The 100,701-nt window shown below is 34.0% G+C and carries 86 protein-coding genes and 2 tRNA genes (1 of these 88 cut by a window edge); 41 read left to right on the top strand and 47 right to left on the bottom strand.

Going from position 1 to position 100,701, the window contains the following annotated elements; translation table 11 throughout:
• Positions 1 to 1,565: 1,565 nt before the first annotated feature.
• Complete coding sequence (locus BZARG_RS09845; RefSeq protein WP_008637757.1) at positions 1,566 to 2,426, top strand: M57 family metalloprotease; 861 nt, start codon at positions 1,566 to 1,568, stop codon at positions 2,424 to 2,426.
• 754 nt (positions 2,427 to 3,180) lie between these two features.
• Here the strand turns inward: BZARG_RS09845 and BZARG_RS09840 are convergent.
• Entirely contained in the window at positions 3,181 to 3,651 is a 471-nt protein-coding gene (locus tag BZARG_RS09840; protein ID WP_008637647.1) for a hypothetical protein, read from the bottom strand.
• 133 nt (positions 3,652 to 3,784) lie between these two features.
• Positions 3,785 to 5,338, bottom strand: a complete 1,554-nt coding sequence (gene amaB / locus BZARG_RS09835) for an L-piperidine-6-carboxylate dehydrogenase (RefSeq protein WP_008637703.1) — start codon at positions 5,336 to 5,338, stop codon at positions 3,785 to 3,787.
• A 122-nt stretch (positions 5,339 to 5,460) separates the two neighbouring features.
• On the opposite strand from amaB, the gene BZARG_RS09830 reads away from it, so the two are divergent.
• The 3 genes from BZARG_RS09830 (at position 5,461) to pbpC (ending at position 14,610) form a co-directional block, all read left to right on the top strand.
• A complete protein-coding gene (locus BZARG_RS09830; protein ID WP_008637826.1) occupies positions 5,461 to 6,546 on the top strand; it encodes an isoaspartyl peptidase/L-asparaginase family protein in 1,086 nt (361 codons plus the stop codon).
• 79 nt (positions 6,547 to 6,625) lie between these two features.
• Complete coding sequence (locus BZARG_RS09825) at positions 6,626 to 12,196, top strand: alpha-2-macroglobulin family protein (RefSeq protein WP_008637800.1); 5,571 nt, start codon at positions 6,626 to 6,628, stop codon at positions 12,194 to 12,196.
• A 62-nt stretch (positions 12,197 to 12,258) separates the two neighbouring features.
• Positions 12,259 to 14,610 (top strand): penicillin-binding protein 1C, encoded by a 2,352-nt coding sequence (gene pbpC / locus BZARG_RS09820; protein WP_008637734.1) that lies wholly within the window; start codon positions 12,259 to 12,261, stop codon positions 14,608 to 14,610.
• 9 nt (positions 14,611 to 14,619) lie between these two features.
• On the opposite strand, the gene BZARG_RS09815 is transcribed toward pbpC, so the two are convergent.
• Positions 14,620 to 15,087, bottom strand: a complete 468-nt coding sequence (locus BZARG_RS09815; RefSeq protein ID WP_008637653.1) for a CYTH domain-containing protein — start codon at positions 15,085 to 15,087, stop codon at positions 14,620 to 14,622.
• A gap of 26 nt (positions 15,088 to 15,113) precedes the next feature.
• Complete coding sequence (locus BZARG_RS09810) at positions 15,114 to 15,770, bottom strand: NAD(P)H-binding protein (protein ID WP_008637694.1); 657 nt, start codon at positions 15,768 to 15,770, stop codon at positions 15,114 to 15,116.
• A 41-nt stretch (positions 15,771 to 15,811) separates the two neighbouring features.
• On the opposite strand from BZARG_RS09810, the gene dinB reads away from it, so the two are divergent.
• Both dinB and BZARG_RS15280 read left to right on the top strand, forming a co-directional pair.
• Positions 15,812 to 16,915 carry a DNA polymerase IV gene (gene dinB / locus BZARG_RS09805; RefSeq protein ID WP_008637830.1) on the top strand — a complete coding sequence of 368 codons (1,104 nt, stop codon included), beginning with the start codon at positions 15,812 to 15,814 and terminating at the stop codon, positions 16,913 to 16,915.
• Positions 16,916 to 16,952: 37 nt separating this feature from the next.
• The gene (locus BZARG_RS15280) at positions 16,953 to 18,332 is read left to right on the top strand and encodes an alpha/beta hydrolase-fold protein (RefSeq protein WP_008637750.1); all 1,380 of its coding nucleotides are present in this window, start codon (positions 16,953 to 16,955) and stop codon (positions 18,330 to 18,332) included.
• Between the two features lie 56 nt (positions 18,333 to 18,388).
• On the opposite strand, the gene pyk is transcribed toward BZARG_RS15280, so the two are convergent.
• The 5 genes from pyk to BZARG_RS09775 are packed head-to-tail and all read right to left on the bottom strand — an operon-like array spanning position 18,389 to position 22,676.
• Complete coding sequence (gene pyk / locus BZARG_RS09795) at positions 18,389 to 19,837, bottom strand: pyruvate kinase (protein ID WP_008637729.1); 1,449 nt, start codon at positions 19,835 to 19,837, stop codon at positions 18,389 to 18,391.
• A complete protein-coding gene (locus BZARG_RS09790) occupies positions 19,837 to 20,394 on the bottom strand; it encodes an IPExxxVDY family protein (protein WP_008637705.1) in 558 nt (185 codons plus the stop codon). The genes pyk and BZARG_RS09790 overlap by 1 nt, the downstream gene beginning before the upstream one ends.
• Before the next feature lie 27 nt (positions 20,395 to 20,421).
• Positions 20,422 to 21,171: a ribonuclease III gene (rnc, locus tag BZARG_RS09785; RefSeq protein ID WP_008637745.1), complete on the bottom strand. Its 750-nt coding sequence runs from the start codon at positions 21,169 to 21,171 to the stop codon at positions 20,422 to 20,424.
• Between the two features lie 7 nt (positions 21,172 to 21,178).
• Positions 21,179 to 22,429 carry a beta-ketoacyl-ACP synthase II gene (gene fabF, locus BZARG_RS09780; protein ID WP_008637813.1) on the bottom strand — a complete coding sequence of 417 codons (1,251 nt, stop codon included), beginning with the start codon at positions 22,427 to 22,429 and terminating at the stop codon, positions 21,179 to 21,181.
• A 13-nt stretch (positions 22,430 to 22,442) separates the two neighbouring features.
• Positions 22,443 to 22,676 carry an acyl carrier protein gene (locus BZARG_RS09775; RefSeq protein ID WP_008637711.1) on the bottom strand — a complete coding sequence of 78 codons (234 nt, stop codon included), beginning with the start codon at positions 22,674 to 22,676 and terminating at the stop codon, positions 22,443 to 22,445.
• A gap of 183 nt (positions 22,677 to 22,859) precedes the next feature.
• Between BZARG_RS09775 and purN the strand changes: the two genes are divergently transcribed.
• A complete protein-coding gene (purN, locus tag BZARG_RS09770) occupies positions 22,860 to 23,432 on the top strand; it encodes a phosphoribosylglycinamide formyltransferase (RefSeq protein ID WP_008637749.1) in 573 nt (190 codons plus the stop codon).
• A gap of 72 nt (positions 23,433 to 23,504) precedes the next feature.
• A complete protein-coding gene (locus BZARG_RS09765; protein ID WP_008637674.1) occupies positions 23,505 to 24,146 on the top strand; it encodes a ribonuclease H1 domain-containing protein in 642 nt (213 codons plus the stop codon).
• 276 nt (positions 24,147 to 24,422) lie between these two features.
• Here the strand turns inward: BZARG_RS09765 and BZARG_RS09760 are convergent, their stop codons facing one another.
• Positions 24,423 to 24,671 carry a hypothetical protein gene (locus BZARG_RS09760; RefSeq protein ID WP_008637777.1) on the bottom strand — a complete coding sequence of 83 codons (249 nt, stop codon included), beginning with the start codon at positions 24,669 to 24,671 and terminating at the stop codon, positions 24,423 to 24,425.
• Between the two features lie 168 nt (positions 24,672 to 24,839).
• On the opposite strand from BZARG_RS09760, the gene BZARG_RS09755 reads away from it, so the two are divergent.
• Positions 24,840 to 25,766 (top strand): PfkB family carbohydrate kinase, encoded by a 927-nt coding sequence (locus tag BZARG_RS09755; RefSeq protein WP_008637728.1) that lies wholly within the window; start codon positions 24,840 to 24,842, stop codon positions 25,764 to 25,766.
• Between the two features lie 72 nt (positions 25,767 to 25,838).
• Positions 25,839 to 27,737 (top strand): amidophosphoribosyltransferase, encoded by a 1,899-nt coding sequence (locus tag BZARG_RS09750; protein WP_008637719.1) that lies wholly within the window; start codon positions 25,839 to 25,841, stop codon positions 27,735 to 27,737.
• A 715-nt stretch (positions 27,738 to 28,452) separates the two neighbouring features.
• On the opposite strand, the gene BZARG_RS09745 is transcribed toward BZARG_RS09750, so the two are convergent.
• A complete protein-coding gene (locus tag BZARG_RS09745; protein WP_008637629.1) occupies positions 28,453 to 29,061 on the bottom strand; it encodes a superoxide dismutase in 609 nt (202 codons plus the stop codon).
• Between the two features lie 133 nt (positions 29,062 to 29,194).
• Here BZARG_RS09745 and BZARG_RS09740 point away from each other — a divergent pair, with 133 nt between their 5' ends.
• The 6 genes from BZARG_RS09740 (at position 29,195) to BZARG_RS09715 (ending at position 39,391) form a co-directional block, all read left to right on the top strand.
• Positions 29,195 to 32,341, top strand: coding sequence for a UvrD-helicase domain-containing protein (locus tag BZARG_RS09740; RefSeq protein ID WP_008637661.1), 3,147 nt, complete (start codon positions 29,195 to 29,197; stop codon positions 32,339 to 32,341).
• 22 nt (positions 32,342 to 32,363) lie between these two features.
• Positions 32,364 to 33,557 (top strand): glycine C-acetyltransferase, encoded by a 1,194-nt coding sequence (kbl, locus tag BZARG_RS09735; protein ID WP_008637864.1) that lies wholly within the window; start codon positions 32,364 to 32,366, stop codon positions 33,555 to 33,557.
• A 123-nt stretch (positions 33,558 to 33,680) separates the two neighbouring features.
• Positions 33,681 to 35,045, top strand: a complete 1,365-nt coding sequence (locus BZARG_RS09730; RefSeq protein ID WP_040288407.1) for an OmpA family protein — start codon at positions 33,681 to 33,683, stop codon at positions 35,043 to 35,045.
• A gap of 64 nt (positions 35,046 to 35,109) precedes the next feature.
• On the top strand, positions 35,110 to 37,869 hold the full coding sequence (locus BZARG_RS09725) for a PD-(D/E)XK nuclease family protein (protein ID WP_008637670.1): 2,760 nt from the start codon (positions 35,110 to 35,112) through the stop codon (positions 37,867 to 37,869).
• Positions 37,866 to 38,729 (top strand): alpha/beta hydrolase family protein, encoded by an 864-nt coding sequence (locus tag BZARG_RS09720; protein WP_008637846.1) that lies wholly within the window; start codon positions 37,866 to 37,868, stop codon positions 38,727 to 38,729. The genes BZARG_RS09725 and BZARG_RS09720 overlap by 4 nt, the downstream gene beginning before the upstream one ends.
• A 104-nt stretch (positions 38,730 to 38,833) precedes the next feature.
• Positions 38,834 to 39,391 (top strand): hypothetical protein, encoded by a 558-nt coding sequence (locus BZARG_RS09715; protein ID WP_008637721.1) that lies wholly within the window; start codon positions 38,834 to 38,836, stop codon positions 39,389 to 39,391.
• 32 nt (positions 39,392 to 39,423) lie between these two features.
• Here BZARG_RS09715 and BZARG_RS09710 read toward each other — a convergent pair.
• Positions 39,424 to 39,497 (bottom strand) — tRNA-Ala (locus BZARG_RS09710).
• A gap of 87 nt (positions 39,498 to 39,584) precedes the next feature.
• Positions 39,585 to 40,382 (bottom strand): universal stress protein, encoded by a 798-nt coding sequence (locus BZARG_RS09705; protein ID WP_008637700.1) that lies wholly within the window; start codon positions 40,380 to 40,382, stop codon positions 39,585 to 39,587.
• 56 nt (positions 40,383 to 40,438) lie between these two features.
• Here BZARG_RS09705 and BZARG_RS09700 point away from each other — a divergent pair, with 56 nt between their 5' ends.
• From BZARG_RS09700 to BZARG_RS09690, 3 genes are read left to right on the top strand one after another with little or no spacing between them, the layout of a single operon-like run.
• On the top strand, positions 40,439 to 40,939 hold the full coding sequence (locus tag BZARG_RS09700; RefSeq protein ID WP_008637676.1) for a GNAT family N-acetyltransferase: 501 nt from the start codon (positions 40,439 to 40,441) through the stop codon (positions 40,937 to 40,939).
• On the top strand, positions 40,936 to 42,270 hold the full coding sequence (locus tag BZARG_RS09695; protein ID WP_008637668.1) for an MATE family efflux transporter: 1,335 nt from the start codon (positions 40,936 to 40,938) through the stop codon (positions 42,268 to 42,270). The genes BZARG_RS09700 and BZARG_RS09695 overlap by 4 nt, the downstream gene beginning before the upstream one ends.
• 25 nt (positions 42,271 to 42,295) lie before the next feature.
• Positions 42,296 to 42,487 carry a hypothetical protein gene (locus BZARG_RS09690; RefSeq protein ID WP_008637634.1) on the top strand — a complete coding sequence of 64 codons (192 nt, stop codon included), beginning with the start codon at positions 42,296 to 42,298 and terminating at the stop codon, positions 42,485 to 42,487.
• Between the two features lie 82 nt (positions 42,488 to 42,569).
• On the opposite strand, the gene BZARG_RS09685 is transcribed toward BZARG_RS09690, so the two are convergent.
• Positions 42,570 to 43,211, bottom strand: coding sequence for a 2OG-Fe(II) oxygenase (locus tag BZARG_RS09685; RefSeq protein WP_008637810.1), 642 nt, complete (start codon positions 43,209 to 43,211; stop codon positions 42,570 to 42,572).
• 89 nt (positions 43,212 to 43,300) lie between these two features.
• Here BZARG_RS09685 and BZARG_RS09680 point away from each other — a divergent pair, with 89 nt between their 5' ends.
• Positions 43,301 to 43,750, top strand: a complete 450-nt coding sequence (locus BZARG_RS09680) for a 6-pyruvoyl trahydropterin synthase family protein (RefSeq protein WP_008637678.1) — start codon at positions 43,301 to 43,303, stop codon at positions 43,748 to 43,750.
• A 159-nt stretch (positions 43,751 to 43,909) separates the two neighbouring features.
• Complete coding sequence (locus BZARG_RS09675; RefSeq protein ID WP_008637860.1) at positions 43,910 to 44,662, top strand: UDP-2,3-diacylglucosamine diphosphatase; 753 nt, start codon at positions 43,910 to 43,912, stop codon at positions 44,660 to 44,662.
• A gap of 157 nt (positions 44,663 to 44,819) precedes the next feature.
• On the opposite strand, the gene BZARG_RS09670 is transcribed toward BZARG_RS09675, so the two are convergent.
• From BZARG_RS09670 to BZARG_RS09635, 8 genes are all read right to left on the bottom strand, one after another.
• Positions 44,820 to 46,088, bottom strand: a complete 1,269-nt coding sequence (locus tag BZARG_RS09670) for an MFS transporter (RefSeq protein WP_040288406.1) — start codon at positions 46,086 to 46,088, stop codon at positions 44,820 to 44,822.
• 276 nt (positions 46,089 to 46,364) lie between these two features.
• Positions 46,365 to 48,056 (bottom strand): single-stranded-DNA-specific exonuclease RecJ, encoded by a 1,692-nt coding sequence (recJ, locus tag BZARG_RS09665; protein ID WP_008637646.1) that lies wholly within the window; start codon positions 48,054 to 48,056, stop codon positions 46,365 to 46,367.
• Between the two features lie 32 nt (positions 48,057 to 48,088).
• Positions 48,089 to 48,517 carry an OsmC family protein gene (locus BZARG_RS09660; protein ID WP_008637637.1) on the bottom strand — a complete coding sequence of 143 codons (429 nt, stop codon included), beginning with the start codon at positions 48,515 to 48,517 and terminating at the stop codon, positions 48,089 to 48,091.
• An 11-nt stretch (positions 48,518 to 48,528) separates the two neighbouring features.
• Positions 48,529 to 50,256, bottom strand: coding sequence for a M28 family metallopeptidase (locus BZARG_RS09655; protein WP_008637698.1), 1,728 nt, complete (start codon positions 50,254 to 50,256; stop codon positions 48,529 to 48,531).
• Between the two features lie 39 nt (positions 50,257 to 50,295).
• Positions 50,296 to 50,868, bottom strand: coding sequence for a uracil-DNA glycosylase family protein (locus BZARG_RS09650; RefSeq protein ID WP_040288405.1), 573 nt, complete (start codon positions 50,866 to 50,868; stop codon positions 50,296 to 50,298).
• Between the two features lie 116 nt (positions 50,869 to 50,984).
• Positions 50,985 to 52,340 (bottom strand): dihydrolipoyl dehydrogenase family protein, encoded by a 1,356-nt coding sequence (locus tag BZARG_RS09645; protein WP_008637802.1) that lies wholly within the window; start codon positions 52,338 to 52,340, stop codon positions 50,985 to 50,987.
• Positions 52,341 to 52,531: 191 nt separating this feature from the next.
• Positions 52,532 to 53,200 (bottom strand): 16S rRNA (cytidine(1402)-2'-O)-methyltransferase, encoded by a 669-nt coding sequence (rsmI, locus tag BZARG_RS09640; RefSeq protein WP_040288403.1) that lies wholly within the window; start codon positions 53,198 to 53,200, stop codon positions 52,532 to 52,534.
• Positions 53,201 to 53,334: 134 nt separating this feature from the next.
• Positions 53,335 to 54,066, bottom strand: coding sequence for a hypothetical protein (locus BZARG_RS09635; protein ID WP_008637710.1), 732 nt, complete (start codon positions 54,064 to 54,066; stop codon positions 53,335 to 53,337).
• A gap of 103 nt (positions 54,067 to 54,169) precedes the next feature.
• Between BZARG_RS09635 and BZARG_RS09630 the strand changes: the two genes are divergently transcribed.
• The 7 genes from BZARG_RS09630 to BZARG_RS09600 all read left to right on the top strand — a co-directional run bounded on the left by BZARG_RS09630 (position 54,170) and on the right by BZARG_RS09600 (position 62,063).
• Positions 54,170 to 54,802 (top strand): thymidine kinase, encoded by a 633-nt coding sequence (locus BZARG_RS09630; protein WP_008637754.1) that lies wholly within the window; start codon positions 54,170 to 54,172, stop codon positions 54,800 to 54,802.
• A 7-nt stretch (positions 54,803 to 54,809) separates the two neighbouring features.
• Positions 54,810 to 55,916 carry an alanine racemase gene (gene alr / locus BZARG_RS09625; protein ID WP_008637791.1) on the top strand — a complete coding sequence of 369 codons (1,107 nt, stop codon included), beginning with the start codon at positions 54,810 to 54,812 and terminating at the stop codon, positions 55,914 to 55,916.
• A 76-nt stretch (positions 55,917 to 55,992) separates the two neighbouring features.
• Positions 55,993 to 56,403, top strand: coding sequence for a large conductance mechanosensitive channel protein MscL (mscL, locus tag BZARG_RS09620; RefSeq protein ID WP_008637873.1), 411 nt, complete (start codon positions 55,993 to 55,995; stop codon positions 56,401 to 56,403).
• Between the two features lie 124 nt (positions 56,404 to 56,527).
• The gene (locus BZARG_RS09615; RefSeq protein ID WP_008637716.1) at positions 56,528 to 57,517 is read left to right on the top strand and encodes an aspartate-semialdehyde dehydrogenase; all 990 of its coding nucleotides are present in this window, start codon (positions 56,528 to 56,530) and stop codon (positions 57,515 to 57,517) included.
• A 91-nt stretch (positions 57,518 to 57,608) separates the two neighbouring features.
• The gene (locus BZARG_RS09610) at positions 57,609 to 58,970 is read left to right on the top strand and encodes an Ig-like domain-containing protein (protein WP_008637759.1); all 1,362 of its coding nucleotides are present in this window, start codon (positions 57,609 to 57,611) and stop codon (positions 58,968 to 58,970) included.
• 50 nt (positions 58,971 to 59,020) lie between these two features.
• On the top strand, positions 59,021 to 61,078 hold the full coding sequence (locus BZARG_RS09605) for an FG-GAP-like repeat-containing protein (RefSeq protein ID WP_237702587.1): 2,058 nt from the start codon (positions 59,021 to 59,023) through the stop codon (positions 61,076 to 61,078).
• Between the two features lie 73 nt (positions 61,079 to 61,151).
• Positions 61,152 to 62,063: an ABC transporter ATP-binding protein gene (locus tag BZARG_RS09600; protein WP_008637620.1), complete on the top strand. Its 912-nt coding sequence runs from the start codon at positions 61,152 to 61,154 to the stop codon at positions 62,061 to 62,063.
• Here BZARG_RS09600 and BZARG_RS09595 read toward each other — a convergent pair.
• The 9 genes from BZARG_RS09595 to pdxA all read right to left on the bottom strand — a co-directional run bounded on the left by BZARG_RS09595 (position 62,056) and on the right by pdxA (position 69,495).
• Positions 62,056 to 62,514 (bottom strand): 3-oxoacyl-ACP synthase, encoded by a 459-nt coding sequence (locus BZARG_RS09595; protein WP_040288401.1) that lies wholly within the window; start codon positions 62,512 to 62,514, stop codon positions 62,056 to 62,058. The genes BZARG_RS09600 and BZARG_RS09595 overlap by 8 nt on opposite strands.
• Positions 62,504 to 63,205 (bottom strand): monofunctional biosynthetic peptidoglycan transglycosylase, encoded by a 702-nt coding sequence (mtgA, locus tag BZARG_RS09590; RefSeq protein ID WP_008637827.1) that lies wholly within the window; start codon positions 63,203 to 63,205, stop codon positions 62,504 to 62,506. The genes BZARG_RS09595 and mtgA overlap by 11 nt, the downstream gene beginning before the upstream one ends.
• Before the next feature lies 1 nt (position 63,206).
• Positions 63,207 to 64,322 (bottom strand): NAD(P)/FAD-dependent oxidoreductase, encoded by a 1,116-nt coding sequence (locus BZARG_RS09585; protein ID WP_008637639.1) that lies wholly within the window; start codon positions 64,320 to 64,322, stop codon positions 63,207 to 63,209.
• 107 nt (positions 64,323 to 64,429) lie between these two features.
• Positions 64,430 to 65,782 (bottom strand): acetyl-CoA carboxylase biotin carboxylase subunit, encoded by a 1,353-nt coding sequence (accC, locus tag BZARG_RS09580; protein ID WP_008637821.1) that lies wholly within the window; start codon positions 65,780 to 65,782, stop codon positions 64,430 to 64,432.
• Positions 65,783 to 65,929: 147 nt separating this feature from the next.
• Positions 65,930 to 66,415: an acetyl-CoA carboxylase biotin carboxyl carrier protein gene (accB, locus tag BZARG_RS09575; RefSeq protein WP_008637654.1), complete on the bottom strand. Its 486-nt coding sequence runs from the start codon at positions 66,413 to 66,415 to the stop codon at positions 65,930 to 65,932.
• Positions 66,416 to 66,450: 35 nt separating this feature from the next.
• Positions 66,451 to 67,446 (bottom strand): beta-ketoacyl-ACP synthase III, encoded by a 996-nt coding sequence (locus BZARG_RS09570; protein WP_008637803.1) that lies wholly within the window; start codon positions 67,444 to 67,446, stop codon positions 66,451 to 66,453.
• A gap of 177 nt (positions 67,447 to 67,623) precedes the next feature.
• Positions 67,624 to 67,827, bottom strand: coding sequence for a 50S ribosomal protein L32 (gene rpmF / locus BZARG_RS09565; RefSeq protein ID WP_008637644.1), 204 nt, complete (start codon positions 67,825 to 67,827; stop codon positions 67,624 to 67,626).
• 8 nt (positions 67,828 to 67,835) lie between these two features.
• Positions 67,836 to 68,375 (bottom strand): YceD family protein, encoded by a 540-nt coding sequence (locus BZARG_RS09560; protein ID WP_008637663.1) that lies wholly within the window; start codon positions 68,373 to 68,375, stop codon positions 67,836 to 67,838.
• Between the two features lie 73 nt (positions 68,376 to 68,448).
• A complete protein-coding gene (pdxA, locus tag BZARG_RS09555) occupies positions 68,449 to 69,495 on the bottom strand; it encodes a 4-hydroxythreonine-4-phosphate dehydrogenase PdxA (protein WP_008637707.1) in 1,047 nt (348 codons plus the stop codon).
• Positions 69,496 to 69,555: 60 nt separating this feature from the next.
• Between pdxA and BZARG_RS09550 the strand changes: the two genes are divergently transcribed.
• A complete protein-coding gene (locus BZARG_RS09550; protein ID WP_008637649.1) occupies positions 69,556 to 70,146 on the top strand; it encodes a riboflavin synthase in 591 nt (196 codons plus the stop codon).
• A gap of 4 nt (positions 70,147 to 70,150) precedes the next feature.
• On the opposite strand, the gene BZARG_RS09545 is transcribed toward BZARG_RS09550, so the two are convergent.
• The 3 genes from BZARG_RS09545 to BZARG_RS09535 all read right to left on the bottom strand — a co-directional run bounded on the left by BZARG_RS09545 (position 70,151) and on the right by BZARG_RS09535 (position 77,911).
• Positions 70,151 to 70,345: a hypothetical protein gene (locus BZARG_RS09545; protein WP_040288398.1), complete on the bottom strand. Its 195-nt coding sequence runs from the start codon at positions 70,343 to 70,345 to the stop codon at positions 70,151 to 70,153.
• Positions 70,346 to 70,612: 267 nt separating this feature from the next.
• Positions 70,613 to 72,892, bottom strand: a complete 2,280-nt coding sequence (tamL, locus tag BZARG_RS09540) for a translocation and assembly module lipoprotein TamL (RefSeq protein WP_008637741.1) — start codon at positions 72,890 to 72,892, stop codon at positions 70,613 to 70,615.
• Positions 72,893 to 72,910: 18 nt separating this feature from the next.
• Positions 72,911 to 77,911: a translocation/assembly module TamB domain-containing protein gene (locus BZARG_RS09535; protein ID WP_008637871.1), complete on the bottom strand. Its 5,001-nt coding sequence runs from the start codon at positions 77,909 to 77,911 to the stop codon at positions 72,911 to 72,913.
• Between the two features lie 305 nt (positions 77,912 to 78,216).
• On the opposite strand from BZARG_RS09535, the gene BZARG_RS15875 reads away from it, so the two are divergent.
• Positions 78,217 to 78,387: a hypothetical protein gene (locus BZARG_RS15875; RefSeq protein WP_008637854.1), complete on the top strand. Its 171-nt coding sequence runs from the start codon at positions 78,217 to 78,219 to the stop codon at positions 78,385 to 78,387.
• Between the two features lie 226 nt (positions 78,388 to 78,613).
• On the opposite strand, the gene BZARG_RS09530 is transcribed toward BZARG_RS15875, so the two are convergent.
• From BZARG_RS09530 to BZARG_RS09505, 6 genes are all read right to left on the bottom strand, one after another.
• The gene (locus BZARG_RS09530) at positions 78,614 to 80,542 is read right to left on the bottom strand and encodes a M1 family metallopeptidase (RefSeq protein ID WP_008637856.1); all 1,929 of its coding nucleotides are present in this window, start codon (positions 80,540 to 80,542) and stop codon (positions 78,614 to 78,616) included.
• Positions 80,543 to 80,792: 250 nt separating this feature from the next.
• Complete coding sequence (locus BZARG_RS09525; RefSeq protein ID WP_008637768.1) at positions 80,793 to 81,002, bottom strand: hypothetical protein; 210 nt, start codon at positions 81,000 to 81,002, stop codon at positions 80,793 to 80,795.
• A 271-nt stretch (positions 81,003 to 81,273) separates the two neighbouring features.
• Positions 81,274 to 81,993 carry a DsbA family oxidoreductase gene (locus BZARG_RS09520; RefSeq protein WP_008637858.1) on the bottom strand — a complete coding sequence of 240 codons (720 nt, stop codon included), beginning with the start codon at positions 81,991 to 81,993 and terminating at the stop codon, positions 81,274 to 81,276.
• 254 nt (positions 81,994 to 82,247) lie between these two features.
• Positions 82,248 to 82,631: an acyl-CoA thioesterase gene (locus BZARG_RS09515; RefSeq protein WP_008637841.1), complete on the bottom strand. Its 384-nt coding sequence runs from the start codon at positions 82,629 to 82,631 to the stop codon at positions 82,248 to 82,250.
• 206 nt (positions 82,632 to 82,837) lie between these two features.
• The gene (locus tag BZARG_RS09510) at positions 82,838 to 84,643 is read right to left on the bottom strand and encodes a ribonucleoside-diphosphate reductase subunit alpha (RefSeq protein ID WP_040288417.1); all 1,806 of its coding nucleotides are present in this window, start codon (positions 84,641 to 84,643) and stop codon (positions 82,838 to 82,840) included.
• A 1-nt stretch (position 84,644) separates the two neighbouring features.
• Positions 84,645 to 85,919, bottom strand: a complete 1,275-nt coding sequence (locus tag BZARG_RS09505) for a ribonucleotide-diphosphate reductase subunit beta (protein WP_008637659.1) — start codon at positions 85,917 to 85,919, stop codon at positions 84,645 to 84,647.
• A gap of 746 nt (positions 85,920 to 86,665) precedes the next feature.
• Between BZARG_RS09505 and BZARG_RS09500 the strand changes: the two genes are divergently transcribed.
• Together BZARG_RS09500 and BZARG_RS09495 are read left to right on the top strand one after the other, a co-directional pair.
• Positions 86,666 to 87,286, top strand: a complete 621-nt coding sequence (locus BZARG_RS09500) for a hypothetical protein (protein WP_008637845.1) — start codon at positions 86,666 to 86,668, stop codon at positions 87,284 to 87,286.
• Positions 87,287 to 87,372: 86 nt separating this feature from the next.
• On the top strand, positions 87,373 to 87,747 hold the full coding sequence (locus BZARG_RS09495) for a hypothetical protein (RefSeq protein WP_040288395.1): 375 nt from the start codon (positions 87,373 to 87,375) through the stop codon (positions 87,745 to 87,747).
• 59 nt (positions 87,748 to 87,806) lie between these two features.
• On the opposite strand, the gene BZARG_RS15785 is transcribed toward BZARG_RS09495, so the two are convergent.
• Positions 87,807 to 87,971 (bottom strand): hypothetical protein, encoded by a 165-nt coding sequence (locus BZARG_RS15785; RefSeq protein WP_008637635.1) that lies wholly within the window; start codon positions 87,969 to 87,971, stop codon positions 87,807 to 87,809.
• A 262-nt stretch (positions 87,972 to 88,233) separates the two neighbouring features.
• Here BZARG_RS15785 and BZARG_RS09490 point away from each other — a divergent pair, with 262 nt between their 5' ends.
• The 6 genes from BZARG_RS09490 (at position 88,234) to BZARG_RS09465 (ending at position 94,513) form a co-directional block, all read left to right on the top strand.
• The gene (locus BZARG_RS09490) at positions 88,234 to 88,584 is read left to right on the top strand and encodes a hypothetical protein (protein WP_008637641.1); all 351 of its coding nucleotides are present in this window, start codon (positions 88,234 to 88,236) and stop codon (positions 88,582 to 88,584) included.
• A gap of 2 nt (positions 88,585 to 88,586) precedes the next feature.
• Positions 88,587 to 89,507, top strand: coding sequence for a VWA domain-containing protein (locus BZARG_RS15275; RefSeq protein WP_008637666.1), 921 nt, complete (start codon positions 88,587 to 88,589; stop codon positions 89,505 to 89,507).
• Positions 89,508 to 90,638 carry an adenylosuccinate synthetase gene (locus BZARG_RS09480; protein ID WP_008637824.1) on the top strand — a complete coding sequence of 377 codons (1,131 nt, stop codon included), beginning with the start codon at positions 89,508 to 89,510 and terminating at the stop codon, positions 90,636 to 90,638.
• Positions 90,639 to 90,762: 124 nt separating this feature from the next.
• Positions 90,763 to 91,782: an SMI1/KNR4 family protein gene (locus tag BZARG_RS09475; protein WP_008637742.1), complete on the top strand. Its 1,020-nt coding sequence runs from the start codon at positions 90,763 to 90,765 to the stop codon at positions 91,780 to 91,782.
• A gap of 182 nt (positions 91,783 to 91,964) precedes the next feature.
• Positions 91,965 to 93,872, top strand: a complete 1,908-nt coding sequence (locus BZARG_RS09470) for a tetratricopeptide repeat-containing sensor histidine kinase (protein ID WP_008637772.1) — start codon at positions 91,965 to 91,967, stop codon at positions 93,870 to 93,872.
• A 5-nt stretch (positions 93,873 to 93,877) separates the two neighbouring features.
• Positions 93,878 to 94,513, top strand: a complete 636-nt coding sequence (locus tag BZARG_RS09465; protein WP_008637801.1) for a response regulator transcription factor — start codon at positions 93,878 to 93,880, stop codon at positions 94,511 to 94,513.
• A gap of 77 nt (positions 94,514 to 94,590) precedes the next feature.
• Here the strand turns inward: BZARG_RS09465 and BZARG_RS09460 are convergent, their stop codons facing one another.
• Positions 94,591 to 95,577 (bottom strand): hypothetical protein, encoded by a 987-nt coding sequence (locus tag BZARG_RS09460; RefSeq protein ID WP_008637774.1) that lies wholly within the window; start codon positions 95,575 to 95,577, stop codon positions 94,591 to 94,593.
• A gap of 150 nt (positions 95,578 to 95,727) precedes the next feature.
• On the opposite strand from BZARG_RS09460, the gene BZARG_RS09455 reads away from it, so the two are divergent.
• Positions 95,728 to 96,123 (top strand): hypothetical protein, encoded by a 396-nt coding sequence (locus BZARG_RS09455; protein ID WP_008637612.1) that lies wholly within the window; start codon positions 95,728 to 95,730, stop codon positions 96,121 to 96,123.
• Between the two features lie 88 nt (positions 96,124 to 96,211).
• Here the strand turns inward: BZARG_RS09455 and BZARG_RS09450 are convergent, their stop codons facing one another.
• The 5 genes from BZARG_RS09450 to mce all read right to left on the bottom strand — a co-directional run bounded on the left by BZARG_RS09450 (position 96,212) and on the right by mce (position 99,599).
• Positions 96,212 to 96,901 (bottom strand): hypothetical protein, encoded by a 690-nt coding sequence (locus BZARG_RS09450; RefSeq protein WP_008637624.1) that lies wholly within the window; start codon positions 96,899 to 96,901, stop codon positions 96,212 to 96,214.
• 264 nt (positions 96,902 to 97,165) lie between these two features.
• Positions 97,166 to 97,723: a PAS domain-containing protein gene (locus tag BZARG_RS09445; protein WP_008637863.1), complete on the bottom strand. Its 558-nt coding sequence runs from the start codon at positions 97,721 to 97,723 to the stop codon at positions 97,166 to 97,168.
• A gap of 356 nt (positions 97,724 to 98,079) precedes the next feature.
• Positions 98,080 to 98,634 (bottom strand): PAS domain-containing protein, encoded by a 555-nt coding sequence (locus BZARG_RS09440; protein WP_040288391.1) that lies wholly within the window; start codon positions 98,632 to 98,634, stop codon positions 98,080 to 98,082.
• Between the two features lie 403 nt (positions 98,635 to 99,037).
• A tRNA-Ile gene (locus BZARG_RS09435) sits at positions 99,038 to 99,111 on the bottom strand.
• Between the two features lie 83 nt (positions 99,112 to 99,194).
• Positions 99,195 to 99,599, bottom strand: a complete 405-nt coding sequence (mce, locus tag BZARG_RS09430; protein ID WP_008637747.1) for a methylmalonyl-CoA epimerase — start codon at positions 99,597 to 99,599, stop codon at positions 99,195 to 99,197.
• A 95-nt stretch (positions 99,600 to 99,694) separates the two neighbouring features.
• On the opposite strand from mce, the gene rbfA reads away from it, so the two are divergent.
• Together rbfA and BZARG_RS09420 are read left to right on the top strand one after the other, a co-directional pair.
• A complete protein-coding gene (rbfA, locus tag BZARG_RS09425) occupies positions 99,695 to 100,090 on the top strand; it encodes a 30S ribosome-binding factor RbfA (protein WP_008637616.1) in 396 nt (131 codons plus the stop codon).
• Positions 100,091 to 100,155: 65 nt separating this feature from the next.
• Positions 100,156 to 100,701, top strand: the 5' end (the start) of a protein-coding gene (locus BZARG_RS09420) for an ABC transporter permease (protein ID WP_040288389.1). Its footprint extends 660 nt past the window's final position; 546 of the gene's 1,206 nt are visible here — the first part of the coding sequence; it begins with the start codon at positions 100,156 to 100,158; its stop codon lies off the right edge, out of view.

The following is a 100,701-nucleotide window of genomic DNA, read 5'->3' as shown; positions in this document are numbered from 1 at the left end:
GTTTGAAGATTATATTATTTGAGAAGAAAAACCATCACTATGAAAAAATAAAATAATTTTTTTGTACAAATGTAAAACCACCTTCGGGTGGTTTTTTTATGCGTAAGTATTACGAGCTTGTGAATCCAACACTCACCACTTTAAACTACAGGGCGGAACGTAAAGAAAATGTTTAGTAAACATTTTTAGTGAACGAGCCAGCTGGCGTAAGGAGTCCCCAATATTGGGTTTTTAAACATAACAGCAACCTTTAATCGGGTTCCTGTTTTGCTTTTAACTTCTGAGCCATTTTACAAACTGAATTAAACCAAAAACTATTAATACAATTAAATTGCTAACTAAAGATGTAACCAAACCAATAACACCCATGGTCTCACTAAATGATGATGATTTATGTTTAAGTTCGATAGATTTGAAAGCTTTATCACCATATCTAGAACCATGTATATACACATTATCAGAACATAATAAACTACTCTATAAATAGAGGCACAAATGCTTCAGCAGAATCTTTTAATGTGAAAATTAAAGCGTTTAAAAATTAATTTAGAGAGGTCAAGAATATAGAATTCTTCCTTTTTAGATTGATTACTATTTTTGCTTAAACACAACATTTACGATTGATCCCTAAAACTCCTCTGCAAGTTTCAAAAAGATCTTTCCATGTTTTAACAGGATAGAAATGAAATAAGACTGCGCCTATAGAATCAATTCTTTTAATGATAATTATGTCACTTCTAACTGTTTTTCTTTTGACTATACACAAGAGCCAACCCTATTGGAACTAAAAAAAGCTGTTTTTTTCATAGCTCAAAGACTGGTAATAGGTTTAAAGTTAAAATCATTAAAGCATACACCTACTTCGTGCTACAAGACCAAATGAGTATGTCGTGTTTTCCACTCGATTTTATATCTGCAAGAGCACTCATCCAAAAGGAATAAGCTGTATTCTCCTCAAATAACAATCGAAAGACTTCTATTTTATGGTCGGTTTTTAGACCTACCGCGTCTTAATTAGTTTTATTTTTCACTTTAGAATACTCTATAAAGTCTAAAAGATAGCGCAACCATTAGTCTGTTTCTTAAATTTATTATGCTATAAAATGTTATACTGTTTATACTATTATCAAGAGCATAATCTATCTTAATTAAGAACATAAATAGCAATACGGTATTTAATTGCTTTGTAAGTGCTATTCAAGAAGCTGTAATAAACACTTTTTATTAAAATAGAACCATATCACACGAGTAACTATAAAGCTTCTGAAGAAAAATATTAAGGCCTGACTTTGTACTTTCTAAAATAATAATTTATTGATAATTATTGATTTTATCATATTAATTGATAATAATATTGAAGTTTAACTGATAATTATTAGTCTTTTTTTGAAAAAAATTAAGTATTACGTTTTTATTTCTTTTAAATCGCTTATATTTGAATAAGAAATAAATTTATTCTCTAAATTATAGTTTGTCAGTATTTTAAAAAAACTGATACAGGCAATCTATGCTAACTGTTTACGTAAACATTTTTTTATTATTAATTTTTAATCCCCTATAACAAAATGAAAAATTTAAGAACATTTACGATAGCGATTACGGTTCTATCCTTCTTTTTCCAATCCTGCCAAAAAGAGGACATTAATGAATCTCAATCAGAAAATCAAGAGATTACCAACCCTGAAACCGCAGAAGTTTCTGAAGTTATACTTCAGAAACTTGAAGACTTTTATTTAAACACAGATGGCGTAAAAAAAATAGATTTTCTATTGCCTGATGGTTCAACACAAGAAATGTATCAAGTAGAGGAAGATATTATTATGAGTGAAGAGCAAATAATGGCTTTAAACATAGGAATGGGTATAACCAGTAGAAATTATCGTACCAATAATTTGGTTTCACAAGGTAGAAACATATCAATTATCGGCTACACCGGCGGCGGCGGCCAAGGTCTTTCTAATAAAGAAAAAACAGCACTACAATGGGCTGTTGATAATTACAATAGTTTAAGTGGAGTTTCAATATCTTTCACACTTACTTTTGGAACTAATTATCAAAATAAAGATATGGTTGTATACCATAATCCTAACCAAAGTGGTGGTGGTGGATCTGCTGGATTTCCAAGTGGCGGATATCCACATAAATTTGTACAAATACATGGTTTAGAAAACTATAACACTAATGTTATAGAGCACGTTATTACCCACGAAATCGGACATTCAGTTGGATTTAGACATACGGATTGGGACACAAGAAGAAGTTGCGGTCAAAACTCCAATGAGGGTAGTGCTGGCGTTGGAGCAATAGCTATACCAGGAACTTTTTCGGGGTACAACCCAAATTCGATTATGGTAGCTTGTTTTAGCTCTAATGAGAATGGAGAGTTTGATTCAGATGATGTCATTGCTTTACAATACATGTACTAGAAGTAGTAGTAAAACAAAATTTTACAATCTTAAAAGGACGTCTATAATAGACGTCCTTTTTTTTGATTCCTTAATATCAATGTTTGAACTAGTTAAGTTTTAAGAACAATTTAGCATTGTAGTATAAGCACAATACAATAATGCTTTCATTTTTTTTTAAAGCTAATTAAAGATGAAATTGAAACATTCATAAAATTAGCGCCACAAAGGCACTAAATTTATTGATTAAAAAGGCTACTCGTCGTTAGAATTATGAGGATTTAATAGCGAAAGAATTACGAATACTTTTGATAAGTATATAGGAGGAAATCATTATCAAAATGGTTACAGATATAAACGGAAAATGATAACATTAATAGGAAATGTACAAGTAAACAGATAGAGATATTTAAAAATAACACATACAGGGTTGGGCATTAATGGACGAACTAGTTGGATTTTAATCGCCAACGCTAAAATTCATACATCCCGAAGATTAGCTCTGAACTGTTTTTTTTAATGGATTGAAATACATAAATCTCTAATTAGTTTACATAGAATATTTCAGGACTCAAATTGTTCTAAAAACCAACCGTATAGTTCACATTTTTACGAAAATAAACGAACACCATACTCATTCGAGCTATGCCCAATTAAGTAAAACCAGCAAGACTAAACATATCGAAGCGTATGCCTTTGCCTTGGCTACAAACAGATTATAAAAAATAAAAAACCAGCAAACACAACGTAAATAAAACCAATAAAATTGCTAATTCTATTTGCTATTACCATCCAACTCCTTTTGCCATTCTAACAGAACTTTCCAATTGTCTTCATAAGCCAGTTTTGCTTGTTCAGACCAAGTCCCAGGATTATAAATAGTAAATTGATCACCTCCAGAATCTAAAATTTCGCGACAAGTTTCTACACACGTTTCGGAAAGATCTTTCCACGTTTTAATATGATGATAATTCAATAGGACTGCTATTTTAGAATCAATTCCTTTGATAATAGTCAAATCATTTTCCACTACTTTTTTTCCAAAAACAGCTTGAGCTTTCGGTGCATTAAACGGAATTAAACGTTTAGATGCTTGGCACATTTTTAAATCGTTTTGAAGTTTAGCTACTTTATTCCTCCACACATCAGCACTAATAGTGTTGTTTTGTTTCTTATAGATACGTCTAGCTAGCAAATAACCTCCTAAAGCACCTACAAATATTGGAATGAATATATACCAGCTCATAATCTATTCTTTAACTCTTTTTTTAAATACCACAATAAATCACTATAAAACTACACAATAATTAAACAAAAAAAGCCGCTTTAATTCCAGTAACGGAAAAAACGGCTTCTATATTTATAATTTTAAGAGTCGATTATAAATCGAACTTAATACCTTGAGCTAATGGTAACTCATCAGAATAGTTAACCGTATTTGTTTGACGACGCATGTAGACTTTCCAAGCATCAGATCCAGACTCACGGCCTCCACCTGTTTCTTTTTCACCTCCAAAAGCACCACCAATTTCAGCACCAGATGTTCCGATGTTTACGTTAGCAATACCACAATCAGAACCAGAAAAGGATAAAAACTTTTCAGCTTCTTTCAATTCGTTTGTCATAATCGCTGATGATAAACCTTGAACCACACCATTTTGTTGATCAATAGCATTTTCGACTTCACCTGAATATTTCATTAAATATAAAACAGGTGCAAATGTTTCGTGCTGAACAATTTCATAATGGTTTTCAGCTTCAATAATAGCTGGCTTAACATAGCATCCACTTTCAAAACCTTTACCTTCAACAACGCCACCTTCTACTAATACCTTTCCGCCTTCAGCTTTTGCTTTTTCAATAGCAGCTAAATACGTATTTACAGAATCTTTATCAATTAATGGCCCTATATGATTTTTCTCATCTAATGGGTTACCAATTGTTAATTGTCCGTAGGCGCCTACAATTGCATCTCTTACCTTATCATAAACCGATTCATGTATGATTAAACGACGTGTTGATGTACATCGTTGTCCAGCCGTTCCTACAGCACCAAATACAGCACCTGGCACTACCACTTTTAAATCGGCAGTTGGCGTGATAATTATCGCGTTGTTTCCTCCTAATTCTAATAATGATTTCCCAAAACGTTCTGCAACCGTTACACCTACAATTCTTCCCATACGTGTAGATCCTGTAGCTGAAATTAATGGCACACGCTTATCAGTTGTCATCATTTCACCAACTTTATAATCGCCATTTATAATATTCGAAATACCTTCTGGTAAGTTATTATCTTTTAGAACGCCTGCAATAATATTCTGACAAGCTATAGAACATAATGGTGTTTTCTCTGAAGCTTTCCAGATACAAACATCTCCACAAACCCAAGCCAAAGCAGTATTCCATGCCCAAACAGCAACTGGAAAGTTAAATGCAGAAATAATTCCAACTACACCTAATGAATGCCATTGCTCACGCATAACGTGACCTGGACGCTCTGAAGGCATTGTTTGTCCGTTTAGTTGTCTTGATAAACCAACAGCAAAATCACAGATATCAATCATTTCCTGAACTTCACCGTAACCTTCTTGAAGTGATTTCCCCATTTCATAAGAAACAAGTTTACCTAAAGGTTCTTTTAACTCACGTAATTTATTACCAAATTGACGTACAATTTCACCACGTTGTGGCGCTGGCATAGTTCTCCAAGTTTGAAAAGCCGATGTAGCAGTTTCTATAACTTTTTCATAGTCGGCTTTAGATGTTGTTGTAACTTTTGCAATTAGCTCGCCGTTTACTGGCGAAATACTCTCAATAACATCACCACTCCCAAAACTGTTAGACCCTGTAGAAGTTCCATTATTTATATCTTTTACCCCTAAATCCTTTAAGGCTTTTTCAATTCCGAATTCTTTAGCAACTGCTTGCATAAACTTTAAGTTTTAAATTATTATACTTCCTATTTGCGAATATACTAATAAATGTCACTTTACTAAAGTGAAACGATTTAAAAAAATGTTAACTTTCAAATCTCATTTAAAAGACATTACCCATGAAAAACTCCATACTTATATTACTAATTTTAGTTTTATTTTCAACCTGTAAAAGCAAGGAAGAGCTAGAAGCAATTTCTAATAAACAACATCCTGAAGCCGTCGATAGCACCAAAATCATGGTTAATAAATTTGCCATTGTTATTCATGGTGGTGCCGGAACAATTTTAAAGAAAAATATGACTATTGAAGAAGAAACTGCTTACGAAGACAAGCTGGAGGAGGCTATTCGCGTGGGTCATAAAATTTTAAGTGAAGGTGGTTCAAGTTTAGATGCGGTTGAAAAAACAATTACTGTTTTAGAAGATTCTCCGTTATTCAATGCCGGCAAAGGTGCTGTTTTTACGAATGCTGAAACCAACGAATTAGATGCCTCTATTATGGATGGAAAAACATTAAACGCTGGTGCATCCGCAGGTACAACAACAGTAAAAAACCCTATAACTTTAGCGCGAAGTATTATGGACAACTCACCACATGTTATGCTTTCTGGTATTGGCGCCGAGCAATTTGCAACCGAAAAAGGATTAATGATGGTTGACCCTAGTTACTTTTTCACACAAAGTAGAATGAACACTTTAAAGCTAATTAAAAAACGAGAAAGACAAAATGCCGCCACTAAAGAAACAGCTTTTTATGATGCTACTATAAAAAACTCCAAGTTTGGAACCGTTGGTTGCGTTGCTCTAGATAAAAATGGAAATTTAGCGGCAGGAACCTCAACGGGGGGTATGACTAACAAACGTTGGGGACGCATTGGCGATGCACCAATTATTGGCGCAGGAACTTACGCTAATAATAATACCTGTGCGGTTTCTAGTACTGGTTGGGGTGAGTTTTTTATTCGTGCCATGGTGGCTCATGACATTTCTGCGCTTATGGATTATAAAGGTTTAACGCTACGTGAGGCTGCTCGTGAAGTTATTCAAACAAAGGTTCCTGATCTTGGTGGTGATGGTGGAATTATTGCTGTGGACAAATACGGAAATATGGTTATGGAGTTCAATACGGCCGGTATGTATCGTGCTTCTATGGATCAAGATGGTGAACTTACTGTAGGAATCTATAAAAATGAAGAAGACTAACTAATATTTTATTATTTTTACGGCTTCACACACTATTATTTATTACCCTAAAAACGCTATATTTTTTTAATTTTATCTCATGAAAAATCACCCATCTTTCTCCTCTAAAAAAATTTTAATCCTGCTCGTCATTTTTTCAGTAATCGTTTCTTGTAAAAAAGAAGATACTGAAACCGACAATATATTTAAATTTCGTGAATATATAAGTTATACCACTTCCGGTTTAAAATCGGTTGCAGATCCTATTGAGATTAGCTTAGCTAAACCTGTGGAAGGCTGGGAAATGGGTCAAGAATTACCAGATAAAATCATGGAGGTATCGCCACATACGCCCGGAAAAATTATAGTTACTAATGGACATTCCCTTCTTTTTAAACCTGACGAAAATTTAGAACCTGCCACTGAATACACAGTGACTTTAAAGTTGGATAAAATTTATGATGATATTTCTAGTGACTTCGGAAATTTCACGTTTCAGTTTAAAACCATTACACCAAGCTTTACAGTTGTTACCAATAATTTACAATCTTACAGTAAGGAATGGCAATATATGGGAGCAGTTTTACGATCGGCAGATGTTATTTCGCTAAAACAAGCCAAGCAATTGGTTGAAGCCTCCCAGAATGGTAAAAAATTATCACTTGTTTTTAATGAGTATAACGAGAAAGCCAATCTTTTCGATTTCAAAATAGATAGTATTAATAGAAAAATTGAAGATTCTAAAATTTTGGTGAAATGGCAAGGAAAAGCCATAAAAGCAGAAAATAAAGGTGAAAGTACCTTGATAATTCCAGGTGTTAATAATTTTACAATTGTAGATGTGGAAGTCATACAATCACCAGAACAATATGTATCGATTAACTTTTCAGATCCTTTAACAAAACAACAGAATTTTGATGGTTTAATCACCATTGAAAAAACTAATAATCCCAAGTTTATTGTAGATGGGAATATTTTAAAAGTATACCCAGAAAGTAAACTAGTTGGTGATATTCAAGTAAATGTTTTTCAAGGGATTTCTAATACAGACGGATTTAAGTTGAAAAAGCAGTTTTCAGAAAAAATCACTTTTGAAAACCTAAAGCCACAAGTCCGATTAATTAGTAATGGTAGCATTTTACCAAACTCACAACAATTAAAATTTAATTTTGAAGCGGTAAATTTAAGCGCCGTTGACGTTAGAATTATCAAGATTTTTGAAGATAATATTGTTCAGTTTTTACAAGAGAACAATTTGGATGGAAACAATAATTCTGGTATTAAAAGAGTAGGTCGTCGTATAGCAAAAGAAACAATTGAATTACAAACAGAGGCCGAAAATACCGGTAAGTGGCGCGCTTATAGTATTGATCTTTCAAAATATTTTGCCGCAGATCCTGGCGCTATCTATCGCGTAGAGTTAAGCTATAATATAGACTATTCTTTATATGATTGCGATTCTGACACCTCTACTAGTCCAGACGACTATGAAGATTATTATTACGAGGACGAATATGTAGAAGAAGCTTACACAGAAGATGACGATTTGCGCGAAGAAGCCTATTGGGATAACTTAATTTATAACTATAAAAGAAATACATACAATTGGCAGGAGTATGATAATCCATGTCATTTAGCCTATTATAACGAAGATCGCGTAGTAGCACAAAATTTAGTTGCTACCAATTTGGGGGTTATTGCTAAACGTGGTGAGAATAACTCCTACTTTTTTGCGGTAACCAATATTTTAAATACCAAGCCAGAAGCAAATGCTTCCGTAACACTATACAATTATCAGCAGCAAGAAATAGTGACGTCCTCTACGGATTCTGAAGGTTTACTTAACATTGATTCCGATAAATACGCCGCTTTTGCAATTGTTAAAAAAGGGAGCAATACCACCTATGTTAAACTAAATGATGGTAACTCCTTATCCTTAAGCAAATTTGATGTTTCAGGAATAAAGCTGCAACGTGGCCTTAAAGGCTATTTATATGGTGAACGTGGTGTGTGGCGCCCTGGCGACACTCTACACTTAACGTTTATGCTAAACGATAATGCTAATAACTTACCTAAAAAGCATCCTGTTAAATTAGAAATTACGGATCCAACTGGAAAATTAACTTATAAAAATATTACCGCGGATAACCTTAATAACTTTTACAAATTTACGGTTCCTACTAATACTGAAGATAAAACAGGGAGTTACAGCGCCAAAGTTTCTGTTGGTGGTGCAACGTTTCATAAGACTTTAAAAATTGAAACCGTTAAACCAAATCGACTAAAAATAATGGTCGATTTTGAAAATGAGATCCTAACAGACAACGAACCATTGGCCGGAACGTTAGATGTAAAATGGCTTCATGGCGCACCAGGTAAAAACTTAAAAGCTGAAATTAAAGCGAAAATAAGCAGCTCAAATACGGGTTTCAAAAACTATAAAGATTATGAGTTCTCCGATCCTACTCGCGAATTTGAAACCGAGGAAACAACAGTTTTTGAAGGGAATGTAGACGATGAAGGACTTGCCAGAATTAATAACCTGCTTAAAGTTGGCAACAATGCGCCAGGCATGCTAAATGTTCAGTTTTTAGTGCGTGCTTTTGAAAACGGCGGTGATTTTTCCATGGATGCATTCACCATGCCTTACGCGCCTTACGAATCTTTTGTAGGATTACGTTCGCCAGAACCTAAAGCCTATGGATCTTTTTTTACCGATGAAAACCAAACTTTTGATGTGGTCGTAGTTAATAAAGACGGCAAACCTATTCAGCGTAACAATTTAGAAGTAAAAATCTATAAGATTGAATGGCGTTGGTGGTGGAATGCCTCTTACGATAATTTATCAGGATATGTTTCTAGTAATTATCACAGACCATATTTAGATAGTAAAGTAAATACGGATGCTCAAGGCAAAGGCAGTTTCAATTTAAACATTCCTGAAGATGAAGGTGGTCGTTATTTAATTCGTGTTATAGATCCAGTAAGTGGTCATGCCACAGGAAGAACTGCTTATTTTTATAGAAACTGGTGGCAAAAAGCACCGACTAGCGATAAAGAAGCAGCGAAAATGTTGGTGTTTTCGGCAGATAAAGAAACTTATAATGTAGGTGAAACTGCCACTATAACCTTTAATTCTGGCGATAAAGGTCGCGCATTAGTAAGTGTTGAAAATGGTACAGAGGTATTGCAAACTAAATGGGAAAAAACCAAGCCAGGTGAAACTATTGTCAATATTTTGATAACGCCAGAAATGGCGCCAAATGTTTTTATTAATATTTCGCTATTACAGCCGCATGCCATTACCGCTAACGATTTACCAATTCGACTCTTTGGCGTCATTCCACTTATGGTAGAGGATCCAAATACCATACTCGAACCTCAATTAAAAATGCCTGATGTCTTGAAGCCAGAACAGGAATTTGAAGTAAACATTTCAGAAAAAAATAAAAAAGCCATGACTTATACCATTGCTATGGTGGAAGAAGGCTTGTTAGATTTAACACGTTTTAAAACCCCAAATGCTTGGGATGAATTTTATGCTCGTGAAGCTTTAGGCGTAAAAACCTGGGATGTTTTTGATGATGTTATCGGTGCATTTTCTGGTAGTATAGATCAAGTTTTCGCCATTGGTGGTGATGCTAATGCTGCAGCCGGTAAAAACAAAAAAGCAAATCGCTTTAAACCAGTTGTTACTTATTTAGGCCCTTTTAAATTGAAAGCCGGCCAAAACCGATCACATACGATTAAATTACCTAATTATATTGGTGCTGTTCGTACCATGGTAGTTGCTGGAGATGCGAAAAATGAAGCATATGGTAGTGTTGATAAATCTGTTGAGGTTAAAAAGCCATTAATGGTTTTAGCATCACTTCCAAGAAAGTTAAGTCCAGGCGAAAAAGTCACCTTACCAGTCACTGTTTTTGCAATGGAAAAGAAAGTCAGAAATGTTGAAATCAGTTTAAAATTAAGCAAAGGTATTTCAGTAGTTGGTAATAACAAGCAAAATATAAGTTTTGATAAACCAGATGAACAAATGCTTTATTTTGAATTGGATGTGAGTCAAGCAAAAGGTTTTAATACTATTGAAGTTATTGCTTCTGGGAACGGAGAAAAATCGACGTATAAAGTAGAAATCGACGTAGTTAATCCGAATCCAATTTCATCAAAATCTCTAGATAAATCGGTTGCTGCTAATGCAGAAGAAACATTAAGTTTTGAAACTTTTGGAGAAATAGGTACAAATTCCGCTACTGTAGAGTTTTCAACCTTACCTCCTATGGATTTCACACGTCGATTACAGTTTTTAATTCAATATCCACATGGCTGCTTGGAACAAACTACATCTGGATTGTTTCCACAGTTATATTTGAATGATATTTTCGATTTAACACTGGATAAAAAACAAGATATTCAGAAAAATCTTGAACGCGGTATTAAACGATTGGCACAATTTCAATTACCAAGTGGCGGAATGAGCTATTGGTTAGGCGAAAATTCTATCAACGATTGGTCTACTAGTTTTGCTGGTCATTTTATGATAGAAGCTGAGAAGAAAGGCTATGTTTTGCCTTTAACATTTAAGAGCAATTGGTTGTCTTACCAAAAACAGGCTGCTCGAGAATGGCGTCCAAGCTACAGAACGTATAATTCAGATTTAGCACAAGCTTACAGATTATATACTTTAGCATTAGCGGGAAGTGCAGATTTAGCTGCTATGAACCGTTTAAAAGAGTTTAGTGAAATTTCTAATGAAGCTAAATGGCGTTTGGCAGCAGCTTATGCTTTAGCAGGACAAAATGAGGCGAGTCAAGCTATTTCTAAAACTGCTAATATTAATTTCCAACCACCTAAATATAACAATTATACTTACGGTTCGGTAGACAGAAACCGCGCAATGGCATTGGAAACCATGGTACTTACTAAAAACCCACAACAACGTGCATTGGCAGAAGATTTAGCTAAAGATTTAACTAGTAATCGTTGGATGAGTACGCAAACAACGGCTTACAGCTTATTAGCCATGGCAAAAATGGTGGAAGCCAACGGTGGAAAAGAACTGAATTTGGAATATTCTATTAATGGAAAATCTGAAACTATTAAATCAAAAAGTGCGATTGCGCAACGTGATTTACCAATTGTAAATGGCAGTAATCAACTGACTTTTTCAAATAAAAAAGACAATTTAGTTTATGTAAGAGTCTTGAATTCTGGAAAATTACCACTTGGACAAGAGCTCGTTGAACAGCGTGGTTTGAGTGCTTCTGTGATTTACAAAGATTTGAAGGGTAATAAAATTAACATTTCAAATTTAAAACAAGGACAAGATTTTATAGCAACAATCAACATCAGCAACCTAAAAAATCAAGATGTAAACGATATTGCTTTAACACAACTATTCTCGTCTGGTTGGGAGATTATAAACACCCGATTTACGGATTTTGGCGAATCAACAACCAGTCAAGCACGTTACACTGATATTCGTGATAATGAGGTGAATTTCTATTTCGATTTATCGAAAAAAGGAAAACAAGATAGTAAAACCTTTAATATCATGCTAAACGCGTCCTTTTTAGGAACCTATTATTTACCAGGAATTCAAGCAGAAGCCATGTACGATAATGAGTATTTAGTACGTAGTAAAGGGCAATGGATTACCATTGAAAAATAAAATTCCTGCGCAGGCAGGAATCTCATTAAACAAAAAGATCCCTGCCTACGCAGGGATTTAACATGAACAATTTCACAACCTACATAAAAGCAAATAAAATAAAATCGGCAATCGTATTAATCCTACTAATTGTCTATTATTTTTGTTTACCAAATCAGTTATTTACAGATCCGACGGCAACGGTAATAACCAGTAAAAAAAATCGCCTTTTAGGTGCTCAAATTGCAAATGATGGTCAATGGCGCTTTCCACAAAACGATACTATTCCTGAAAAATTTAAAACCTGTATTATTGAATTTGAAGATGCCTATTTTTACAAACATCCAGGTTTTAATCCCATTTCTATTTTTAAAGCGTTCCGTGATAATTTAAAATCTAGCGGTATAAAACGTGGCGGTAGCACCATTACACAACAGGTTATTCGCTTATCTAGAAAAGGACAAAATAGGACCTATTTTGAAAAAGTTATCGAAATTATTTTAGCCACGCGGTTAGAATTGCGAGACAGTAAAGATCAGATTTTATCTTACTATAGCAGCAATGCTCCTTTTGGTGGTAATGTTGTAGGATTAGATGCAGCGTCTTGGCGATATTACTATCGTGACGCATCTCAATTATCATGGGCAGAAAGCGCAACACTTGCTGTTTTACCAAATGCCCCGAGTCTAATTTATCCTGGAAAAAACCAAGAGCAATTACTAAAAAAACGGGATCGTTTACTTCAAAAGCTATTGGACAATGAAATTATCGATTCACTAACCTATAAACTTTCTATTGCCGAAGGTTTACCTCAAAAACCCTACGCCTTACCGCAGACAGCTCCGCATCTATTGCAAAAGGTAGCAAAAACCCATTCAGGGAAACGCATTCAGACAACTGTTGATAATAACTTACAAGAACGGGTGAACCAGGTTGTAAAAACGCATTATAACCAACTGAAACAAAATGACGTTCACAATGCAGCCGTATTAGTTTTAGATGTTAAAACACGTCAGGTTATGGCTTATGTTGGTAATGCACCCACAGATAAATTACATGAAAAAGATGTGGATATTATTGATAAAGCGCGCAGTCCAGGTAGTATATTAAAACCTTTTCTATATACAGCCATGTTGGATGCTGGCGATATGCTAGCCAATACATTAGTCGCTGATGTTCCCACCCAATATGGAAGTTATAACCCTGAAAACTACAACAAAAATTATGATGGCGCTGTTCCTGCCAGTCAGGCATTATCACGTTCTTTAAACGTACCATCTGTTAGAATGCTTCAAGAGTTTGGACTGGACAGGTTTTATCAGTATTTGAAAAAGTTACACCTTAAAGATTTATCCGAGTCTGCAAATCATTACGGATTATCATTGATTTTAGGTGGTGCAGAAAGTAATTTATGGGATTTATGTAAAAGCTACGCTGCAATGTCTTCTACATTAAATCATTTTTCTGAAAACTCTAGTACGTATTTTAAAAATGAGTTTTGTGAACCCACTTTTATTAATTCAGAAACAATTGACTTCGGAAAAAAAACAAGTGAAAAAACACTTTTTGATGCGGCTTCTATTTACTTAACCTACGAGAGTTTAAAAGAGGTTAACCGTCCAGAAGGTGATGATAATTGGGAGTTTTATGATGGTTCAAAACAGATAGCTTGGAAAACAGGAACCAGCTTTGGTTTTCGTGACGCTTGGGCTATTGGAACAACCAAAGATTTTGTTGTGGGTGTTTGGGTTGGAAATGCCGATGGCGAAGGCAGACCAGGATTAGTTGGTGTGCAAACAGCTGCACCTATTTTATTTGACGTGTTTAATTTGTTACCAAATTCCGATTGGTTTGCAAAGCCTTTTGATGAAATGCGTGAAATCAGTATTTGTAAAAAAAGTGGCCATCGGGCGTCACCAAATTGTGATATTGTAGAACAAAAATTTGTTCAAATTTCAGGGTTAAAAACGAAGGCTTGTCCATATCATATTTTAATTCACCTGGATGCTTCGGAGCAATATCAAGTCAATTCTTCCTGTGAAGATATATCCAATATAAAACATAAATCGTGGTTTGTTTTGCCGCCCTTAATGGGGTTTTACTACAAAACAAAGAATCCGTTTTACAAAGCTTTGCCGCCATTTAGAGAAGATTGCTTGGGTAGCAATGCCGCTTCTATGCAATTTATTTACCCTAATGATAATAACACTATTTTTCTTCCCAAAGATTTTGATGGGAAAATTAACGACCTTATTTTAAAAATAGCCCATTCCAAACCTGAAACAACTGTATTTTGGTATTTAAATGATCAATTTTTAGGAAGCACGCAGGATATTCATGAATTTGCTATTATTCCGAAAAAAGGTAAACATTTAATTACAGTTGTGGATACGTTTGGAAATGAAGACAAACGTTGGATGACTATTTCAGAATAAAAAAATTATTTACCAAGTCAAAAATGGCTTTTTACTCAATTGCGAATTATAATATTTAGTATCACCCGTAACTTCTTCTCCTACCCAATTTGGCTTTTCAAAAGTCTCGTTTGGATCTGATAGCTCAACTTCCGCAACAATTAATCCGGCGTTTTCACCAAAAAACTCATCGACCTCAAAAAGATGATTTCCGACTTCAATTTCATAACGTATTTTATCAATAATACCTTTTTCGCATAATATTAATAAAGCTTCAGCATCTGTTTTTGAAATGACTTTTTCCCATTCAAAACGCGAAACACCATCCTCTGTGGACTTACCTTTAACAGTAATAAATCCGCTATCTCCTTTTAATCGAACCCGAACCGTTCTAGCTTTATCTGTATTTAAAAACCCCTGAGTTATTCGATTCTCCCGAATAGCTTCCGTTTTAAAATCTTCCGATGTTACTAAAAATTTTCGTTCTATTTCAATCATATTTTTTTTAATAGGAAACCCTGTTATTACTTGGCAATTTCTTTAATATCGTCCGATAAAATTCGATTATTAGGATAACTCGTATTATCCAACAAAACCATACATCTAGCAATAGTTTGCGGTTTAATAGCTTTATATTTTTTCAAAGACCCCATTAAAAAGGGATCGAAAAAAGATAACATAATTTTCCCGAAATCTTCACCTGCTCGTTTTTCATCACGCTTTCCACCAATTAATGAAGGCTGTAATAAATATGTATGTGGAATTTGTTCGGCTAAAACCGCTTCTTCCATTTTACCTTTTGTTCGATTGTAGAAGGTTTTACTGTCTTTATTTGCACCCAAAGCGGAGATAGCAATAAAGGTTTTAATACCATTTTCTTTAGCCATTTCAGCAGCGGAAACTGGAATACCATAGTCAATTTTTAAATATTCTTCTTGGTCTGGTGTTTTGGCTTTGGTTGTTCCTATGCAACAAAATACAACATCGCCTCTAAACTTATCTTGATGCGATTTTAGTTCGAACAAATCAATCAAATATTCTTCAACCTTTTCATGTTTAATTACACTTGCCGATCGTGAAAACAACTTGATTTTATCATATCTACTATCGTCCAGAAGTTGCTGTAAAAGCACACTTCCTGTTAATCCTGTTGCTCCTAAAATGATTGCTGTTTTACCCATAATGTCCTGTTTATATGCTAAAGATATTATAAATTTACATCATGCCAGACACTTTTCCTATTCGAAAAATAATTCATGTAGATATGGATGCATTTTATGCTTCTGTGGAACAGCTGGACAATCCTGAATTACAAGGGAAACCGCTTGCCGTTGGTGGTGGCGGAAAACGTGGTGTAGTGGCTGCGGCGAGTTATGAAGCCAGAAAATTTGGGGTTCGCAGTGCTATGAGCGGAATGCTAGCACAACGGCTTTGTCCAGGTTTGATTTTCGCACCCACGCGTTTTGAACGTTATCGTGAGATTTCGGAACAGGTTAGGAAAATATTTTTCGATTATACGGATTTGGTAGAACCCTTGTCTTTGGATGAAGCCTATCTAGATGTAACCGAAAACAAAAAGGGAAACCCAAGTGCGAGCTTAATTGCACAAGAAATTCGCGAGCGTATTTTTAATGAAGTCGGCTTAACAGCTTCGGCAGGTATTTCGATCAATAAATTTATTGCTAAAATTGCCAGCGACTACAATAAGCCTAATGGACAAAAAACTGTAAACCCTGAAGATGTTTTGCCTTTTTTAGAAGCTTTGGATATTCGAAAATTTCATGGCGTAGGTAAAGTTACAGCCGAAAAAATGTATCAGCTAGGTATTTTTACAGGAACCGACCTAAAGTCGAAAACCATAGAGTTTCTAAGTACACACTTTGGAAAGTCAGGTGGTTATTATTACCATGTGGTTCGTGGAGTTCATACAAGCGAAGTGAAGCCTAATCGGATCCGGAAATCTTTAGCTGCCGAACGTACGTTTAGTGAGAATTTATCATCTGAAATTTTCATGCTAGAAAAACTACAACATATTGCCGAAGAAGTTTCGCGTCGGCTTAAAAAAAGTGATGTAGCAGGAAAAACAATCACCTTAAAAATTAAATATAGCGATTTCACTTTGCAAACGCGTAGTAAAACGGTGCCGTATTATGTGAGTGAAACGTCTATTATTATGGAAACAGCCAAGGATTTATTGTATCAGGACAGTATGCAGAATTCGGTTAGACTACTTGGGATATCATTATCTAATCTCAATACAGAAAAACCCAAGAAGAAACCAACGAGCAAGGAAGCCGTAAGTGTGCAGCTGCGTTTTGCATTTTAATGACTACATTTAATAACTTACTTTTCAACCGGTTATTATGAAAAAACTACTCATTTTATTTCTATTCTTTTCACTCGTTATAAATGCACAGATTGATGAATTTTCAATCAAACGGGATTCCGTATCGTCCGTAATACTGAATGATACGCGGGAATTCTCCGTGTTTTTACCAGCATCTTATCTCTCTAGTAATCAAAATTATCCTGTTTTATACATTTTGGATGGCGATTATAATTTTCATTATGTATCGGGAATTCTAGAGCTTCAAGCATCTATAAGTGAAAATATTCCAGAAATGATATTAATAGGTATTTCAGGAAAAGGAAGTGAAACTTATAGAGAAAATTGTAAACCAAATATTGCTGGAGTTGCAGATTCTGGAAATGCAAATACCGTTTCCGATTTTATAGAAAAAGAACTCATGCCATATGTTGATAAACACTACAAAACGATCGATTATAACATATTGGCAGGTCATTCCCTTGGTGGTTTATTCATCCTGAATACAGCACTTAACAAACCAAAACTTTTTGATAACTGTATTGCTATTAGTCCCGCTTTATGGTGGGAAAACAATGCGATTAACACGATAGCCAAGAAAACTTTAACTGATAATCCAGACTATAAAACAGATGTTTACCTGTCTTTAGCGGATGAAAAAGGTATGGGTGTTGATAGCTTTTTAGGTGTTGTAACTAATAATTTTTTAAAGAATAATTTAGTCATTTTTGGGATTGCTATTTTAGCTATTTTAGTCGCCTTTCTATGGGTTTTAATAACACGAAGAAAAAGACTGCCGTTATTATTGGTTCTTTTTGGAATTGGTATATCAGTCTATTTGTTTTTCTTTTTTATTCCAACGAATTCAAATTTTAAGTTTAAGCAATTTGCCGATGAAAACCATAATTCGGTAGGCGCTCCAACTTATGAATGGGCATTAAACAGCATTTTTAAAACATGGAAAGTTAAGGACGAATATTTCAGTTCAGAGCAGCAATTAGTGGCGCATTATAATAGGGTTCAAAAACGGTATGGCCATACTTTTAACATGCAAAATAGCGTATTAGGAAATACGGTATATAAGCTTCAGGAAGACCCAGCCGAACTTCACAAAATACAAACCAAATTACAAACCTTGTACCCAGATGGCGTTGATTATTTTAATGTTCAATGGGCGAGTCGCTTATTAAAAAACGGTGAAAAACCAGAAGCTATGAGGCTCCTGAATAGAATGATTGAAAATTACCCCAATAGTTATGATGCTTACAACGCATTAGCTAAAATAGAGTTAGAAAACAATAACATTTCTGTAGCTGATAGTTTAATAAACACAGCCATAGAAATTTCACAAAAACAGCACGTAAGACAATGGCAACTTAATGAGGTTTTGGAAACAAAAGCGAAGATTGAGAAGTAATAAAAAGCAAAAACCTCATCAATTAACTTGATGAGGTTTTTTATAAAATTTATAAATTAGTTTTCAAAATTACAACCGGTAATTTCGGTAACACGAAGTGTATTTACCATTCCTTTATCTTGAATTGGCATAGCAGCTAAACTAATCAGCATATCACCTTCTTGCACATAGCCTTTCTGGCAAGCAATTTTATTAACGTCTTCAATTGTTTCGTCCGTAGAAACGAATTTATCATAGAAAAATGCTTTAACACCCCAAAGTAAATTGAGTTGGGTTAATATACGCTTGTTAGAAGAAAACACTAAAATATGTGCACTTGGTCTCCAAGCTGAAATTTGAAATGCTGTATAACCACTATTCGTTAGCGTAGAAATGGCTTTTGCATCAATTTCGTTGGCCATGTTAGCGGCATGGTAGCAAATAGATTTTGTAATAAAACGCTTGGTCCTAATATGAGGTGGCAATTGTGGTACTTTAATAAGTTCTGAATCCTCAACACTTTTAATAATGTTGGACATTTGCTTAATAACCTGAACTGGATATTGCCCAACAGATGTTTCACCAGAAAGCATTACCGCATCCGCGCCATCCATTACAGAGTTAGCTACGTCATTCACTTCAGCACGTGTTGGCGTTAAGCTGGAAATCATAGTTTCCATCATTTGTGTGGCTATAATAACTGGAATACGTGCTTGTTTGGCGCGTAAAACCAATTGCTTTTGAATAAGTGGCACTTCTTCAGCAGGAATTTCCACTCCCAAATCACCTCTCGCCACCATTAGACCGTCACAATATGCAACGATTTTATCAATATTTTCTACCGCTTCTGGTTTCTCTATTTTAGCAATAATTGGAATTTTATGAGCACTGTGTTTACTGATTAACTCTTCTAATTGCATTAAATCTTCGGCATGACGCACAAAGGATAAAGCCATCCAATCGACTTCCATTTTAATAGCAAAAATTGCATCTTCAATATCTTTTTCCGTTAAAGCTGGCTGCGAAATATTGGTATTTGGTAAATTAACACCTTTTTTAGAACGAAGCGGTCCGCCTTGAATAACGCGTGCTTTTACCTCCGATTTTAAATCGGATGATACCACTTCAAAAATAAGTTTCCCATCATCTAAAAGAATGCGCTCACCTGGTTTGGCATCCTGCGGAAACTTATCATAAGTCATGTAAACACGTTCTTTGGTACCTTCAAAACGTTCTCCTGTTGCAAAAATAATTTCGTCTCCTTCGTTTACAATCACCTCACCTTTCATGGTGCCAACGCGTAATTTTGGCCCTTGTAAATCGCCTAAAATTGCTGCATTATAACCAAACTCATCGTTTAACTCACGAATCATGGCAATGCGCTCTTCCACATCTTTATAATCGGCGTGCGAAAAATTGATTCTAAATACATCTACACCTTCATCCAACATGCCTTTTAAAACGGCTTTCGTACTTGTTGCTGGACCTAATGTGGCTACTATTTTGGTTTTCTTTCTTTTGAACATTAATAAAATATTAAGTTGTTTTTGGACTTTAATTCCGTTGGGTCTACGCTGTATGCCGTAATGACATTCGGAATATTTTGAATTCTCTTTAAAAGCTCGTTAATATGTTCGTCGCTAATAACATCATCCGTTAACTTTAAAAAATAATTTACTTTTTTATATTCGGGAATTAAATACAAGGTTTTAGTTTCGGTCTTTTGTGAACTAAAAAGTGTGTTATCATTTTGAGTTAATGCAATTTCCACACGACATTTATTAGAAACTAAATCCCAAGTTGTAAAATTATAAGTGTCTTCCCATTCGAAAATATCATAAGCTTCTTGATTTCCGAAATCTAAATCTTCTTTTTGTCTTGATAAACGAAGCTGCAATTCTCGATTTATAAAATAAGCTAACCGATAACTCTCTAAATTACTGTGAATACCGATTAAAGCATAATCAGTGGTATCTAAAAATTCTTCCAAATTTAGTTTTTGCACAGGCATAATAATCAAAACAGGATGTAAATATAGCCATAAATCGCTATATAAAGCTGCTGTTTGCCTTAAACTTAACATGAATATAATACAAGAGCGCTTTTATAATTATAAGCTTGGGTTGTCTTTGGAAATTTGATTTTGAAAAACAAAAAAGGCCCGTTTAGAAGCTTTTTCCTCGGCTTTTTTCTTGGAAGTGGCGCGTGCTTTGGAAACCACTTTATTATCGATAGACAATTTTACAGAAAAATGACGTATTTCATCATTTCCTGTATCTTCATAAACGTTATAATCGAATACTTTTTTCTCTTTTTGACACCATTCAATAAGTAAACTCTTATAACTTATTACTTTCCCCTCTAATTGAGCAATATCCACATACGGAATAATCACTTTTTTGTAAATAAATTTTTCACAATATTTATAACCGCGATCTAAAAATATGGCACCAACTAAAGCTTCAAATAAGTTACCGTAAATATTATCGCCAAAATGACCTTTTGGGATTTTACTTTCCACTAAATTAATTAAATGCAAATCTTTGCCAAGCTCATTTAAGTGCTCACGACTAACAATTTTAGAACGCATTTTAGTTAAATAACCTTCATCTCCGCTGGGACTTTCAGTATATAAATGTGATGCAATAACAGATCCTAGCATAGCATCGCCCAAAAATTCGAGTCGCTCGTAATTAATAGGATGCCCTTCCGCATCCTTGATATTCATGGAGCGGTGGGTAAATGCTTTTTTGAAGTACGCAATATTTTTAGGCTTAAACCCAAGAATATTTTGAATTGAGACAAAAAAATTCCCGTCAATTTTAGAACGGGAATTTAATATGTTTCGAATGTTTTTCATTCGCTGTTTAATCAATTTTCTTAAATAATACGCAAGCATTATGGCCACCAAAACCAAACGTATTACTCATGGCTACTTTAACATCGCGTTTTTGCGCTTTGTTTAATGTTAAATTTAATTCAGGATCAATATTTTCATCAACAACCTCATGATTTATGGTTGGTGGTACTATTCCGTGTTCCATTGCTAAAATAGAAGCAATAGACTCAATAGCTCCAGCAGCCCCTAACAGGTGACCTGTCATAGATTTTGTTGAATTGATATTGATATTTTTTGCATGCGCTCCAAACACTACAGAAATCGCTTTAAGTTCGGCAACATCTCCTAGAGGTGTTGACGTTCCATGCGTGTTGATATGATCAACTTCTTCTGGTTTTATGCCTGCATTTTCTAAACAATTTCTCATTACCGCAATTACGCCAATACCTTCAGGGTGTGGTGCCGTCATGTGGTAAGCATCTGAAGACATACCGCCTCCTAATACTTCCGCATAAATTTTTGCTCCACGTGCTTTAGCATGTTCGTAATCCTCTAGAATAATGGCACCAGCACCTTCACCCAATACAAACCCATCTCTGGTGGCATCAAAAGGTCTTGAGGCGGTTTCTGGCGTTTCATTTCTAGTTGATAAGGCATGCATGGCATTAAATCCACCCATACCTGCAATGGTTACTGCAGCTTCACTTCCTCCAGTTACAATCACGTCACAATGTCCTAAACGTATATAGTTTAAGGCATCAATCATGGCGTTTGCCGAAGAAGCACAAGCAGATACTGTTGTATAGTTAGGCCCCATAAATCCATGTTTAATGGAAATGTTTCCTGGTGCAATATCTGCAATCATTTTCGGGATAAAAAATGGATTAAATCTTGGTGTTCCATCTCCAGCGGCAAAGTTTAAAACTTCATCCTGGAAGGTTTCCAAACCACCTATTCCTGCCCCCCAAATAACACCGACTCTTAATTTGTTCACCGCATCGAGGTCCAATTTCGAATCTGCAATAGCTTCATCAGAAGCTACCATAGCATATTGCGTAAACCGGTCCATTTTCCGCGCTTCTTTTCTTTCAAGAAAATCGGTGGCATTAAAGTTTTTTAATTCGCACGCGAATTTGGTTTTGAACTTTTCAGTATCAAAATACGTTATAGGTGCAGCCCCACTTTTACCACTTATAAGAGCTTCCCAAAATTCATCTTTGGTATTTCCTATAGGTGTTAGCGCTCCTAAACCAGTAACTACAACTCGCCGTAATTCCATAAATTCTAATGAATTATTTTGCTGTTTCTATATAAGAGATAGCTTGACCAACAGTTGCAATGTTTTCTGCTTGATCATCTGGGATTTGAATATCGAATTCTTTTTCGAATTCCATAATTAATTCTACCGTGTCTAATGAATCTGCTCCTAAATCGTTTGTGAAGCTAGCTTCAGTTACAACTTCGTTTTCATCAACACCTAATTTGTCTACGATAATCGCTTTTACTCTTGATGCAATGTCTGACATAATCTTTTAATTTTAAGTTTTATTAGTTGGCAAAAATAAAAATTTTATTCTTATTCCACCCCTTTCCTGTAAAAATGTGGTGGTAATTTACTAAAATTACTTTTAAGTAATTCGTTTTTACCTTCTAATTGTTATTATTTATTCTTTTTTTTGCGTTACTATTCACTCATGACAAGCTGCTATATGAAACGTATTGTGATTTTTGCGTCCGGATCTGGAACTAATGCCGAAAATTTAATCAAATTTTTTCAAAACAACATTCATGTTGAAGTCACGCAAGTTATGACAAACAATTCACATGCCAAAGTACTTGACAAAGCGAAAGACTTAAATATAAGTGCATTTTCATTCAACAGACAAGCGTTTTCAAGGTCTAACGATGTACTAAACATTCTTAAAACTTTTCAACCAGACCTGATAGTATTGGCTGGTTTCCTGTGGAAATTCCCAGAACATATTTTAGCAGAGTTCCCCAATAAAGTTATTAATATTCATCCAGCGCTTTTACCAAATTATGGTGGAAAAGGAATGTTTGGAATGCATGTTCACCATGCTATTATTGCGAATAAAGAGCTCGAAACAGGTATTAGCATTCATTATGTAAATGAAAATTACGATGAAGGTGCACTAATATTTCAGGCCACTTGTCCAGTTTTAGCAACCGATACGGCTGAACATGTTGCGGCAAAAATCCATGCTTTGGAAATGGAACATTTTCCAAAAGTTGTAGAAAGCATTTTAAACTCTCAATCCTGATAGCTATCGGGAGTAAATTTAAAAAAATTAAGCAATTCGCGCCTATTTGTATAATTCGTGTCACCCATAAAGATGTCAAAAAAGAAAAAAAAATATTATACCGTTTGGAAAGGACATCGCACTGGTGTTTTTGAGTCTTGGAAGGACTGTAAAGCACAAATTAAGGATTACCCGAGTGCGGTTTACAAATCTTTTGACACGTTTGATGCTGCCAAAAAAGCATTAAACAGTAATTATAAAGATTATATAGGAAAGAAAAAAGGCTTTAAAAGCGAATTGTCTGACGTACAGCTCAAAAAAATCGGTCTTCCCAACTACAATTCCATTTCAGTAGATGCCGCTTCGTCTGGAAATCCTGGTATTATGGAATACCGCGGCGTAGATACCAAAAGTAAAAAACAATTATTTATTCAAGGTCCTTTTCCAGAAGGCACTAATAATATTGGCGAATTTTTAGCGCTTGTGCACGGATTAGCATTTTTAAAGCAACATAAAAGCGAACGCATTCTGTATACCGATTCCAAAATAGCCATGAGTTGGGTGCGTAAAAAAACCTGCAATACCAAATTACCGCGCAATGCTAAAAACGAGAATCTCTTTGTTTTGGTGGAACGTGCTGTTAACTGGTTAAAAGAAAACAGCTATACGACAACTGTAGTAAAATGGGAAACAAAAGCTTGGGGGGAAATTCCAGCGGATTTTGGAAGGAAGTAGGTTAATAAAACCGTTTATCATGCAACACTCTTTGTACATATATAATATTCTCTTCAATTAGAAAACGAATGGTGAATGGGAATTTTTCAATTTGAATAATCCTGATATTTAAATACCGTAATTGATAAGCTGTCGGATTCTCCTTTAATTTTTCAATTCAATCCCAAAATTCAGTAAAAAATCGTTCTGACAAAGTTTCAGTTATTAACTTATAATATGATAATCCTTCATTAAAATCATATAAACTGTTTTCCTGAAATTTAATAATGCACTTCACTATTTTTTAGTTGATTTTCTAAATTCTGCTTCACTTAAATAATTTGACTTAACTTTATTATGGTTGTCAATCAATTTGTCCATCATAATTTTATACTCAATGGAAGGCTCGAAAGCAGCAGCCTCTTCCGTTAGTATAAATTCCATATAATTTTTAAGATTTCTGCCTTGACTCTTTGCCTTTTCTTCAAGCATTGCAAGCGTTTGTTCGTCTAAAAGAACTTCCTTTCGTTTCTTATGCGCTTTCATATCAGATGTATTTAAAATAAATATACGTAGAATATACGTACGACTTCATTTATAAAGAATATAAAAAATAGTTTAACACTATGTAGAATTATGAATTTTGTAACATAAATAAATTCGTTTTTTAGTCAACAAAACACCTATATTTGCATCAAAATTTGAAACTGTTTTATGAGCAAACTAGTAATTGTAGGGACCGTAGCTTTTGATGCTATCGAAACACCTTTCGGGAAAACTGATAAAATTTTAGGTGGTGCTGCCACATACATTGGCCTTGCTGCGTCGCAATTTAATGTAGATTCGGCTGCCGTTTCTATTGTTGGTGGGGATTTTCCACAGGAATACTTAAATTTATTATCGGATAGAAAAGTTGATATTTCAGGTATTGAAATTGTAAAAGAAGGCAAAACATTCTTTTGGAGTGGTAAATACCATAACGATATGAATACACGTGACACCTTGGCTACAGAACTAAATGTGTTGGCTGATTTTCAGCCTGTCGTTCCGGCAGCATACCGCGATTCTAAAATTGTAATGTTAGGAAACCTACACCCATTAGTGCAATTAAGCGTTTTAGAGCAAATGGAAAGCAAACCAGAATTGGTTATTTTAGACACCATGAATTTCTGGATGGATTGTGCCCTGGACGATTTACTAAACGTGATTAAAAAAGTAGATGTTATTACCATTAATGATGAAGAGGCAAGACAGCTTACTGGCGAATATTCACTAGTAGTCGCTGCCAGCAAAATTCAAGAAATGGGACCAAAATATGTGGTGATTAAAAAGGGCGAACATGGCGCTTTATTATTTCATAAAGACAATGTTTTTTACGCACCGGCATTACCATTAAAAGAAGTCTTTGATCCAACTGGTGCTGGCGATACGTTTGCTGGTGGATTTGCTGGGTATTTAACAAAATCGGATGATATATCTTTCGAAAACATGAAAAATGCCGTTATCTATGGGTCTACTTTAGCTTCCTTTTGTGTCGAAAAATTTGGCACAGAACGCATGGTGAGTTTAAAGAGTAGTGAGGTTCATCAACGCTTACAGCAGTTTAAGAGTTTAACACAGTTCGATATCGAATTAACATAATAACAAGCGCGCTCATTATTGGGCGCGTTTTTCTTTTATATAAATAGTACTTACAACAACACAACACACACCATGAGTGACGCTTTAAAACATGAATGCGGTATTGCACAAATTCGCTTATTAAAACCATTAGAGTTTTATAAAGAAAAATACGGAAGCGCCTTTTATGGTGTTAATAAAATGTATTTATTAATGGAAAAACAGCACAACCGTGGACAAGACGGTGCTGGTTTTGCAAGCATAAAATTAGACACCGAACCTGGCGAACGGTATATTAGTCGCGTAAGATCTATTGCACAACAGCCCATTCAGGATATTTTTGCGCAAATTAATGAACGCATCAATAAAGAGCTCACTGAAAATCCAGAATACGTTGACAATGTAGAACTTCAGAAAAAAAACATCCCTTATATAGGCGAATTATTTTTAGGCCATGTTCGTTACGGAACTTTTGGTAAAAACAGCATTGAGAGTGTACATCCTTTTTTACGTCAGAACAATTGGATGCATAGAAATCTTATTCTAGCTGGTAACTTTAACATGACTAATGTTAATGAGCTTTTTGATGGCTTAGTACGTATTGGACAGCATCCTAAAGAAAAAGCGGATACGGTAACTATTATGGAAAAAATCGGTCACTTTTTAGATGATGCAGTTTCCAAAGCGTATAAAAAATTAAAACAAGAAGGTTATAGCAAACACGAATGTTCTCCATTAATTGCTGAACGTATAAACATTGCTAAAATATTAAGAAAATCGGCTAAAAACTGGGATGGTGGTTATGCCATGGCAGGTTTATTAGGCCACGGGGATTCGTTTGTATTGCGAGATCCTGCAGGAATTAGGCCAGCATATTATTACAAAGATGACGAAGTGGTAGTGGTGGCCTCCGAGCGCCCTGTTATCCAAACAGTTTTTAATGTTGATTTTGATGATGTGAAGGAATTAGAACCTGGACATGCCATTATTACAGAGAAATCAGGTAGAGTTTCTATTAAAAAAATATTAGAACCTGTAGAGCGCAAAGCTTGTTCGTTTGAGCGTATATATTTTTCTCGTGGTAGTGATGCCGAAATTTATCAAGAACGTAAAATGTTAGGTAAATTATTAATGCCTAAAGTTTTAGAAGCGATTGATAACGATACTAAAAACACAGTGTTTTCATATATTCCAAATACAGCAGAAACATCTTTCTTCGGAATGATTGAATCCGTTGAAGAGCATTTAAACAAGAAAAAAACAAAGGCTATTTTAGCCGGAAACGGTCAATTAAGTTCAGAAGCGGTAACCAATATATTATCCGAAAGACCGCGTATTGAAAAAATAGCCATTAAAGATGTAAAACTTCGCACTTTTATTACTGAAGATAGCGGTCGTGATGATTTAGTAGCCCACGTTTACGATGTAACCTATGGCGTTATTAAACCAACGGATAACTTGGTTATTATTGATGATAGTATTGTTAGAGGTACAACTTTAAAAATGAGTATTATTAAAATGGTGGACCGCTTAAATCCTAAAAAGATTGTCGTGGTTTCATCGGCACCACAAATTCGTTATCCAGACTGTTACGGTATTGATATGGCGCGAATAGAAGACTTAATAGCTTTTAGAGCTATGTTGGAACTGCTTAAAGAAGCAGATAAATACCACATGATCCAAGAAGTTTACGACAAATGTATCAAGCAGGTGGACATGGAAGATAAAGACATCCAGAACTATTTAATTGATTTATATGGACAATTTTCTGATGAGACTATTTCCAATAAGATTGCGCAATTAATTTCCAGTGAAAACATTAAAGCCGAAGTTGTAGCTATTTTCCAGAAAGTAGAAAACTTACATAAGGCTTGCCCTAAAAACTTGGGTGACTGGTATTTTACAGGAAATTATCCTACGCCAGGTGGAAACCGTGTTGTTAACCGTGCATTCATTAATTTTTATGAAGGTAGAAACGAACGCGCATACTAACTACCTGAAAATGTGTGAATTATCTAACAAACATAGTTGTTTATCTAATTTAAATGCATTTCAACTAATTAATAGCGAATACCAATAAAAAGAATATACTTTAGTATCACCATAACATAAGTAGGTTAAGTTCATGGTAGATTTGGGGCAAAATAAGGTGAACTTCGGTTCGCCTTATTTTATTTAGAATAAATACAAAAATAGATATCAGAATACCACTCATTCAACAATAACGCCAGAATCATTCCCTTCACAAAGCTAATTGACCCATATAATATTATAAAAACCGCACCTTAACTGATAGGCTTTCACCCTTATTCGGAGTTAACTATTCGTTTATCCCTGTTTATAGGTTGTTTATCTAATATTTTACTAATTCAAATATAAGTAACCTTATATTTGTTGCACCATAATTTAAGTAGGTTAAGTTTATGGTAGATTTGGGGCAAAAAAGGTGAACATCTGTTCACCTTTTTTCATTTTATCTCCACAAAAGTGGGATTTCAAAAGCACCTCCGGATTCTTATAGCAATCCGCAGGTATTTCAAAATAAATTTACTTGTACTATCCTTTCAAATCCAACGGTAACCAAAACAAAAAGTATAACACAAGACCTCGCAGTTCTGACATTTAGAGATAAACACCTATATGATTTAAAACAAAAAAGCAAACCCTTTCAGGTTTGCTTTCAATATATTTAAAAACGTTATAAGCTTTATTTAGCTTCTGCATAACGTCTTTCCACTTCATTCCAGTTAATCACGTTAAAAAACGCATCAATATAATCTGGACGTCTGTTTTGGTAATTTAAGTAGTATGCATGCTCCCATACATCCAATCCTAAAATTGGTGCTCCACCACAACCAACACCTGGCATTAATGGATTATCTTGATTTGGAGTTGAGCAAATTTCAACTTTTCCACCTTTATGAACACATAACCAAGCCCATCCAGAACCAAACTGTGTTGCTGCTGCATTGCTAAATTTAGTTTTAAATTCTTCCATGCTTCCGTAAGCTCCTTCAATAGCAGCTTTTAAGTCGCCAGACAAATGTCCTTTGCCTTCTGGATTCATTACTTCCCAGAATAACGAGTGGTTGTAAAATCCACCACCATTATTTCTAACAGCTTTATTTTTCATATCTAAATTATGAAGAATATTGTCAATGCTTTTACCCTCTAAATCTGTGCCTTTAATAGCGTCATTCAATTTAGATGTATATCCAGCATGGTGTTTAGAGTGATGTATTTCCATTGTGCGTGCATCTATATGCGGTTCTAACGCATCATAGGCATATTTTAATTTCGGTAATTCGAAAGCCATAATATATATGTGTTTTTAAATGTTAATAATTCAATTATTTCAAATTTACGCAATCTAAACATCAATTAAAAATAATAAATACCTATCAAATCATCGATAGTTTTTATCTTGTATAAAATTTCATAAAAACAACATGCCCGTTAACCATCCTTACCTTATTTATAATGCTTCAGCAGGAAGTGGTAAAACCTATACGCTTGTAAAAGCATATTTAACTATTTTATTGAAAGCTTCAAGCACTATGGCTTTCAAGAACATTTTAGCTATCACTTTCACCAATAAAGCTGCGGACGAAATGAAAACAAGGATTATAGATGCGTTAAAAGATTTTTCTTCGGAAGAAATCCTTATCGAATCAAATACCATGTTTGAAGATCTTTGTGGCGAATTGGACATGTCGGCCGTCGATTTAAACGCGAAAAGCAATCTTATTTTAGATGCCATTATGCATAATTATGCGGCATTTGATATTTCTACCATTGATGGATTTACGCATAGGTTAATTAGAACCTTTGCGCACGATTTAAAATTGCCTTTAAATTTTGAAGTCGCTCTAGATGTTGAAGCCTTATTGAATGAGGCGGTAGATCGGCTAATTTCTAAAGCAGGAACTGATAAACGCCTCACCAAAACATTGGTAGATTTTGCCATTGAAAAAGCGGATGACGATAAAAGCTGGGATGTTTCTAGAGATTTTTATGCTATTTCAAAACTATTGGTTAAAGAAAACGACAGACCGTTCATAGAAGAACTCCAAGACAAAACATTAGACGATTTTAAAGCGCTTAAATCCACATTGCGCCAAGAAATAAAGACCAACGAACAACTATGTCTTGATAGCGCTAATATTGCTTTAGAGTTTATAAGGGATAATGGTTTGGAGTTTGGAAATTTTACACGTGCTTCCATTCCAAATTATTTCAAAAAAATAACTGAAAATAATTATAACCAAAATGTAGATACGGTTAATTGGCCTTCCGATTTAATAGACGGAAATACCATTTACCCAAAATCCAAAACAGATGCAGCTACGGCAGCGACTATTGAAAGCATCCAACCCCAAATAGCCGAATTTTTTATAGCTACTAAAACGGCGGTTTTAAATTTCAAGTTATTGAAAGCTATTTATAAAAACCTAACGCCACTTTCAGTTTTAAGCGCTATAAACAGTGAATTACAGATTATAAAAGATGAACAAAACGTCATGCTTATTTCGGAGTTTAATGGCTTAATTAGTCAGGAAATAAAAAATCAACCAACACCATTTATTTACGAGCGTATTGGTGAAAAGTTCAAACATTATTTTATTGATGAGTTTCAGGATACATCGGAATTACAATGGCAGAATTTAACACCCTTATTAGATAATGCTATTGCATCAAAACCTGGCAGTATGATGTTGGTCGGCGATGCTAAACAAGCTATTTACCGTTGGCGCGGTGGAAAAGCGGAACAGTTTATCGATTTGTATAATAAAACCGAAAACCCGTTTCATTTAGAGCCAGAAATAATTCCTTTAGAATGGAATTACCGAAGCTTTCGGGAGGTTATAAACTTTAATAATGGTTTCTTTAATTATTTATCGGATACAATTTTTAGTCATCCAGATCATAGCGATCTATATAAAAACGCCACACAACTTATAAAAAAAGAGGAATCTGGCTACGTGCAATTGGAATTTCTAGATTTAAAGGAGGTGGATGATAAAGCTCTAGCATATTCCGAAGAAGTTTATAATACCATTAAATCCTGTTTGGAAAATGGTTATGAGGAAGCTGATATTTGTGTGTTAGTCCGCAAGAAAAAAGAGGGTGTTGCTATTGCCAATTATTTAAGTGAAAAGGGTTTGAACCTCATGTCATCGGAAACGTTGTTGCTTAACAATTCGGAAAACGTTCAGTTTGTCAACAATATATTACGCCTACTATTACAGCCTGAAAATCAAGAAACAAAAGCTGAAATTTTATTACATATTGCTCAATTATGCCAAATTGAAGATAAGCACAGCTTTTTAAAAACCCATATAAATTTAGATATTTCTGCCTTATTTGACCAATTTGAGGCGTTAGATTATTTTATAGATTATACATCTCTGATTCAATTGTCGTTTTATGATTTGGTTGAAACCGTTATTCGCCAGTTTAAATTGGTGAAACATTCGGATGCTTTTATTCAATATTATATGGATGTTGTTTTAGAATTTTCTGAAAAACAGCTTGCTGATATTGGCAGTTTTCTACATTATTTCGATTCAAAAAATGAAAGCTTAAGTATTGTAACACCCGAAGGCTATCAGGCTATTCAGATTTTAACGGTTCACAAATCCAAAGGATTAGAGTTTCCTGTCGTTATTTTTCCGTTTGCCGATTTAGATATCTATCGCGAAATAACACCGCAAGAGTGGTTTCCTATAAATCCAGAAACGTTTCATGGCTTTAGTCACACGCTCTTAAACTACAGTAAAACGTTTGAAAGTTATGGCGATGCTGGTCAAGAAATTTTTAATAGACATGAATCGGAATTAGAATTGGATAACGTAAACATTTTGTATGTGGCGTTAACCAGAGCTGTTGAACAATTATATGTTATTTCAAAACTTGATATTTCATCAAAAGGCATTGTAAATCAAAAAAGTTATGCTGGTTTTTTAATTAGTTATTTACAACAAATTGGAAAATGGGATAATGATCAATTGGTTTATCAGTTTGGAGAAAGTGCGAAACAATCGGAAACTAAATCTAAAGAAACTTCAACAATAATTCGGAATACATTCATTTCAACGCCAAAAGAGGCCCACAATATTAAGGTTATCACACGTTCGGCCAGTCTTTGGGATACTATTCAAGAAAAGGCTATTGAGAAAGGAAATTTAATTCATGATATTATGGCTATGATTACAACGGAAGCCGATGTAAATGATGTTATGCTATCCTTTTTAGAAAATGGTACAATTAATAAAGTTCAAGAACCCATTTTAAAGGAAACCATATTGCAAATTATTCGCCATCCGCAACTTCAATTGTATTTCCAAGAACAGAATATTACGGTTTATAATGAGCGTGATATTATTTCCAATACTGGCAGTATATTAAGGCCCGACCGTTTGGTTATAATGAATGAAAACGACGCCATAATTATAGATTATAAATCGGGTAAAGAACAGTCAAAACACCTAGAACAATTAGAAAGCTATGAAGCTATTTTAAAGGTTATGAAGTTCCATGTGGCCAAAAAAATACTTATTTACATAAATGATAGCATTACCATAAAAGAATTTTAACTTTGTAAAAATATTAAAGATTATGTACGGAAAAATTCAACAACATTTAGAAAAAGAGTTACAAGAGATAAAGGACAACGGACTTTATAAAACCGAACGTATTATTACGTCTGCTCAAGGTGCTGAAATAACTTTAGATACTGGCGAAAGCGTTTTAAACTTTTGTTCTAACAACTATTTAGGGTTATCATCGCACCCCGATGTTGTTCAAGCAGCAAAAGATGTTATGGATACGCATGGCTTTGGTATGTCGTCTGTACGTTTTATTTGCGGCACACAAGATATTCACAAAGAACTGGAACAAAAAATTTCTGATTTTTACGGAACGGAAGATACGATATTATATGCCGCGGCTTTTGATGCCAACGGCGGTGTTTTTGAACCTTTATTAGGAAAAGAAGATGCTATTATTTCTGATTCATTAAACCACGCTTCTATTATTGATGGTGTTCGCTTATGTAAAGCCGCTCGCTATCGTTACCAGAATAATGATATGGCCGATTTAGAAAAGCAACTTATTGATGCTAATGAAAAGGGGGCACGTCATAAAATTATTGTTACAGACGGTGTTTTCTCCATGGATGGTTTAGTAGCGCCTTTAGATAAAATTTGCGATTTAGCCGATAAGTATGATGCATTGGTTATGATTGACGAATGTCATGCCACAGGTTTTATAGGTAAAACAGGACGTGGAACGCTAGAAGAAAAAGGTGTAATGGGTCGTGTAGATATTATTACAGGAACATTAGGAAAAGCAATGGGCGGTGCTATGGGTGGTTATACCACGGCTAAAAAAGGCGTTATAGAAATTTTACGTCAACGTTCTAGACCTTATTTATTTTCAAACTCTTTAGCTCCAGCAATTGTTGGTGCATCTATAAAGGTTTTCGAAATGTTAAAAAATGACACTACACTGCGCGATAAATTAGCATGGAACACGGATTATTTTAAATCTGCTATTAAAAAAGCAGGTTTTGATATTATAGATGGCGATTCTGCCATAGTACCTATTATGCTTTACGATGCACAATTATCGCAAACTATGGCTAATATGCTTTTAAAAGAAGGTATCTATGTTATTGGTTTCTTTTTCCCTGTGGTGCCAAAGGAGAAAGCGCGTATTCGCGTGCAACTATCAGCTGCTCATGAAAAGAATCATTTAGACCAAGCAATTGCAGCTTTTATAAAAGTTGGAAAACAATTAGAAATAATATAAATAACGGGTAACCAAGCATAATTTAGGATAATTGGACAATATTTTCCTATATTTGTCTTTGTTAATAATTATTAACAACTTACTTTTGTAGACAATTAACACTTAAAAATTAAATTTTTGAATATGAAAAATCTTAGCAGATTATTGTTCGCTATGTTACTTATGCTAGGCATGGGTAATACATACGCACAAGATGAAAACAACCCTTGGGCAATTACCCTAGGAACAAACGCAGTAGATTTCTACCCTACAGGTGAAGCTGCTCCACTTGGTGATATGTTTGATGAGTATTTTAATGCTACAGACCACTGGAACATTTTACCATCAGTATCATCATTAACAGTTGGTCGTTACTTGAGTAATGGTTTTACTTTAGGTGCAACAGCTTCCTTGAACAAAATCGACAAATTTGGTGATGACCGTTCAAAATATGATGAAGTAACTTACGTTGGTGTAGACGGTATCGTTAAATACGGTTTCGGAGCAGCAATTAACTCTTCTTGGTTCGATCCTTACCTAGGAGTAGGTGGTGGTTATACTTGGGTTGATGAAATTGGAGCTGGTACATTAAACGGAACTTTAGGAATTAATTTCTGGGTTACTGATAATGTAGGTATTACAGTTCAATCTGCATATAAGCATGCATTCGAAGATTATTTAGATACACACTTCCAACATACTGCTGGTATTTCATTTAAGTTCGGTGGAAAAGATACTGACGGAGATGGTATATATGACAAAGATGACGCTTGTCCAGAAGTTTTTGGTTTAGCTGAATTCGATGGTTGTCCTGATACTGACGGTGATGGTATTGAAGACAGTAAAGATGATTGTCCTAACGTTTTTGGTTTAGCTCAATTTAACGGTTGTCCTGATACTGATGGAGATGGTATTCCTGATAATTTAGATGATTGTCCTACTGTAGCTGGATTACAAGAATTAAACGGTTGTCCTGATGCTGACGGTGACGGTGTTGCTGATCATTTAGACGAATGTCCTAATGAAGCAGGTCCTGCTGCAAACAACGGTTGTCCTTGGCCAGATAGAGATGGTGATGGTGTTCCAGACAAAGATGATTTATGTCCAGACAAAGTTGGTACTGCTGCAAACAATGGTTGTCCAGAAGTAACTGAAGCTGTACAAAAAGCTTTAAATGCTTATGCTAAAACAATCTTATTTGATACTGGTAAATCAAGTATCAAAGGTCAGTCTGAAAGTGTACTTAAAGATATTATTGCTATCTTAAATGAGTATCCTAACGCTAAATTTACAGTTGAAGGTCATACTGATAGTGTAGGTAGTGATGCAACTAACATGAAGTTATCTGATGCTAGAGCATTATCTGTAAAAGATTACTTAGTTGCTAGAGGCGTCGATGAATTTAGATTATCATCAAAAGGTTATGGTGAGTCTAAACCAATTGACTCTAACAAGACTAAAGCTGGTAGAGCTAACAATAGACGTGTGGAAATTAACTTAGTAAAATAAGTTATTTCACATAAATTTATAGAAAAACGCTCCGAATATTCGGAGCGTTTTTTATTTTTATAATATGACAACTTTTATACAGGACGTTCTCCAAGATTTACAAAAGAAACAGGTAGATATTGCTAACAGTACACTTATTTTACCCAGCAAACGAGCTGGCGTATTTTTAAAACATCAGTTAGCAGCAACCTTACAACAACCCATTTTCTCACCTACTATTATAAGTATTGAAGAATTTGTAGAAGAGCTCTCACAACTTAAAGCAATTTCCAATACGGAACTACTTTTCGAGTTTTACGACACATATCTTGATATTCAAAAAAATGAAAAACCAGATAGTTTTGATGCCTTTTCTAAATGGGCACAAATACTACTTCAGGATTTCAACGAAATTGATAGATACCTTATTCCACAGGAACAAATCTTCGATTATTTAAGTGATATTAAAGAATTGGATCATTGGTCTGTTGACACCAATCAGACCGATTTTGTAAAAAACTATCTCGTTTTCTGGAAAAAGCTTAAGCTTTATTATAATCAATTTTCTAAAAATCTAATCCATAAAAAGAAAGGATATCAGGGACTAATATATAGAGAAGCTGTAGAAGGTATTCAAAACTATATAAGCTCAAATCCAGACAAGCATCATGTGTTTTTAGGATTTAATGCGCTTAATAAAGCCGAGGAAACCATTATTCAAGAACTCCTAGAAAATAGTCATGCCGATATTTATTGGGATATCGATGCGTCATTTTTTGAAAATAAGAATCACGACGCAGGCTTATTTATAAGGCAACATAATAAGCAATGGCCTTATTTTAAAAACAATCCTTTAAATTGGATTGCCAATAACTATAAGTCGACTAAAGATATCTCCGTCATTGGTGTGCCAAAAAATGTAGGTCAGGCAAAATGCATTGGCAACATATTAAATAAATTGCAAAAAGAAAATAACTCCCTTAATAATACAGCGGTTGTGCTTGGCGAAGAATCTTTACTACTTCCAGTATTGAATTCCATTCCTGATTCCATTAAAGCACTGAATATCACCATGGGATTACCTCTAAAGTCTATTCCTTTAGCCGCCTTATTTGAACAGTTATTCTTTATTCATAAAAAAGAAACTTCAGCTTACTACTTTAAAGATGTGATTAAATTATTGTCCCATCAATTTATTAGTCCACTACTTCAATCTGGAACTAATAACGATATGCAGAAAGTAGTAAACATTATAGAAAGTAATAATTTAATTTATATTTCTTTAGCGCGACTAATAGAACTTGCTCCTAAACATGCCGAACTTTTTCAATTACTTTTTGGCAACTGGAATAATCATGCTACAACGGCATTGGTGCATTGCCAATCACTAATCATGAAGATAAAGGCGCATTTAGAGCAAAATAAGAACCAAAACCTTTTAGCTTTAGAGCATTTATTCAAGTTTAATAGCCTGTTTAATGAGCTAACCTTATTAGATAGTAATTTTAAGCATCTAAAAGATATACATAGTTTGTTTACAGTTTATAAAGAATTATTGAGTTCTGAAACTTTAGATTTCAAAGGAGAACCATTAGAAGGTTTACAAATAATGGGAATGTTAGAGTCGCGAGTTTTAGACTTTGAGACCGTTATAATATCCTCCGTTAACGAAGGAATTTTACCATCTGGAAAAACGAATAATTCGTTTATTCCCTATGATGTGAAGTTGGAAAATAAACTGCCCACCTATAAAGAAAAAGATGCCGTTTATACCTATCACTTTTATCGTTTATTACAACGCGCCAAACGGGTGTTTATCATTTACAACACCGAAATCGATGCTCTAAAAGGTGGAGAGAAAAGTCGATTTATAACCCAACTCGAATTAGAAGGGATTCACAAAATAAAACAGACTATTGCCGTTCCAGATATTCCTTCGGAAACTCATTTAAAAGAAACGGTTATTAATAAAAATGATGATGTCATTAATCAAATAAAAAAATACGCTTCAAAAGGTTTTTCTCCATCCGCATTAACCAGCTATATTCGGAATCCAATCGATTTCTATTTTCAGAAAGTCCTTAAAATAAAAGAGCACGACGATGTAGAAGAGACTGTTGCCGCTAACACCTTAGGAACTGTTATCCATAATACATTAGAAGATTTTTATAAACCTTTTGAAGGCAAGGTTATAATTTGGGAACAGGTTACAGAAATGAAATCTAAAATTGATGCTACCGTAACCAAGCATTTTAAAGATCTCTATAAAGAAGGTGATATTAGCAAAGGAAAGAACTTAATTGTATTTGAAATTGCCAAACGCTACATTTCTAATTTCTTAAATCTAGAAATAGCAGATTTAAAGGATGGCAACACCCTCGAAATTATAGCTATAGAATTGGATAATACAGCTGAAATACATATTCCTGAATTAGATTTCCCAGTTAGAATTACCGGAAAAGTGGATCGTGTAGATAAACGAAATGGTATCACCAGAATTATAGATTATAAATCGGGAAGAGTAGACGATAGTAAAGTACAAATAACCAATTGGGACGATTTAACAACCGATTACGATAAGTATAGTAAATCATTCCAAGTGCTAACTTACGCCTTCTTAATGAACGCGGAAACGCCTTTTAACGAATCTGTTGAGGCTGGAATAATTTCATTTAAAAACTTAAATGCTGGTTTTATAAAATTTCATAAAAAGGAAGTAGGCAGTAGAAACAAATCTGCAGAGATAACGCAGGAGATATTAACAGATTACGAAACTGAATTAAAGAAGCTGATTTTAGAAATCTGTGACCAAAAAATTGATTTTCTAGAAAAAAAGATTATATGAGAATTAAAAATCTAGTTTTAGATAGAACAGATAATAAACCCATTGTTTGGGATGCCTTTTTTAATAAAAATAGCGAGCAAAAACCACTAGTAATATTTTCTCATGGTTATAAAGGTTTTAAAGATTGGGGTCCTTGGAATTTAGTGGCAGAACAATTCAAAAAAGCCAATTTGTTTTTTGTTAAATTCAACTTTTCCCATAATGGTGGTACCGCTGAAAACCCCATCGATTTTCCAGATTTAGAGGCCTTTGCTGAAAACAACTATAGTAAAGAACTTAACGATTTAGACGAAATTCTAAATTATTTACTGTCTCAAGATAATGAATTCCTAAAAGAAATCAACACGAATAATATTACGCTTATTGGACATTCTCGTGGTGGCGGAATATCAATAATTAAAGCCTCTACAGAAACAAGAATAAAAAAAATTATAACGTGGGCTAGTGTTTGCGATTTTTCAAAACGAACTGCAACAATAGGTAATTTAGAAGCATGGAAAAAAGAGGGTGTTAAATACGTTTTAAACGGAAGAACCAAACAACAAATGCCTCATAATTATCAATTTTATGAAGATTTTAAAGCGCATGAAAACCTGCTTAGTATTAAGTTAGCTTCTGAAAGCATAATGGTTCCGCAGTTAATAATTCACGCCATTAATGATCCATCTGTAGCATTTAATGAGGCAGAAGCTTTACATAAATGGAATAATAAAAGTAAGTTAGTTGAAATAAAAGATTCCAATCACGTTTTTGATGGACAGCATCCTTGGAATGACAACAAATTACCCAAAGCTCTTGAAACGGTCGTTTTGGAAAGTATCTCATTTATACAGTCAACCTCAACCGAGAAGGAACTCTAAATAAATATTTTAGAAATCTATTACATATAAATTCCGTTCACACAAAAGGCTACTTAACACATTTTTAGTATCTTACAGTGATTTTATTTTTTGATACAAACTGTATGTTTACTGTAAAAGTTGAAAAAAGAATAATTAGACATTGCAAAACGGTTCTAGAAACACATAATTTTGGTAATCGCTTTACCGCAAACGGCACTAAAGACCAGCAACTTACAGGCATTATTGGACAATCTGTTGTTATGTCCTTTTTTGATTTAGGCTTGATGGATGGCTTAGGTGGCTGTGATCTAGGGGTAGATTTGATAGTAAACAATAAAACTATTGACGTTAAAACTATGGGCCGCACCACAGATGTAAAAAAAAGCTATACCAATAATTTTATAAAATTACAGGATTACTTCAAAACCGATATCTATATATTTTGTAGCTACCACAAAAACAAAGAAGAACTCACTGTTTGCGGTTGGATAGACAAAGATACTTTTATTACCAAACGCCGTTACTTTCCAAAAGGGACGATTCGCACTCGAACGAACCAAACTACGTTTACCACCTTTACTGATTTATTTGAAATAGATAATTGTCATTTAAACACCGTTTCTAATGTACTGGATTTAAAAAAGAAATTAAACCACCCTTTAAATTTTAATAAGTCATAAAAAAAGCAATGCTTTCACATTGCTCTTTAAAGTGGAGAATATCGGATTCGAACCGATGACCTCTACGCTGCCAGCGTAGCGCTCTAGCCAACTGAGCTAATCCCCCAGAATAAACGTTTGACTAATATTACCGTTTATTGTGGCGCAAAATTAAACTATTTTTGTTTAGGTTTAAACTTTCTTTAGATAAAAATTATTTCAACCCACTTAATACTAAAACAGGTAGCGTGCTACTTTCAAAATCCTTTTTCAAAATGGTATTTTTCTCCCATAATTTTGAGAAAAACCCGCGTTTACGGCGTACCACACAAAGCATATCTGGATTGTTATCTTTATAATGTTCTAACACCCCTTGAAAGGTTGTACTATTTTTAGTTTTAGTAGTGTTTGTTATCAATTTGGCTAATCCTGGATTCACATCGAAATCGCCTTCGTTGTAAAATGGTGTCTTTACTAAAAGTAAATTTACAATAGACCTAAACTGATCCATAATACAAATTAATGGAGCAAGAGATTCCTCTTTTTTAATAATAGCAGACTTCAATGCTACTAAAATATAAACAATTGGCCTGAAGCTCAATCCTTCCGGAACAATTAAAGCTGGTATATTAGTTTGTTTAATGATTTTCCCTGAAGTTTTCCCCAAAAACACTGAATCTTTAGTAGAATTGGTTCGTGGTTCAAGCACAATTAAGTCAATATCTAAAGAATGACAAACGAGTTCCAAGGTATCCACTAATTTTCCTTTAAATGATTTTAAAACAATCTCCACATCTTTTGTATCTACTTGAGCTACGTGAGCCTTTAAAAATTCATTACTTTCGCGCTCTAGAATATGATCTATTTTTATTACGGTTCCCGCTTTAGAATACACATCATAAACCTGAACCACATAAATTTTGGCACCAAATGCTTTGGCAAAATCTACTGCATACTGCAAATGACTAACCGCATTTTGGGATGATCCTACTGGTACTAAAATATTCTTCATATTGAAAAAATTAATAACTAATTTAGGTGAATTTCACGCAAAAATACACATTTAATATGATTCGGAAAGGAACGATTAAAGATATTGATAGGATTTTAGAAATAACTAAAGCCTGTGCTATTTATATGGTTTCTAAAAACATAGAACAGTGGAATGCGCATTATCCAAATCGTTCGGCTTTTCAAAATGATGTGGCCAGAGACGAATTATATGTTTTAGAAGATGAGAAAATAATTATTGGCTGCGTCGTTATATCCACATATATGGATGACGAATATTCCGCTATATCTTGGTTAACGCCCAATAATCAAAATCTGTATATTCATCGACTGGCCATACATCCGGATTATCAAGGCCAAGGATTAGCACAAAAGCTCATGGAATTTGCTGAAAAATATGCCAAACAAAATAATTGCACTTCTATTCGTTTAGATACTTTCTCAAAAAACGATAGAAATAAAAAGTTTTACGAACTTCGCGGTTATAAAAAATTAGGCACTATTTATTTCCCTAATCAAAGTGAATTTCCTTTTAACTGTTATGAATACGTATTGTGAGCACCAACATTAGTTTAAAGCATATAAATAAATTAGCCATACCTGCATTAATAGCTGGTGTAGCAGAACCCATTTTGTCCATTACTGATACGGCAATTGTAGGCAATCTTACAGAAAATGCAACGGAATCTTTAGCCGCTGTTGGCATTGTGGGCACCTTTATTTCCATGCTTATTTGGGTTTTAGGTCAAACACGGAGTGCTATCTCATCTATAGTTTCTCAATATGTTGGATCTGATAATTTACAGAAAGTTAAAAACCTGCCTGCACAAGCTATTTTTATTACTACAGGCATTAGTATTTTTATTATTTTAGGAACATATCCGTTTGCAGATTCCATTTTTAGACTTTATAATGCATCGGATTTAATTTTAAATTACAGCGTTGAATATTACCAAATTCGCGTATTCGGCTTTCCATTTACATTATTTACTTTTGCCATTTTTGGAACATTTAGAGGTCTCCAAAATACATTTTACCCAATGATTATCGCTATTGTTGGCGCAAGTGTGAATATTGTTTTAGATGTTATTTTAGTTTATGGTATTGAAGGCTATATTCCCGCTATGAACATTAAAGGCGCAGCTTATGCAAGCGTTATTGCCCAAATGCTTATGGCTATTATTTCAGCTTATTACTTATTGAAAAAAACCGATATTCCACTTCGTTTTAGTTTTCCTTTTAACAAGGAAATCAATCGATTCTTAATCATGATTCTTAATTTATTTGTAAGAACATTGGCGCTTAATATCACCCTTTATTTTGCGAGCTCTTTTTCTACCAGCTATGGTAAAGAATATATTGCAGCTTACACTATAGCTATCAATTTATGGTTTTTAGGCGCTTTTATTATTGATGGTTACGCCAGTGCTGGAAATATTTTATCAGGAAAATTATTAGGTGGTAAAGAATATGGCAAATTGCTTACTTTAAGTAATAAACTCATGAAATATGGTGTCATACTAGGAGTTATCCTGGCGGCAACTGGCACTATTTTTTACAATTTTATTGGACATGTGTTTACACAAGAAGAAGCCGTTTTAATTCAGTTTTATAATATATTCTGGATCATTTTAGCCATGCAACCATTATGCGCTATTGCCTTTATTTTTGATGGTATGTTTAAAGGATTAGGTAAAATGAAAGTATTAAGAAACGTATTACTCATGGCAACTTTTCTCGTGTTTTTACCCGTGCTGTTTTTATTAGACAGTTTGGATTATAAGCTCTTCGGAATTTTTATAGCCTTTACATTTTGGGTTATTGCTAGAGGCTTACCACTAATAATAAAATTTAGACAAGAATTTTTACCGCTTTCAGAAAAACAGTAACTTTGCCAATTAAATGACTCGTAACATGATAGCACTTTTTTCGTTATTGCAAGAAATCGATATTGAAGAGAAAGTAAAAAATGCACCAAACGGCGATTATGAAATTGGTGTTCTTATAGGTTCTTTTATTCCTCTAGTTGTGCTCGTAATTATTGCTTACGCCCTTTATAGATATAATAAAAAAAATAATTTAAAAGAATTAAACAAGGAAGATTAGTATGGGCGGAAATATGCTTTTTTTAGTTTTGGCAGTAGTGTTGATAATCATATATATTTACAACCGTAACAAGCGTCGCTAATTAGCGCGTTTTAAGCCATCCAGTAATGCTTAATCGCTTTGCATTAACAGGCTTAACTTCGTGTTCTAATATTTGACTTTCAAAAATAACCACACGTCCTGGAAACGGGTAAATTACTTTTTCTGTTTCTACACCATTTTCATCTAAGTATAACACCAATTCACCACCGTTTTCAGGTAACCAACCATCTTCATTTAAATAGCATACAAAGGACAATTTTCGTCTGTCATCATTCTGAAATGTATCTAAATGGCGCTTATAGTATGTTCCTTCAGGGTACAATGCATAATGAAACTCTTTATGAAGAATTCCTAAAAAACAGGTTTTATTTAAGTATTCAACTAAATTATTAATTTTCTTGAAAAAAGTTGCCTCTAAAGGATCAGTTCTGTTTTCATCAATCCATAAAATAACATCACCGCGAATGGATTTTTCAATAACCTCATTAACCCTATTTCCAATGGCTGCTTTTTTAAATGCATTGGCTTCATGCTTGTCTAAAAGCGACTGTCGCAATTCCAAAACCTCATCTTGTGTGAAGAAGTTTTCAACCAAACTGTATTTTTTCGTTAAAATATCGTCAATAATACGTTCATACTGTAGATTTTCAACAAAAGCAATCTCATTAAACAATTGATTCATAAGTATTTAACAAATAAGAAGTATGCAAATTTACTCTAAAAATAGATTCCTTTTACAAAACGATTACCTTTGCAGTGAAAAATAATATCATGGGAAATATTAGAATTACAAAGCAATTCTCGTTCGAGGCAGGACATGCGCTTTATGGCTATGATGGTAAGTGCAAAAACGTACATGGCCACAGCTATAAATTATCTGTAACAGTTATTGGAAAACCGATTGAAGATCCTAATAATGTGAAGTTTGGAATGGTGATTGATTTTGGAGATTTAAAAAAAATTGTGAAATCAGAAATAGTTGATGTGTTTGATCACGCCACCGTATTTAATAAAAATACACCTCATGTAGAACTAGCAAAAGAACTTCAAGATCGCGATCATAGCGTACTTTTAGTAGATTATCAGCCGACTAGTGAAATGATGGTGATTGATTTTGCACATAAAATAAAAAAACATTTACCGAAGCACATTGCATTACATTCCTTGAGACTTTCGGAAACAGATACGAGTTGTGCAGAGTGGTATGCGAGTGATAACTAATAGCTTTAAAAATTCAATTAATCGATTACAAAGATTAAGTTGAATATAGAAGAACTTCTTAATTCAATCTAAAAACCAGAATGGTTGAAAGTTTTAATCTTTAACCTGAGTTTATAAAATGAGATTTCTGCATTCGCAGGAATTAATTATACTTACTGCATGAACATCCCAAAAGGAAAAAAAATATACTTCGCATCCGATAATCATTTAGGCGCTCCAACTGCAGAAGCGTCAAGACCTCGAGAACAAAAATTTGTAGCCTGGTTAGACGAAGTCAAGGAAGATGCAGCCGCTATTTTCCTGATGGGCGATTTATTCGATTTTTGGTTTGAATATAAAACGGTTGTACCAAAAGGTTTTACTAGGACCCTCGGAAAATTAGCGGAAATAACGGATTCTGGCATTCCAGTTTACTTTTTTGTTGGGAATCACGATTTATGGATGGATGGTTATTTTGAAGAAGAACTAAATATTCCTGTGTACCATAAACCACAAGAATATACTTTTAACAACAAAACGTTTTTAATTGGTCATGGCGACGGATTAGGCCCTGCCGACAAAGGTTATAAACGCATGAAAAAGGTATTTATCAATCCCTTTAGCAAATGGTTATTCCGTTGGCTTCATCCCGATATTGGTGTAAGATTAGCGCAATATATGTCTGTTAAGAATAAGTTGATTTCTGGTGATGAAGATGCTAAATTTTTAGGCGAAGATAATGAGTGGCTCGTACAATATTGCAAACGCAAGTTAGAAGATAAACACCTTGATTATTTTGTTTTTGGCCACAGACATCTACCTTTAGAAATAGACCTCAACGTGGATTCTAAATACGTTAATCTAGGCGATTGGATTAACTATTATACTTATGGCGTTTTTGATGGTGAGAAATTAGAACTAAAAAAATATTAAAAATAAGGCCTTCTCAAAAGTATACAAGAGTTTTAGACTCAATAAAACAGACTGATAGTTCGTTTTATTCGCGAAATAAATAGGATCTCATTTGTGTAAAGTTTTAAGGAACGAGTAGTTTAGTGATTCCGATAATTATCAGGAGGTGTCAAAATTATCATTCAGATCTTTCATGCTCTTCAATATCCTTCGTCAAATCCAATTTCCTAAATGACGGTGAAACCAATCCTGTTGTTACGGCTGTAATAATGGTCATTGTACCACCAAAGACAACAGCTGTAACCGTTCCCATTAATTTAGCTGTTACGCCACTTTCAAAAGCACCAAGCTCGTTTGATGATCCTACAAACATAGAATTTACAGATGCCACACGACCACGCATATGGTCTGGCGTTTTAATTTGTAAAATGGTTTGTCTGATAACCACAGAAACACCATCAGTCACCCCACTAAAGAATAAAGCTACAACCGAAATCCAAAACCATGAGGAGAGTCCGAAAACAATAATACAAACTCCAAATCCGAATACGGCCGCTAATAATTTTATACCGGCATTTTTACTTATTGGAATATAAGCTGTGATTAGCATGGTTAAAAATGCACCAACAGCAGGAGCAGCACGTAACACACCAAAACCTTCCGATCCAACATGCAAAATATCTTGTGCAAAAATGGGTAATAATGCTATAGCACCACCAAATAAAACCGCAACCATATCCAATGTTAAGGCGCCCAAAATGGCTTTTGTTTTAAAAACGAAGTTTAACCCCTCTTTTAAACTTTGCATAACAGGTTCTCCTATTTTGGTATTTAAAATCGGTTTCTTTTTAATTTGTGTAACGGTAATTAATGCAAAAAGCACCATTCCAAAAACAAAACACAATGCCCAATGAACACCAATCATACTAATTAAAACACCGGCAGTTGCAGGCCCCAAAACAGATGCCATTTGCCAAGTGGAACTACTCCAAGTTGCGGCATTTGGGTATATTTTTTTAGGAACAATTAAAGCGATTAGAGAAAAGATGGTTGGCCCAAAAAACGAGCGCAAAAAGCCACCAAAAAATACAAGCGCATAAATAGAATATAAGACGGAATTGGTAGACCAGCCTTCCACAATTTTAGGCCAAGTTAGTAAAAATAGCCCGAGACTAATTAACGAGAATAACGCTAAACAAGTTGCTAATAAAGTTTTCTTCTCACGTTGGTCTACAATATGACCAGCAAATAAAGCCATGGTTAATGCTGGAATAATTTCCATTAAACCAATAATACCAAGCGATAAGGGATCTTTAGTAATACTGTACACTTGCCATTCAATGATAATAAATTGCATGGACCAAGCAAATACTAATGCAAAACGTAATACTAAAAATATATTAAACTCCTTAATTCGGAGTGCTGCGTATGGATCTTTTTTAGACATTCTAATTTCCTGCCAAGACAGGAATCTTTTAATTTAATATTTTGCTTTCCGTCAAGACCTCACAGTCCCGACGTTTCGGGATTAAAAACCTGTGAGGTTTAAAATAAAGTTTATTCTTCCATAACTCACAATGTGAAACCATGTAAAACGGTTTTATATAGTACCGACTTTAATCCATGAGAAAATTGAAAGCACAAAAGTACAACACGAAGTGTTTCTAATAAAGACTTTTAAGGGGATTTTAGTTTTTTACACAAATGATATAAATAAACAACACTATTTAATATCCCGAAGTTTCAATTGAAGCGAAACAGTTCCATTCCAATGATTTTCATCAATAGAATACACGGCTTGAAATGGTTTTTTATTAGTAATAGTCTCTAATTTATCGCCTAAACTAAAACCAATACACACCAATTTATTAGTCTTTTCTGGATTAGTAACGGTAATCCGCAAGTGACTTTTATCTTCGCCAACACATTTGCCGTAACCCGTATCTGTAAGATTATCGCTCATAAAAATAGGCGACATATTACCAGGTCCAAAAGGTGCAAACTGTTTTAAAATTCGGTTGAACTTGGGTGTCACATCACACAAATCAATTTGAGCATCAATTTTAATTTCTGGCATTAATAACGATCTATCTATGGTTTTTGAAACCTCATCTTCAAAAGCTTGTTTAAATGCTTCATAATTTTCAGATTTTAAAGTAAGTCCAGCAGCGTATTTATGCCCACCAAATTGTTCAATATGATCCGAACAAGCTTCTAAAGCATTATAGACGTCAAAACCACTGATGGAACGTGCAGAGGCAGCCAAACGGTCGCCACTTTTAGTAAATACTAGCGTTGGCCTGTAATAGCTTTCTATTAATCTTGATGCTACAATACCTATTACACCTTTATGCCACGATTCGTGATATACAACAGATGTAAAACCTTCTTGCTCATTATTGGTTTCTATTTGATCGAGAGCTTCAATGGTTATGCGCTTATCCGTTTCTTTTCTATCAGAATTAAAAAACTCAATTTCTGCTGCATAGGTTTTCGCCAATTCCGGATCTGTTTCCGTTAGTAAAGTCACAGCATAATTACCGTGTTTCATACGTCCTGCGGCATTTATGCGTGGAGCAATAGTGAAAACCACATCTGTAATGGTCAGTGTTTCTTTTTTAACTTCGGAAATGATGGCGGCAAATCCTGGGCGTGGATTTGTGTTAATAACCTGAAGTCCTAAATAAGCTAGTGCGCGATTTTCACCAGTAATCGGAACTATATCGGCACCGATTGCTGTGGCTACCAAATCTAGATATTCGGTTAAATCTTCGGTTGTTTGTCCTTGTCGGGTCGACAGGGCTTGGACAAGTTTAAATCCGACGCCACAACCACATAATTCCTTATACGGATAGGTACAATCATCGCGTTTAGGATCTAAAATAGCGACTGCTTTTGGTAATTCTGCTCCCGGTCTATGGTGATCACAAATAATAAAATCGATACCTTTTTCATTGGCGTAAGCAACTTTATCAATGGCTTTTATACCACAATCTAAAGCTATAATTAAAGAAATACCATTGTCATCAGCAAAATCAATTCCTTTAAATGAAACGCCATAACCTTCATCATAGCGATCAGGAATATACGTAGCTACCAAATCAGTTCGGGTCCTCAAATACGAACTCATTAAGGCCACGGACGTGGTGCCATCTACATCATAATCACCATAAACCATAATATGTTCACCTTCCTCCAAAGCCGTTTCAATGCGAGCAACAGCAAGATCCATATCTTTCATAAGATATGGATCGTGTAAATCTTTTAAACTCGGACGAAAAAACGTCTTCGCCGCATCGTAGCTTTCTATACCACGTTGCAATAATAAGTTGGCAACAATAGGTTCTACTTGAAGCGCTTTTTGTAAAGCGTCTACTTTTTCCGATTCTGGTTTTGGTTTAATAGTCCAGCGCATAGCGTCTTTTATTCCTTAAAAGATAAAGTTATTTACTTATTATGATAATGAATACTCGTTTTTACCGTAGCAAATTTTCGAAACATTTCCATAACGCCACAGTATTTTTCAATGGATAAATCGACAGCCTTTTTAATTTTATTTTCATCTAAATTATCACCATAAAAATGATATTCGACGGTAACCTTGTCGTAATATTTTGGATGCTCTTCCGTAATTTCGCCATAGGTATCCATGCGAAACTCGGAAACCTGAACTTTCATTTTATCTAAAACAGAAACCACATCTAACCCAGAACAGCCTGCTAATGCTGAAAGCATCATAGCTTTTGGTGATAGTCCCGAATTATGTCCGCCATTTTCTGGACTCGTATCTATTAAAACCGTTTTTCCACTTGGGTTATCCGATTCAAATTGCATATTCCCTTTCCAATGCGTAGTTACCTTATTTGTATTTGTCATGTTTGTTATTTTTATTTCTTTAAATCTTCAATAATAGTTTCAGCCGTTTTTTTAACCACCATCTGTGATTTACCAATAGATTCTTTTAAATTTTCTTCTTTTGAAACCATATCAACCGTTGTAGCAATGGCTCTTACATACCAATCTTGCCAAGCTTCAATAATTTCAATTTGCTCTGCTAATTTATCTCCTTTTTTAATGGCTATTTTTCCTTGCTTTAACTCTTCATTCAATCTAGAAATGGCGGCTTCTTCTATAGCTGAAATCATAGAATTCGCAGTTTTTTCATCTGAATTTAATAAAACATGAGCCGAATTTAATGATGCTATACCCACGTTTTTAAGTGTTTCTTTGGATACTTTATCAAGACGATCATTATCTGTATGATAAAATTGATCGGTAAAATGCCAAAATAATACACTTGGAATATCATTTTGCAGAAATGGCATATGATCACTTCCCCCTTCATAAGGATTCGTATTCACTTCCCAATTGGCACGTTTACCTTGAGCCTCAAATTCACGAATTACAAAATCATTTAAATAATGCGGCTTCATTTGGTCTAAACTCATAACGCGACCACCCCATTCTGAGTGCTTATCATTACCACGGGTCCAAATAGCACTTGGGTCTGGCATTTTTTCAATTAGAAAAGAACCGCCTGTAATTGCAGTATTTTCTCCAACCATATCTAAACTTATTCCCCACTTAATATGTTTTGCTCGAACTTCATCTTCCTGAACATAACGTCCTGTAGATACAATTTCATCTCCCCACAAAATAGTTAGCGTACGTGCTGGATCCCATGTTTTTTCTTTTAATAATTTTGCCGAAAGCGTTGCCATTTCCAAGGCAACACCAACACCTGTAGCGTTGTCATTTGCACCAGGCTCTTGCACATGTGCACTAAAAACTAAACGTTCTTTTGGTAATTTGCTTCCTCTAATGTCGGCAACAATGGTTAATTCCTCCGATTCATATATTTTAGTTTCTATTTGCACATTAAGTGTTGTTGTGCCTTCTAAAACTTTAGCTTTAAGTATTTCCTTTGCTTCATAAGATAAGGCGACAGCCCAACCTTTCGCTTTGGCATTAAAAGGAATCGAGCGAAATTGGATAGATGTTGTATTTTTTTCGGGTTGTAAATAAGATGGATTATCATAAGTTATAACGCCAACAGCGCCGCCTTCAACTACGGCTGTATTAAAAATACGTGCTGGACTCGTTTCAGCAAATACAATTTTACCTTTTACATCCATGCTTTTTAACTTCTGGACATCCTTTACATAAACAACCTCTGCAGTTACGCCTTCTTTTGGTGTACTGTACGAATTTAGCGCCACCATGTTTCGGTTGGTAGCCTGCATTAAAAGAGGCTTTTCATTGTTATTAAAACTAACGCTGGCATCAACAATTTCCCAAGTTGGATTTTTAAGTGCGCGTTTTTCAATTCTATAGGTCAATCGGTTATTAGCCGATGCCTTTTCTTCTAGAACATAACCGGCAGCCTCCAAATGTTTGGCTACAAAGTTAATACTTTTATTAAAGCCAGTATTTCCAACAACGCGCCAGTATTGTTCTACAAACGCCGTCGTTTCATAGGCCAAATCACCGGTGAAATTTTCTGCAATTATCTGATCTAAACTTTCTTTAGTTGCTTGCTTTTTTAAGCCTTGCGCTTGTATCTGACTCACAAAAGCAAAGCTAAAAACGAATAGAAATAGTATTTTTTTAATCATATTTTCTAATATTTTAGGGGAAAGTTAAAGATAGATTTTTCATTTTATAAGACTGTGTGTTTTCGATTTTAATATAGGCAATATATCTGTTTGAAACCAAGGGTTTTTAGTAAACCAAAAGCGATTCCTTGGCGATGGATGCGGTAAGGGCAAATAGCGCGGTAAGTAATCCTGAAAATTATCAACCGTTTCCGTTAGTGTTTTTTTGGCTCTATCTTTTAAATAATAGCGCTGCGCATACATACCAATTAGTAAAACTAGTTCTACTTTCGGCATATGCTCCCAGAGTTGATTATGCCATTGCGGTGCACATTCTGGCCTTGGCGGTAAATCGCCAGATTTGCCCTTTCCCGGATAACAGAAACCCATTGGTATTATGGCAAAATTTTCTGGATTATAGAATTGCTCGTCTGTTACATCCAACCAAGCTCGTAATTGTTTCCCACTAGCATCATCCCATGGTATTCCTGATTTATGAACTTTAGTTCCCGGCGCTTGACCAATAATCACGATTTTAGAATTTTTGTGTGCTGACAGAACCGGTCTTGGACCTAATGGTAAATAATCTTTACAAATGGTACATTGACGAATGTTATGGAGTAAATCTTGCATTATTTCAATATAAGCGTTTCTACCAAAATATTTTAATTGTCACAGACTTTAATTACAGCGTACATAATTACATTTACGACAAAACTGCAATTACAATTTAAGATTTTTAACAGCTTTTAATTTTCCATCATACTCTTAAAATCGATAACATAGGAAGGATATGTAAAAATCATGTTTTTAAATTCCTTTACTGTCATTTTATTATAAATAGCCGTAGCAAATACGTTGATACTTTCATTCGCTTCCGAACTTAAAATATGAGCGCCTACAATTTCATCGGTACGCTCATTGACTAATATTGTGTAAGCATATGTATCTTCATTCTCTTTTTTTGCATTGAACCAATCGCTGGCATCACCTTGATACACTTTTATATTTTTATAACGTGCTTTAGCTTCTTCTTCACCATAACCCACGGAAGATAAATTTGGCGTGGTAAATACGGTTGAAGGCACACAAGGCACATCAAACGTTTTGGTTTTTTCTTTAACCACATTATTACCTGCAATATAACCTTGCAAACCTGAAAGCGGTGTTAACGCCAATGATTTATTGGAAACATCGCCACAGGCATATACTTTTGGATGTGATTTACTCTGTAAATAATCGTTTACTACAACGCCATCTTTGTCCACCTCAACACCTGCATTTTCAAGTTGCAAAGCTTTTACAGCAGCAACTCTTCCAGCAGTATTAATAACTAGTCTGGATTTATGTGTTTCAGTATTACCATTGACAGCATAGGAGACTTTTAAATTCTTTTTTAGTTCTTTAACAGCAGTCACGTCCGCATTAAAAATAAATTTCACGCCCAATCTTTCCATTTTTGTCATCAGTTTATTTACTAGAAACTGATCGAAATTGGCCAAAGACGTTTTATCTCTTTCAATAATAGTAACCTGGCAACCCAAAGTTGCTAACATACAAGCAAACTCCATGGCAATATAACCAGAACCAATAAAGGTTATAGACTTCGGAATTTTCTTTAAATCCAAAACATCTTCGCTTACTTTTAAAAACTCCTTACCTTCTATATCCAATTCTCTTGGAATATTTCCGGTAGCAATAATAAAGTGATCGGCAGAAACAACTTTTCCTTCTACCTCAACTTCATTTTTACTTATAAATTTTGGCGATTGATGGTAAAGTGAAATGCCTAGATCTTTTAAATTTTGTTCTGTATTGGGCGGAATAGGATTAGAAAATGAGCGTCTGAATTTCTGGACTTTCTTCCAGTTTAATTTGGGAAGTTTTTTAATACCAAGTCCTTCCAACCTCTTACTTTGATAAAGTAATTCCGAAAATTGTAATAATATTTTTTTAGAATCGCAACCTCTATTAGCACAAGTACCTCCAAATTCCCTATTATCGGAAATGGCAACGCTCAAATTGTTTTCTCTGCAAATTTTTGCAGCGGTTTGTCCAGCAATACCACTGCCAATGACAAAAACGTCATAATGTTTATTTTTCATACCCCTAATTTGTAAAGATTAAGATACTTAAATTTTAAACAGATACTGTTAGGAAAAATCTAAAGTTTGGATATACTGCGAGTAGAGAAACAAAAAATCATTTTTCTAGTCCAAACACATATTATGAAGCTAATATTGGTTTTTGAAAAAACGATTTTGACCTACTTTTGTTTTTCTACAAAACAATAAGATTACTTTTTCCCACCAACAACCACAACAATTTCTCCTTTTGGTGGTTTATTTGTATAATGTTCTAAAACTTCTTTGGCAGTTCCTCGGATGGTTTCTTCGTAGAGTTTGGTGATTTCGCGAGATACAGAAACAGGTCTTTCTTCTCCAAAATATTCACAAAAATGAGTCAAAGTTTTTATAAGTTTATGTGGACTTTCATAAAAGATAATCGTTCGTGTTTCTTCAGCCAAAAGTAACAACCGGGTTTGACGCCCTTTTTTTACAGGCAAAAAACCTTCAAAAACAAATTTATCATTTGGTAAACCGCTGTTCACTAAAGCAGGTACAAAAGCCGTGGCGCCTGGTAAACAATCGACTTCAATATTATTTTCAATACAAGCTCTGGTCAATAAAAAACCAGGATCTGAGATAGCTGGTGTTCCGGCATCACTAATTAATGCCATGGTAACGCCACTTTTCAGTTTGTTAATTAAGTTTTCCACCGTTTTATGCTCATTATGCATATGATGGGATTGTGAAGGCGTTAAAACATCAAAATGTTTTAGCAGTTTTCCAGAAGTTCGTGTGTCTTCAGCAAGAATTAAATCGACAGATTTTAAAACCTCTACGGCTCTAAATGTCATGTCTTTAAGATTCCCAATTGGTGTTGGAACAATGTACAATTTCATAAAGCGTGATTTCGATTCAAATTTACAATCTTTGAAACAATTTCAACATAAAAAAGCCCAGTTAAAAAGCTTATTTAAATAGAAATTTAAACTAATGGATTTAGTGATTTTATCTTTAAAACAGGCTCCAAGTATTAGTCGAATTTACCTTCAATAAGTTCCATAAAGCGTAATTCATAAACGCTTTTACCTTCCCAATTATTATAATCTGGTTTAACGATATTCAGAATAAACTGATGAACCTCTTCAACAGAGTTTAAAGTATTCACTTGAGAAATAACACGATTATAATCATCACCTTCACCATCAAATAAATGTTTTATAAAAGCTATTTTGTCATTAAGCCCAATAATAATGCCTTTTTTAAGCTTATCGTTAAGTGATTTTTTCGCATTAGGATCAATTCTTTTCACGGGATCAAAAATAGGTTCTGTTGCAAAACCAGCTGTAATTTCATCAAAATCCATAACACGACCTTGTGTTTTAGGTTCCGTTTTATTAAAAAGTGCATCTACCATTTCTGCTTCTAGTGGCATTTGAGCAACCATATCTTTAATTTTCTCAATGGCAGGTTCCATAATATCGTCATGATCCGAGTCATCCATGTTTATATAGGTACGATCTTCAAACTCTATATTATCGCTCACTTTATTATTAAAAGCAACGTCCAACATATCAAAGAATGACGAATCGTTACCAATAGTTGGAATATTATCCTCTAAATTTTCTTTTGCAAATTTTAAAACCGTTAGTTTTTCATAGAGCATAGCGACTTCTTGATGCATTTTATTAAGATCGTCTTTTCCTTTTAACTTTAGTATTCTGTGTGCAATACTCATTAATTCAGCCTCTAACTTCTTCTTCATAACTTTTAACTTTAAAACCTATTTATGCTTTTGATTTTTAATAAATTTACGCCACCTTTATACAAAACGAACATACCGTTTGTTTTAGTGTTAAAATTACAAAATGTTTCTCGAAAATACAGTAAATCATAAAGAACAATTTGGTTGGATAGAAGTTATCTGCGGATCTATGTTTTCTGGTAAAACAGAAGAATTAATTCGTAGACTTAAGCGCGCCCAATTTGCAAAACAAAAAGTAGAGATCTTTAAACCGACTGTAGATTCGCGTTATGATGAAGAAATGGTAGTCTCTCACGATGCTAATCAAATCCGATCAACACCTGTTCCTGCCGCTGCCAATATTCCTATTTTAGCCGATGGCTGCGATGTGGTTGGTATTGACGAAGCCCAGTTTTTTGATGATGAAATTGTTCGCGTTTGTAACGATTTAGCCAACAAAGGCGTTCGGGTTATTGTTGCCGGTCTAGACATGGACTTTAAGGGTAATCCTTTTGGACCTATGCCGAACTTAATGGCAACTGCGGAATATGTTACCAAAGTGCATGCTATTTGTACCAAAACGGGAAATTTAGCACAGTTTAGCTACCGAAAATCTCAAAATGACAACTTGGTTTTACTTGGCGAAGTCGAGGAATACGAACCGCTTAGTCGCGCCGCATATTACAAATCCATGCAACGTGATAAGATTCGAAATATGAAAGTTAGTGAAGCCGAAGAAATTCCTAAAAACCTATAAGATACCCATGGAAAAAGTGCATGAAACCGTTCTTGAAATAGACTTAAATGCCTTAAAAGAAAATTTCCAATACCTTAAAACACGGGTAAAACCTAAAACGAAAATTCTAGCAGTTGTAAAAGCTTTCGCTTATGGTAGTAGCTCTGTAGAAATTGCTCAATATTTAGAAAATCTAGATATCGATTATTTCGCTGTAGCCTACACGCATGAAGGTATTGCTCTGCGCGAAGCAGGCGTTAAAACACCAATTTTAGTGTTGCATCCACAATCCATGAATTTTAAGACACTTATTGAGCACGCACTGGAACCTAGTTTATATAGCCATTTTGTTTTAAATGAATTTATAAAAGTTGCTCATACTGAAAAGCAATCCAACTATCCCGTTCATATTAAATTTAATACAGGATTAAACCGATTGGGTTTTGAATCTGATGATGTTTCGGATGTTGTGTCTATATTAAAAAATACATCAAGCATTCTAGCAAAATCATTGTTTTCCCATTTAGCGGCTAGTGAGGATTTTAATGAAAAAGAATTTACAGAAAAACAAATCCAAACATTTAAAGATATTTCGGAAGAATTTACAGAATCCATAGGTTTTAAACCCATATTACACCTTTGTAATACGTCTGGAATATTAAATTATCCAGAAGCTCATTTTGATATGGTTCGATCCGGAATTGGTCTTTATGGTTTTGGTAATTCGGATTTAGAAGACCAACATTTTACGCCGATTGCGACATTAAAATCTATTATTTCGCAAATTCACACTATTAAAAAAGGTGATAGTGTTGGTTATAACCGCGCATTTATAGCCAACAAACAGACAAAAATAGCTACAATCCCTGTTGGCCATGCCGATGGAATTGGCAGACAATACGGTAATGGCAAAGGCTTTGTAACTATTAACAATAAGCAAGCACCTATTATTGGAAATGTTTGTATGGATATGATTATGATTGATATTTCAGATATTAATTGTCAAGAAGGTGATGAGGTTATCATTTTTGGAAAAAATCCAACTGCAAATGCTTTTGCCTTAGCAACAACAAGTATTTCCTATGAAATTATAACAGCTATTTCACAAAGAGTAAAACGCGTGTTTTTAAAATAATTTATAGGTTCATTGGCTTTCAATCAACTTTTTGTCTAAATTTAAACTATTAATCACTTACTAAAAACCACTTATTATGTTAAAGGAATTTAAAAACTTTATAATGACGGGTAACGTCATTGACCTCGCTGTTGCTGTTATTTTAGCTGGCGCAGTTGGTATGGTTGTCAATGGATTTGTATCCGATATTATGATGCCATTTATTGGCCATTTTGCAGGCGGACTTGATTTTGCCGATATGAAAATTGTTCTTGATGAAGCTATTATAGCTGCTGACGGAACGGTTACAAAACCAGAAAATGCCGTTATGTATGGTAAATGGGTTAATTCTATAATCAATTTAATTACGGTTGGTTTTGTATTATTTATGATTGTAAAAGCTTACAACAAAACTAAAAAGCCCGTAGTAAAAGCTCCAGAGGCTCCAAAAGGACCTTCTGATAATCAATTACTTATGGATATTCGCGATTTATTAAAAAAACAATAAGTAGTAACCGCTACACTATATATTCTAACCCTAAACCACTTCGTAACTGAAGTGGTTTTTTTATGTTTTATTTGAACCGAAAGCCTGATTAATTCTTTAGTTTTGTAATTATAAAATGATACAGATGAAAGTAGCGGTAATTGGTGCCACCGGAATGGTTGGCGAAGTCATGTTGAAAATTTTAGAAGAACGCAATTTTCCTGTAACGGAATTAATTCCTGTTGCTTCCATAAGATCAGTAGGGAAAACCATTTCTTTTAAAGGAAAAGACCATAAAATAGTAAGTCTTGAAACAGCAGTATCTTTAAATCCTGAAATTGCTTTATTTTCAGCTGGTGGTGAAACATCAGTAGAATGGGCGCCAAAATTTGCAGCTGCAGGAACGACGGTTATAGATAATTCTTCGGCTTGGCGAATGGACACGGATAAAAAATTAATTATTCCAGAAATTAATGCGTCATCTTTAACTAAAACCGATAAAATAATTGCAAGTCCTAACTGCTCTACAATTCAAATGGTTATGGTTTTAGCGCCACTTCATAAAAAATATAAAATTAAGCGTGTTGTAGTTTCTACTTATCAATCCATTTCTGGAACGGGCGTAAAAGCTATTAAGCAATTAGAAAATGAAATGGCAGGTGTAAAAGGTGAAATGGCTTATCCATATCCTATTCATCAAAACGCTTTGCCACATTGTGATGTTTTTGAAGACAATGGCTACACCAAAGAAGAAATGAAATTGGTGCGTGAAACACAGAAAATATTGGATGATAAATCCATAGCTGTTACTGCAACTGCCGTAAGAATCCCTACAGCCGGCGGTCATAGTGAATCGGTAAATATTGAGTTTGAAAATGATTTTATTTTAAATGATGTTCGCAAACTTCTAAATGAAACCACAGGTATTGTTTTGCAAGACAACCCAGATGTTAACACCTACCCAATGCCAATTTATGCACATGGAAAGGACGATGTTTTTGTAGGAAGAATTCGAAGAGACGAATCGCAACCAAATACCATTAACATGTGGATAGTTGCAGATAATTTACGAAAAGGTGCTGCTACAAATACCATTCAAATTGCCGAGTATTTAGTGGCAAATAATTTAGTTTAGCGTGTATTCAGTACATGTAGTCGAAAATTAGCTGTAAATCAATAACTTGTAATAACTTTTTATAAATTCGTAATTGCTATTTCAATCAATTATGAAACAAAATAATCTCTTTTTACTCGCATTTGTTGTTTTTATATTTGCCTGTAATTCGGACGATTACGATTACATATCTATTCAAATCAAAACACAAAATGATAGTACGCAAGTCTATCAAAATAGTTTTATTGAAATCGATGTGTTTTCTAACGACACCAATATTCCTAAAACAGGAGTTTTAACGATTTCTAATTCCAGTAACGCTACCATTTCTGTTATGGATAACGGCACGCCAGAAAACCCTAGCGATGATAAAATCCTGTACACTCCAACTAGTAATTTTTTAGGAATAGATAATTTTGCATACACTATTTGTTCATTAGGTGAAAACTGTGCAACAGCAACGGTATCAGTTACAGTTTTACCGGCATCCCCTGTAGTGTATGATCCAGTTTCCCTGCCATATCCTAAATTATCCGATTATAAATTTTTTGAAGGCGAGTTAAAGAATCTCGAACCCGTATCTGGTGTTATTCCTTATGATTTGAATTCCGGTCTATTTAGTGATTATGCCAAAAAAAAGCGTTTTTTATGGATACCAAATGGCAGTAAAGCCACTTATAATAGTGATTACACACCTTTAGACTTCCCAATTGGCACATTTTTAATTAAAAACTTTTACTACGAAAATGTTCTGCCAACTGGAAACACAAAAATTATTGAAACACGCTTGATGTACTTTACAGAATCGGGATGGGAATTTGCAGAATATGTTTGGAATACCAATCAAACCGAGGCAACTTTTACAGTTAATGGCAGTTTTTCAACAATTGACTGGATCGACTCTGGGACTACTAAAAGCGTTAATTATCGGGTTCCCTCCCGAACGGAGTGTTTTACGTGTCATAATAAATTTGGCACTCCAATTCCCATTGGTCCAAAACCGCAGAATTTAAATAAAGATTATAATTATCCAGAAGGCACAACCAATCAACTAGAAAAATGGGTAGAATATGGCTATTTGGACAGTAGTTATCCTGAAAATATTGACACAACAGTAGCTTGGGACGATAGCTTGCAACCTTTAGATTTACGAGCAAGGTCCTATTTTGATATAAATTGTGCGCATTGCCATTCCGAAGAAAGCCATTGTGAATATCGCCCAATGCGTTTTGCTTTTGAAGAAAGTGAACTAGCGCGTAATATGGGAATTTGTGTGCCACCCGAAACCAATATGGGAAGCGCGTATCCTTTAATAATAAACCCTGGAAATCCATCTGGATCAGTAGCAATTTTCAGAATGAGCGCTGTTGAAGAACAATATCGCATGCCTATTTTAGGAAGATCGCTTCAACATACAGAAGGAATTTTATTAATTACAGAGTGGATAAACTCACTCACAGATAGATGTAATTAAATTAAAACTATTAAAAAACATATAAGCTGTTAATCAATTATTTTAATATTGTGAAAATAAAATTATTTTTTAGTGCATATCTTTTTAGTGCAATAGCGTTTGGCCAAACCAGTTCCAATACCTGTGCCGAAGCCGATGCAACGACACCCATTACACAACCCGGAATTTATAACGTGGTTACTATAGATGGTAATCAAGCTCCAAACCCTAATTGCATTCCATTTTTCCCTGTTGGAAATAATGGCGAATGGTTTAAATATATTCCAAATTCTAATAGTTATTTAACGATTACAACAGATTTACAACAAAATAGTGGAGGCGATACCCGTATTCATGTGTTTAGCGGAACGTGTAACGCTTTAGTTTGCGAAGGTGGCGATGACGCTAGTGGCACTGGTTATTTATCGACACTTTCGTTAAACGTTACAGGCGGAGAAACCTATTATATTGCTTTCGATAATAAATGGAGTTCCAATGGTTTCGATTTCCAAATTATAGAAAGTCCGCCCCCACCGCCTCCGCCAATAACATTTACCATTCAAAATATTCCTACAACTGGTGCTAATCGCGCTATTGTGGACATGAATGGGGATCATTTAGACGATATAGTTTCCATTTCAAAAACCAATATCAACATTCAGGAGCAACAAACTTCTGGCGGTTTTCAGACAAGGAATATTACAACATCTTCTGCCGATAATTTACCTTCATGGAGTTTAGCAGCAGCCGATTTTAATGCTGATGGTTTTACAGATTTTATTTATGGTAGCAGCAGCGGTGTTACTTTTATGCGCTCTAACAGCAATGGTAGTTATACAGAAATTTCAAGTGGTGAGGACATATTCACACAACGCTCTAACTTTATAGATATAAATAATGATGGCCATTTGGATGCTTTTATATCTCATGACTCCGGACCTAATGTCTATTATATAAATGATGGTCAAGGTAATTTAGTCTTTCATGAAGGAGAAAGTGCTACAGGTGTACCTTCCGGTTTAGGTTTGTATCCTTCCGGCGGAAATTACGGCTCGATTTGGGTAGATTATAATAACGATAGAAATATAGATTTGTTTATCGCTAAATGCGGTGGTGAAGTAGCCAGACGCACCAACCAAATGCATAGAAATAACGGCGATGGTACGTTTACGGAAATAGCAGCCGCTTTAAATTTGGCCGATCCTATTCAAACATGGTCTGCAGCTTGGGGTGATTTTGATAACGACGGCGATATGGATGTATTTATAGGTGCTAGCTCCGGCGCTCATAAACTTTTACGAAATGATTTAACAATAGATTCTAATGGAAACGCCGCAGTTACTTTTGTTGACGTTTCTAGCACCACTGGTGTTAATGCTTTATTAGCAACAGGCCTTGAACATACCACTTATGACTTTGACAACGATGGTAATTTGGATATTGTTTCCAACGGAAATATTCTATTCGGGAATGGCGATCTAACGTTTAGTCTTTACTCTGAAATGTTATCAACCGACAATGGTGCCTTTGGCGATTTAAATAACGATGGTTTTATTGACGCGTTCAATAACGGTAAGATTTATATGAACAGCGGAAACTCCAACAACTGGATTAGCGTTTGTACTAGTGGAACCACTGGCTACAGCAACATAAATGGCATTGGCGCACGCGTTGAAATACATACGCCTTCTGGTGTGCAAATTCGAGATGTAAGGAGCGGAGAAGGTTTCAAATATATGAGCACTTTAAACACACATTTTGGATTAGGAGCAGAAACCACGATTAATAATTTGGTTATTTATTGGCCATCTGGCGTTGTAGATAATATTTTGAATCCTACCATCAATCAAAGACTATGTGTTACCGAAGCTCAAGCTTTATCGGTTCAGGATCATAAATTAGAATCGCTTACACTTTATCCAAATCCTGTTGAAAAGATTTTGAATATTTCCACAACTATTACCTTAAATGGTAGAATTGCAACGGTTTTCAATATAAATGGGAAAAAAGTTTTAAATACCAAACTAGAAAATAATACTCTGAATGTTTCAACATTACAAAGCGGATTTTATATTTTACGTCTAGAAACTGATGGCCGTGTTATTCATCGAAAATTTATTAAACAATAATATCTTATCTTAAAAGAAATAAATTCACTTCTATTCATTTCGAAGCGAATGTATTTTGCCGTATTTTTGTTATATGCTACAAGTAAAAAACCTCACATTCGCTTATCAAAAAACACCTGTCTTACAGGCCATTAATTTAACCATTAATCCGGGTGAAAACACCGCTATAATTGGAGAAAGTGGCTCTGGAAAAAGTACACTTTTAAAATTGTTATATGGTAAATACGATTTAAATAAAGGTCATATTTTTTGGAACGATACCGAAATTTTGGGCCCTAAGCATAATTTAATTGTTGGCTATGATTTTATGAAGTATGTAGCGCAAGAATTTGAATTGATGCCTTTTATAACAGTTGAAGAAAATATTGGCAAACACTTATCCAATTTCTTCCCAGAAGAAAAAAAAGAACGTATAGATGAACTCCTTACCGTTGTGGACTTAACTGCTTTTGCCAAAACTAAAGTGAAGTTGTTAAGTGGTGGTCAAAAGCAACGTGTAGCATTAGCTCGTGCACTAGCAGAAACGCCCGAAATATTATTATTAGATGAACCTTTTAGCCATATTGATAATTTCCAAAAGCAAGATTTAAGACGAAACGTTTTTAATTATTTAAAAGAAAAGAATATCGCTTGTGTTGTTGCAACCCACGATAAAGAAGATGTTTTAGGTTTTGCCGATCAGATATTTGTTTTAAATAATGAATCTATCGCAGCTCAAGGGAAACCTGAAATGCTTTATAAAGAGCCAAAAAGCGCTTTGGTTGCGGCATTTTTTGGAGAATTCAATATACTAAACAAAACGTTTATTTATGCCAATCAACTTAAGATTGTAAATAAGTCTGACTTAAAAGTAACTGTAAAAAAATCCTATTTTAAAGGGTCTTATTTTTTAATTGAATCCCTATTAGAAGGACAGACTATCATGTTTGAGCACCATGCAGAATTAGCAAAAAATGACGTGGTTTATCTCGAAATATCTAAATAATATTGAGAATTCTAAAGGTCTTCTCATTAAAATTAATCGTTTCATTAACAGTTTTACCCAATAATAACTTTCCAATAGGTGTTATGGGTGAAATGGCGTAATAGGATTGATTGTCGATAGTAAATTCGCCTGCACTAACAGCAATAAAATAATTAGCTTGAGATGTTTCTACAACGCTTCCTAAACAAATAGTTTGCGTGGTTTTTAAAACATCAACTTTTGCAAGCATGTCTTGTTGCTTTTGAATTTCTGCAAGTTGAGCTCCTGCCTTTTCGCGCTCCAATTGCAACATAGCCCGACCAGTTTCATGCTTATCGCCAGCGCTACTTTTAGTTTCGCTAGTCAAAGACTCTTGAATCTCCATAATTAGCTTCTGTATAGCCTGAAACCGACTATTAACAGAAGCTAAACATAAATTATGTAGTTGTAGTTTAAGCTGATTATTTTCCATTATCTGACTGCTTATAATCTAGTTTACCAAAATAATTCATCTGTCTTACAATCCAGGTTTTTCTACCAGCAATATAATTACTTGCGGGCTGCGCTTTATATCTTAAAGGACTGGGTAAAATAGCTGCAATTGAAGCCGCTTCCATAGCCGTTAATTTAGCCGCTGATTTACCATACCAATATTTTGCGGCCGCTCCCGCTCCATAAATGCCGTTGCCCATTTCTATACTGTTTAAATAGACTTCCATAATCCGTTCTTTGGTCCATATTAACTCGATTAAAAACGTAAAATAAGTTTCCAAACCTTTGCGCAACCAACTGCGTTCTGGCCATAAAAACACATTCTTGGCAGTTTGCTGACTGATGGTGCTTGCCCCTCTTATACGTTTACCCTTTTTGTTGTTTTCATACGCTTTTTCAATGGCCTTTATATCAAAACCGTTATGGTTTAAAAAGTTTTGATCTTCACTACAAATTACAGCCAATTGTAAATTAGATGAGATTTTATCAATTGAAACCCAATCATGTTGCCAGGTCCTATTAAAACCTTTCTCGTTTTGCTCTGCTCCTCGAATTATCATTAAGGGCGTAATAGGAACTGGAACCCATTTAAAAAGAAGCACAAAGCCGACTGAAATAATAAATAGCCATAAAATAATTTTAAAAATAAACTTGAATAATTTTTTAAGCATATTAATCTATTAATTGTGCGAGTTCTTTTCCAATTACACTACCAATAGCTATACCCATTCCTCCTAAACGCACACCGCAGAAAGCGTTAGTGGAAAGTTGCTTTACTATGGCATTTTTCTGGTTTCCAACCCCCATTATACCGGACCATCTATGGTCTATTTCAAAAGGTGTATTGGGTAAAATAGTTGTTTTTAATAGCTGCTCCAAATGATTTTGAATAAGATCTGTTTCCGTCATCTCCATGGTTTCTTCGCCTTTAATATCTAAATTCCTCCCACCACCTAACAGAATTCGATTATTAATATTTCGGAAGTAATAGTAACCTTTATCTAAATGAAACGTTCCTTTTATATCTAAATTATTTATAGGTTTTGTAATAAGTACTTGCGCTCTTGCCGGTTTTACGGGTTCGTTTATTAATTGTGATGCAAAACCATTGGTGGCAATGAATAATTTATCTGTTTTAAATTGAAAGTGATTTGTTTTTACTTCTACAGCACTATCTAAATCCGTAAAACCCTCAACTGTAACATTATTTAATATTTTAATACCTGCAGATTGAACTTTCAGCAATAGTGATTCCATCATTTTGCCTGTATCTATTTGTCCTTCAAACAGATTAAAAACGACTTGATTTTGAATGTTTTTAAATCCGAAAGAATTGGCTTTAAGCGTAAATATAGATTCTTTTAATATGGGAAATAACAATTTATTAATAGCTTTTCTTTGAGCTAAACTAGTTTCATAAAGCTCTAAATCGTTATTATTAAACAATTCGTATCCACCTAGTTGCTGGTAATCTATAGATTGATCGGAGAGATTTTGACGTAATAAATTTAAACCGTCAATACGTTTCTGAATAAGCTTTAAAACCTCGTCTTCTGAATGGGTTTTTAAATCATCTAAAATTTCGCTTAAGCTTCCAAAGCACGCAAAGCCTGCATTTTTGGCGCTGGCGCCTTGTGGTAATAAACCGCGTTCTAAAATTAAAATGTTGGCTTTTGGGAATCGCTGTTTTAATTGTAAAGCACAACTTAAACCAACAATACCACTGCCTACTATAGTATAATTTACGTGGCTTAACCAAGATTTAATTTCCCAATACGATAAATTCATAGTCAAAGAATAATATTCAAAATAACAAAAAAGCCCCTAAAAAGGGGCTTTAAAATTATAAAATTAACGCTACTAGTTAACGATTAATTTTTTTAGTGACTTTACTATTAGTTATCACTTGGTTTTTCTATTACGAAATCTTCCATAAATTTAGTCGTATAATTTCCTGCTAAATAATCTGGATGATCCATTAACTGTCTGTGAAAAGGAATAGTCGTTTTGATACCTTCAATAACAAATTCATCCAATGCACGTTTCATTTTATTAATAGCCTCTTCACGAGTTTGTGCCGTGGTAATTAGTTTCGCAATCATAGAATCATAATAAGGCGGAATAACATAACCAGCATAAACGTGTGTATCTAAACGAACACCATGCCCACCTGGCGCATGAAGCGTTGTAATTCTTCCTGGTGATGGTCTAAAATCGTTAAACGGGTCCTCTGCGTTAATTCGACATTCAATAGAATGTAATTTAGGTGTATAATTTTTACCTGAAATTGGTACGCCATAAGCCACTAATATCTGCTCACGGATTAAATCGAAATCAATAACTTGTTCGGTAATTGGATGCTCTACTTGGATCCGCGTGTTCATTTCCATAAAATAGAAATTACGATGCTTATCCACAAGAAATTCTACTGTACCTGCACCTTCATACTTTATGTATTCGGCAGCTTTAACAGCGGCATCGCCCATTTTTTTACGTAAGGCTGTCGTCATAAATGGCGATGGCACTTCTTCCGTTAATTTTTGATGACGACGTTGAATAGAACAATCTCGCTCCGATAAATGACAGGCTTTACCCGTAGAATCGCCTACAATTTGGATCTCAATATGTCTTGGCTCTTCAATGAGTTTTTCCATATACATATCATTGTTTCCAAAAGCTGCTTTAGATTCTTGTCTAGCCGACTCCCAAGCTTCTTTTAAATTCTCTTTTTTCCAAACGGCACGCATTCCTTTTCCGCCACCACCGGCTGATGCTTTAAGCATTACTGGATAGCCAACTTCTTCTGCTAATAACTCACAATGTGCATAATCGTCAATAATACCTTCACTTCCTGGAACACAAGGAACACCAGCTTCTATCATTGTAGCTTTGGCGTTAGCTTTATCACCCATGCGGTTAATCATTTCCGCAGAAGCACCAATAAACTTTATATCATGTTCTTCACAGATTTTTGAAAACTTGGCGTTTTCTGATAAAAACCCGTAACCTGGATGAATTGCATCGGCATTTGTAATTTCGGCTGCCGCAATGATATTCGACATTTTTAAATACGACTCACTACTTGGTGGAGGTCCGATACATACCGCTTCATCTGCAAATTTAACATGAAGACTTTCGGCGTCTGCTGTTGAGTAAACAGCTACCGTTTTTATGCCCATTTCTTTACAAGTTCTAATAACACGTAAAGCTATTTCCCCTCTATTGGCAACTAATATTTTTTTAAACATAACTTTTTAGTATTTAAAATTTCACCCCGCGATATGTGGAATCCCGATATATATTTAATGATATAAAGGCACATTCCAAACCCTGACATTTAAAATCAGTAGTTATTTCAGGATGAGAATTGACCCCGAAATATCGGGATTAAATGGTTATGATGGATCGACTAAAAATAAAGGTTGATCAAATTCAACTGGAGATGAATCATCAACCAGGACTTTGACTATTTTACCAGAAACTTCCGATTCAATTTCATTGAATAGTTTCATGGCTTCAATAATACAAAGTACATCACCTTCTTTAATATTTTGGCCAACTTCAACAAAAACAGGTTTGTCTGGTGATGGTTTTCTATAAAGCGTCCCAATGATAGGCGATTTAATAGTTATGTATTTTGAATCTTCAGAAGGAACTTCTGCAGCTGTTGCTCCTGCAACTGGAGTTTGTTGTTGTTGCATAACTGGCGCATGCCCCATTGGTGTACCTACTGGAATTTGCTGAACATATGTTGTTGTTTCAGTTTTTTCGTCACTACCTGTTTTAATAGTAATTTTAACGTCGTCGGTTTCTAATTTCACTTCGCTAGCACCAGACTTTGCCACAAATTTTATTAAATTTTGAATATCTTTTAAATCCATAATTATTAGATTTTACGTTTGTTAGTTTTTGTTAGTTAAGAATTATAAGCCCATTTCAAGTAAATAGAGCCCCAAGTAAATCCGCCACCAAAGGCTGCAAATATAATATTGTCACCCTTTTTTAATTGGGATTCATAGTCGTTTAATAATAATGGTAAAGTCGCCGAAGTGGTATTACCATATTTCTCAATATTCATCATGACTTTATTTTCGTCAAGATCTATTCTACTAGCTGTTGCATTCACAATACGTCGATTAGCTTGATGAGCTGCCAACCAAGTTACATCATTATTTGTTAAATTATTACGCTCCAATATTTTAACAACTACATCAGACATACTAAAAACAGCATTTTTAAACACTGTTTTTCCATCTTGATATATAAAATGTTTACCTTCTTTAACGGCTTCAGGTGTTGACGGATAAGATGAACCACCATGAGTTGCCCGTAAAAAGTCACGCCCTGAACCGTCACTTCTTAAATACTCATCTTGTAAACCGAGATTTTCAGTATTAGGTTCGAATAAAACAGCACCGGCGCCATCACCAAAAATAATACAGGTGGCACGATCAGTATAATCAATCATAGATGAGTTTTTATCGGCACCTATTAAAAGCACTTTTTTATAACGTCCAGATTCTATATAACTAGCCGCTGTAGACATCCCAAATAAAAAGCTTGAGCAAGCTGCCTCTAAATCGTATGAAAAAGCATTAACAGCTCCTATTTGTGTGGCTGTATATGCTGCAGTTGAAGCTGCTTTCATATCTGGAGTTGCTGTAGCAACAATAACTAAGTCTATTTCTTGAGGATTGAGACCTGATTTGTTAATTAGGTCTTGGGCGGCGTTTATAGCCAAAAAGGAAGTGCCTTTGCCTTCATCTTTTAGAATTCTACGTTCTTTGATGCCTGTTCTTGCAGTTATCCATTCATCATTTGTATCAACTAACGTTTCTAAAATTTCGTTTGTTAAAACGTAATCTGGCACATACGCACCTACAGCTGTAATTGCTGCTGAGATTTTACTCATACCGTATAAATTATTTCGCTAAAACCATTAAAATGAGGCGTTTTTGCTGAAATATCGCAAAAACGTACAAGCTTTCGGTTTAATTTCGTGCAAATTAAGTCGTTTTTGGCTTCTATAAAAATATATCATAAAAAAAACGCTCAGTGATGAGCGTTTTCTTGTATGCACGCATAGTAGTTATGCTGCATTTTCTTCTGTTACCGAGTTGTCAATTAAAACTTGACCTCTGTAATATAGTTTTCCTTCAAACCAATGAGCTCTGTGGTATAAGTGCGCTTCGCCAGTAGTTGGGCAAGTTGCAATTTGTGGAGCAACTGCTTTATAATGGGTTCTTCTTTTATCTCTTCTTGTTTTGGAGATTTTTCTTTTTGGATGTGCCATTGTTATTATTATTTATCCGTTAATAGTTTTTTTAATGTATTCCAACGTGGATCTATTTCCTCGTTATCTTCTTTTTCTTGTTTCTCTTTAGGGCTCAATTCTTCTAATTTATCAAGTATTTCAGAATCTAATGTGCCATCTTCCACGCCAGGATGAATTAATTTTAACGGCAAATTCAATATAATAGTTTCATATATATATTGTTGCACATTTAATTCATATTCGCCGTGTGGTAAAATTAATAAATGAATTTCGTCATCATTATAATCCTCACCAAAATTAACCGCCAAATCAAAATCTACTTTAATCTCTTGATTATAAGGTTCATTTGTTAAATCGCAATTCACATTTACACTTCCCGAAATCTCAAAATGTAATTCTAATAAAGTTGTTTTCTTGTCTAAATATAAGTTAACATCAATATCAGCATCATTAAAATCTTGATATTCAAAAAAATCAAAGAACGTCTTATCTATTTTGTACTCAAATTGATGCTTCCCTAACTTTAACCCTACAAATGGTATTGTAAACGTTTTCAATTCCCTCATTATCACATCTATTTTGAGCCTGCAAATATATAAAATAATATTTAGGTTCTAACACTTATAAACATTTTTTTGTTTATATCTTTTTTTGCGGTGTAACTAATGGGTTTTTAGATAATTCAGCATTTTCCATTCTGTTCTCATACAATTTGAGCGCTAAAAATACCGCTTCCTTAAATGAATTTATATTTGCTTCACCTTTTCCAGCAATTTCAAATGCTGTACCGTGGTCAGGCGACGTTCGGATTTTTGACAATCCCGCTGTATAATTTACGCCACTCCCAAATGAAAGGGTTTTAAATGGTATTAAACCTTGATCGTGATAGGCCGCAATGATAGCGTCAAAATTCTTATAATTACCTGATCCAAAAAAGCTATCCGCAGCATAAGGACCATACACCAATTTACCATTGTCGTTAAGCGCTTTTAGGGTTGGACGCATAATCTCATCATCCTCTTTACCGATAACGCCATTATCTCCGGTATGCGGATTAATGCCTAAAACGGCAATTTTTGGGCGTCTAATATTAAAGTCCTTCTGCAGACTTGTATAAACCGTATTTACTTTACTCTCTATTAATTGAGGCGTTATGTTATTTGCAATATCTTTAACAGGCACATGATCTGTTAGCAATCCAATTCGTAAATCGTTTGAAACCATAAACATCAAGCTCTCACCATCTAATTCTTGTGCTAGATAATCTGTGTGACCCGGGAAGTTAAACGCTTCCGATTGAATAGTCTGTTTATTTATTGGTGCAGTTACTAAAACATCAATAGCGCCTTCCTTTAAAGCTTTAGTAGCAGCGAATAATGATTTTATAGCAAATTCACCTATAACCATATCCTCTTGACCAAAATTAATATCCACGCGATCATTCCAAACATTGAATACATTAATTTTTCCCGTAATTATTTGGTCTAAATTATTGATACCATTAAAACTAATATCTAAATCAAAATGATTTTTTAAAAAAGTGATCGTTTTCACCGAAGCAAAAATTACAGGGGTAAAAAACTCAAGCATTCTAACATCCTCTAAAGTTTTTAAAACAATTTCACCACCTATACCATTTAAATCACCAATGGAAATTCCTACGATAACATTTTCTGCTTTCCTCATTACTTATACTACTTTTGTTTGTAATTTTGTTCTGCAAATTTAACTAAATAATCTGTACTTATGTTCACTGGAATCATAGAAGATAATGGCATTATCCAACAAATAGAAAAAGAAGCTCAAAACTTACATATAACTGTTAGCTCTAATATTACTTCAGAATTAAAAATAGATCAGAGCGTAGCGCATAACGGCATTTGTTTAACGGTTGTTAAAATTGCTGCTGAAAATTATACGGTAACAGCTATTGATGAAACAATAAAGAAAACTAATATCGGGGATTTAAAAGTTGGGGATTCGGTTAATTTAGAACGCGCTATGAAATTAGGCGCACGATTAGACGGCCACATGGTTCAAGGGCATGTAGACCAAACAGCAAAATGTATTAACGTTGAAGAAGCCTCAGGTAGCTGGGTTTTCACTTTTGAATACGATGAGGCACTCAATAATATAACGATTGAAAAAGGCTCTATTACCATTAACGGCGTAAGTTTAACGGTAGTAAACTCGGCAAAAAATAGCTTTAGTGTAGCTATCATTCCCTACACTTATGAGCACACTAACTTTAATACTTTTAAGGTAGGAACGGTTGTAAATTTAGAATTTGATGTAATTGGAAAATATGTTACAAAGCTCTTTAACTTAAATAAATAGACATTTATTTAGCTTTAAACAAACGATAAGCACCAAATATAGCACCTAAAATTAAGCCAGAAAAAATCCCACCATCAATGGGAAGACCTGGTGGTGGTGGTGGCCCGGGTGGTGGTGGTGCAGCAGCCTGCGAAAAACAAACAAAACTTATTAATAAAAATAAGATTGTAGCCAATATTTTAATGTTTTGTGTTTTCATTTGAGGGTAAATGTATAAAAAAAGCGTTGCAATAAAATAGAAAAACTTACTAAAGTAACATATAAATATTTTTTACTATATAATTTCACCAATTAGCAATTACAAGTTTTGGATAATATACACCGCGATTTCTTTATTAAAATAAAGAATCAATTGAACATTTGAATATACCACTTAATTTTAAAAAATTAACAATACATGTAAAATTAAGCACCAATCTCTTTATTTAAACAGACTATTAACAAACACTAAAGTACTCAACAAAATTTAAAAGGGATAACCAATTGCAAAATTAAGAATAGGCGAACTCAAATCAAAATCAAAACGCTCACCTTTTGGTAAAGCTGGATTATGAAACGGTGCTGCCAAATCAAATCGAATAACAAAACTTTGAATATCAACACGCAGTCCTATTCCCGCTCCCATTCCTAATTCGCTTATAAAATTTTTACTAAACTTATCCTTTCCGTCATATATAGGGTTTTCTTTAGAATTCCAAATATTTCCTGCATCGGCAAAAACGGCACCCTTCAAAAAGGATACGATAGGAAATCGGTATTCAATATTGGCTTCTAATTTGATATTTCCTGTCTTATCGAAAAATATATCGCCATCGGTAGGATCGGAATCCGGATCATAAGTTCCTGGTCCTAGCGAACGAATATTAAAAGCACGAACACTATAAGGCCCGCCTGAATAATACTGTTTTACAAATGGAATGACATCGGAGTTTCCATATGCCAAACCATACCCGCCAAAAACACGAGCTGCTATAACCTGTTCTTTACCCATATTTAAATGATAGTGAAAATCAATATCGGCTTTGGCATATTGCGCATATTCCAATCCTAAAAATGTTTTAGTTTTATTCGGACCTTGATCCTTGCCTAATAGACCAATAGTATTTCCAGCAATGTCAAATTTAAAACTGAAATAAAGCTGATGCTTTTTATTGGCATTAACCATTTCATTATAAGTAAAACCGTAAGTTAAACCAGCAATAAATTGTTGATCAAAACTGCGTCTTAAAAATGGGTCCTTATTCAAAATATCTTCAAAAGCATCGGTTTTGTTTAAAAGTGCCGTATAATTTACTGTAATCGGATTAATTTCATGTGTTACATACTGATTAGCATCCCATAAATATCCAAATAGTGCGGTTCCCGAAAGCAAGGTATATAAGTCCGTTCGTTTCAAATAATCTACACTTAAAGATGTTTTTGTTTTAGGGATTGAATATTTAAAGAAATCATCATTAATTTTAACCGGAAACAATACTCTTGGAAAAATAAGTTCATTTTGAAGTCCTAATTCTAAACTACTATTTCCCGAGTTTTGGTTTCCACCTATCTGTTTTTCATAACCGACTTTTGGAGTGATATTATACGTTTCACCACCACCAAATAAATTCCGATTACTTAAGGTTAACGTAAATGCTGGTCCTGCAAAATTATTGGACTTAGTTACTACCTGAAGTTCGGCTCGAAGTGCACGTTTGTTTAAAGGCGATAAATAAATATTGGCTTCTAAATGCCCTAAATTATCATCTGCCAAGGTATCTAACTCTTTATATTGAATGTTTACATACTTATAAGCGCCAATTGTAGATAGGCGTCTAGCCGTATTTCGGGAACGTTCAGGATTGAAATAGTCTCCTTCTTCTAGAACAACAAAGGGATCTAAATATTTGGGCTTAAAAAACTCTTCCTCTTGAATAAAATTCTTTTCATTATAACGTGTAGGCTTCAATTCAGCAGAATTTGACACCTTATAATTAGGATAAATATTGATTTTTGAAATCGTATAAGGAATCAAACTTTTTTTAGGTACTTCATTTTTAAGCTTTAAAAATAAATCGAAGTTTTTGTTATGGTATTGATTTGTATCCGCTTCAAAAATTAAAAAATTTTCATTAAAGTTATAGTAGCCTTTTTTCTTTAAGTTTTTATCAATACGTTGGCGCTCCATTTTCATGGTATTTAAATCGAAGCGCATCCCCGTTTTAAAAGGTGATTCCGACACTAATTTTTCTACACTTTTATGAATACTAAAAGGCATAGAATCTAGTTTATAATTAACCATTCTATAAGGTTTTGGAACCGTTACAGTATATTTTAAAGATGCCTTTTTTTCAGTTTCTTCAAATTCAGACGCTGCGCTACTATAAAAGAAACCGCGATTTTCTAATCGGTTAACTAATAACTCTTCAACATCATAAGTTTCTACATCCGATTGATAAACAGGCTCTTCTCCTAATTGCTTATAAAGCCAACGATTAATAAACCCTGGTTTCTCTTTTTGAACTTTATAGTAGTAATACAAACCGAAATATATACCCAAGAATTTAGAATTAGGTTCTGGACGTAAAACCGTTTCTAAATCTGTTTTTAAAGCCGATTCATTTTTAATAACACTATCCGATTCAATGACTAATTTGGCACCTGTATATAACCGTTCATCCTCGGGAATATGCTTGATGATACCGCATGAGTAAAAACTTCCTAATAGGAAAAGATATATGATTATGGATGTGAAATTATATTTCAAGTTATCTTATTTTTATATTTAGTTCTTTTTATCTTCAATGCTATTATCAATTGCAGCTTCTTCTTCCTTGCGTTTTTCTTTAGCGGCTTTCTTTTTAGCTTTTTTTCGCTCTTTTTCTTCCTTCTCTTGTTCGGTTTCCGCTTTAAATAGAGCATCCCAAAGCTCGTTATATTTATTAAATTCCTGTGTAAAAATCACGGCGATACCGCTAACAACGGTTTGCCCATCAATGACATTTTCAAACTCATTTCTACTAAAACCTTTTAAACGATACCGACCACTTTCGGTTAATAAGTACTCAATACTCACGTTACCTATTATAGGTGTTTCTTCTCCTGTGGAACTACTACCTTCAATATCTACTTCACTACCAACACGAACAATTAACCGGTCGTCAAACAATTTTTTCTGTGCTGCAATATCCAATTGAGTACGCTGTTGCGGAGATGTTCCTTGATAATCTGTGAAGCTATTAAGTCCGAAATCGAGTTCGAAACCAGAACTCCCTAATAGTTTATCTGAAAACATATTTAATTGATCTGAAACGGCATCATTTAAGTTATCTCGGGCAATTGAAGCCACACCACCAGAACTTCCGTCACTTCCTGGATCTGGATAGAATCGATTCAATACTAAAAGTGAAAACACTTGTCTGTTTAATTCGTCTTCCTGATTATTTAATTGCTGAATCCTGCTATACACTTGTCCACCTATTGCACCTTGCTTCTCTTCAGGCATATCTAAATTAAAGGCAATCTCTGGCTCCAATAATTGTCCATCGATATTCAAAAACACATAGAATGGCAACACTTGACGGAATTTCCCCTTAACGGCAGGATCAATACCAGAATACATTGGCGCCATTAATGCCGAGGCAGAAGACTCTACTTGGTAAACTGCTTTTACATCTAATTTGGCATCAAAAGGATCACCGGACCAAGTGACACGACTACCAGGGACCAGGTTAAATTTACGGTTTACTATTTTATATAAGTTTAACTCATAATGTCCAGAAGAAACTTCATAAACACCGGAAAGGGTTAGATTTCCATTTGGATTCATGGTCATATTAAAATCACCTTCGCCGGAGACTTTAAAGTTATCGCCCGTTTCTTCATCAATAATTAAAGTTACAGCTGCTTCCTTACCAATTTTTAAAAGTGCGGTTATATCTATTCCTGTTATTCTGGCCGTTTTTTCATTAGTCCGGGTTAAAATAGCATCTGGATTTTCCCGGTTAACAAAAACGACTACACCATCGCGTTCTTCTATATTTACTGTAGCAGATGGTAAAACGTAGGTAACGTCTGTATCGGAAGTTACCGTCATATCCATATCTATTTTCGGAATTTGTAAGTCGCCTGTTATTTTAGCACTCCCATCAAAACTCACTTTTCCGTATAGAAAATCGTTATCCTCTTTTGTGGCATTTAGCACTTGAAAATTGTCTGCGTTTACTTGTAAGTCGAAAGTAGGATTGATAAAGCTTTCAGACCCTATTTTGCCAGACATTTCAAATGTATTCTTGTTTGCATCGCGGATGGTGAAACTGTTCATGGACAATCCGGAATTATCAATACTTAAAGTTTCATTACGTAAGGCAAAAGCTGAATTAAACATGGCGATCTTAAAATTGGCATCATTAAAATCCAATTCCCCTTCATATAACGGTTCTTTTGTAGTGCCATTTAATGTGAATTTCCCTGAAAAACTTCCCGATGTTTCTGTTATTTCACCTTGAGTAAACCCAGTTATGGCTGTCATATTAAATTTATTAATATCCAGATTTAAATCTAGATCTGCACCAGATTGACTAGCTATATAGTCGCCTTCCAGGTCCAAATCAATTTCACCACCCTTCATGTGTGCATTAAAATCATAACTATTACCTCCAAGAGATTTAGCATTTATATCTACCACACCTAAATCCACATCCATCATGCGGAAATCTGAAATATCTAAATCTGCCACAATACCTGTATCGGTAAATGGATCTTCTAAGATAAAATCGCCATTTAAATTACCAGCAGCTAAATCTACATTCGGATTTAAATAATTTAAAAATTCACTTAATTTAAAGTTTTTAAAATTGACTGCAATATGTTCTTTAGCAACGTCTGCTAATTTATCGGTGATTTCAAATGATTGGTTCCCTTTACTAAATTGGAATTCGTTAAACTCTAATTTCTTTGGATAAATGAGCATTTCATTAGACTCTGGAACAGTCCATGGCGTTTTATTAATGACCAAATTATCGGGTTTCACGTGAAAACGAAGTGCATCACTAGTACCTGTAACTTCACTAAAAATTTGAGCTAAAACCTCCTTTTTATGGAAGGCTGTGAACTCTAGTGCTAACTCGTTGTTAACTTGATTACCAGAAATAATTGTTTTTTGAATATCTAAAGGACCAGCTACAACGTTATTAAAGCCTAAATTAAAATTAAATTTATCTGCGTCGGTATTCATGGTAAAAGCCAAGCTATCCAGCGTCATATCGCTGTAATTAATATGCGGCGCGGTAATATTAGCTTTCAGTTTACGCTCTGATTCTATATAATCTACTACTAGACTAATGGTATCAAGATCTTTTACATTAACCAAAAAGACCTCATTTAGAATAGGCGATTGGCTTATTTTTCCTCGCAATTTTAAATTCACAGGATTACCTAAGCTATCCGCTGTTTTAAAGTCTCGATAAAAGTAACTTAAAACGTGACTTCTTATGGACTTCGTCCACGTTTCGGGATCGGCGTTAGATTGAAGTTGTAGATCCACCATTTTATTTCTTATGGAAACCGATGTCGTATCGCTACGCACATGAGCCAAAGCATCCAATTTACCGAGTAAGTAACTTTTATCGTCGTAAACAAAAACGCCTTCATCTACAATGGTTGCCACATCGAAATCAGTGCCATTACCTTTAAAATCAGCATAAATCTTCATTGCTGTTTTTACATTCCGATCCATAAGTCCCAGTGCTTGTAAATCCGCCCCAATAATATCCAATTCGGCTGTAGCTTCAGGTAAAATAGAGTCTAAAATAACGGTAGCATATAAATTAGCATTCAAGTTTCTATCCTTATAATTAGACGTCAAAGTTCCAGAACCATTTTTAATATCGCCAATTAATTTTAAATCGTTTACATTATAATTATTGTATTTAAAACTCGACACCGTGGCTTCTAGAGTTGCATCCAAATTATTAATATTATCACCTTTTCCTTGAGCTATAACTTTTAAATTTAAGGTACCTAATTGCTCATTCTTTAGAAGTTCATTCAGTTTATAATCTTGAATTTCTAAATCGGCATTAAATTCTAAAGTCTCACCGCTTTTAAATTGCCCCTCCACTTTAGCAATACCTTGCGAGGTTGTTAAAGTCGCATTGGCAACTATATCGTTAAGGCTTCCTTTTGCGTTACCAACTAGTTTTACGTCTGCCGGTAAACTAACACCCAATTCTTCCTCTTTAACAAATTGAACAATATCTGTTCGTTTTGTAATAGCTGAAAAAGCAGGAATATTAAATACTAAATTTCCTGGTTTGGTAACATTTTGGATTTTTCCATTAGCTGAAATCTTCGTGCTATTCCAATCAACTATCATTTTGGATACGTTAATATCCGACAAATAACCATCCGCTTTTAAGCTTCCAGAAACAGGCTTTTTACTTAAAGCCAAGAGATATTCGTTTTCTTTTAAATCGGGTTGAATTAGAAATAAATCTCTAAGAGACACTTTAAAGTTCGGCATATTTAATGCGACTTTAGATTGGTCTGGCGCTTGTATTAATTTCGCTAAAGACGGATAGTCTAGTTGAAAATTTCCTTGTAACGAATTATTATTTAAAGCCGTTTTTAAATCATAAATTTTGAGCTGCTTATCTGATGCATTTAAGTTGAAATTCAAGGATTTTAAATTAATCCCTGAAATTTCTTTAAATGAAGCCTCATCCATTTGCAATTCGGCAATTTTATCTTTCAGTACAATTTCTTCTGCTTTCAGATTAATGTTTGTTAATTGAATTGCATTGGAATTAAAAACACCTTTTTTACCTTTTTCATTATTCACAAAATAACTAAAATTGTTGTTTTCTAAATCTATTTCGCCAATAACAAATTGTATGCTTGGCCATTCAAATGCTTTAATATCTTGCTCAATATCTTCAGAAACATCTTTAACTTTTTGGGTAACGGCATTATTCTCCATTTCAGTTTTGAGGGTTATGGATGAGTTTTTAAGACTAAACGCATCAACTTCAAAAAGTTCATCGGCTAAATCGATATTCGGAATTTCAGCGTATAATTCTTTAACATCTATAATGGCAGCTATTTTATTGGCGTCACTTTGGTAATCGGCATAAACATTGGTCAGCTTTAATTCGTCGACAGTTATTAACGGCAACGTGGTATTTTCTGAATCCGGTGTATCAGGAACTGGTGTTTGTATAAACTTAATGTTACTATCTACTAATTCCAAATGGGACGCTTTAAACGTCATAGTTTCTAAATCGGTTTTATCCATGTTAGCATGGAGTTTACCAATTTTATAACGACTATCAATACCTGTAACAGCGTCGTTATAAACCACATCAAAATCGTTTAGACGCAGTTTACCTAAAATTAAATTTAAAGGCGCAGATGTGGAATCGGCAGGAACTTCGGTATTTTTTTCTGAAGCAAAAGCATCAATAATAAACTGGAAATTAAAACCTTCAATACTATCTTTTCTAGTAACATTAGCACGAACACCGTTCCAATATAAAGCATCGACACCAATACCATTTCCACGAATTATAGACCAGATTGGCGCATTGGCTTCTAATGTTTTGGAATATATAAGTGTATCGCCTTTGGTATCCTCTAGATATAAACCGTTTAATTGAACGTTACCATCAAAAGTGACAAACAGTTTTTCAACTTCTACCTTGGTTTTTGTTTTGTTAGAAAGAAACGAAACCGCTTCGGTAACAATAATGTCTTGGCCCCAAGGGCTTCTAATAAAAAGAATCAGCAAAAATAAAAGTAGGAGGATACTGAGAATAATCCACCCGATTATTCTTAAGAATCTAAACCGTTTTTTTTCTTCTTAACGGGCTGCTGTATATCTTTATTTTCAGTCTTTTCCAATCAATTTATTTGAAATACAAATTTATTATTTTAATCAATGTGAATGTACTTTAATGGGATTATTAATGCCTTTAAAACGGAAATGTTATGATTAAATTTAACTAATAATGACAATTTTAGAACTATAGTTCATTTTTTAGTTCAAATTTGATCCTTTTCTCGTACTTTTCTCCCGTATAAAAACACACTGTCATGCCAAAACCTAAAGGTCAGAAAAACACAAAAAACAAGGCCCAACATACCAAGCTTCTCAATAGAAAAATTGACAAGAAAAAAGCAGAAAAAGTTTTACGTAAAGAACGTCTTAAAGCTATTATTAAAAAGTCAAAGGAAGAGGAAGAAGGAGAAGGAGAAGGAGCTTGAATTTAAAGTTCTAGCTCAATAACAATTTTTGTTAAATTTTATAGTTTTGCTTTTAAAGAATGCCAACGCTCATGATAGATTCAGCTTAAAAGTATTTTAAGGATTAGCTGTGTCACACATAGAAACTAATTGTCCTCAAACTATTTTATCAATAAAAATGCCTCTAAAAACAAATGTTTTCAGAGGCATTTTTTATAATACTAACTTAATTTTTAAATAATAATAATTACTCTTTAGTCCAAGTATCATTAGCAGTATCAATATCGGCCAACATTTTGTTTGGATCCAACACAACTTGCTTTACGTCCTTTTTAGTCTTTAAAAGGTGCGTCCAGCTATTACCACGTTGCCAGATTTCTACTGGAAGTGAAACGTTTTCTGTTGTATTGTCTGTATAAGTCACTTGAAGCTCAACGGGCATTGGAATTTCTCCGTTATTTTCAACTGTTATAAGATAATTACCTTCATGAGGTTTCACTGAAGAAACACCCATTTCTATGTTGCCATTACCATAAAACCATCCTTTCCAAAAATAAGATAAATCCTCTCCTGCAACATTCTCCATATGATTAAAGAAATCATTTGGTTGTGGATGTTTGTATGCCCAATGACGAATATAACTCTTGAAAGCATTATCAAAACGCTCCGTACCCAAAATATATTCGCGCAGCATAAAAAGTCCTGCTGCAGGTTTGTAATATGCCGTATAACCCAAGTTTCTTGCATGAGCTACTTCTGGAGACGTTTCAATTCCCTCACGATTCTCAAAAGTAAGATACCTTACTAAGCCACGAGGTTTATCTGTATTTGTAGGATATTCTCCATCATTAAAAGCTGCCGTACTATAATGGTTTATAAACGTATTTAACCCTTCATCCATCCAAGGATAACGACGCTCATTAGTACCAACAATCATTGGGAACCAATTGTGCCCAAATTCATGATCAGTTACACCCCATAAGCTTGCACCTTTGCTTTTGTAACCGCAAAAACTAACACCTGGATACTCCATACCACCAACATTTGCTGCAACATTAATAGCATTATAATACGGATAAGGATAATATGTTTTTGAATAAAATTCTACAGAGTTTTTAGTATATTCGGTAGAGCGTGTCCAAGCTGCTGTACCATCACTTTCTATAGGGTATACAGATTGCGCCATTCCCATTTTCCCATTTCCAAGATCCATACGAGCTGCGTCCCAAATAAATGCTTTTGAAGAAGCCCAAGCTACATCACGCGTGTTCTCCATTTTGAAATGCCATGTTAAAGTTCCATTAGTTTTAGCGTTAGAACTTGACTTACCAACCTCATCTGGCTTGATAATATACACTGTTTTATCACTTTTTTCAGCTTCAGAAAAACGATTTTGTTGCGTTTTAGTCAACACATCTTTTGGGTTTTGCAATACACCTGAACACACAACAGTTTGATCTGCAGCGGCTGTAATTTTCACATCAAAATCACCATATTCACAATAAAACTCACCTGCACCTAAATAAGGTTCTGTATTCCATCCTACAACATCATCAAAAACTGCTACACGCGGATACCATTGGGCCATAGCGTAAATAACACCTTTTTCTGTTTCTAATCTTCCCATACGATCCATTCCTTCCACAGGAACTTTGAATTTAAAATTCATTTTTATGGTAACCTCACCGCCTTTGGCAGCTAATGGTTTATCCAGGAAAATTTGCATTCTAGTATCTGTAATTAAATGCTTTGAAGATGTTCCTGTTTTTGTTTTTGCTGTAACTTCAGATAATTCATAACCGCCTTCAACATCACCACTGTATCTACTTCCAAGTACTGATGTGGTTAATGTACCACGAGAGTTTTCGGTAAAACGATTCTGCTCCAAATAAAGCCAAATAAATTCTAAAGTTTCTGGGCTGTTGTTCGTATATTGAATTGTAACATTACCTGTAACAGTATGGTTTTCATCATCCAAAGATACTTCTAAATTATAATCGGCGGAATTTTGCCAATATTCAGGCCCTGGCTTACCAGAGGCTGAACGGTAAACATTTCCCTCACGGTAAGAAAAATCGTCAAATAAATGTTGATTGCCATAATTAGTTTCTTGGGCAACAATTGAAAAGGAAAAAGCTAACAACAATAAGAAGATGCTGTTTTTAAAATACTTCATAGTTTCGAATTTTTTAAATTAGTGCTGATTTACAAAGATACTCATTTAGGTAGGAAACTAAAACTATCATTTAACTACTAATAGGATTGACAGTATTAAAGAATTAAGACCCTTACTAGCGTGAGGCAGCCGATTCGCTTTTAGAACCATTCTCGAAAATTATTGGGAAAGATTAAATTCCTATAACATTGAAAACATAGAGTTTGAAACAAATAATTTCTCCGTATTTTATTTTTGAATAAAGTTAGCTTTAAATTGGTGTTTTAAAATACATAATAAAAAGGATCAATATTGGTAAATTCATAATTGCTAACATTCCCAAACATCCTTTCGACACTATTCTTCCAATTTTTTGATCGCGTCCACTTTTTGTTAATGGAATTCCAATTTTACGTGAGACTTTAGCTTTTGCTGCAGAATAACCACTTAATCTTTCCCAAGAAAACCCACCCTTATTCATAATAGATTATTTAATGATTTAAGATAATTAATTAAGGTAGTTAAATCAACAATAAAAACCAATTATGGTTGTATTCAGAATTAAAAAAAACAATTAAATCTTACGTTTACACACTATAAGAGAGAAATTTAAGAACTCTTTCTTCTATAATAAATGATTTGTATATTGTTTTTTTAAAAACAATAAGCCCATCAAAAAAGATGGGCTTATACTAAAAATCCTATAAGTTCTTATGTTTATTACATGAGAAATTTAATCTATATCGTTTTTCTTATTCACAAACACCGTCTGGTGTGCAACTTTGTCCTTTAGTAACTTCCAGTTTTACTTCAGGGTTTTGCTCTCGCCATTTAGCAAATGCTTTCTCTAAATTTTCTGAAAATGCTTCAGATGGTTGTGCTCCAGAAACGGCGAATTTTCTATCTAACACAAAAAATGGAACCCCACGAACACCAACATGTTGCCCTTCTTGAATATCCTGTTTTACAAAATAAGCATATTGATCGTCCGTAAACGCTGTTTGTAATTCGGTTTCATCTAAGCCTATTTCCTTTCCTAATTGAGTTAAAGTATCCAAATCAGCTATGTTTTTTCCTTCGGTAAAAAAAGCTAAAAATAAGCGTTCTTCTGCTTGATCGCCTAAATCTTTTGTTTTTGCAAACTGAATGAACTTGTGCGCATGTATAGAATTAACCATAACTGCTTTATCCAAATTGTAGTCTAATCCTACTTGCTTGGCAGATTCAGTCACATTATCTAACATACTCGTTACCTGCTCGGCACTCATTCCTTTATTTTTTATAAGATAATCCTGATAACTATCTGTTGGAACTTCAGGAATTGTAGGATCTAACTGGTAGCTTTTCCATACGACTTCAATATGATTTTTGTCGGTGAATTGCTCAAGAGCAGCTTCAAAATTACGCTTTCCGATATAGCAAAATGGGCACATTACGTCACTCCAAATTTCTACTTTCATTTTGTTTTCCATTTGTATTTTATTTACTGAATTAAATTCCTGTTTATGAGTGCCATTGCAAAGTAAGTTACCTTATAATGGACAGTATCATTCCAAAGTTAGTCACCAAATAATATATACCTTACAAAATGGAAACAGTCGCTATCTTATAACATTAATGATGGATAAACATAAAGACTGGTCAAATAATTATCGGGGTAATTAGAATTAAAGACTTTAAAAACTATATGATTTTTTCTATAGAGGTTTGTACTAAAAGTGACTACTTAAAGTACCTTTACTGGTTTTTTATTTTCATCTACTGCAACAAATGTAAACTCTCCTGAAACTGCTTTTTCTCGACTTTCAGAATACATTTCCTCAACAAAGATATCGACCCGCACTTTTAAACTCGTGTTTCCTACATGTGTTACATATCCGCGTAATTCTATAATAGTCCCAGCAGGAATAGGTCTTTTAAAATCAATTTTATCACTACTTACTGTTAGCATTTGTTGACGGCTAAATCTCGTGGATGTTATAAACGCTGTTTCATCCATTAACTGCATAGCTGTTCCTCCAAATAAGGTGTCATAATGATTTGTTGTGTTCGGAAAAACGGCTTTAAAAATGGTTGTTGCCGATTTATCAATGCGTTCTTGTATTGTCATATTTATTTTTTTATGTCGTTAAAAATGAGTCACTAATCGACTACAATAATATTGTTTTTATTCCAAATCTGTATTAAATTATTAGTCTAAAGGCAGTAAAAATTCAAAGTCATTCCAATCATATAACATTCAATTTCTTTCAGAAAATGAAAAACCCATCTTTTCAGACGGGTTTTACTGTAATTTTAAAAGTTACTTATTAGCAATTATGCTTCGCAACTTATACAATCTTTTTTCTGTTTAAATTTCTGCGCTGCATTCATACTATGCTGATAATAGAGGGATTTTAAACCTAATTTCCATGCGGTAATATGAATTTTATTTATATCCTTAACAGGCATATCTGGATGTACAATAATGTTAACAGACTGGCCTTGATCAATATGATTCTGACGGTTGGCTGCTTGATAAATAATGTCCATCTGATCGATTTCAGAATAGGTTTTAAATACGTCTTTTTCATTATCTGTTAAGAAATCAAGATGCTGCACAGAACCATCAAAATCGCGAATACTACGCCATACCTCTTGTGTATTATGCCCTTTTTCTTCTAATAAATCCTCTAGATATGAGTTTTTAATCGTTGTTTTAATCTTCGCAATATCTTTCACATAAATATTAGACCAAATTGGTTCAATCCCTTGAGATACTTGACCTAAAATAAAAGCTGATGATGTTGTTGGTGCAATAGCATTTAAGGTGGCATTACGTCTGCCATAACCCTTAAGAACTTTTGGTTCACCAAATATTTCAGCTAACTCCGCTGAAGCTGAATAGGATTTTTCCTTAATAAGTTTAAAAATATCACTATTTAAACTATAGGCTTCTTTGCTATTAAATGGCAACATTTTAGATTGTAATAAGGAGTGCCATCCTAAAACACCTAAACCTAATGCTCTGTTTTCTTTAGCAAAATTATAAGCGCGTTCCATAAATAAGAACGTTTGACGATCTTCTCTAATTTCAGAATCTCTATAGGCTTCTAATTTATCGATAAATTCCGTAATAACAGCATCTAAGAAATAGACCATCGTTTCAACTGCATCGGTATCTTTCCACTTGTCATAATGTAATACATTTACAGACGATAATACACAAACAAACGACCAGTCGTCATTGGAGGGTAACATAATTTCTGTACATAAATTACTCGCGTAAATAGTATGTTTTTCATTACGATATACATCGGCAGCTGCATTGTTAGCATTGTCTTTAAAGAAGATATATGGATAACCCATTTCGCCTCTTCTTTGAATAACTTTAGCCCAAATAGTACGTTTCTTTTCATCGCCAGCAACCATTTCTTCCATCCACTCATTGGTAACAGTAACCCCATGCGTTAATTCTTGAATTGGGTTTCCTTCTGTACCAATTTCTAAAAACTCCATAATGTCTGGATGCTCAACTGGTAAATACGGTGAAAAACGTCCACGTCTTACCGATCCTTGGCTAACCACATCCACCATAGACTCAAAAAGCTGCATAATATGAACTGCACCAGATGCTTGACCATTATTTTTTACTTCGGCACCACGAGGGCGAATTTTTCCAAAATATCCAGACGTACCACCGCCTAATTTAGACATCATTCCCACTTCAGACTGCGTGTATAATATATTACCCATATCATCAGACACATGCGATCCAAAACAACTAATAGGCAAACCTCTTTTCATTCCAAAGTTAGACCAAACTGGTGATGCTAATGAATAGAAGCCTTCAGACATATAGCCATAAAACTTATCTGAATACCCCGGTATTTGAAGAATTTCTTCTGCACGATCAGCGATTTCACGAATGCGTTGTTCGGCAGTCATACCGTTAGAAATATAACCTAATGCTAAAAAGTTTCGGCTATGTTCTGTTAACCATTCGAAACCTTTTTGCGGTTGTTGGTTATTATTTTTAAGTGCTTCTTTTCTTGATTTTACAAGTAGATCATTGTCGTTTGAAAATTTAGCTTCTGAATTTTCTGCGCTTTCTGAATTTAGGGTAAGTTTTTCGTTGTTCATGTTAAAAAAGGTCATCACTGGTTATACTTTGCGTTCTTTTACTATAATTGATTGAGCGTTTCACGAAAAAATCACCGTGTTTCGTGCCTATAATCTCATCATCAAACCATTCCGTTTCAGCCAGAAGTTTTTGATCTATTTCAAATATTTTTTCAATACCTATGCTTTCAAGAGAATCATTAAAGCGTTGTTTAATAAATTCGTTAATAACATTTTTTGGAATAAAATCCAATTCGCCATCTTCAAAAATCCAATCTATAATCTTGCTTTCTGCATCAAACGCTTCGCGACACATATCTTGAATCTTGATGCTATATTCCTCATCAAACCATTCTGGGTTTTCTGCTTTTATAATTTTTATAAGATCGATACCAAAATCGCCGTGAATTTGCTCTTCTTTAGATGTTGCTTCAACCACATTAGATATGCCTTTCAACATATTTTTATGCTTATTAAATGCCATGATAATTAGAAACTGTGAAAAAAGCGAAACGTGTTCAATAAATAATGAGAACAATAAAACAGATTCTGCGTATTCCTTATTATCGTCACTTTTTGCATTTTTTAGTGCCGTTTCTAAATACTGCACGCGTTTCATGATTACGGGTTTCTTTTTTAGGTTTTTAAACTCTTCGTTTAATCCTAAAACTTCTAATAAGTGTGAGTATGCATCATGATGGCGAACTTCACTTTCAGCAAATGTTGCTCCAACTGAACCTATTTCGGGTTTCGGCATTCTGTGATAAATTTCACCCCAGAAATTTTTAACAGCTACTTCAATTTGCGAAATAGCAAGCATGGTGTTTTTTATAGCAGTACGTTCTGGATCTGATAATAAGGTTTTAAAATCCTGAACGTCACTTGTAAAGTTAAATTCGGTATGAATCCAATATGAATGTCTAATTGCTGGCACATATTCGTATAGTTCTGGATACTCGTAAGGCTTTAAATTAATACGTTTTTCAAAAATATTACTTTTACGTTTTTTAGACTGTTCGTTTCGGTATAATATATAAGCTTTAGCTACATCAAAAAACCCACTTTCCATAAGTTTAGTTTCAACAAAGTCTTGAACCTCTTCTACGGTTGGCAAGTAATCGTTGTCCAGGTCTTTTCTTTCTAATAAAGAGGTGAAAACTTTACTCGAAATACGTTCGGCATCTACGAGTTGCCCGTGCTGCACGGCAGTCATTGCTTTTAAAATAGCATTTGTAATCTTGTTTAAATCAAAGGGTTCCGTTAGGAAATCTCTTTTTAAAACCGAAATGATTTTCATGTTTCTATATGGATTGAGGGTTTAAATATTCGCGACTATAAAGGTCTAACATTATTCTCAATATTGCACTAATTCTCTTTTTCGTTTTCCACATTGTTATCAACATTTTAGATTTTGAGGTTAAAAAATTTAATTTCTAACGTGAATAATTAAAGAGAATATTAACCTCTAAACTACGTTTGTTTATAAGCTATTCTATTTGATTTAATTAGGTGTTTTTGGAACCAAAACAGACCTGTTGATAAACAAATTAATCTGTGATTTTTATAGTGATTTTAACCTTACATATATTCCGCTTGAGAGACTAAATATTGCGACATAAGAAGCTAAAAGAGGTTTAAATTTTTTAAGTAACCTATTTTAAACCTCGAGCCAACTTAAAACACCATTGCTTTTGGATAATATTATTTATGGAATTCTAGATACTATAGAAGTAGCCGAATTCTAATCTAACTTTTATTTTCATTTAACTCCGATTACAATAGGTAAAACATAATAAGCTTGACATCATTAAATAGTTCATAAACGTCATCATTTTTAGAGTTGCAAGTGCTGCATCTTAATTCCCCTCGGAAAATCAAATGCCGATAACAACAAAGTAGATTAACTACTTCTTAAACTTTCACTACTCTCATTACCGTATTCAAAAGGTATTCAGCAAACTACTAAATATCAAAATAGCTGAATACCGTGATAAAGACCTTTATATACATCTATAAATTTGTAGTAAATAATTGAACAATATTATGAGCAATACACTTTACGGAGAAGAAAAGTCAAAAGAAGAAATAGACAAGATCAAAGAACAAACTAAAAATACCAATCAAAAAATTTATCCAATTTTAAAACCGGGAAATTGGGTTGGACTTAAAGCAGGAGCATTAAGTTCTAATTTAATAGGTTCGGATATTGATGCCAAGGTTGTTATTGGTTATGGTATGGATACGCCCGATAATTTTGTATTCCTAACAAATAGTCATTTAGAGACTATGGACGGGCCACAGATTTTAAAAGTTGCTTATGAAAATCTTGAGAATTTTGAAACAGAGTTTGAGTTTTCTGTAGCTTTACAAAACAAAGTTCTTACGTCTAGTGGATATGATTTTTCGAGTGAAAGAATTCTTTCAAAAACACACATGATGAAAGCGCATACCATGTTAAAAGCAGATGAACTACTGGTATCTATTCCAAGAAGATCTTGCATGATGGTGATTCCTAAAGATATTGAAAGTGAATTATTAAATCTATTTATACAGCTTCATAATGATGCATGGTATGATGATAGTTATGGCAACGCACCTATAGCAAACATTCTTTTTGTTGTAAAAGATGGTCGTATTACAGGACATATAGCTTTAGACGAATAATAAAGATTTAAGTAATATGCTGCATCGTCAGCTATTTTGGCGGCGGCTAACCATAGCATGTTATAACAATTTAAAAATACAAAATTTTGAAATATTTAGACTTTAGTATTAATGGCCGCGTGCAAAACTTAATGGTTGACGTGTTTGAATCTATAAGCGCCTCCAAAGAAAGAGAACTGAAAATTAGTGAACTCATGGACACACAAAGTATCTTCGAGCTCGTTTTTGAAATCGTTAAAGACACAGGTTTTTACAATCAAGATGAACATTTTAACTTAATTAAAGCTTTGAATAGCGATACTAGTGATGAAAACTCTGAAGATGCTCTATATACAACATGGGCAACTATGGGAAGCAACTTAAATAACTCCAAAACTCAGGAAGAGTTTAATGCTAAATTTGCTTTATTTGTACCTATCATTCTTAAAAGGATGGAAGCAATTAATTGCATTGAAATTTGAAGTAGTTCCTAGAAAATTGATATCATTCTCTTTTTTAGGAAAATGATAGCATTAGCGCACTAATCGTTGATGATGATTCCTAAATTTGTAAATCCATTTTTTGTCATACTGGCAAAAAAATCTGCGAGCATTTGCGTAATCAGTGGAAAATAAACATAAGCGCAGGAAAGCGTTATCCCATGTATAAAAGGTGTTTTCACCTTTAAATCCTCTATAATCTTCATTAATGAAAATTTTTAAAGTGTCTATAGAAACTGAATTTACATGAAAGTCGCTGGAAGATAAATATATTGTTGTTAAAAGTGATTTTTCATAATACTAAAGATAATTATTACACTTCAAACATTTAGTAATCGTTTTCATGGATATTATAATTCAGCTAAATATTATTCTAACATGTTTTTAATAGAATTAAATATTAAAATCACCCTTTTCAGGGATAAAATAAACGACTCTTAAATCTAACTTTGTTTCAAACAAATTTTTATGGAAGACAAAATTAAAAGTGCTGCTTTTTTAGAGTCATTAAAGCGCAATAATGATAAAATAAGAGATGATCGTGCGAGTGCTATTGCAGAAGACGCGCAGTTAATGTACAAACGAGAAACCGAAGATTTATCCCTATCATTAAAACGATTAAAACGCGAGCAAGAAAATATGCTTGATATGAGCCCTACAGATGCTAATAGTTTAGTATTGGCATCAGATTTTGATGCTAGAAATTATGTTGCTAAAGACATAGAAATGGCTATTAAAATTAGGAATTTGGAAATAAAATTAGAATTAGCCAAAAAGCGTTACACGTATTTATTTGGTGCAAAAATAGATGAACTGTAATTATGGGAGGAGGAAGATTTAGTCACGAAGCATATTCTCGATTAAGAAAATCGAAAGGATATAGTAATAAATCAAGAGAGGAAATATTTACCTCAATTAATATAGATCCAGAAATGGATCCTGCCAACATACTTTTAAGAGAGTCTAGAGATTCTCAAGAGCACCCTGAAACTGTGTCCATTATAGTAGGCCTTGATGTAACGGGCAGTATGGGATTTGTACCTGAACATATTGTAAAGGAGGCTTTGCCAGATCTTATAGGATCTTTAATGGAAGCTGGCATACAGCATCCGCAGGTTTTATTTATAGGAATAGGAGATTTTATTTATGACAAAGCACCATTGCAAATTGGCCAGTTTGAATCTTCAGCAGAATTGTTAGATCGCTGGCTAACTCGTGTTTATTTAGAAAGCGGCGGTGGCGGAAACAACCAAGAAGGCTATAACTTGGCACATTTGTTTGCAGCACGCCATACAGCTATAGACTGTTGGGAAAAAAGAAAGCAAAAAGGATTTTTATTTACAATAGGTGACGAACCTGTTTTTCCAACAATTCCCGCTGAAATTATAAAAAGATACACCTGTGTAGACGAAGCTGAAACAATTACCACAGAAGCTATTTTTAAAGAAGCACAAGAAAAATACCATGTTTTTCACATGCATTTAGAGCACAATGAATGGGCCAAACAACCTGAAAGAAAAGGAAACTGGAAAACATTACTAGGTGAGAATTTTATAGAAATTCCAGATTACAAGAAAGTAGCTAAACAAATTGCTGAAATAGTAATACAACATCACAAACCAACTTTAGAAATTAATTCTTCCGAGGTTAAAGATACTGAAGGCGCTATAGAACAACACATACCGACTTCAGAAACTAACACTTCTGATAATTCAGATACTGAAGTAGAAAATATGTTATAAATGTCAAAGTGCAGCATCGTTATAGATTTAGGTTTTGGCGATGCCGGAAAAGGTTTAACCACAGATTTTCTGGCATCGCAACATCCTGAAAAAAGCTTGGTAGTTCGGTTTTCAGGAGGCCATCAAATAGGCCATACAGTAAGTACTCAAAAACTTACGCACACATTTAGCAATTTTGGGTCAGGTACGTTGCTAGGAGTACCTACTTATTATACAGAACACACCACCTTATTTCCGCCAGCCATTTTGCAGGAAGGGGAATTTTTAAAAACATACAAACCAAAATTATTTCTTCATCCATTAGCGATGATTACAACCATTTATGATGTAGCGTACAACAGAGCTATTGAAAAACATCAAAATCACGGGTCTTGTGGCTTGGGTTTTGGTGCGACTATAGCTAGAAATAAAGAAGAAGTTCATTTTTTTGCTAACGATTTACAATTTCAATGGGTGGTGAAACAGCGTTTAATAAGTATAAAATCATACTATGAAATTAAGTTGCAAAATCAACCCAAAAGCATTCAAGAGTACTATTATAATGAGCTCAAGGATTATAATGAAGACTACTATGTAGAAACCTGTTTGGGTATTAAATCGTTTTATAGTCTAGCTTCACTTTTTGATTTGGCTACATCTTATGAACATTTTATTTTTGAAGGCAGCCAAGGTGTTTTACTAGACACTCAGCACGGGTTTCATCCACATACTACCTGGAGTAATACCACTTCTAAAAACGCTGTTAAGCTTATTAAGAAATGCCTAAATATTACTGATGTGAGTATTTATTATGTAACCCGATGTTATCAAACCCGACATGGCAATGGTCCAATGGCAGAAACAAACGCGGTTACTTTGCAGAATAACGAGAATGAGGCAAATGAGACCAATGAATTTCAAGGAGCCTTTAGATCCACAGAATTAGATGTAGAGCTACTTAATTACGCTATAAACTGTGATACTATTCATCATTTGGATTTAAAAATTCAGAAACATTTAATGATTACATGTCTTGATCAACTTCCTAGTTTTTCGTACACCAACTTACTACAAAATATGGCTACTAGTTTTAAAACTGTTTACGCCAGTTATGGCCCTATGCGTCAATTTATCAGGAAAATAAAGCTCTAATTAAGAAAAAAAAATATTGCATATGGCCTTCTAGATTCATTCCGTAGTTTTTAAAATCATCATTTTCAGTGATAAAAATTTCATGGTTGTAAAGTACTTTAGCCGTATCAAAATATAAGAACAAATGGAATGTATTAAGGCCTACACCGATAGTTTAAAAGACATGAAATGGGACGATTTTAATTTTGATATCATTGAAATAAACACACTACCTTCAATTAAATATCTAGACAGTTATAATAATAGTTTCAAGTTTAGAGACGCCCTTTTAAAAGCTGTTGAAGACTTTTCAAAAAAGAAGCTCTTAAAATTATTAGTCATTACTCCAGATGAAGTGACAACTAGCAAATTTTATGGTTTAGCCTTTCTAAAAAGTAAGGAAATCGTAACTGTAGAAATTAAAAATACACCACTTTTAAGTGCCTGGTTTAATATTGTTGATGACCAAAAAAAAGAAGCAAAAAAAGTACCATCTAGAATATATTCTTTTGGACGTAATCTATTTAGTAGTCAACCAGTTTCCACTATAAAACACATTAATTTTGATAAAGAAACAGGCGCATTTCTCAATAAATTTATTCCGAATCAATTTATAACTGAAAAATTAGCGAAAGAGAAAGCAGATTACATAGCTCCTTTTATTCAATTAAACCCCAAGAGTGATTTTGAAGATGTTAAATTAAGTTTTGAAAAGCTTATAATACAAAAAGAGCTCAAAGTCATTCCTCCGAAAAATAACGATGCCATTTATGCTGAATTTGAACAAGAAGCAGGCTTTCCTTTTCCTATAATATTAAAAGAGTTTTTAATGCTTCATAACGGCGTAGAAAATCATGCTATTATGAGCGCTGAAAAAATATTTAAAGAATGGAAAGATTGGCAAACAATTTATAAGGACTGGACACAAGAAGAATTATTTGATACATATAGTATAAATCAAGGTCAAGCTTTACCCATGTACGTGACACCCTATTGGCTTCCATTTTTTGATTTGCGTAACGGTAACTTCTTAGCTTTAGATTTTGCACCAAATACCAAAGGTGTTTCCGGACAAGTGATCCGTTTTGGCGCCAACCAAGAAATTGGTTCTCAGGAAGCAGTAAGTTTAAATGAATTTATAAAAAACCTTATAAATGATAATTAAATATTATGAATGACTTACAACAGAATCATATATGTAGTTAACAGTTTGTATTAAGTAAGATCAAAAAAAAGAATAAGTGCAGCTCATTTCGCTTAAAGTTATTAAGTTTACCAATCATTCCAATGAGGCTATTTACAAAATATAAAATTCTATTTTTATTCCTTTTTCTGGGAATAAGTAATTTGGCTGTAGCGCAAACGTCAGACAGCACACCGCTAATAGATTCCCTTTCAAAAGCATATAAAGAAAATCTAAATAAAAATCCTCAAGCAGCAAAAAAAGCTGCTAAAGAGTGGCTAAAAGAAAGTGAAAAAGAGAATATAAAACTTCAAGCGGCTAGAGCTCATTATGCTTTAGCAAATTTAGCTAATATATCGGGAGACTATAAAAGTACCATAAGCAATACAGAAAAAACTATCTCCATATTAAGAGAACTTAATATGGAAAATGGCTTATCTGCTTGCTATAATGTATTGGCTTTGGGCTATAAAAACTTGGGAGAATACCCTCAAGCAATGGATAGCTTTATGCAAAGCTTGAATTACTCTAAAAAAAATGATGATAGAGAGCAGGAAGCACACACATATCAAAACATAGCGACACTTTATGTGCTCCAGAAAGATTATAAAAAAGCTGCTGAAAATTTAGATCGTGCTGCTAATTTATATCGAGAACTAAAAGACGATGATGGTGTACTTATAACGTTGTTCAACTTTGCAAATATTTTAAAAGAACAAGGCGATTTCTTTGAGGCTCGTAAACATTACCAAACGGTATTAGATTACAGAACACAAGAAGGTAATAAAGCGGTTATAGCCTATGTAAATATTAATCTTTCGCAAATGCTTGTGGAAGAAGCGCGCTGTGAAGAGGCTGTTGTATCCTTAAGAAAAACATTAGCGCTTTTAAAAGCGCTTCAATTTAATTCAGATACCGCAATTGTATTGAATGATTTGGCTTTATGCGAAAGCAAACTAGGACACACTAAAGAGGCCATAGCGTATTTTCAACAAGCCTTAGACATAGGTCAAGAGCAGTCATTACTAATATATAATTCTAATATTTATAAAAACCTATCACAGCTGTATCAAGAAGAAGGCAATTATAAAGACGCTTTATATTATTTTCAAAAGGGCATAACGACTATAGATGAGCAAAACTCGCTTGATAAAGAAAAATATGTAGCCAAGATTCAAGAACGCTATGAAACGCAGTTAAAAGAAGCTCGCATACAACTACTTGAAAAAGAACAGAAATTAAGTGAAGCTGAATTACAAAAAGCGGAGCTCACCGTAAAGCGACAGCACCTCATTAGAAATACGCTTATAGTAGGTTTTATATTGGTTTTATTGTCTCTAATTATATTAAGACTTTTATACATTCAACGATTACGTGTGCAAAAGGAATTAAGTTTACAACAAGAAGAAAACGCCAAACAGAAAATTAACCAAATGATAAAAGATCATAAACTATCTGTTATAGAGCGCTACCAAGAAGGCCAAGATGAAGAGAGAGCACGATTAGCACGTGAAATTCACGATGGTATAGGAAGTGATTTAGCCGCCATAAAAATGGCTTTTGAGCATTATGCGGAAAATAGTCAGAAAGAACCACAATCCAAAAGAATTGCAGAAGCCATAGATAACGCCTGTATAGATGTACGCAGTCTCTCCCACCAGCTTCATCCGCTGTCTTTTTCTGAAATAGGATTTACTAGCTTTCTTAATGATTTTGTTTTTCAAATTAGTAAAAAAGCAAATATCGAGATTCGCACATTTTTCTTTCCGGAAAAAGAAATAGATAAATTACCCGATGCGCTTTTGGCCGATGCTTATCGTATTGTGCAAGAATTAACAACAAATATTCTTAAACATGCTCAAGCAACTCATGCAGATGTGCAGCTTACTAAACATATAGATCACTTAAACATTGTGATTCAGGATAACGGTAAAGGCTTTCAAAAAAATAAAAAACAAGGAATAGGAATTCGTAATATTAAAGAACGTTTGCAAAAAATGCAGGGCACTTTAGATATTGATAGCGGTTCTGGGAACGGAACATCAATTACCATTGATATTCCAATAATTTAAAAAGTGTGAAAAAAATAAATATCATTATAGCAGACGATCATTTAATGTTTCTAGAAGGCATAAACACCATATTGATTGATATGGAAGAGATAGCTGAAGTTCATTTAGCAACTGAAGGAAATCAAGTTATTAGATTACTTAATCAGTTTGATATTGGCTTAATAATAAGTGATATTAGTATGCCTAAAATGGACGGTATTGAGTTACTTACAGAAATTAAAAAAAAGCATAATGGTGTAAAAATTATTATGTTGAGTATGCTAGATAATCACAGAACGGTGCATAAAGTAATTCAGAAGGGAGCAGATGGTTTTGTACCAAAATTTACAAGTAAAGAAGAACTACAAAAAGCAGTCCGTACCGTTTTAGGTAATGAGCAGTATTTCTCTGACATTATTAAACAACGTTATATGGAAAGTGTTTTTGAGCGTAAAAAATATAAAAATATAGAACTTTCTCCTCGAGAAAAAGAAGTGTTAGCTCTTTTAGCAGAAGAGTTAACCTCTAAAGAAATTTCAAAAAAACTTTTTATCTCGGTAAATACTGTTGAAACACATCGAAAAAATATTCTTCTAAAAACCGGATCCAAAACCACTACCGGAGCTGTAAAATACGCCATAGAGTCTGGACTTTTTGATTAATAAAAAAACGGCTAGAGTTTGGGCGCTTAAAAACTCTAGCCGCTTTATTTTTGGCAAAAAAATATAAGTAAACTCGGTTAATTAGCTCTTATACCTTCCTCTTCAATAGCTTCTATTATGCGCCTTAATTCCGTTTCATAAGAGGTTTTATCATTTTCTTCCGTTAACATTTCACCACGATAAATAAATTCAGATTCTAAATCGAAATAAGTTACATAAATTCCTTTTTGCGGATTTACATATTTTCCCTTATCATTATTGACTACTCTTTTATCATCTAGGTATTGCACCCAAGCACCTTTGGATAAAGAAGATTTATCTAAATATACTTTTTTGTACATATTAATTTTAAAATGAGGATAAGAGCTATCTAATTTAGCTTGTAAACGTATTTCTATTTTAGTTTTTAAGGCTTCGAAACCTCCAAAATTTTCAGATAACATAAACGGTTCTGCATGCCACTTATTATCATCAACTTCCAATGGAACATCTATAAAACCTTCAGGGTAATCTGGTGTCTTAATCAGTATGTTAAATTTGTATGCGTCATTCAATTCTTCAAAAGATTGGTTTAATCTGTCTATAAATCTTGTGATTACATTTTCTAAATTTTCAGGACTCAAATCATCATTAAAATTCAAATAAATCGTTCCTAGTGTAAAATCTATTTCAGGAATTTCATTTTTAAAATCAGCTCTAATGGCTTGCTTTGTTTCGTAACGCTTTACCGCTTCTTTATATAAATCATTAAAAGTTAAATTTTCTGTAGTGTATAGCGTATCATTTATTAAAATCTTTTTAACATCAATACGTGTGTAAAACTCAACTTCAGGTATCTGTTTATCATAAATAAGAACAGTAAACATATTAGGGTTCATAGTTGCGGCATTAAAAAATCGATTTAAATCACTAAACGTAAGTTTCCCCTTATACTCTCTTTGCAAGTACGCTTCTAAATTGGATGCTGCTTTCTTTTTAGAAACACCTCCTGCTAATCTTGCACATCCCGTTGTTACAAGAAGTAGAATAAGCATACATATACCTGATAAAATTATAATTTTCATTACTAACTATTTTAATAACGAAATATAAAATTTAAGAGCCAATAAACCCCTCACTGAATTCAGTGAGTTTATATATTCACGTAAATGAGGTGTTTTTACAGCACGACCTTATAATATCTTTGATTTATAAATAATACTTAAAAACACACAATGGGACTACAAGAAAGAAAAGCAGCAAAAGCAATTGAAGATCAATATTTAGGAGATTACCAAAAAGAAATTAATGAGGTTGTGGGTAAAGAATTGCCTATAAACATTAACTGGGATACTTTTGAAATGGATTTTATAAAATTCGTACCAAGTGTATGTTTACAACGTCTTACAGATGGTTTAAAAGAGGTTTGCAAAGATGACATGGGTAAAGAAGCTATTCAAGAAAGCGTTAACTCTATAGAGGTTTATTGTATTCCAAATGAAGGTGCTGAAGATAAGAAAGAGCTAAAGTTAGAAGCTGGCGTATTTTCGCTTACAGCTTGTTGGGGAGGTCATCATAGTGGCTTTTTTACAGATACTGTAATACGTGAATATTTAGAGAATAACTTATAATGCTGTAAAGATACTAACGTCTTCATATCAAGAAAAAAGGAAAGCTTAATAGGCTTTCCTTTTCTATTATGTTTAATAACGTTCGGGATTATAAACATTTTTCTATTAAATCTTGTAATTCAGATTTTAAAGAGACACTTTTCCATCCTTTAGAAATATTAAAAGAAATAAGAAGAGTATCCTTTTCTAGCGTTACCTTATTGACGTCTCCAAACTTAAAGATTACGTTAGCAATTACAGCGTTAAACGCTTCTTTAGACAAATTGTTGGTAGCGATACTATTTATAGTTTCATTTAATGCATTTAATACTTTTAATGCATAATACTTTGACGTGTTATCTGGAATTTCATCGTATTTAAAAGTGACAGCAATCTCATTTTCTAGAGCACTTTGAAAATCTAATTCTAGATTTTTAATTTCTTTTTTAAGCTGAAGCATCGTCGGGATGTCACTTTCTGAAGGCGTAAAAGGTATTTTACCATCAGATAAAAGATATATATAATTATGGACATTCCCTATACAGATTGAAGAAATGGAGTGAAATTGAATGTATTGTAATTCGGCATTATTTTCATACCAATTGCACAATAAAACCACATTTTTATCAATATCATAATTTACAAAGTAACCCGATACATTTCCAGTTTGGGTACTTATAATAACTTTAGGCATATTTGGTTTTTCCTGTGCTCTTTCTTTATCCGAAATCTCTTGAAGTATTTTTAAAACCTGACTAATTTCTAGTACAGGTAATTGTATCATTGTTTTAAAATCCATAATATTATTTATTTTGCTTTTACCACAAAACTAATATATCAGTGTTTGCGTTTAGTAACGGTTTACCATGATAATTTCGGTTAATGTATTTTAAAAAATTAGGGAACTGGATGAAAATACTTGATATTCTTTGCATTAAACAAAAAAGCCGAACAATGGATGTCATTGTTCAGCTTCAGTTAATTTAGTTCTATAATATTCTTTAGTTCTTATTTAGAACTAGAAATTCATATTGTAAAGTTGGTTTACTCTAAAAAACAGCGGTTATCTTCCAAATAATTTACTAAAAAAACCTTTGCTTTCAACACTACTTCTAACCCAACTATCGTAAGTCATTTTCTTTTCTTCTAAAAAGCCTTTTAAATATTTTTCACTGGCCTCAACACCACCTACCTCTTCTATATGAAGCAGTTTTGTGTATAATGGTTCAATGTGTTTTTTTAATGCCTTTTCTGGCATAGCGTGTCTTTTAGCTATATAATTTGTAATCTCATCTTTATTATTATAAATAATTTCAAAATCGGTAATCATCCAATAATACCTACCAGATTTTGCTAGATTTTTAACAACGGCATGGAAATTTTTACCTTCATTTAGGTTTTCCCACAACACTTTAAAAATCACTTTTGGCATATCTGGATGACGAATAATACTATGAGGCTGTGAAACAAGTTCATAATCTTCATAACCAGAAACTTCCACAAAGACATCATTTGCGTATTCAATGCTGCCGAACTTATCCGTTTTACTTAAGACCGTACTTTTTTTGTCCCACACAACTTCTTTGTCAATGATGGTACGTTTGTTCAATTCTTCATTCATAATATTATTATTTTAATTTCTCGTGCAAAGGTACTGAATTAAAAGATTTTTCAAGAAAAATATGGCTTAATTATGTCGTATGACGAAAAAATATGCTTTTAATCGGATTAATCTTGATAGCAGCTTTATTTATATACCAGCATTTCAACATACATGTAAGCACTATAACTTCTAAAATTTCCACTTTACATATCGAAGAGAAGCTGAAAAGAAAACGAGGCAAATAAAAAAGCTGAACAATAATCGTTGTTCAGCTTTTTCTATTTTTATTCCTTAATAACCTGTAAGAATCATTAAGCATTGGATGTTTTTATTCTAGGTTATAGATTCTTTTTAATGTTAATTAAAAATTAAATCTACCTCCCAAATAACTTATTAAAAAAACCTTTATTTTCTACACTGCTTTTTACCCATCCTTCGTAAGTCATTTTCTTTTCTTCTAAAAAGCCTTTTAAATACTTTTCACTACCATCAACTCCACTTACTTCTTCAATATGAAGCAGTTTTGTGTACAAAGGCTCGATGTGTTTACGCAAAGCATCCTCTGGCATCGCTTGTCTTTTTGCTACATAATTTGTAATTTCATCCTTATTATTATAAATAATTTCAAAATCGGTAATCATCCAATAGTACCTTCCAGATTTGGCTAAATTCTTGATGACACCGTGAAAATTTTTACCGTTTTTAAGGTTTTCCCATAAAATTTTAAAGATCACTTTAGGCATGTGTGGATGACGAATAATATTATGAGGCTGTGAGACTAGCTCGTAATCCTCATAGCCCGAAACTTCAACGAAGGTATCATTGGCATATTCAATGTTTCCATCCTTGTCCGTTTTACTCATGACAATACTTTTCTTGTCCCACACAACTTCCTTGTCGATTAAAGTGTGTTTGTTTGATTCGCTCATAACAATAAAATATCTTACTTAAAAAGTTGATTAAAATTAAACGCGCAAAGGTAGAAGAAAAAAATACGTCAGAATCATAAAATTATCCTAATTCTGCCAAATAACGGAAAAACAAAGCTTTTTAACGGATTAAGATCTAGTTATATCCTATCTAAAACCTCCATTTTAGTCTAGTATTTGAGCTTTTAAAACCCATGGTAATTACAATAGTTTCGAATATTTTAAAAACACCCGAAAACAGGGTTTTGTTTTTGATAAAAAAATAATTTTTTGTTTCATCAAAGATTGCAAGTTTTGATTTGGAAGGGAGTAGCAGCTAACAAAAATTATGGATTATTTATATCGCGGTTTCTGGAAACAAAAAAGCACCTACATTAAATATGTAAGTGCTTGATTTTAAAAGTGGTCCCACCTGGGCTCGAACCAGGGACTTTCTGATTATGAGTCAGATACTCTAACCAGCTGAGTTATAGGACCCATTAGCGCAAGGCTAACTTCTGGTTTTCTTTTTTCAAAGAGAGTGCAATATTACTACATATTTTATTAGCCTCAAAGTATTTTTATTCCTTTATCTCTTGGCAAAGCTCAATTAAAACGCTATTTGTTGATTTTGGATGTAAAAAAGCGACTAATTTATTATCCGCTCCTTTTTTTGGCACTTTATTTAAAACCGTAAAACCTTCCTTTTCAAGACGGTCAATTTCAGACTCAATATCATCCACATCAAAAGCGATATGATGAATGCCTTCGCCACGTTTTTCAATAAATTTAGCAATTGGACTGTCCGGATTCGTAGCCTCTAAAAGTTCAATTTTATTACTACCTACTTGGAAAAAGGACGTATTTACGCCTTCGCTAGCAACTTCTTCTACCTTATAATGTGGCGCATTAAAAAGTTTGGCAAATAAATCGTTTGATGCTTCCAAATTTTTAACGGCAATACCTATATGTTCAATTTTATTCATGTCTACTTTCCGCAAAAGCGGAAATCTATTTTAATTAAAACTATTTTATTAACTTCAAAAATACAATAATCTTTAAATATGCGTATTTTTGCCCTATGGAAGAAAGTCAAAGACAAAAAAAGATCGGATCCGTTTTACAACGTGATCTGGTAGAAATCCTTCAAAAAGCTGCTAATGATGGTGGTATGCAAGGTGTTTTAATATCGGTTTCTAAAGTGAAAGTTACTGTCGATTTATCGGTTGCCAAAGTATATTTAAGTATTTTTCCTAATAATAAAGCCAAGGAATTACTTATCGGTATCCGCTCTAACGCGCCACTTATTAAGCACGAATTAGCACAACGCACCAGACATCAATTACGTCGTATGCCGCAATTAGAGTTTTTTGTGGACGATTCATTAGAATATATTGATGGGATTGAAAAATCATTAAAAAGAACGGAAAATCCTATTAGTGATCCAGATCTTTTAGATAAGAGAAAAAAACATTAAAGGTTTAAAAATCTTGAAATTAATAGGTTTTTATTAATAAAACCTGTTTTAAGCCTGTGTAATTTATGAATTTTTCACTCTATATAGCGAAACGGTATTTGCTTTCTAAAAGCAGCAATAATGCTATAAATTTTATCACACTTATTGCCGCTATTAGCGTCATTTTAGGCGCATTAGCATTATTTATAGTCTTGTCCGGTTTTGCGGGTTTGAAAGATTTTACTTTACAATTCACCTCTTTAGTCGATCCGGATTTAAAAGCCGAAGCTGCCGTAGGAAAATCGTTTACAATCTCTTCGGAAGAATTAAGCGAATTGCAAAACCATCCAGATATCGCATCCTTTTCTCAAATTGTTGAAGAGCGCGTTTTTATAACTTTTGAAGGTAGAAATTATCCAAGTGGCTATATAAAAGGCGTGGATGAGCATTTTGACTCTGTAAATTCTATCGATTCGGTGATTCCTTTGGGAGGCTGGTTTTCGGAAAACAGTAATCAAATTGTTACGGGTTGGGGGATTTCCAACCGCTTGAATATTGGGGTAATGGATTATGGGAAAATCATTGAATTATACGTTCCAAAACCCGGAAAAGGCCAGGTAACGGATATTAAA

Origin of the sequence: Bizionia argentinensis JUB59 (assembly GCF_000224335.1) — a bacterium.
GTDB classification, from domain to species: Bacteria; Bacteroidota; Bacteroidia; order Flavobacteriales; family Flavobacteriaceae; genus Algorimicrobium; species Algorimicrobium argentinense.
The sequence above is the reverse complement of the archived record's forward strand: the minus strand, read 5'-3'. Positions and strand labels throughout refer to the sequence as shown.

Coding starts and splice junctions, on each gene's coding strand:
- BZARG_RS09845 (WP_008637757.1), top strand. CDS start 1,566: ATGAAAAATTTAAGAACATTTACGATAGCGATTACGGTTCTATCCTTC.
- BZARG_RS09840 (WP_008637647.1), bottom strand. CDS start 3,651: ATGAGCTGGTATATATTCATTCCAATATTTGTAGGTGCTTTAGGAGGT.
- amaB (WP_008637703.1), bottom strand. CDS start 5,338: ATGCAAGCAGTTGCTAAAGAATTCGGAATTGAAAAAGCCTTAAAGGAT.
- BZARG_RS09830 (WP_008637826.1), top strand. CDS start 5,461: ATGAAAAACTCCATACTTATATTACTAATTTTAGTTTTATTTTCAACC.
- BZARG_RS09825 (WP_008637800.1), top strand. CDS start 6,626: ATGAAAAATCACCCATCTTTCTCCTCTAAAAAAATTTTAATCCTGCTC.
- pbpC (WP_008637734.1), top strand. CDS start 12,259: ATGAACAATTTCACAACCTACATAAAAGCAAATAAAATAAAATCGGCA.
- BZARG_RS09815 (WP_008637653.1), bottom strand. CDS start 15,087: ATGATTGAAATAGAACGAAAATTTTTAGTAACATCGGAAGATTTTAAA.
- BZARG_RS09810 (WP_008637694.1), bottom strand. CDS start 15,770: ATGGGTAAAACAGCAATCATTTTAGGAGCAACAGGATTAACAGGAAGT.
- dinB (WP_008637830.1), top strand. CDS start 15,812: ATGCCAGACACTTTTCCTATTCGAAAAATAATTCATGTAGATATGGAT.
- BZARG_RS15280 (WP_008637750.1), top strand. CDS start 16,953: ATGAAAAAACTACTCATTTTATTTCTATTCTTTTCACTCGTTATAAAT.
- pyk (WP_008637729.1), bottom strand. CDS start 19,837: ATGTTCAAAAGAAAGAAAACCAAAATAGTAGCCACATTAGGTCCAGCA.
- BZARG_RS09790 (WP_008637705.1), bottom strand. CDS start 20,394: ATGTTAAGTTTAAGGCAAACAGCAGCTTTATATAGCGATTTATGGCTA.
- rnc (WP_008637745.1), bottom strand. CDS start 21,171: ATGAAAAACATTCGAAACATATTAAATTCCCGTTCTAAAATTGACGGG.
- fabF (WP_008637813.1), bottom strand. CDS start 22,429: ATGGAATTACGGCGAGTTGTAGTTACTGGTTTAGGAGCGCTAACACCT.
- BZARG_RS09775 (WP_008637711.1), bottom strand. CDS start 22,676: ATGTCAGACATTGCATCAAGAGTAAAAGCGATTATCGTAGACAAATTA.
- purN (WP_008637749.1), top strand. CDS start 22,860: ATGAAACGTATTGTGATTTTTGCGTCCGGATCTGGAACTAATGCCGAA.
- BZARG_RS09765 (WP_008637674.1), top strand. CDS start 23,505: ATGTCAAAAAAGAAAAAAAAATATTATACCGTTTGGAAAGGACATCGC.
- BZARG_RS09760 (WP_008637777.1), bottom strand. CDS start 24,671: ATGAAAGCGCATAAGAAACGAAAGGAAGTTCTTTTAGACGAACAAACG.
- BZARG_RS09755 (WP_008637728.1), top strand. CDS start 24,840: ATGAGCAAACTAGTAATTGTAGGGACCGTAGCTTTTGATGCTATCGAA.
- BZARG_RS09750 (WP_008637719.1), top strand. CDS start 25,839: ATGAGTGACGCTTTAAAACATGAATGCGGTATTGCACAAATTCGCTTA.
- BZARG_RS09745 (WP_008637629.1), bottom strand. CDS start 29,061: ATGGCTTTCGAATTACCGAAATTAAAATATGCCTATGATGCGTTAGAA.
- BZARG_RS09740 (WP_008637661.1), top strand. CDS start 29,195: ATGCCCGTTAACCATCCTTACCTTATTTATAATGCTTCAGCAGGAAGT.
- kbl (WP_008637864.1), top strand. CDS start 32,364: ATGTACGGAAAAATTCAACAACATTTAGAAAAAGAGTTACAAGAGATA.
- BZARG_RS09730 (WP_040288407.1), top strand. CDS start 33,681: ATGAAAAATCTTAGCAGATTATTGTTCGCTATGTTACTTATGCTAGGC.
- BZARG_RS09725 (WP_008637670.1), top strand. CDS start 35,110: ATGACAACTTTTATACAGGACGTTCTCCAAGATTTACAAAAGAAACAG.
- BZARG_RS09720 (WP_008637846.1), top strand. CDS start 37,866: ATGAGAATTAAAAATCTAGTTTTAGATAGAACAGATAATAAACCCATT.
- BZARG_RS09715 (WP_008637721.1), top strand. CDS start 38,834: ATGTTTACTGTAAAAGTTGAAAAAAGAATAATTAGACATTGCAAAACG.
- BZARG_RS09705 (WP_008637700.1), bottom strand. CDS start 40,382: ATGAAGAATATTTTAGTACCAGTAGGATCATCCCAAAATGCGGTTAGT.
- BZARG_RS09700 (WP_008637676.1), top strand. CDS start 40,439: ATGATTCGGAAAGGAACGATTAAAGATATTGATAGGATTTTAGAAATA.
- BZARG_RS09690 (WP_008637634.1), top strand. CDS start 42,296: ATGATAGCACTTTTTTCGTTATTGCAAGAAATCGATATTGAAGAGAAA.
- BZARG_RS09685 (WP_008637810.1), bottom strand. CDS start 43,211: ATGAATCAATTGTTTAATGAGATTGCTTTTGTTGAAAATCTACAGTAT.
- BZARG_RS09680 (WP_008637678.1), top strand. CDS start 43,301: ATGGGAAATATTAGAATTACAAAGCAATTCTCGTTCGAGGCAGGACAT.
- BZARG_RS09675 (WP_008637860.1), top strand. CDS start 43,910: ATGAACATCCCAAAAGGAAAAAAAATATACTTCGCATCCGATAATCAT.
- BZARG_RS09670 (WP_040288406.1), bottom strand. CDS start 46,088: ATGTCTAAAAAAGATCCATACGCAGCACTCCGAATTAAGGAGTTTAAT.
- recJ (WP_008637646.1), bottom strand. CDS start 48,056: ATGCGCTGGACTATTAAACCAAAACCAGAATCGGAAAAAGTAGACGCT.
- BZARG_RS09660 (WP_008637637.1), bottom strand. CDS start 48,517: ATGACAAATACAAATAAGGTAACTACGCATTGGAAAGGGAATATGCAA.
- BZARG_RS09655 (WP_008637698.1), bottom strand. CDS start 50,256: ATGATTAAAAAAATACTATTTCTATTCGTTTTTAGCTTTGCTTTTGTG.
- BZARG_RS09650 (WP_040288405.1), bottom strand. CDS start 50,868: ATGCAAGATTTACTCCATAACATTCGTCAATGTACCATTTGTAAAGAT.
- BZARG_RS09645 (WP_008637802.1), bottom strand. CDS start 52,340: ATGAAAAATAAACATTATGACGTTTTTGTCATTGGCAGTGGTATTGCT.
- rsmI (WP_040288403.1), bottom strand. CDS start 53,200: ATGAAATTGTACATTGTTCCAACACCAATTGGGAATCTTAAAGACATG.
- BZARG_RS09635 (WP_008637710.1), bottom strand. CDS start 54,066: ATGAAGAAGAAGTTAGAGGCTGAATTAATGAGTATTGCACACAGAATA.
- BZARG_RS09630 (WP_008637754.1), top strand. CDS start 54,170: ATGTTTCTCGAAAATACAGTAAATCATAAAGAACAATTTGGTTGGATA.
- alr (WP_008637791.1), top strand. CDS start 54,810: ATGGAAAAAGTGCATGAAACCGTTCTTGAAATAGACTTAAATGCCTTA.
- mscL (WP_008637873.1), top strand. CDS start 55,993: ATGTTAAAGGAATTTAAAAACTTTATAATGACGGGTAACGTCATTGAC.
- BZARG_RS09615 (WP_008637716.1), top strand. CDS start 56,528: ATGAAAGTAGCGGTAATTGGTGCCACCGGAATGGTTGGCGAAGTCATG.
- BZARG_RS09610 (WP_008637759.1), top strand. CDS start 57,609: ATGAAACAAAATAATCTCTTTTTACTCGCATTTGTTGTTTTTATATTT.
- BZARG_RS09600 (WP_008637620.1), top strand. CDS start 61,152: ATGCTACAAGTAAAAAACCTCACATTCGCTTATCAAAAAACACCTGTC.
- BZARG_RS09595 (WP_040288401.1), bottom strand. CDS start 62,514: ATGGAAAATAATCAGCTTAAACTACAACTACATAATTTATGTTTAGCT.
- mtgA (WP_008637827.1), bottom strand. CDS start 63,205: ATGCTTAAAAAATTATTCAAGTTTATTTTTAAAATTATTTTATGGCTA.
- BZARG_RS09585 (WP_008637639.1), bottom strand. CDS start 64,322: ATGAATTTATCGTATTGGGAAATTAAATCTTGGTTAAGCCACGTAAAT.
- accC (WP_008637821.1), bottom strand. CDS start 65,782: ATGTTTAAAAAAATATTAGTTGCCAATAGAGGGGAAATAGCTTTACGT.
- accB (WP_008637654.1), bottom strand. CDS start 66,415: ATGGATTTAAAAGATATTCAAAATTTAATAAAATTTGTGGCAAAGTCT.
- BZARG_RS09570 (WP_008637803.1), bottom strand. CDS start 67,446: ATGAGTAAAATCTCAGCAGCAATTACAGCTGTAGGTGCGTATGTGCCA.
- rpmF (WP_008637644.1), bottom strand. CDS start 67,827: ATGGCACATCCAAAAAGAAAAATCTCCAAAACAAGAAGAGATAAAAGA.
- BZARG_RS09560 (WP_008637663.1), bottom strand. CDS start 68,375: ATGAGGGAATTGAAAACGTTTACAATACCATTTGTAGGGTTAAAGTTA.
- pdxA (WP_008637707.1), bottom strand. CDS start 69,495: ATGAGGAAAGCAGAAAATGTTATCGTAGGAATTTCCATTGGTGATTTA.
- BZARG_RS09550 (WP_008637649.1), top strand. CDS start 69,556: ATGTTCACTGGAATCATAGAAGATAATGGCATTATCCAACAAATAGAA.
- BZARG_RS09545 (WP_040288398.1), bottom strand. CDS start 70,345: ATGAAAACACAAAACATTAAAATATTGGCTACAATCTTATTTTTATTA.
- BZARG_RS15875 (WP_008637854.1), top strand. CDS start 78,217: ATGCCAAAACCTAAAGGTCAGAAAAACACAAAAAACAAGGCCCAACAT.
- BZARG_RS09530 (WP_008637856.1), bottom strand. CDS start 80,542: ATGAAGTATTTTAAAAACAGCATCTTCTTATTGTTGTTAGCTTTTTCC.
- BZARG_RS09525 (WP_008637768.1), bottom strand. CDS start 81,002: ATGAATAAGGGTGGGTTTTCTTGGGAAAGATTAAGTGGTTATTCTGCA.
- BZARG_RS09520 (WP_008637858.1), bottom strand. CDS start 81,993: ATGGAAAACAAAATGAAAGTAGAAATTTGGAGTGACGTAATGTGCCCA.
- BZARG_RS09515 (WP_008637841.1), bottom strand. CDS start 82,631: ATGACAATACAAGAACGCATTGATAAATCGGCAACAACCATTTTTAAA.
- BZARG_RS09510 (WP_040288417.1), bottom strand. CDS start 84,643: ATGAACAACGAAAAACTTACCCTAAATTCAGAAAGCGCAGAAAATTCA.
- BZARG_RS09505 (WP_008637659.1), bottom strand. CDS start 85,919: ATGAAAATCATTTCGGTTTTAAAAAGAGATTTCCTAACGGAACCCTTT.
- BZARG_RS09500 (WP_008637845.1), top strand. CDS start 86,666: ATGAGCAATACACTTTACGGAGAAGAAAAGTCAAAAGAAGAAATAGAC.
- BZARG_RS15785 (WP_008637635.1), bottom strand. CDS start 87,971: ATGAAGATTATAGAGGATTTAAAGGTGAAAACACCTTTTATACATGGG.
- BZARG_RS09490 (WP_008637641.1), top strand. CDS start 88,234: ATGGAAGACAAAATTAAAAGTGCTGCTTTTTTAGAGTCATTAAAGCGC.
- BZARG_RS15275 (WP_008637666.1), top strand. CDS start 88,587: ATGGGAGGAGGAAGATTTAGTCACGAAGCATATTCTCGATTAAGAAAA.
- BZARG_RS09480 (WP_008637824.1), top strand. CDS start 89,508: ATGTCAAAGTGCAGCATCGTTATAGATTTAGGTTTTGGCGATGCCGGA.
- BZARG_RS09475 (WP_008637742.1), top strand. CDS start 90,763: ATGGAATGTATTAAGGCCTACACCGATAGTTTAAAAGACATGAAATGG.
- BZARG_RS09460 (WP_008637774.1), bottom strand. CDS start 95,577: ATGAAAATTATAATTTTATCAGGTATATGTATGCTTATTCTACTTCTT.
- BZARG_RS09455 (WP_008637612.1), top strand. CDS start 95,728: ATGGGACTACAAGAAAGAAAAGCAGCAAAAGCAATTGAAGATCAATAT.
- BZARG_RS09450 (WP_008637624.1), bottom strand. CDS start 96,901: ATGGATTTTAAAACAATGATACAATTACCTGTACTAGAAATTAGTCAG.
- BZARG_RS09445 (WP_008637863.1), bottom strand. CDS start 97,723: ATGAATGAAGAATTGAACAAACGTACCATCATTGACAAAGAAGTTGTG.
- BZARG_RS09440 (WP_040288391.1), bottom strand. CDS start 98,634: ATGAGCGAATCAAACAAACACACTTTAATCGACAAGGAAGTTGTGTGG.
- mce (WP_008637747.1), bottom strand. CDS start 99,599: ATGAATAAAATTGAACATATAGGTATTGCCGTTAAAAATTTGGAAGCA.
- rbfA (WP_008637616.1), top strand. CDS start 99,695: ATGGAAGAAAGTCAAAGACAAAAAAAGATCGGATCCGTTTTACAACGT.